At 61.5% G+C, this 114263-nt stretch carries 104 protein-coding genes and 1 pseudogene (1 of these 105 only partly in view); 55 read left to right on the top strand and 50 right to left on the bottom strand.

Annotated features, from left to right (window positions below; all coding sequences use genetic code 11):
• Window positions 1–75 precede the first annotated feature (75 nt).
• Complete coding sequence (locus ACP7CZ_RS13990; RefSeq protein ID WP_034129047.1) at window positions 76–735, bottom strand: glutathione S-transferase family protein; 660 nt, start codon at window positions 733–735, stop codon at window positions 76–78.
• 125 nt (window positions 736–860) lie between these two features.
• Between ACP7CZ_RS13990 and ACP7CZ_RS13995 the strand changes: the two genes are divergently transcribed.
• From ACP7CZ_RS13995 to ACP7CZ_RS14005, 3 genes are all read left to right on the top strand, one after another.
• Window positions 861–1145: a hypothetical protein gene (locus ACP7CZ_RS13995; protein WP_014720450.1), complete on the top strand. Its 285-nt coding sequence runs from the start codon at window positions 861–863 to the stop codon at window positions 1143–1145.
• Window positions 1146–1240: 95 nt separating this feature from the next.
• The gene (locus ACP7CZ_RS14000) at window positions 1241–1495 is read left to right on the top strand and encodes a TIGR02647 family protein (protein WP_003195403.1); all 255 of its coding nucleotides are present in this window, start codon (window positions 1241–1243) and stop codon (window positions 1493–1495) included.
• A 169-nt stretch (window positions 1496–1664) separates the two neighbouring features.
• On the top strand, window positions 1665–4505 hold the full coding sequence (locus ACP7CZ_RS14005) for a class I adenylate cyclase (protein WP_294195139.1): 2841 nt from the start codon (window positions 1665–1667) through the stop codon (window positions 4503–4505).
• Here the strand turns inward: ACP7CZ_RS14005 and rnk are convergent.
• The 3 genes from rnk to cyaY form a co-directional block, all read right to left on the bottom strand.
• Window positions 4502–4915, bottom strand: a complete 414-nt coding sequence (gene rnk, locus ACP7CZ_RS14010; protein WP_034129049.1) for a nucleoside diphosphate kinase regulator — start codon at window positions 4913–4915, stop codon at window positions 4502–4504. The two genes, ACP7CZ_RS14005 and rnk, sit on opposite strands and share 4 nt — an antisense overlap.
• A gap of 131 nt (window positions 4916–5046) precedes the next feature.
• Window positions 5047–5268 (bottom strand): DUF1289 domain-containing protein, encoded by a 222-nt coding sequence (locus tag ACP7CZ_RS14015; protein ID WP_186353363.1) that lies wholly within the window; start codon window positions 5266–5268, stop codon window positions 5047–5049.
• Window positions 5268–5600: an iron donor protein CyaY gene (gene cyaY, locus ACP7CZ_RS14020; RefSeq protein WP_034129050.1), complete on the bottom strand. Its 333-nt coding sequence runs from the start codon at window positions 5598–5600 to the stop codon at window positions 5268–5270. Before cyaY ends, ACP7CZ_RS14015 begins: the two co-directional genes overlap by 1 nt.
• A gap of 238 nt (window positions 5601–5838) precedes the next feature.
• Here cyaY and lptM point away from each other — a divergent pair, with 238 nt between their 5' ends.
• From lptM to ACP7CZ_RS14050, 6 genes are read left to right on the top strand one after another with little or no spacing between them, the layout of a single operon-like run.
• Entirely contained in the window at window positions 5839–6006 is a 168-nt protein-coding gene (gene lptM, locus ACP7CZ_RS14025; protein WP_003195417.1) for an LPS translocon maturation chaperone LptM, read from the top strand.
• 14 nt (window positions 6007–6020) lie between these two features.
• Window positions 6021–7268 (top strand): diaminopimelate decarboxylase, encoded by a 1248-nt coding sequence (gene lysA / locus ACP7CZ_RS14030; RefSeq protein ID WP_294195127.1) that lies wholly within the window; start codon window positions 6021–6023, stop codon window positions 7266–7268.
• 3 nt (window positions 7269–7271) lie between these two features.
• Window positions 7272–8102, top strand: a complete 831-nt coding sequence (gene dapF / locus ACP7CZ_RS14035) for a diaminopimelate epimerase (RefSeq protein WP_034129052.1) — start codon at window positions 7272–7274, stop codon at window positions 8100–8102.
• Between the two features lie 13 nt (window positions 8103–8115).
• Window positions 8116–8832: a DUF484 family protein gene (locus tag ACP7CZ_RS14040; protein ID WP_054896015.1), complete on the top strand. Its 717-nt coding sequence runs from the start codon at window positions 8116–8118 to the stop codon at window positions 8830–8832.
• A gap of 2 nt (window positions 8833–8834) precedes the next feature.
• The gene (gene xerC / locus ACP7CZ_RS14045; protein ID WP_034129054.1) at window positions 8835–9734 is read left to right on the top strand and encodes a tyrosine recombinase XerC; all 900 of its coding nucleotides are present in this window, start codon (window positions 8835–8837) and stop codon (window positions 9732–9734) included.
• Window positions 9731–10426: an HAD family hydrolase gene (locus tag ACP7CZ_RS14050; RefSeq protein ID WP_014720460.1), complete on the top strand. Its 696-nt coding sequence runs from the start codon at window positions 9731–9733 to the stop codon at window positions 10424–10426. Before xerC ends, ACP7CZ_RS14050 begins: the two co-directional genes overlap by 4 nt.
• Window positions 10427–10613: 187 nt before the next feature.
• Here ACP7CZ_RS14050 and sutA read toward each other — a convergent pair whose 3' ends face one another.
• The 4 genes from sutA to glnK all read right to left on the bottom strand — a co-directional run bounded on the left by sutA (window position 10614) and on the right by glnK (window position 13394).
• Window positions 10614–10946, bottom strand: a complete 333-nt coding sequence (gene sutA, locus ACP7CZ_RS14055; RefSeq protein ID WP_014720461.1) for a transcriptional regulator SutA — start codon at window positions 10944–10946, stop codon at window positions 10614–10616.
• Between the two features lie 102 nt (window positions 10947–11048).
• Entirely contained in the window at window positions 11049–11474 is a 426-nt protein-coding gene (locus ACP7CZ_RS14060; protein ID WP_034129056.1) for a secondary thiamine-phosphate synthase enzyme YjbQ, read from the bottom strand.
• Window positions 11475–11683: 209 nt separating this feature from the next.
• On the bottom strand, window positions 11684–13021 hold the full coding sequence (locus tag ACP7CZ_RS14065; protein ID WP_020302863.1) for an ammonium transporter: 1338 nt from the start codon (window positions 13019–13021) through the stop codon (window positions 11684–11686).
• A 34-nt stretch (window positions 13022–13055) separates the two neighbouring features.
• The gene (gene glnK / locus ACP7CZ_RS14070) at window positions 13056–13394 is read right to left on the bottom strand and encodes a P-II family nitrogen regulator (RefSeq protein WP_002555808.1); all 339 of its coding nucleotides are present in this window, start codon (window positions 13392–13394) and stop codon (window positions 13056–13058) included.
• A gap of 423 nt (window positions 13395–13817) precedes the next feature.
• Here glnK and ACP7CZ_RS14075 point away from each other — a divergent pair, with 423 nt between their 5' ends.
• Window positions 13818–14081: an accessory factor UbiK family protein gene (locus ACP7CZ_RS14075; protein WP_034129057.1), complete on the top strand. Its 264-nt coding sequence runs from the start codon at window positions 13818–13820 to the stop codon at window positions 14079–14081.
• Between the two features lie 215 nt (window positions 14082–14296).
• Entirely contained in the window at window positions 14297–15793 is a 1497-nt protein-coding gene (locus tag ACP7CZ_RS14080) for a YifB family Mg chelatase-like AAA ATPase (RefSeq protein WP_294192331.1), read from the top strand.
• Window positions 15794–15799: 6 nt separating this feature from the next.
• Here ACP7CZ_RS14080 and ACP7CZ_RS14085 read toward each other — a convergent pair whose 3' ends face one another.
• The gene (locus ACP7CZ_RS14085; RefSeq protein ID WP_294192329.1) at window positions 15800–16375 is read right to left on the bottom strand and encodes a TetR/AcrR family transcriptional regulator; all 576 of its coding nucleotides are present in this window, start codon (window positions 16373–16375) and stop codon (window positions 15800–15802) included.
• Window positions 16376–16487: 112 nt separating this feature from the next.
• Between ACP7CZ_RS14085 and ACP7CZ_RS14090 the strand changes: the two genes are divergently transcribed.
• Entirely contained in the window at window positions 16488–17402 is a 915-nt protein-coding gene (locus ACP7CZ_RS14090; protein WP_034129060.1) for an ABC transporter six-transmembrane domain-containing protein, read from the top strand.
• Between the two features lie 3 nt (window positions 17403–17405).
• Here the strand turns inward: ACP7CZ_RS14090 and ACP7CZ_RS14095 are convergent, their stop codons facing one another.
• Together ACP7CZ_RS14095 and ACP7CZ_RS14100 are read right to left on the bottom strand one after the other, a co-directional pair.
• Entirely contained in the window at window positions 17406–19382 is a 1977-nt protein-coding gene (locus ACP7CZ_RS14095; RefSeq protein WP_294192323.1) for a methyl-accepting chemotaxis protein, read from the bottom strand.
• A 176-nt stretch (window positions 19383–19558) separates the two neighbouring features.
• The gene (locus ACP7CZ_RS14100) at window positions 19559–20479 is read right to left on the bottom strand and encodes a LysR substrate-binding domain-containing protein (RefSeq protein WP_014720465.1); all 921 of its coding nucleotides are present in this window, start codon (window positions 20477–20479) and stop codon (window positions 19559–19561) included.
• 152 nt (window positions 20480–20631) lie between these two features.
• Here ACP7CZ_RS14100 and ACP7CZ_RS14105 point away from each other — a divergent pair, with 152 nt between their 5' ends.
• Complete coding sequence (locus tag ACP7CZ_RS14105; protein ID WP_054917116.1) at window positions 20632–22035, top strand: NorM family multidrug efflux MATE transporter; 1404 nt, start codon at window positions 20632–20634, stop codon at window positions 22033–22035.
• A 125-nt stretch (window positions 22036–22160) separates the two neighbouring features.
• On the opposite strand, the gene ACP7CZ_RS14110 is transcribed toward ACP7CZ_RS14105, so the two are convergent.
• Window positions 22161–23825: a putative bifunctional diguanylate cyclase/phosphodiesterase gene (locus tag ACP7CZ_RS14110; RefSeq protein ID WP_054896019.1), complete on the bottom strand. Its 1665-nt coding sequence runs from the start codon at window positions 23823–23825 to the stop codon at window positions 22161–22163.
• Between the two features lie 266 nt (window positions 23826–24091).
• Between ACP7CZ_RS14110 and rep the strand changes: the two genes are divergently transcribed.
• Window positions 24092–26101 carry a DNA helicase Rep gene (gene rep, locus ACP7CZ_RS14115; protein WP_294192316.1) on the top strand — a complete coding sequence of 670 codons (2010 nt, stop codon included), beginning with the start codon at window positions 24092–24094 and terminating at the stop codon, window positions 26099–26101.
• Window positions 26102–26159: 58 nt separating this feature from the next.
• The gene (locus ACP7CZ_RS14120; RefSeq protein ID WP_003195447.1) at window positions 26160–26732 is read left to right on the top strand and encodes a xanthine phosphoribosyltransferase; all 573 of its coding nucleotides are present in this window, start codon (window positions 26160–26162) and stop codon (window positions 26730–26732) included.
• Window positions 26733–26786: 54 nt separating this feature from the next.
• Here ACP7CZ_RS14120 and ACP7CZ_RS14125 read toward each other — a convergent pair whose 3' ends face one another.
• From ACP7CZ_RS14125 to dadA, 6 genes are all read right to left on the bottom strand, one after another.
• Window positions 26787–28709, bottom strand: coding sequence for an acetyl-CoA hydrolase/transferase C-terminal domain-containing protein (locus ACP7CZ_RS14125; RefSeq protein ID WP_054896020.1), 1923 nt, complete (start codon window positions 28707–28709; stop codon window positions 26787–26789).
• Between the two features lie 138 nt (window positions 28710–28847).
• Entirely contained in the window at window positions 28848–29258 is a 411-nt protein-coding gene (locus ACP7CZ_RS14130; protein WP_034129081.1) for a c-type cytochrome, read from the bottom strand.
• 182 nt (window positions 29259–29440) lie between these two features.
• Window positions 29441–29989, bottom strand: a complete 549-nt coding sequence (locus ACP7CZ_RS14135; RefSeq protein WP_014720470.1) for a cupin domain-containing protein — start codon at window positions 29987–29989, stop codon at window positions 29441–29443.
• 116 nt (window positions 29990–30105) lie between these two features.
• The gene (alr, locus tag ACP7CZ_RS14140) at window positions 30106–31179 is read right to left on the bottom strand and encodes an alanine racemase (protein WP_034129082.1); all 1074 of its coding nucleotides are present in this window, start codon (window positions 31177–31179) and stop codon (window positions 30106–30108) included.
• A gap of 79 nt (window positions 31180–31258) precedes the next feature.
• Window positions 31259–31612 (bottom strand): RidA family protein, encoded by a 354-nt coding sequence (locus tag ACP7CZ_RS14145; RefSeq protein WP_003195456.1) that lies wholly within the window; start codon window positions 31610–31612, stop codon window positions 31259–31261.
• The gene (gene dadA / locus ACP7CZ_RS14150; RefSeq protein ID WP_054896021.1) at window positions 31584–32885 is read right to left on the bottom strand and encodes a D-amino acid dehydrogenase; all 1302 of its coding nucleotides are present in this window, start codon (window positions 32883–32885) and stop codon (window positions 31584–31586) included. The genes ACP7CZ_RS14145 and dadA overlap by 29 nt, the downstream gene beginning before the upstream one ends.
• A 156-nt stretch (window positions 32886–33041) precedes the next feature.
• Between dadA and ACP7CZ_RS14155 the strand changes: the two genes are divergently transcribed.
• Window positions 33042–33530 carry an Lrp/AsnC ligand binding domain-containing protein gene (locus tag ACP7CZ_RS14155; protein ID WP_003176896.1) on the top strand — a complete coding sequence of 163 codons (489 nt, stop codon included), beginning with the start codon at window positions 33042–33044 and terminating at the stop codon, window positions 33528–33530.
• Between the two features lie 71 nt (window positions 33531–33601).
• Here the strand turns inward: ACP7CZ_RS14155 and ACP7CZ_RS14160 are convergent, their stop codons facing one another.
• A complete protein-coding gene (locus tag ACP7CZ_RS14160; RefSeq protein ID WP_060763902.1) occupies window positions 33602–33955 on the bottom strand; it encodes a YkgJ family cysteine cluster protein in 354 nt (117 codons plus the stop codon).
• A 115-nt stretch (window positions 33956–34070) separates the two neighbouring features.
• Between ACP7CZ_RS14160 and ACP7CZ_RS14165 the strand changes: the two genes are divergently transcribed.
• Window positions 34071–35363 carry an NAD(P)/FAD-dependent oxidoreductase gene (locus tag ACP7CZ_RS14165; RefSeq protein ID WP_103452384.1) on the top strand — a complete coding sequence of 431 codons (1293 nt, stop codon included), beginning with the start codon at window positions 34071–34073 and terminating at the stop codon, window positions 35361–35363.
• Here ACP7CZ_RS14165 and ACP7CZ_RS14170 read toward each other — a convergent pair whose 3' ends face one another.
• On the bottom strand, window positions 35364–35588 hold the full coding sequence (locus ACP7CZ_RS14170) for a DUF1127 domain-containing protein (RefSeq protein ID WP_054896024.1): 225 nt from the start codon (window positions 35586–35588) through the stop codon (window positions 35364–35366).
• 166 nt (window positions 35589–35754) lie between these two features.
• On the opposite strand from ACP7CZ_RS14170, the gene ACP7CZ_RS14175 reads away from it, so the two are divergent.
• On the top strand, window positions 35755–37179 hold the full coding sequence (locus tag ACP7CZ_RS14175) for a PLP-dependent aminotransferase family protein (protein ID WP_054896025.1): 1425 nt from the start codon (window positions 35755–35757) through the stop codon (window positions 37177–37179).
• A 61-nt stretch (window positions 37180–37240) separates the two neighbouring features.
• On the top strand, window positions 37241–38809 hold the full coding sequence (locus ACP7CZ_RS14180; RefSeq protein WP_294192257.1) for a phospholipase D family protein: 1569 nt from the start codon (window positions 37241–37243) through the stop codon (window positions 38807–38809).
• Window positions 38810–38935: 126 nt separating this feature from the next.
• Here ACP7CZ_RS14180 and ACP7CZ_RS14185 read toward each other — a convergent pair whose 3' ends face one another.
• Together ACP7CZ_RS14185 and ACP7CZ_RS14190 are read right to left on the bottom strand one after the other, a co-directional pair.
• The gene (locus ACP7CZ_RS14185; RefSeq protein WP_202692634.1) at window positions 38936–40078 is read right to left on the bottom strand and encodes an MFS transporter; all 1143 of its coding nucleotides are present in this window, start codon (window positions 40076–40078) and stop codon (window positions 38936–38938) included.
• 158 nt (window positions 40079–40236) lie between these two features.
• Window positions 40237–41730, bottom strand: a complete 1494-nt coding sequence (locus tag ACP7CZ_RS14190) for an aldehyde dehydrogenase (protein ID WP_003195472.1) — start codon at window positions 41728–41730, stop codon at window positions 40237–40239.
• 230 nt (window positions 41731–41960) lie between these two features.
• Here ACP7CZ_RS14190 and ACP7CZ_RS14195 point away from each other — a divergent pair, with 230 nt between their 5' ends.
• Window positions 41961–42323 (top strand): cupin domain-containing protein, encoded by a 363-nt coding sequence (locus ACP7CZ_RS14195; protein ID WP_014720478.1) that lies wholly within the window; start codon window positions 41961–41963, stop codon window positions 42321–42323.
• A gap of 149 nt (window positions 42324–42472) precedes the next feature.
• On the opposite strand, the gene rpmG is transcribed toward ACP7CZ_RS14195, so the two are convergent.
• On the bottom strand, window positions 42473–42628 hold the full coding sequence (gene rpmG / locus ACP7CZ_RS14200) for a 50S ribosomal protein L33 (RefSeq protein WP_003176906.1): 156 nt from the start codon (window positions 42626–42628) through the stop codon (window positions 42473–42475).
• Between the two features lie 11 nt (window positions 42629–42639).
• The gene (gene rpmB / locus ACP7CZ_RS14205; RefSeq protein ID WP_003176907.1) at window positions 42640–42873 is read right to left on the bottom strand and encodes a 50S ribosomal protein L28; all 234 of its coding nucleotides are present in this window, start codon (window positions 42871–42873) and stop codon (window positions 42640–42642) included.
• 457 nt (window positions 42874–43330) lie between these two features.
• Here rpmB and ACP7CZ_RS14210 point away from each other — a divergent pair, with 457 nt between their 5' ends.
• Window positions 43331–44923: an ABC transporter substrate-binding protein gene (locus ACP7CZ_RS14210; RefSeq protein ID WP_294192154.1), complete on the top strand. Its 1593-nt coding sequence runs from the start codon at window positions 43331–43333 to the stop codon at window positions 44921–44923.
• Between the two features lie 130 nt (window positions 44924–45053).
• On the opposite strand, the gene radC is transcribed toward ACP7CZ_RS14210, so the two are convergent.
• Complete coding sequence (gene radC, locus ACP7CZ_RS14215; RefSeq protein ID WP_072445639.1) at window positions 45054–45728, bottom strand: RadC family protein; 675 nt, start codon at window positions 45726–45728, stop codon at window positions 45054–45056.
• A gap of 142 nt (window positions 45729–45870) precedes the next feature.
• Between radC and coaBC the strand changes: the two genes are divergently transcribed.
• From coaBC to argB, 4 genes and pseudogenes are all read left to right on the top strand, one after another.
• The gene (gene coaBC, locus ACP7CZ_RS14220) at window positions 45871–47079 is read left to right on the top strand and encodes a bifunctional phosphopantothenoylcysteine decarboxylase/phosphopantothenate--cysteine ligase CoaBC (RefSeq protein ID WP_181124484.1); all 1209 of its coding nucleotides are present in this window, start codon (window positions 45871–45873) and stop codon (window positions 47077–47079) included.
• A gap of 5 nt (window positions 47080–47084) precedes the next feature.
• Window positions 47085–47540: a dUTP diphosphatase gene (gene dut / locus ACP7CZ_RS14225; RefSeq protein WP_034129254.1), complete on the top strand. Its 456-nt coding sequence runs from the start codon at window positions 47085–47087 to the stop codon at window positions 47538–47540.
• A gap of 254 nt (window positions 47541–47794) precedes the next feature.
• Window positions 47795–49201 (top strand): annotated as a pseudogene (locus ACP7CZ_RS14230) (phosphomannomutase/phosphoglucomutase); the annotation flags it as partial.
• A gap of 19 nt (window positions 49202–49220) precedes the next feature.
• The gene (gene argB / locus ACP7CZ_RS14235; RefSeq protein ID WP_003213275.1) at window positions 49221–50126 is read left to right on the top strand and encodes an acetylglutamate kinase; all 906 of its coding nucleotides are present in this window, start codon (window positions 49221–49223) and stop codon (window positions 50124–50126) included.
• Between the two features lie 165 nt (window positions 50127–50291).
• On the opposite strand, the gene pyrE is transcribed toward argB, so the two are convergent.
• Complete coding sequence (gene pyrE, locus ACP7CZ_RS14240) at window positions 50292–50936, bottom strand: orotate phosphoribosyltransferase (protein ID WP_034129093.1); 645 nt, start codon at window positions 50934–50936, stop codon at window positions 50292–50294.
• 82 nt (window positions 50937–51018) lie between these two features.
• Here pyrE and ACP7CZ_RS14245 point away from each other — a divergent pair, with 82 nt between their 5' ends.
• The gene (locus tag ACP7CZ_RS14245) at window positions 51019–51798 is read left to right on the top strand and encodes an exodeoxyribonuclease III (RefSeq protein ID WP_003195493.1); all 780 of its coding nucleotides are present in this window, start codon (window positions 51019–51021) and stop codon (window positions 51796–51798) included.
• 59 nt (window positions 51799–51857) lie between these two features.
• On the opposite strand, the gene ACP7CZ_RS14250 is transcribed toward ACP7CZ_RS14245, so the two are convergent.
• Both ACP7CZ_RS14250 and rph read right to left on the bottom strand, forming a co-directional pair.
• Window positions 51858–52226 carry a DUF4870 domain-containing protein gene (locus ACP7CZ_RS14250; protein ID WP_003195495.1) on the bottom strand — a complete coding sequence of 123 codons (369 nt, stop codon included), beginning with the start codon at window positions 52224–52226 and terminating at the stop codon, window positions 51858–51860.
• A 21-nt stretch (window positions 52227–52247) separates the two neighbouring features.
• Window positions 52248–52970, bottom strand: a complete 723-nt coding sequence (gene rph, locus ACP7CZ_RS14255) for a ribonuclease PH (protein WP_003195497.1) — start codon at window positions 52968–52970, stop codon at window positions 52248–52250.
• A gap of 217 nt (window positions 52971–53187) precedes the next feature.
• On the opposite strand from rph, the gene ACP7CZ_RS14260 reads away from it, so the two are divergent.
• The 6 genes from ACP7CZ_RS14260 to ACP7CZ_RS14285 all read left to right on the top strand — a co-directional run bounded on the left by ACP7CZ_RS14260 (window position 53188) and on the right by ACP7CZ_RS14285 (window position 58481).
• Window positions 53188–54051 (top strand): YicC/YloC family endoribonuclease, encoded by an 864-nt coding sequence (locus ACP7CZ_RS14260; protein WP_003195504.1) that lies wholly within the window; start codon window positions 53188–53190, stop codon window positions 54049–54051.
• A 10-nt stretch (window positions 54052–54061) separates the two neighbouring features.
• A complete protein-coding gene (gene gmk, locus ACP7CZ_RS14265) occupies window positions 54062–54682 on the top strand; it encodes a guanylate kinase (RefSeq protein WP_019818119.1) in 621 nt (206 codons plus the stop codon).
• A 167-nt stretch (window positions 54683–54849) separates the two neighbouring features.
• A complete protein-coding gene (gene rpoZ, locus ACP7CZ_RS14270) occupies window positions 54850–55113 on the top strand; it encodes a DNA-directed RNA polymerase subunit omega (RefSeq protein WP_003195508.1) in 264 nt (87 codons plus the stop codon).
• Between the two features lie 60 nt (window positions 55114–55173).
• A complete protein-coding gene (gene spoT / locus ACP7CZ_RS14275) occupies window positions 55174–57279 on the top strand; it encodes a bifunctional GTP diphosphokinase/guanosine-3',5'-bis pyrophosphate 3'-pyrophosphohydrolase (protein WP_003195510.1) in 2106 nt (701 codons plus the stop codon).
• A 24-nt stretch (window positions 57280–57303) separates the two neighbouring features.
• Window positions 57304–57684 carry a RidA family protein gene (locus ACP7CZ_RS14280; RefSeq protein ID WP_003176922.1) on the top strand — a complete coding sequence of 127 codons (381 nt, stop codon included), beginning with the start codon at window positions 57304–57306 and terminating at the stop codon, window positions 57682–57684.
• A 56-nt stretch (window positions 57685–57740) separates the two neighbouring features.
• Window positions 57741–58481 carry a hypothetical protein gene (locus ACP7CZ_RS14285; RefSeq protein WP_060763899.1) on the top strand — a complete coding sequence of 247 codons (741 nt, stop codon included), beginning with the start codon at window positions 57741–57743 and terminating at the stop codon, window positions 58479–58481.
• Window positions 58482–58607: 126 nt separating this feature from the next.
• On the opposite strand, the gene ACP7CZ_RS14290 is transcribed toward ACP7CZ_RS14285, so the two are convergent.
• Window positions 58608–59459, bottom strand: a complete 852-nt coding sequence (locus tag ACP7CZ_RS14290) for an SDR family oxidoreductase (protein WP_060763898.1) — start codon at window positions 59457–59459, stop codon at window positions 58608–58610.
• 188 nt (window positions 59460–59647) lie between these two features.
• Between ACP7CZ_RS14290 and exbB the strand changes: the two genes are divergently transcribed.
• From exbB to ACP7CZ_RS14320, 6 genes are all read left to right on the top strand, one after another.
• The gene (exbB, locus tag ACP7CZ_RS14295; RefSeq protein ID WP_181124482.1) at window positions 59648–60631 is read left to right on the top strand and encodes a tonB-system energizer ExbB; all 984 of its coding nucleotides are present in this window, start codon (window positions 59648–59650) and stop codon (window positions 60629–60631) included.
• Window positions 60632–60637: 6 nt separating this feature from the next.
• On the top strand, window positions 60638–61063 hold the full coding sequence (gene exbD / locus ACP7CZ_RS14300; protein WP_003195519.1) for a TonB system transport protein ExbD: 426 nt from the start codon (window positions 60638–60640) through the stop codon (window positions 61061–61063).
• Window positions 61060–61806, top strand: coding sequence for an energy transducer TonB family protein (locus ACP7CZ_RS14305; RefSeq protein ID WP_003195521.1), 747 nt, complete (start codon window positions 61060–61062; stop codon window positions 61804–61806). Before exbD ends, ACP7CZ_RS14305 begins: the two co-directional genes overlap by 4 nt.
• 156 nt (window positions 61807–61962) lie before the next feature.
• Complete coding sequence (locus tag ACP7CZ_RS14310) at window positions 61963–62883, top strand: hydrogen peroxide-inducible genes activator (protein ID WP_003195523.1); 921 nt, start codon at window positions 61963–61965, stop codon at window positions 62881–62883.
• Window positions 62884–62891: 8 nt separating this feature from the next.
• Window positions 62892–64967 (top strand): ATP-dependent DNA helicase RecG, encoded by a 2076-nt coding sequence (recG, locus tag ACP7CZ_RS14315; protein WP_034129255.1) that lies wholly within the window; start codon window positions 62892–62894, stop codon window positions 64965–64967.
• A 195-nt stretch (window positions 64968–65162) separates the two neighbouring features.
• Complete coding sequence (locus ACP7CZ_RS14320; RefSeq protein ID WP_032894530.1) at window positions 65163–66563, top strand: aminoacyl-tRNA deacylase and HDOD domain-containing protein; 1401 nt, start codon at window positions 65163–65165, stop codon at window positions 66561–66563.
• 129 nt (window positions 66564–66692) lie between these two features.
• Here ACP7CZ_RS14320 and ACP7CZ_RS14325 read toward each other — a convergent pair whose 3' ends face one another.
• The 13 genes from ACP7CZ_RS14325 to tagH form a co-directional block, all read right to left on the bottom strand.
• Window positions 66693–67067, bottom strand: a complete 375-nt coding sequence (locus ACP7CZ_RS14325; protein ID WP_003195530.1) for a hypothetical protein — start codon at window positions 67065–67067, stop codon at window positions 66693–66695.
• A gap of 124 nt (window positions 67068–67191) precedes the next feature.
• Window positions 67192–68115: a type VI secretion system-associated lipoprotein TagQ gene (gene tagQ / locus ACP7CZ_RS14330; protein WP_003195532.1), complete on the bottom strand. Its 924-nt coding sequence runs from the start codon at window positions 68113–68115 to the stop codon at window positions 67192–67194.
• A gap of 84 nt (window positions 68116–68199) precedes the next feature.
• Window positions 68200–69912, bottom strand: a complete 1713-nt coding sequence (locus ACP7CZ_RS14335; RefSeq protein ID WP_034129100.1) for a formylglycine-generating enzyme family protein — start codon at window positions 69910–69912, stop codon at window positions 68200–68202.
• Window positions 69905–71089: an FtsX-like permease family protein gene (locus tag ACP7CZ_RS14340; RefSeq protein ID WP_236452623.1), complete on the bottom strand. Its 1185-nt coding sequence runs from the start codon at window positions 71087–71089 to the stop codon at window positions 69905–69907. The genes ACP7CZ_RS14335 and ACP7CZ_RS14340 overlap by 8 nt, the downstream gene beginning before the upstream one ends.
• Window positions 71089–71793 carry an ABC transporter ATP-binding protein gene (locus ACP7CZ_RS14345; protein ID WP_161903627.1) on the bottom strand — a complete coding sequence of 235 codons (705 nt, stop codon included), beginning with the start codon at window positions 71791–71793 and terminating at the stop codon, window positions 71089–71091. Before ACP7CZ_RS14345 ends, ACP7CZ_RS14340 begins: the two co-directional genes overlap by 1 nt.
• Window positions 71793–74771, bottom strand: coding sequence for a serine/threonine-protein kinase (locus ACP7CZ_RS14350; RefSeq protein WP_294164481.1), 2979 nt, complete (start codon window positions 74769–74771; stop codon window positions 71793–71795). The genes ACP7CZ_RS14345 and ACP7CZ_RS14350 overlap by 1 nt, the downstream gene beginning before the upstream one ends.
• Window positions 74768–75487, bottom strand: a complete 720-nt coding sequence (locus tag ACP7CZ_RS14355) for a PP2C family protein-serine/threonine phosphatase (protein ID WP_054919746.1) — start codon at window positions 75485–75487, stop codon at window positions 74768–74770. The genes ACP7CZ_RS14350 and ACP7CZ_RS14355 overlap by 4 nt, the downstream gene beginning before the upstream one ends.
• A complete protein-coding gene (gene tagF / locus ACP7CZ_RS14360; RefSeq protein ID WP_072445644.1) occupies window positions 75488–76141 on the bottom strand; it encodes a type VI secretion system-associated protein TagF in 654 nt (217 codons plus the stop codon).
• On the bottom strand, window positions 76138–79638 hold the full coding sequence (gene tssM / locus ACP7CZ_RS14365) for a type VI secretion system membrane subunit TssM (protein ID WP_259284815.1): 3501 nt from the start codon (window positions 79636–79638) through the stop codon (window positions 76138–76140). Before tssM ends, tagF begins: the two co-directional genes overlap by 4 nt.
• On the bottom strand, window positions 79635–80924 hold the full coding sequence (locus ACP7CZ_RS14370; protein WP_056790884.1) for a DotU family type VI secretion system protein: 1290 nt from the start codon (window positions 80922–80924) through the stop codon (window positions 79635–79637). The genes tssM and ACP7CZ_RS14370 overlap by 4 nt, the downstream gene beginning before the upstream one ends.
• A 6-nt stretch (window positions 80925–80930) precedes the next feature.
• On the bottom strand, window positions 80931–82265 hold the full coding sequence (gene tssK / locus ACP7CZ_RS14375; protein ID WP_003195550.1) for a type VI secretion system baseplate subunit TssK: 1335 nt from the start codon (window positions 82263–82265) through the stop codon (window positions 80931–80933).
• 18 nt (window positions 82266–82283) lie between these two features.
• Complete coding sequence (tssJ, locus tag ACP7CZ_RS14380) at window positions 82284–82793, bottom strand: type VI secretion system lipoprotein TssJ (RefSeq protein WP_034129109.1); 510 nt, start codon at window positions 82791–82793, stop codon at window positions 82284–82286.
• A 57-nt stretch (window positions 82794–82850) separates the two neighbouring features.
• Entirely contained in the window at window positions 82851–84179 is a 1329-nt protein-coding gene (tagH, locus tag ACP7CZ_RS14385; protein WP_054919755.1) for a type VI secretion system-associated FHA domain protein TagH, read from the bottom strand.
• A gap of 393 nt (window positions 84180–84572) precedes the next feature.
• On the opposite strand from tagH, the gene tssA reads away from it, so the two are divergent.
• The 12 genes from tssA to ACP7CZ_RS14445 all read left to right on the top strand — a co-directional run bounded on the left by tssA (window position 84573) and on the right by ACP7CZ_RS14445 (window position 101720).
• The gene (tssA, locus tag ACP7CZ_RS14390; RefSeq protein WP_034129111.1) at window positions 84573–85589 is read left to right on the top strand and encodes a type VI secretion system protein TssA; all 1017 of its coding nucleotides are present in this window, start codon (window positions 84573–84575) and stop codon (window positions 85587–85589) included.
• A gap of 54 nt (window positions 85590–85643) precedes the next feature.
• Window positions 85644–86150: a type VI secretion system contractile sheath small subunit gene (tssB, locus tag ACP7CZ_RS14395; RefSeq protein WP_003195557.1), complete on the top strand. Its 507-nt coding sequence runs from the start codon at window positions 85644–85646 to the stop codon at window positions 86148–86150.
• Window positions 86151–86152: 2 nt separating this feature from the next.
• Entirely contained in the window at window positions 86153–87649 is a 1497-nt protein-coding gene (gene tssC, locus ACP7CZ_RS14400) for a type VI secretion system contractile sheath large subunit (RefSeq protein ID WP_003195559.1), read from the top strand.
• A gap of 155 nt (window positions 87650–87804) precedes the next feature.
• A complete protein-coding gene (locus ACP7CZ_RS14405) occupies window positions 87805–88293 on the top strand; it encodes an Hcp family type VI secretion system effector (protein WP_003195562.1) in 489 nt (162 codons plus the stop codon).
• A gap of 72 nt (window positions 88294–88365) precedes the next feature.
• Window positions 88366–88881, top strand: a complete 516-nt coding sequence (gene tssE / locus ACP7CZ_RS14410; RefSeq protein WP_003195563.1) for a type VI secretion system baseplate subunit TssE — start codon at window positions 88366–88368, stop codon at window positions 88879–88881.
• Window positions 88878–90737: a type VI secretion system baseplate subunit TssF gene (gene tssF, locus ACP7CZ_RS14415; protein WP_072445649.1), complete on the top strand. Its 1860-nt coding sequence runs from the start codon at window positions 88878–88880 to the stop codon at window positions 90735–90737. The genes tssE and tssF overlap by 4 nt, the downstream gene beginning before the upstream one ends.
• Window positions 90701–91744 carry a type VI secretion system baseplate subunit TssG gene (gene tssG, locus ACP7CZ_RS14420; RefSeq protein WP_072445650.1) on the top strand — a complete coding sequence of 348 codons (1044 nt, stop codon included), beginning with the start codon at window positions 90701–90703 and terminating at the stop codon, window positions 91742–91744. Before tssF ends, tssG begins: the two co-directional genes overlap by 37 nt.
• Window positions 91737–94397, top strand: a complete 2661-nt coding sequence (gene tssH / locus ACP7CZ_RS14425) for a type VI secretion system ATPase TssH (RefSeq protein WP_072445651.1) — start codon at window positions 91737–91739, stop codon at window positions 94395–94397. Before tssG ends, tssH begins: the two co-directional genes overlap by 8 nt.
• Before the next feature lie 156 nt (window positions 94398–94553).
• A complete protein-coding gene (locus ACP7CZ_RS14430) occupies window positions 94554–96500 on the top strand; it encodes a type VI secretion system Vgr family protein (protein WP_259038978.1) in 1947 nt (648 codons plus the stop codon).
• A 15-nt stretch (window positions 96501–96515) separates the two neighbouring features.
• Window positions 96516–96950 (top strand): DcrB-related protein, encoded by a 435-nt coding sequence (locus tag ACP7CZ_RS14435; RefSeq protein ID WP_014720504.1) that lies wholly within the window; start codon window positions 96516–96518, stop codon window positions 96948–96950.
• Window positions 96951–96964: 14 nt separating this feature from the next.
• A complete protein-coding gene (locus ACP7CZ_RS14440) occupies window positions 96965–101335 on the top strand; it encodes an RHS repeat-associated core domain-containing protein (RefSeq protein WP_294188150.1) in 4371 nt (1456 codons plus the stop codon).
• A gap of 10 nt (window positions 101336–101345) precedes the next feature.
• Window positions 101346–101720, top strand: coding sequence for a DUF4259 domain-containing protein (locus tag ACP7CZ_RS14445; protein WP_044269929.1), 375 nt, complete (start codon window positions 101346–101348; stop codon window positions 101718–101720).
• A gap of 103 nt (window positions 101721–101823) precedes the next feature.
• Here the strand turns inward: ACP7CZ_RS14445 and ACP7CZ_RS14450 are convergent, their stop codons facing one another.
• From ACP7CZ_RS14450 to ACP7CZ_RS14460, 3 genes are all read right to left on the bottom strand, one after another.
• Entirely contained in the window at window positions 101824–102099 is a 276-nt protein-coding gene (locus ACP7CZ_RS14450) for an HU family DNA-binding protein (protein WP_003195589.1), read from the bottom strand.
• A 190-nt stretch (window positions 102100–102289) separates the two neighbouring features.
• Window positions 102290–103438 carry an NAD(P)/FAD-dependent oxidoreductase gene (locus ACP7CZ_RS14455; protein ID WP_054896057.1) on the bottom strand — a complete coding sequence of 383 codons (1149 nt, stop codon included), beginning with the start codon at window positions 103436–103438 and terminating at the stop codon, window positions 102290–102292.
• A 36-nt stretch (window positions 103439–103474) separates the two neighbouring features.
• On the bottom strand, window positions 103475–103642 hold the full coding sequence (locus ACP7CZ_RS14460; protein ID WP_014720509.1) for a rubredoxin: 168 nt from the start codon (window positions 103640–103642) through the stop codon (window positions 103475–103477).
• Between the two features lie 195 nt (window positions 103643–103837).
• Here ACP7CZ_RS14460 and ACP7CZ_RS14465 point away from each other — a divergent pair, with 195 nt between their 5' ends.
• On the top strand, window positions 103838–104401 hold the full coding sequence (locus ACP7CZ_RS14465; RefSeq protein WP_034129121.1) for a chorismate--pyruvate lyase family protein: 564 nt from the start codon (window positions 103838–103840) through the stop codon (window positions 104399–104401).
• Window positions 104401–105291, top strand: coding sequence for a 4-hydroxybenzoate octaprenyltransferase (ubiA, locus tag ACP7CZ_RS14470; RefSeq protein WP_054896058.1), 891 nt, complete (start codon window positions 104401–104403; stop codon window positions 105289–105291). The genes ACP7CZ_RS14465 and ubiA overlap by 1 nt, the downstream gene beginning before the upstream one ends.
• 123 nt (window positions 105292–105414) lie before the next feature.
• Here ubiA and ACP7CZ_RS14475 read toward each other — a convergent pair whose 3' ends face one another.
• Window positions 105415–105792: a COG4315 family predicted lipoprotein gene (locus ACP7CZ_RS14475; RefSeq protein ID WP_054896059.1), complete on the bottom strand. Its 378-nt coding sequence runs from the start codon at window positions 105790–105792 to the stop codon at window positions 105415–105417.
• 152 nt (window positions 105793–105944) lie between these two features.
• Here ACP7CZ_RS14475 and phoB point away from each other — a divergent pair, with 152 nt between their 5' ends.
• The 3 genes from phoB to ACP7CZ_RS14490 all read left to right on the top strand — a co-directional run bounded on the left by phoB (window position 105945) and on the right by ACP7CZ_RS14490 (window position 109598).
• Window positions 105945–106634, top strand: coding sequence for a phosphate regulon transcriptional regulator PhoB (gene phoB, locus ACP7CZ_RS14480; RefSeq protein WP_003195617.1), 690 nt, complete (start codon window positions 105945–105947; stop codon window positions 106632–106634).
• A 79-nt stretch (window positions 106635–106713) separates the two neighbouring features.
• Window positions 106714–108000 (top strand): phosphate regulon sensor histidine kinase PhoR, encoded by a 1287-nt coding sequence (gene phoR / locus ACP7CZ_RS14485; RefSeq protein ID WP_219857405.1) that lies wholly within the window; start codon window positions 106714–106716, stop codon window positions 107998–108000.
• 257 nt (window positions 108001–108257) lie between these two features.
• Window positions 108258–109598 (top strand): hemolysin family protein, encoded by a 1341-nt coding sequence (locus ACP7CZ_RS14490; protein WP_003195620.1) that lies wholly within the window; start codon window positions 108258–108260, stop codon window positions 109596–109598.
• Window positions 109599–109738: 140 nt separating this feature from the next.
• Here ACP7CZ_RS14490 and ACP7CZ_RS14495 read toward each other — a convergent pair whose 3' ends face one another.
• The 4 genes from ACP7CZ_RS14495 to pstA all read right to left on the bottom strand — a co-directional run.
• Entirely contained in the window at window positions 109739–110638 is a 900-nt protein-coding gene (locus ACP7CZ_RS14495; protein WP_034129124.1) for a response regulator, read from the bottom strand.
• Window positions 110639–110802: 164 nt separating this feature from the next.
• Window positions 110803–111564 (bottom strand): phosphate signaling complex protein PhoU, encoded by a 762-nt coding sequence (gene phoU / locus ACP7CZ_RS14500; protein ID WP_034129125.1) that lies wholly within the window; start codon window positions 111562–111564, stop codon window positions 110803–110805.
• A gap of 70 nt (window positions 111565–111634) precedes the next feature.
• Complete coding sequence (pstB, locus tag ACP7CZ_RS14505; RefSeq protein ID WP_003195626.1) at window positions 111635–112468, bottom strand: phosphate ABC transporter ATP-binding protein PstB; 834 nt, start codon at window positions 112466–112468, stop codon at window positions 111635–111637.
• A 177-nt stretch (window positions 112469–112645) separates the two neighbouring features.
• Window positions 112646–114263, bottom strand: partial view of a phosphate ABC transporter permease PstA gene (pstA, locus tag ACP7CZ_RS14510; RefSeq protein ID WP_034129126.1) — the 3' portion only. It continues 53 nt past the right edge of the window; the window shows 1618 of its 1671 coding nt (coding positions 54–1671); the start codon falls outside the window, past its right edge; its stop codon occupies window positions 112646–112648.

Below are 114263 nucleotides of genomic sequence, written 5' to 3' on the forward strand. Positions count from 1 at the left end.
CTGCGCAGCGGCCCCAAAATCTTGGGAGCGCTTCGCACTCCAGCGGGAGCAAGCTCCCTCGCCACAAAAGCGACTCTATTTCTTGGCCGCAATCATCGCCATGAACGCCGGCATCGCCGCCTGCCTGTCCGCCTCTACCTTCTGCGCATTGGGCATCTCATTCAGGCGCGCCAACAATGCCTTCGCCTTCGGCAACTGCTCCAGCAGGTCCAGCCCAAACAGCTTTTCGCCCACACCGCAGGCCAGGCTGAGGCTGTACATGAAATACAGGTCCGCGAGGGTGAAGCTCTCACCTGCCACATAAGGCGCAAACTTACCGTGCCGGCCTAACGTACCCATCCCAAGCAGCAGCTCGGCCCTGGATTTTTCCTTGATCGCCTCCGGCACCGTCATGCCGAAAAAAGCCTCGGCGTAACACGCCCGCGCAGGCAGTTCGATGTACAGCTCGATCTCACGGCACAACGCCAACACCTGAGCCCGCGCAAACGGGTCGGCGGGCAACAGCGCCGGGCCTTCCTGGCTCTGCTCGAGGTATTCGAGGATGACGCTGGTTTCGTTGATGAACCCCTGCTTCACACCCAGCACGGGCACTTTGCCGCGGGGGCTGACCGCCAAAGCTTCGGGGGTTTGCCCGGCGTAAAAAGGCACTTCTTCGAAGGGCAGTCCTTTCTCCAACAGCGCCAGCTTGACCATGTTGTAGTAGTTGCTGACCGAAAATCCGTAAAGCTTGAGCATCGCAAAGCCTCCAGGCCGGGTGTGGGGTTGGCTGCAAGAGTTATAGATCCTTGAGGGCACCCTGACCAGCAGCATCACCCACCTGAATGGGGGTAGACTGACGCCCTTTCCTTGAGGAGCCTGCCATGAGCGAGCCGACCGATATCGACAACGACGAAGAAGAATTCACCGAGACCACGCTGATCGAAGCCATCGAGAACCAGATCGAGAGCGATAACCCGCCAGCGGCCAAGGCTACGTTCAACAAACTGACCCTGGTGGGTTACGAGCGCGAAGATATCCTGAATCTGATGGCTCACGTGCTGGCGTTCGAGATCGATGCCATGCTCGAAGATGACCGCGCCTTCAATACCGAGTGGTATGAAACGGCACTGCGGGCACTGCCCGAGCTGCCGCCGGAAAAGGAATAACCCCGGCACGCAGCAACACGCTGGACAGTTCGGCAAAGTGCGTTCACCTTATGGCCTGCTAGCCTCTAATAAATTTTAGAAAGTCTGGAGTCCTTATGTCGTATACCCCTGAGTTGGTTGCCGAACTGGAAATCCTTGTACTCTTCCCCTTGGACAGCACCAAGGAAGGCTTGAAAGTCCATCAGACTGCCGCCCCCACTGCCATCGCCGCTGCCAAGCGCCTCCATGCCAAAGGGCTGATCGACCAACCGGACGGGGGCTACCTGACGAGTCTTGGCCGGGACGCTGCCGAGCAAGCCCAAACCCTGCTGACCATCCTCACCACTGCCAGCACCAAAGAAGCCGCCTGATACCTGATACTGCCCATGGAGTCCGCCGCCTGCGGATTCCGCGGGCACTGCTGCGCGGCATACAGAATTCTGACGCCAAAAAGCCATTTCCCTCTAAAACTCCTACGCTACTGTCTGTAAACTCCTGCATGGCCGCCCGCGTCGGGCCCTGCGAGCCAACGAGTTCGACATGACCCGCACCCATGAAATCCGCCCCGATCTGGACGAAGGCATCGACCGCAAGGTGCTGACCCAACTGCGCGCGCGTTTCATGACCCTCAATCAAGGCCGCATGTCCCGGGCCGTCGAGGGGCTGACGCCACGTCAGCAAAGCGTGCTGGCCTTGTTGCCGCTGTTTTTCCACGTCAATCACCCGCTCTTGCCGGGCTATGTCTCTAGCAGCACGCCGGCCGGGCTGTCGAATTTCGAACCGGACGCCCAGGCCCTGGCCGATGCCCAACGCCTGACCCGTTCGTTCTCCTATAAACCGCGCCACGGCAACCCGCCTACGCCGATCCACGGCTTGTTCCTGATGGGCAGCCTTGGCACCCTGGCCCAGGCCGATCAAAGCGATATGGACGTGTGGGTGTGCCACGCTCCCGACTTGAGCGAAACCGAGCTGGCCGAGCTGCGCAAAAAGTGCCAACTGCTGGAAACCTGGGCCTTGGGCATGGGCGCCGAAGCGCATTTCTTCCTGATCGACCCGACGCGCTTTGTGTTGGGTGATCGCGATACGCAACTGAGTTCCGACGACTGCGGCACCACCCAGCACTACCTGTTGTTGGATGAGTTCTATCGCACCGCGATCTGGCTGGCCGGGCGCACGCCCATCTGGTGGCTGGTGCCGGTCTACGAAGAAGGCCGCTACGCCGAATTTACTCACACCCTGGTGTCCAAGCGTTTTATCCGCACCGATGAAACCCTCGACCTCGGCCATCTGGCTCATATTCCTCCAGGGGAGTTTATCGGTGCCGGGCTGTGGCAACTGTTCAAGGGCATCGAGTCGCCCTACAAGTCGGTGCTCAAGCTGCTGCTGACCGAGGTCTACGCCAGCGAACACCCGAACGTGCGCTGCCTGAGCCTGCGCTTCAAACAGGCGGTGTTCAGCCATCAGGTAGACCTGGATGAGTTGGACCCGTACATCATGGTCTACCGCCGTATCGAGGAGTACCTCAAGGCCCGCAACGAGCTGGAGCGCCTGGAATTGGTGCGGCGCAGCCTGTACCTGAAGGTCAACCGCAAGCTCAGCGCCGGCCAGCGCACCGCCGGTTGGCAACGGCAACTGCTGGAACGCCTGGCGCATGAGTGGAGCTGGGACACGCGCCAACTGGCCCTGCTGGACAGCCGCAGCCAATGGAAAGTGCGCCAGGTCGCCTCCGAGCGCCGTGCTCTGGTCAATGAGTTGAACTACAGCTACCGCTTCCTCACGCAGTTCACCCGCAGCGAACAGACCGCCAGCGCGGTCAATAAGCGCGAACTCAATGTACTGGGCCGCCGCTTGTACGCGGCGTTCGAGCGCAAGGCCGGCAAGGTCGAGTTCATCAACCCCGGCATCGCCCCTGACCTGGCCGAAGATACCTTGACTCTGGTGCAGTCGCCCAACCGCAAGGAGCCGGGCCAACACCATTGGGGCCTGTATAACGGCAACCTTACCGCTCTCGAATGGGAACACTTTGCACCGATCAAACGCAGCCGCGACCTGCTGGAAATGCTCACCTGGTGCCATCGCAACGGCGTGATCGACAGCAGCACCCGCCTGGCGCTGCACCCCGGCACCAGTGACATGACCGAGTTCGAGCTGTTCAACCTGCTGGGCAGCCTGCAACAGACCATCACCCTGCCCCTGGCCAGTGTCGACGAGGTCCGCTTGCTGCGCCCGGCAGTGCCAGAAGAGGTGCTGCTGCTGATCAACGTCGGGGTTGACCCGCTCAAGCATCATCGCGACCTGAATATTCTGATGACCACGGAGCGCACCGACTCCCTGAGCTATGCCGGCGTGCGCGACAACCTGGTGCTGACCCTGGACCAAGTCACACTCAACAGCTGGAACGAAGTGATGGTCAGCCGCTATGACGGCCCGCACGCCCTGCTCGACTGCCTGCGCGACTATCTCAACCAATTGCCATCGAACCATCTGCCACGCCTGCGAGTGCGTTGTTTTTGTCACAACCGGGCACAGTTCATTGCCCAGCGGGTGGAAGAGGTATTCGACACCGCGCAGCATCTGCTGCTCGGCCAAGGCAATCATCGCTACCTGCTCCAGGTGCAGCAGCATTATCACGTCATGGAACTGGTACCGGGCCAAGCCACCCATGTATCACTGCCGACTCAGGACGCGCTGATCGCTTACCTTAGCGAGGAGCTGGCCAGCTACAGCCCGTGGCACCTGGACGCCATGGCCTTGGAAGACCACGACCTGGCGCTGCTGCTGCCCATGGGCCAAGCCGAGTGTGTGCAGGTGTTCTACCGGGTCAATGAAGGCTTCGCCGACGTCTATGTGCTCGACGAATTCAACGCGCTCTGGCAACAGCGCTTGCCGTTTCATGATGAGCAAAGCCTCTTGGCCCCACTGCAACGCTTTTTGCAATCGATCCTGTACCGTCGGGAAGCGCTATTGTCCCTGGACACCCAGCAACCTGCGGGCGAAGTACAGATCCTGTACTACCAACTGTTGCCATCGGGCAACGGCCGGGCGCGGGGCGTGGAGCCACGACCGGCCCCGCAAGACCCGGCCAACAAGGCGTTTTATGACGTGCAGGCCATCATCGGTAAAGGCGCGCCAGGCCAGGTAGGGATCACCCTGTACTGTAATCAGCGGGAGTTTTCCGAACTGGAATTTGGCGACCAGCTGTTTGCAGTGGTCGCCCGGGAGATCGTCGGGCAACGTCGGGAAACCGAGCGTTACCGCGGCTATATCACTGATCTGGATCTGTCGGGGCTGCTCGGTGATGTGCAAAGCCCAAGCAATCTGTACCTGCGCTATAAAGCCGAACTGGAACAGTCACTCAATGCGGCCTTGGATCAGGTTTAGAGCGGGAAGGCGCCGCCATCTTTGGGCTGGCCTTCGACGCTGAGCAATTCCAGCTTGAGGGTCTTGCCGCCAGGCGCCGGCCAGTCGATGTGCTGGCCCACTTGCAGGCCAAGCAATGCGCTGCCCACGGGCGCCATGATCGAAATCTTGCCTTCGTCGGCGTTCGCGTGCTTGGGGTAGACCAGCGTCAGGTGATAGTCCTTGCCGCTGCTTTGTTCACGACAATGCACGCTGGAATTCATGGTCACGACACCCGCAGGCACTTCATCGTGACCAACCACGTCTTCGGCGCGGTCGAGTTCGGCTTGCAACGCTTCGACGCCGGGAAACTCGTCGCCCAAGCGGTCGATCAGTTGCTCCAGACGCTGCACGTCAAGACGGGTAAGAATGATGGACGGTGCGGTGGTCATGATTCAGGCAGACTCCTTTTTTCTGCACAAAAAAGCAAAACCCCGCCAGGAAAAGGCGGGGTTCTCACGGACCTCGATGAATGGAGGTGTATCCGGACACTACCACAGCGACACAAATAAACAAGACGCCGTCAGGTGCTCGCCTTGCGCTGCTCGGCCTCGGCGCAGATCACCCGGCGCCGCGCATCGTCGGCAGAGCGCCATTCCCGGATGTCTTCCACATGGCGAAAGCAGCCAAGGCAGACTTTCCGCTCGTCCAGGCGACACAAACTGATACAAGGTGACGGCACCGCCGGGCTGACATTGCTGAACAGCGGCTTGGGCGGGCGTACGGCTACAGGCTCACTCACCATCAGATCTCGTCGAAATCCAGCTCGACGCCGGTGTATTCCTGAACCAGGCGCATGAGCATCTCACCCAGCAACTCTTCACTCTTGTCGCACTGCCATTTGCCGCTTTCTTCATCGTAGTCGAAGTGAACGCCACCGGAGCGCGCCGCCAGCCACAACTGACGCAGCGGCTCCTGGCGACTGAAGATCAATTGCTGGCCGCTCTCGAACTTGACCGTCAGCACACCGGCCGAGCTTTCCAGGTCCACGTCCAGGCCGCTGTCGTCGAAAATATCTTCCAGCTTCTCTTGGGTGGCATCCACCAGGTCGTGAAAACGGGCTTCGGTCAAACTCATTGTGGCAACCTCAAAAGTGTCTGGTTTTGCTCAAGCGCCGCACGATACGGGCGAGCTTCGCCGATTGCAAAGGATACTGATTTCATCACGGATGACGGTACGAAATATCCCCAGGCATCGTAGTCTGCTTCCCTACTGTCTCGGCAAACCCCCGCCGGACGGGTGGTGCGGCGCATAGGCAAGCTGGCGGGTGGTCGGTATACTCGGGCGCAATTAATGCATATTCAAGGATTTCGCCATGAAGCGCCTGATCTCTTCCCTTGCTGCGCTCGTCGCGGTCGCTTGCCTCGTTAGTGCCTGTGGCCAGAAAGGCCCGTTGTACCTGCCGGATGACAGCAAAGATCCAAACGAACAGGCGCAATCGTCGCAAAAGCCGTCAAAAGCCCATAAGCACGACACCTACTAAGTTAAGGGAAACTTATGGACGCTTTTAACTACCGGGACGGCGAGCTGTTCGCGGAAGGCGTGGCCTTGTCCGCGATTGCCCAGCGCTTCGGCACCCCGACCTATGTGTACTCGCGTGGGCATATCGAAGCTCAATACCGCTCGTTCACCGACGCTCTCGACGGCGTGCCGCACCTGGTGTGCTTCGCAGTCAAGGCCAACTCCAACCTGGGTGTACTCAATGTCCTGGCGCGTCTTGGCGCTGGTTTTGACATCGTGTCCCGTGGCGAGTTGGAACGCGTACTGGCCGCCGGCGGCCAGGCGGACAAAATTGTCTTCTCTGGCGTCGGCAAGAGCCGCGAAGACATGCGTCGCGCCCTGGAAGTCGGCGTGCATTGCTTCAACGTCGAATCCACCGACGAGCTGGAGCGCCTGCAAATGGTCGCCGCCGAGATGGGTGTGCGTGCGCCGATCTCCCTGCGCGTCAATCCGGATGTCGACGCCGGCACCCACCCGTACATCTCCACCGGTCTCAAAGAAAACAAGTTCGGCATTGCCATCGCCGACGCCGAGGACGTGTACATCCGCGCCGCCCAACTGCCGAACCTGGAAGTGCTGGGTGTCGACTGCCATATCGGCTCGCAACTGACTACCCTGCCACCGTTCCTGGATGCCCTCGACCGCCTGCTGGCCTTGATCGACCGTCTGGGCGAGTGCGGCATCTACCTGCACCACATCGACCTCGGTGGTGGCGTGGGCGTGCGTTATCGCGATGAAGAGCCGCCGCTGATTGCCGACTATATCCAGGCCGTGCGCGAACGCATCGAAGGCCGCGACCTGACGCTGATGTTCGAGCCAGGCCGCTACATCGTCGCCAACGCAGGCGTGCTGCTGACCCAGGTCGAGTACCTCAAGCACACCGAGCACAAGGATTTTGCCATCGTCGATGCGGCGATGAACGACCTGATCCGCCCGGCCCTGTACCAGGCCTGGATGGATGTCACCGCCGTGACGCCGCGCGCAAGCGACGCCCGCGCCTATGACATCGTCGGGCCCATCTGCGAGACCGGCGACTTCCTGGCCAAGGATCGTGAGTTGGCGCTTGAAGAAGGTGATCTGCTGGCCGTGCATTCGGCCGGAGCCTACGGGTTTGTCATGAGTTCCAACTACAACACCCGCGGGCGCACCGCCGAGGTGCTGGTGGACGGTGATCAAGCATTTGAAGTGCGTCGCCGCGAGACGGTAGCCGAGTTGTATGCTGGCGAAAGCCTGCTGCCGGAGTAAGCCATGCTGCTGCGTTTTACCAAGATGCACGGGCTGGGTAATGATTTCATGGTCCTCGACCTGGTCAGCCAGCACGCGCACATCCTGCCCAAGCACGCCAAACAGTGGGGCGATCGCCACACCGGGATCGGTTTCGACCAGTTGCTGCTGGTCGAGGCGCCGAGCAACCCGGAGGTGGATTTCCGTTACCGGATCTTCAACTCCGACGGTTCCGAAGTGGAACAGTGTGGCAACGGCGCGCGCTGCTTTGCGCGCTTTGTGCTCGACAAACGCCTGACTGCCAAACGCCAGATTCGCGTCGAAACCAAGGGTGGCGTGATCGAACTGGACATCCGCAATGATGGCCAGATCAGCGTCAACATGGGCGCCCCACGCCTGGTGCCGGCGGATATTCCGTTCCAGGCCACCGAGCAGGCCCTCAGTTACCCACTGGATGTGGAGGGCAAAACCGTGGAGGTCGCCGCCGTGTCCATGGGCAACCCCCATGCGGTGCTGCGGGTCACCGACATCAATAACGCCCCCGTGCATGAACTGGGGCCGAAGATCGAACATCACCCGCGCTTTCCGGCACGGGTCAATGTGGGCTTCCTGCAGGTGATCGACCGTAACCGTGCGCAATTGCGCGTATGGGAACGCGGCGCCGGCGAAACCCAGGCTTGCGGCACCGGTGCTTGCGCCGCTGCCGTGGCCGCGATCAGCCAGGGGTGGATGGATTCGCCACTGTTGATCGACCTGCCCGGCGGACGTTTGTCCATCGAATGGGCAGGCCCTGGCCACCCGGTGATGATGACCGGGCCAGCCACGCGTGTATACGAAGGACAGGTCCGTCTATGAGTGAGCCAAGCTAATGACCGATAAGCCTCAAGTACCCGCACACGCTACCCCGAGTGAAAGCCTGGAGGCCGCTGCTGTCGCGGCGTACCTTGAGGCTAACCCGGACTTCTTCGTCGAGCACGAAGAACTGCTGCCGGCCCTGCGCATCCCCCACCAGCGCGGCGATACCGTGTCGCTGGTGGAGCGGCAAATGAAGATCCTGCGCGAGCGCAACATTGAAATGCGCCACCGACTCTCTCATCTGATGGACGTGGCCCGCGACAACGACCGCTTGTTCGACAAGACCCGCCGCCTGATTCTGGCCCTGATGGATGCCGCCAGCCTGGAAGAAACGGTGATCGCCGTGGAAGACAGCCTGCGCGAGGATTTCCAGGTGCCCTTCGTCAGCCTGATCCTGTTCAGCGACAACCCGATGCCGGTGGGGCGCTGGGTCACAGGTGGCGAAGCGCAGACGGCCATCGGTGGCCTGCTGTCCGAAGGCAAGACCGTCAGCGGCACCTTGCGCGAGCATGAGCTGGACTTCCTATTTGGCGCCGAACAGCGCAAGCAGATCGGCTCTACGGCCGTTATCGCCCTCAGCCATCAAGGCTTGCACGGGGTACTGGCCATCGCCAGCCGCGACCCGGCGCACTACAAAAGCTCGGTGGGCACGTTGTTCCTGACCTATATCGCCGAAGTGCTGGGCCGCGTCCTGCCACGCCACACCACCACCCTGCGCGCGGTGCGCTGATCATGGAGCGGCAACTGGACGCTTACTGCGCTCACCTGCGCAATGAGCGCCAGGTGTCGTCCCACACGCTGGAAGCTTATCGGCGGGACTTGAACAAGGTCCTGGCCTATTGCGAAAAACAGCACGTCAGCAGTTGGAAGGCCCTGGATATCCAGGCCCTGCGCAGCCTGGTCGCCCGGTTGCACCAACAGGGCCAATCCTCCCGCAGCCTGTCTCGCCTGCTATCGGCGGTGCGCGGCCTCTATCACTACCTCAATCGCGAAGGCCTGTGCGACCACGACCCGGCCAATGGCCTGTCACCGCCCAAAGGCGAACGGCGCCTGCCCAAGACCCTGGACACAGACCGCGCCCTGCAATTGCTCGACGGTGCCGTCGAGGATGACTTCCTGGCCCATCGCGACCAGGCAATCCTGGAGCTGTTCTACTCCTCGGGCCTGCGCCTGTCGGAGCTGACGGGCCTGAACCTCGATCAGCTGGACCTCGCCGATGGCCTGGTGCAAGTGCTCGGCAAAGGCAGCAAGACGCGCGTACTGCCCGTGGGCAGGAAAGCCCGCGAAGCCTTGCAGCTATGGCTGCCGCTACGCCTTCTGACCAACCCTGCAGACGATGCCGTGTTTGTCAGCCAGCAAGGCCGGCGCCTGGGGCCGCGCGCGATTCAACTGCGGGTCAAGGCTGCCGGCGAGCGCGAGCTGGGGCAGAATCTGCACCCGCACATGTTGCGTCATTCCTTTGCCAGCCACCTGCTCGAATCCTCCCAGGACCTGCGCGCCGTGCAGGAGCTGCTCGGGCACTCGGATATCAAGACCACGCAAATCTACACCCACCTCGACTTCCAGCACCTGGCAACGGTGTACGACAGCGCCCATCCACGGGCCAAACGCATCAAGGGCGGCGACTCATGAGTATCAAGCTGATTACCTTCGACCTGGACGATACCCTCTGGGACAACGTACCCGTCATCATCAGCGCCGAAGCGTCGATGCGCGAATGGCTGGCGACCCACGCGTCCAAGGTCGGCGACCTGCCCCTTGAGCATTTTGCCAGCCTGCGCCAGCAGGTGCTGCAGCGTCATCCCGAACTCAAACACCGTATCAGCCTGCTGCGTCATCGCGTGTTGATGCATGCGTTCGAGGAGGCCGGTTATCCCCAGCCTGAGGCCACAGAGATGGCGGATGTCTGCTTCGAAGCGTTCATCCACGCACGCCACCAACTCACCGTGTTTCCGGAAGCCGAGCCGATGCTCAAGGCGCTGCGCCAGCACTTCCTGCTCGGCGTGATCACCAATGGCAATGCCGATGTGCAGCGTGTGGGCCTGGCGGACTACTTTCACTTTGCCCTGCGCGCTGAAGATATCGGCATCGCCAAGCCGGATGCACGGCTGTTTCATGAAGCACTGCAACGTGGCGGTGTGGACGCCAGCGCGGCAGTGCATGTGGGCGATCATCCTGGGGATGACATCGCCGGCGCGCAGCAGGCGGGACTGCGGGCAGTGTGGTTCAACCCCACGGGCAAGGCCTGGGAGGGTGACAAGCGCCCGGATGCGCAGATTCGCAGCCTGACGGAGTTACCGCCACTGCTGAGTCGCTGGAGCTAACACTGCCCCCAATGTGGGAGCTGGCTTGCCTGCGATAGCGGTGGATCAGTCAACACAGGGCTCGCAGATAGACCGCTATCGCAGGCAAGCCAGCTCCCACAGGGTATTGCAGCAAACCGGTAAATTGCTCCAAGCATGAAAAAGCCCGCAGCGACGGCGGGCTTTTCTTACAAGCAGGAGGCAGACCTCAGATAGGTCGGCTGCCGTACTTGTTATCCGGCTTCTTCGGTGGATCAGCCACCACGTTGGCCTCGACTTCCTGCACTTTGCCGCCTTTAGCGAGGAACTCTTCCATCGCACGGGCCAGGGCATCGCGCTCTTTGTTCTTGGCTTCAACGCTCGGCAACTCGTCTACCGACACAGCCGCCTTGGCTTTGCCTTTGGCTTTGGGAGCCGCGTCATCGCCAACACTGTCATCGACGTCCTCAGCAACGTCTTCGGCCGCAACTTCAAGACCGTCTTCGGTGTCGTCTTCATCACCTACTTCGAGGTCGTCTTGTTCCAGATCATCGTCGCTCATGTTCTACCTCATGACTTGCGAAAAGCAGATTAGTTATAGCCCAGCTTCACCCTCTGTCGAGGTTGCCGGAAAAAAATCAACATCCACTGGATCACCAGTGGCTTATGCCCCTTCACCATGCAAGGTGGCGAGGACTTTACGAGCACCGCCATGATCACGGTGCTCGCCCAGATAAACACCTTGCCAGGTCCCTATCGCCAAGCGGCCGGCCTTGACCGGCAAACTCAGCTGGCAGCCCAGCAGACTGGCCTTGAAGTGCGCCGGCAGATCATCCGGACCTTCGTCGTTATGTTCAAACCCTGCGCGACCTTGTGGCACCAGCAGGTTGAAAAAACGCTCGAAGTCACGGCGAACCGCCGGGTCGGCATTCTCGTTGACGGTCAACGAGGCCGAGGTGTGCTGCAGCCACAGATGCAACAGGCCCACACGGCACGCCCTCAACTCAGGCAAGCCGGCAAGCAACTCGTCCGTTACCAAGTGAAAGCCCCGGGGCTTGGCCCGCAGGGTAATCAGGGTCTGTTGCCACATACAGTTCTCCGCCCATCGGCGCGCATTCTAGCGCGCTCTGGGAAAAAACAAAGTGCCTAATACGCCTTCATGCCTGTAAGACATTTGCACCCTTAAAAGTGCAGTGTGGATCCCATCACAAAGTCGATAAAAAACCCATGCACCTTTAGCCACAGACAAACGCCGGGCAAAAAAATGCCCGGCAAGCCGGGCATGTTTTTTTCGCGTAGTTACAAGTTGTAGCCGCGCTCGTTGTGTTGCGCCAGGTCGAGGCCGACCGCCTCTTCTTCTTCGGTGACACGCAGGCCCATGACCATGTCGAGCACCTTGAGGATGACGTAGGTCACAATCGCCGTGTAGATCACGGTGAAGCCCACGCCTTTGCACTGGATCCAGACCTGGGCCGCGATGTCGGTCACGGTGCCGAAGCCGCCCAGAGCCGGAGCTGCGAACACACCGGTGAGGATCGCACCGACGATACCGCCAATACCGTGCACGCCGAAGGCGTCCAGGGAGTCGTCATAACCCAGTTTGCGCTTGAGGCTGGTCGCGCAGAAGAAGCACACCACACCGGCGACCAGACCAATCACCAGGGCGCCCATCGGGCCCACGGTGCCAGCCGCTGGTGTCACGGCGACGAGGCCGGCGACCACGCCCGAGGCGATACCCAGTGCGCTTGGCTTGCCGTGGGTGATCCACTCGGCAAACATCCAGCCCAGGGCCGCAGCTGCGGTAGCGATTTGAGTTACCAGCATCGCCATGCCCGCGGTGCCGTTGGCCGCCGCAGCGGAACCGGCGTTGAAGCCAAACCAGCCGATCCACAGCATGGCCGCGCCCACCAGGGTATAGCCCAGGTTATGCGGGGCCATCGGGGTGGTGGGGAAGCCTTTGCGCTTGCCGAGCACGATGCACGCCACCAGGCCAGCCACACCCGCGTTGATGTGCACAACGGTGCCGCCGGCGAAGTCCAGCACGCCCCAGTCCCACATCAGGCCGCCATTGCCGCTCCAGACCATGTGCGCAATCGGCGCATAGACCAGGGTGAACCAGATAGCCATGAAGATCAGCATCGCGGAGAACTTCATACGCTCAGCGAAAGCACCGACGATCAGCGCCGGAGTAATGATGGCAAAGGTCATCTGGAAGGTGATGAACACGGCTTCCGGAAACAGCGCCGCCGGCCCGGTGATGCTGGCTGGGGTGACACCCGCCAGGAACGCCTTGCCCATGCCGCCGAAGAAGGAATTGAAGTTGACCACACCTTGTTCCATACCGGTGGTATCGAACGCGATGCTGTAGCCGTAGACAACCCAGAGGATGCTGATCAGGCCAGTGATGGCGAAGCACTGCATCATCACCGACAGAATATTCTTGGAGCGGACCATGCCGCCGTAGAACAGCGCCAGGCCAGGGATGGTCATGAACAGCACCAGCGCGGTGGCGGTAAGCATCCAGGCGGTGTCGCCGGAATTGAGGACTGGAGCAGCCACTTCATCTGCCGCCATGGCCAGGCTTGGCATTACGATGGACAGCAGGGCTCCGAGCCCTGCGAATTTACGCAGAGTCATATTGTTTTCTCCTGGGGCGTTGGGGTTTGGCGGCTTAGATTGCGTCGGTATCGGTTTCGCCGGTACGGATGCGAATAGCCTGTTCCAGATTGACCACGAAGATCTTGCCGTCACCGATCTTGCCGGTGTTGGCCGCCTTGGTTATCGCCTCGATAACCCGATCAAGATCCTTGTCGTCAATGGCGACATCGATCTTCACCTTCGGCAGGAAATCGACCACGTATTCCGCGCCGCGATACAGCTCGGTATGACCCTTCTGCCGACCGAAGCCCTTGACCTCAGTAACGGTAATGCCCTGCACGCCGATCTCGGACAGTGACTCGCGTACATCGTCCAACTTGAACGGCTTGATGATGGCAGTGACTAGCTTCATGAAAACTCTCTCCCGAATTTGGTGGACTTGCCCCAGGAAAACAAACCCGTCTCAAGTCTAAGCGCAGTGCCTGGCTTTGTAACGCATCGTCGCCTCGGCATTTGCCGTCGCGACGCCAGCGAACCACTGGTGACGAGCCCTGTACCCCGGATCCGTCGGCGCACTGCATTCGTCACAGCGACTGCATCAGTGCATGGGTCATGATCGTCTAAGCAGAAACCTTGCCAGCTCCGTAAAAACCACCGAAATCAATCCTTTGCCCGCTTATGCCCACCTACGGGGCGCCTGTGCGGCCGCAATGCGCATCAAAACAGTGCGCAGCCGCCCGCCCCAATGCGCGAAAACCGTGCGCAGCGGGGCGTGAAAATGACTATAGACGCTGCGTGGTACACTGCCGACCAACTGTTTTCCGGAATATGTCCAATGCTCGCGCCCAAAGACTTCCTCGACGCCCTGAGCGGCCACGCCTCTCGCCTGTTCAGCGGCGACACTCCGCTGCCCCGCAATGAAATCGAAAGCCAGTTCAAGGCTTTGCTACAGAGTGGTTTCAGCAAGCTCGACCTGGTCAGCCGGGAAGAGTTTGACAGCCAGATGGTGGTGCTGGCCCGCACACGTGCGCGGCTGGAGAGCCTGGAGGCGAAGGTGGCTGAACTTGAAGCACGGTTGGCGCCACCTTCTGCCGAGTGAACGCGATTGTTGTGGGAACTGGCTTGCCTGCGATCACGGTTTATCAGCGGATGATTCTTTGCTGACACACCGTGATCGCAGGCAAGCCAGCTCCCACATTCTGTTTTGCATTGCCGTGCGGATACGTTCTGTAAAACCTCTCCGCCCCGCTCCATCCCACCTCGTCTACCCTTGAAAAAACCGCAGGAAGCGGCCCTCCCATTCAAGGAACGAGCATGTCCCTCGCCATCGTCCACAGCCGCGCCCAGGTCGGTGTAGAAGCCCCCGCTGTCACCGTCGAGGTGCACATGGCCAATGGTCTGCCGTCTCTCACTCTCGTGGGTTTGCCCGAAACTGCAGTGAAGGAAAGCAAGGATCGCGTGCGCAGCGCCATCCTCAACTCGGCGCTGCAATATCCGGCCCGCCGCATCACGCTCAATCTCGCGCCCGCCGACCTGCCCAAGGACGGCGGGCGTTTTGATCTGGCGATTGCCCTGGGCATCCTGGCAGCCAGTGTGCAAGTGCCGGCGTTGATGCTCGATGACGTGGAATGCCTTGGGGAATTGGCGCTGTCCGGCGAGGTGCGCGCGGTGAAGGGGGTGTTGCCGGCCGCGCTGGCGGCGCGCAAGGCCGGGCGCACCGTGATAGTGCCGCGCGCCAATGCCGAGGAGGCGTGCCTGGCGTCGGGGTTGAAGGTGATTGCGGTGGATCACTTGCTGCAAGTGGTGGCGCACTTGAATGGGCATGTGCCGATTGAGCCCTATAGGTCCGACGGCTTGCTGTACTTGAACAAGCCTTACCCAGACCTGAGTGAAGTGCAGGGCCAACTCGCGGCCAAGCGAGCATTGCTGATCGCGGCGGCGGGCGCGCATAACCTGTTGTTCAGCGGGCCACCGGGCACCGGCAAGACTTTATTGGCCAGCCGGCTACCGGGCTTGCTGCCGCCGTTGAGCGAGCAGGAAGCGCTGGAAGTGGCCGCGATCCAGTCCGTGGTCAGCCTGGCACCGCTGAGCCATTGGCCAAACCGCCCGTTTCGCCAGCCGCACCACTCGGCATCCGGGCCGGCGCTGGTGGGTGGCGGCTCGAAGCCACAACCGGGGGAAATCACCCTGGCCCATCACGGGGTGTTGTTCCTGGATGAGCTGCCAGAGTTCGATCGCAAGGTGCTGGAGGTGCTGCGCGAGCCATTGGAATCGGGACATATCGTGATATCCCGCGCCCGTGACAGGGTGCGCTTCCCGGCGCGCTTTCAACTGGTCGCGGCGATGAACCCCTGCCCTTGCGGCTACATGGGCGAGCCCAGCGGGCGTTGTCGGTGTACACCGGAGCAGATCCAGCGCTATCGCAACAAGCTCTCCGGGCCGTTGCTGGACCGGATTGATTTGCACCTGACAGTCGCGCGGGAGGTCACTGCGCTGAACCCCGCCCAACAAGCCGGTGATACCACCGCGCAAGCGTCCGCTCAGGTGGCGCAAGCCCGGGAACGCCAGCACCAGCGCCAGGGTTGCGCCAATGCATTCCTCGATCTGCCCCGGCTGCGCGAACACTGCCAGTTGGCCAAAGCCGATGAAAGCTGGCTGGAAAGCGCGTGTGAGCGGCTGACATTATCACTGCGCGCAGCCCATCGATTGCTCAAGGTGGCTCGCACCCTGGCGGACCTTGAGCAAGTGGAAGGCATCGCCCGCCATCATTTGGCGGAGGCGTTGCAGTACCGACCAGCCGCAAATGGCTAGCACTTGTCAGGCAAAATCCAGCAGCAGCCTCGCCACTTCCAGCACTTCTTGCAGCGCCGCTTCTGCGGACTCTGCGGAAGGCTTGAGCATCAGGTCATCGGCATAGCCCATCGCCAGGGCGAAGATCTGCCGTGCAGCGCGTTGAGCCGACTCGCAGCGAAAGACGCTATCGGCAACGCCCCGCTCGATCACCTCGGCAAGCATGCTTTGCCATTGGGCGTTGATTACCAGATAAGCCTGGGTCATTTGCGCGTCATGCATGGCCTCGTCCCAGGCGTCGAGCCACAGCGCCCAGCCGGCGTCAGCGGTGCTGGGCAGGCAGTCGCGCAAAAAACCCACGAGCGCCTCCAGGGGTGGCGCATCGGCCAACGGCTCGCGCACTTCATCCAGTTGCTCATTGGCAAAGCATACGAAGGCTTCGCGGCGCAGTTCATTCCAGTCGCTGAAGTAGTGATAGACATGACTGCGCGACAAGCCGGCATGTTCGGCGAGGTCACGGGTGGATACATCGGCGAAACCCTTGCTGCGAAACAGCTCCAGGGCGGCGGCGATGATCTGGTCTTTACGGTCGGTACGCGACATGGGCAATTCCTTCGAGCACGAGCAGATAAGCGGCGCTTGCTTTTTGAGCGATCGCTCAAGGATACTTGAGCAGTCGCTCAATAATAGCGTCTATTACTCCTCTGGTGCACCCATGACATCCGTCACCCCACAAATTCTGATCGAAGAAAGCAAGAAAATCGGCCAGCAGTCTGCCAGCCAGACCCTCAAGGCTATTGCCAGAGCCTATCCCGGCAAGCTGTCTTGCACCTTGTCGCTGGTGGCGCTGGAGAACGCGCTGTTGTTGGCTTACCCACTGTTTGCCGGGTTCGCGGTGGATTCGATTATCCGTGGCGATACCACCAGTGCGTTGCTGTATGCCGCCGTGGTCATGGCGTTCTGGGCCGTTGGGGCGGCGAGACGGGCGCTGGACACCCGTACGTTCACGCGCATCTACGCGGACCTTGCGGTGCCGGTCATTCTCAACCAGCGCCAACAGAACCACAGCACCTCGAAATCGGCGGCACGGGTAGTACTTGCTCGGGAGTTTGTCGACTTCTTTGAAAAGCACGTGCCTATCATCGCCACGGCGTTGGTGTCGATTGTGGGCGCGGCAGTGATGCTGATCGTGATTGAGCCATGGGTAGGCATGGCGTGCCTGGCGGCCCTGCTGCTGTGCATCACCTTGTTGCCGCGTTTTGCCCAGCGCAATCAGGCGCTGCACGAACGTCTGAACAACCGCCTGGAAAAAGAAATCGGCCTGGTCGAAAAGGTCGGCGCGCCGACCCTGCGACGCCACTACCAGGTGCTGTCACGCCTGCGCATCTGGCTGTCAGACCGCGAGGCTGCGGCGTTCCTGTTTATCGGCATGACCGCGGCCTTACTGTTCGTGGTTGCGATCAGCCAATTGGCCATGTCCCCAGCGGTGAAGGCCGGCCACATCTACGCCGTCATGACCTATCTGTGGACCTTCGTCACCAGCCTGGACGAAGCGCCAGGCATGGTCGACCAACTGGCGCGGCTCAAGGACATTGGCAAGCGCGTAGACCCAGGGCTTGGGGAGGCCTGAGCCTCAACGAAACCGATCCACCTCATGACGCAAGCCTGCCGCCAAGGTCTCCAGTTCCTTGGCGGTAACCGCCAGGTTGGACACCACTTCACGCTGCTCGCTGTTGGCCAGCGCAATGCTCTGCAGGTTGCTGCTGAGCAAGGTCGCGGTGCTGCTCTGTTCCTGGGTGGCGGTGGTGATCGCAGCAAATTGCTGGCCGGCCGAGCGGCTTTGCTCGTCGATACGCGCCAGGGCCGAGGCCACATCGGCGTTGCGCGACAGGCCTTCCTGCATCAGCGCATTGCCGTGCTCCATGGTGCTGATGGCGTTACCGGTTTCCTGCTGGATGCTCTGGATCATGCCGGAGATTTCATCGGTGGCCTGGCGGGTGCGCGAAGCCAGGTTGCGCACTTCGTCGGCGACCACGGCGAAGCCACGGCCTTGCTCGCCGGCGCGCGCGGCCTCGATGGCAGCGTTGAGCGCCAGCAGGTTGGTCTGTTCTGCGATGGCGGTAATCACGCCGACGATCCCGCCGATTTCCTGGGAACGCTGGCCCAGGGTGTTGATCACGGCAGCGGTGCTGTTCAGCGCAGTGGCGATATGTTCCAGGGACGATGACGCCTCTTGCATCGAACTGCGGCCGATACGGGTTTGCTGGGCATTCTCTTGAGCCAGGCGCTCGGTGTTGCCCATGTTGTCGGCAATGTTCAGCGAGGTAGCACTGAACTCTTCCACCGCACCGGCCATGCTGGTGATCTCGCCGGACTGCTGCTCCATGCCTTCATAGGCACCGCCGGACAAGCCCGACAGCGCCTGGGCGCGGCTGTTGACCTGTTCGGCGGCGGTACGGATATGCGACACCATGGTCGACAGCGCCTCACCCATCTGGTTGAAACTACGCGCCAGCTGGCCGATTTCGTCATGGCTGGACACATTGAGCCGCGCACTCAAATCGCCCGCGCCCAGGGCCTGGGCCTGGCGCACCAGCTCGCTCAATGGCGCCAGCTTGCTGCGCAACAGCCACACCGTGGCGCCCACTGCCAGCAACATCGCCAGCACACTGCCGATCACCAGGCGGATGCCGACTTCCCAGGTCACTGCGCGAATCTCAGCCTTGGGCATGCTCGCTACCACCGCCCAAGGGCCGCCTTCAAACGGCACCGAGACACTATAGAGATCTTCGTTTTTGTCGCTCCAGAAACGGCCAGCACCCGGCTTTTTCGCCAGGTCGAGCATCACGGCAATCGCCTGATCCGGCGCTTGCACGCCAGCCGGCGGCACCAGCCAGTGCTTTTGCTCATCCAGCAGCGCGAGGGAGCCGGTCTGGCCGATACGGAAGCGCTTGAGGTTTTCAAACTGGGCGTTCTGGGCATCGGTGTAATCGAAACCGATGAACAGCACGGCGATGACCTGCCCACTGCTGTCACGTACGGGGCTGTATTGGGTCATGTAGGAGCGGTCGAACAACACGGCACGGCCGATGTAGGTCTGGCCGCTCACAACGCGCTGGTAGGCCGCGCCCTGACGGTCGAGCACGGTGCCAATGGCGCGATTGCCGTCCTGCTTGGTCAGGGAGGTGCTGACGCGGATAAAGTCGTCGCCGCTGCGCACGAACACCGTGGCCACGCCACCGGACATCTGCTTGAACTCATCCACCTCTTCGAAGTTATTGTTCAGCACCTCATTGCCCAAGTAGAGGCTCGGCGTCTGCACGCCGGCCACGGCCACGGGCTGGTCCGCACGCACACTCAAGCCGGCGCCGAAGCGCTTTTCAAACAGCCCGCTCAAACGCTGGGTGCTTTCACGCAAGGTGCTGTGGAAGGTGTTGAGTTGGTCGGCGAGCAAACGCGCCTCGCTGGCCAAGTGTTCCTCGCGGGTGGCGAGGTTGGCGGAGTCGAGGGTACGCAGGGCAAAGACCGTACTGCCGCTGATCACGACAGCCAGAATCACGGCGAGTGCAAGGCCTAACTGGGAGGCAATCCGGGCACGAGGTTGAGACATGACAGCTCCTGGCCGAGGCCAGGATCATCCTGATCTCATAGCGCTGCTCGGCAAATTATCTAGTGGGAAACGGTAGTGCACGAGGGTTCCAACACCTTTCTTCGGCGGCATTTGGCAATACTTGAGCGAATCACAGGGGTATCCCGCAAACGATTGCACAAACGGTCCGGCCCTACTCAATCGAGGCGTTCAACCTGAGGCAATTCCATCGCCTTGACTTCACCCTGAAGAAATTCCGCCAGCCGTCGCAAACGTTCGCCACCCGGACGGGTTTTCGGCCACACGAGGTAGTAGCTTTCCCCACTGGCCACGGCCGTAGGCCACGGCAGGCTCAAGCGTCCCTGCGCCACGTCTTCGGCCACCATCAGCAAATCCCCCATGGAGACGCCATAGCCTCGGGCGGCGGCTATCATGCCCAATTCAAGCGTGTCGAACACCTGCCCACCCTTGAGTGAAACGTGAGATGACAACCCCATGCGCTGCAGCCAGTAACGCCAGTCGCGGCGGTCAGGCGTCGGGTGCAGCAGTTCGGCGGTTGCCAGCCGCGTCACGTCCCAGGGACCGTCGTCCAACAGATTCGGCGCTCCCACCGGGATAAGCATTTCCGCAAACAGATAACTGGCCTCCCAGTCCGCCGGAAAGTGCCCGTTGCTGAGCAACACCGCGCAGTCGAATGGCTCTTGGTTGAAGTCCACTTCATCAATGCTCATCCACGCACTGGTGAGTTGCACCTCATTGCCTGGCTGCAACGCGCGGAAGCGACTCAACCGCGCCAGCAGCCAGCGCATGGTCAAGGTGGACGGCGCCTTCATACGCAGGATGTCATCTTCGGCATTCAAAGTATGGCAAGCACGCTCCAGGGCAGCGAAGCCTTCCCGTACGCCTGGCAGCAACAAACGCGCCGCTTCCGTGAGCTGCAACGTGCGCCCGCTGCGCTGGAACAATCGGCAGGCGAAATAATCTTCGAGCGTACGGATATGCCGGCTGATCGCACTCTGGGTAATCGACAATTCCTCAGCCGCACGGGTAAACGAGTGGTGACGGGAGGCGGCTTCAAATGCCCGCAAAGCATAAAGAGGAGGAAGACGACGAGACATGCTGAAAGCTCCGACTGGGCAATCTGGAGACCCTACCAGAATCGCTCATGCATGAGTTTTAATCATGCCAACGATCGCTTTTATCCTTTTGTGCAATGCGCTGAATGCGCCGAGAATCAACCCTTCCCTACCTTCCTGACCATTCGAGTGTGATGATCATGCAACATCCGGCACGTACCGAACTCTGGGCCATTCTGCGGCTATCAGGGCCGTTGATTGCCTCACAGTTGGCGCACATGCTGATGGTGCTGACCGACACCTTGATGATGGCGCGCTTGAGCCCCGAGGCACTGGCCGGCGGAGGCCTGGGCGCGGCGAGCTATTCGTTCGTGGCGATCTTCTGCATCGGCGTGATCGCAGCCGTGGGCACCCTGGTCGCCATTCGCCATGGCGCGGGCGATATCGACGGCGCCACTCGCCTGACCCAGGCCGGGCTGTGGCTGGCGTGGTTGATGGCCCTGGCGGCGGCGTTGCTGTTATGGAACTTGAAGCCGGTGCTGCTGATGTTCGGCCAGACCGAAACCAACGTGCATGCGGCCGGACAATTTCTGACGATCCTGCCCTTTGCCCTGCCCGGCTACCTGAGCTTCATGGCCCTGCGCGGCTTTACCAGCGCCATCGGCAAGGCCACCCCGGTGATGGTGATCAGCCTGTGCGGCACCGTGGTCAACTACCTGCTCAACCATGCGCTGATCGAAGGCATGTTCGGCCTGCCGAAACTGGGCCTGATGGGCATCGGCCTGGTGACCGCCATCGTCGCCAATGGCATGGCGCTGGCACTGATGTGGTACATCCGCAGCAACCGCACCTACGCCGCCTACCCGCTGGGCACAGGCCTGCTGCGCCTGAATACCCACTACCTGCGCGAGCTGTGGCGCCTGGGCCTGCCGATTGGCGGCACCTATGCGGTAGAGGTCGGGTTGTTTGCCTTTGCGGCGTTGTGCATGGGCACCATGGGCAGCACGCAGTTGGCGGCACACCAGATCGCCCTGCAGATTGTCTCGGTGGCCTTCATGGTGCCGGCGGGGATGTCCTACGCGGTGACCATGCGCATCGGCCAGCATTACGGCGCCGGGCAGTTGCTGCAGGCACGCCTGGCCGGACGAGTGGGCATAGGATTCGGCGCCATGGTGATGTTGGGGTTTGCGGCGGTACTGTGGCTGTTTTCCGACCCGCTGATCGGACTGTTCCTCGACCATGACGACCCGGCGTTCCATGACGTCATCGTCCTGGCGGTGAGCCTGCTGGCCGTCGCCGCCTGGTTTGAATTGTTCGATGGCGTGCAGACCATAGCCATGGGTTGTATCCGTGGCTTGAAGGACGCCAAGACCACCTTCCTGGTGGGCCTGGGTTGCTATTGGCTGATTGGCGCACCGTCAGCCTGGTTGATGGCGTTCACCCTGGGTTGGGGGCCAACAGGCGTCTGGTGGGGCCTGGCACTGGGCCTGGCGTGTGCGGCGGTGAGCCTGACCTGGGCATTTGAGGCGAAAATGAAGCGGATGATTCGGCAGGAGCCGGATGCTCCTGTTGGATTCCGAGCGGCCCTGCCTGACTAGCGAGTACACGCGGCACATGTGGGAGCTGGCTTGCCTGCGATAGCGGTGTGTCAGGCTAATCATTATTAGCTGAACGACCGCTATCGCAGGCAAGCCAGCTCCCACATTTGAACCACTTTGAAGGCTTAACCCAACAGCGCCTGCTGGCTTTGCCCGAACATCAGGTATTCCACCAGCTCGGGCAGCGGCAACGGCTTGCTGATCAGGTAACCCTGGACCTGGTCGCACCCAAACAAGCGCAAAAGCTCAAGCTGCTCAGGGGTTTCCACGCCTTCGGCGACCACTTCCAGGTTGAGGTTGTGGGCCAGGTTGATCATGGCGTGCACCAGCTTGCGGTTTTCTTCGCGCTCTTCCATGCCGCCGACAAAGCTCTTGTCGATCTTCAACAAGGCAATCGGCAGGCTGTTGAGGTGCACAAACGACGAAAAACCGGTGCCGAAATCATCCAGGGAAAACCGCACACCCAGCCGGCCAAGGGCGTCCATGGTCTGCTTGACCAGGTCGCTGCGGCGCATCACGGCGGTTTCGGTCAATTCGAACTCCAGCCATTGCGCTTCCACGCCGCGCTCGGCAATCAGGCGGCTGAGGGTAGACAGCAACTGACTGTCCTGGAACTGGCGAAACGACAGGTTGACCGCCATGTGCAGCGGCGGCAGGCCGCGTTCACGCAGGTCTTGCATGTCGCGCAGAGCTCGGGAGATCACCCAGTAGCCCAATGGCACGATCAGACCACTCTGTTCGGCCAGCGGCACGAATTCGCTAGGCGGCAACAAGCCGCGTTCACCGTGGCGCCAGCGCACCAGAGCTTCGAGGCCAACGATATGACCATCGTCCAGGTCCAGTCGCGGCTGGTAATGCAGCTCCAACTCATCGCGACGCAAAGCCCGGCGCAGTTCACTTTCCAGGTCGGCCAGGCTGCGCGCGTTGCGGTTGATGCGTTCATTGAAGATATGAAAGGTACAGCCTTGGGTGCTTTTGGCCTGCTGCATGGCGATATGGGCATGCCACATCAACGGGTCGGCGCCAGCGCGGGCTCGAGCATGGGCCATGCCCAGGCTGCAACCGATCAACAGGCTTTCGCCATCCACCCAATAGGGTTCGGCCATCACTTCGGTGATGCGCTCGGCCATCCATTCGGCGCGCTGGGGCGCCCGGCGGGTATCGATCAACAAGGCAAACTCATCGCTGCCCAGGCGCGCCAGTTGGTCCCCGGCTTCGAGCTGACTCTTGAGCCGCGACACCACTTGCAGGATCAAACGGTCGCCCGCCTGATGGCCGAGGGCATCGTTGGCATGACGAAAATTGTCCAGGTCCAGATGGCCGAGGGCCAGGCCACGGCCTTCGTTTTCTGCCAGCCGGGCGGCCAGCAAGGTCTGGAAGCCCTGACGGTTGGCAATACCGGTGAGCGGGTCTTGCTCGGCCAGGCGCTGCAAGGTGTTTTCCAGCACGCCGCGCTCGCGCACATGGCGCAGGCAGCGGCGCAAGGTGTCGGCGTCCAATGCATCCGACACCAACCAATCGCTGACACCCAGCGGCGACACCAGTGGCTCCTGCTCCAGCAGCAATACACACGGCAGGCTGCACCGGCCGGGGCCGGGCTGCAGGCTGGGCGTGGTCAATAACACAGCACCCTGGTCGTCATCGAACAGGCGGCTTACCGAGTCCCAGTTGGGCGCACTGATCAGCACAGCCCCTTCGCCCATCGGCTCCAGGCACTCGCGCAACAACGCTGCCCACTCGGGCTCATCGGCCAGCAGCAGCAAACGCAAGGGTTCGACAGGCGTAGACACGCTAACTCCCTAGACTCTGCAAAATTTCATTAGCGGTGCCATTATGACGTGCGGCCTGACAATGACAAAGGATGACAAATGATAGGTGTTATCAAACACGCAGACTGTAAATATTAGTCTCGAATAATCCTTAACATCCTGCGGCAAAGTAGCAAAACCGGCAAATTTAGATCGAGTGGTACGTCACACCGTCGTTCTATGGCAGCAGAATCTTTCCAGCCTGTTAAAATGCCCGCCCTTTTGAACAACGACCCCTGAAATTCCGTATGTCCCGACTCAATCCCCGGCAGCAAGAAGCCGTGAACTACGTCGGCGGCCCTCTATTGGTGCTCGCCGGTGCAGGCTCCGGCAAGACCAGCGTGATCACGCGCAAGATCGCGCACTTGATCCAGAACTGCGGCATCCGCGCCCAGTACATCGTCGCCATGACCTTCACCAACAAGGCGGCACGGGAAATGAAAGAGCGGGTCGGCACCCTGCTCAAAGGCGGCGAAGGCCGCGGCCTCACCGTGTGCACCTTCCACAACCTGGGCCTGAACATCATCCGCAATGAGCATGTGCGACTGGGCTACAAGCCCGGCTTCTCGATCTTCGACGAGACCGACGTCAAGGCCCTGATGACCGACATCATGCAGAAGGAATACGCGGGCGACGACGGCGTCGACGAAATCAAGAACATGATCGGCTCGTGGAAAAACGACCTGATCCTGCCCGCCGAAGCCCTGGAAGCTGCACGCAACCCCAAGGAGCAGACCGCTGCCATCGTCTACACCCACTATCAGCGTACGCTCAAGGCGTTCAACGCTGTGGACTTCGACGACCTGATCCTGCTGCCAGTCAAGCTTTTCCAGGAGCACAAGGACATCCTGGAGAAGTGGCAGAACAAGGTGCGTTACCTGCTGGTGGACGAATACCAGGACACCAACGCCAGCCAATACCTGCTGGTGAAATTACTGATCGGCACGCGCAACCAGTTCACCGTGGTGGGCGACGACGACCAGTCGATCTACGCCTGGCGCGGCGCCCGCCCGGAAAACCTGATGCTGCTCAAGGAAGACTACCCCTCCTTGAAAGTGGTGATGCTGGAGCAGAACTACCGCTCCACCAGCCGCATCCTGCGTTGCGCCAACGTGCTGATCTCCAACAACCCCCACGAGTTCGAAAAACAACTGTGGAGCGAGATGGGCCATGGCGACGAGATCCGTGTGATCCGCTGCCGCAACGAAGACGCCGAAGCCGAGCGCGTCGCCGTGGAAATCCTCAGCCTGCACTTGCGCACCGACCGGCCCTACAGCGACTTTGCGATCCTGTATCGCGGCAACTACCAGGCCAAACTGATTGAGCTGAAGCTGCAGCATCACCAGGTGCCGTATCGCCTGTCGGGCGGCAACAGCTTTTTCGGACGCCAGGAAGTCAAAGACCTGATGGCCTACTTCCGGCTGATCGTGAACCCGGACGACGACAACGCCTTCCTGCGCGTGATCAACGTGCCGCGCCGGGAAATCGGCTCCACCACCCTGGAAAAGCTCGGCAACTACGCCACCGAACGCAAGATCTCGATGTACGCCGCCACCGACGAAATCGGCCTGGGCGAACACCTGGACACGCGCTTCACTGATCGCCTGTCACGCTTCAAGCGCTTCATGGACAAGGTCCGCGAGCAGTGCGCCGGCGAAGACCCGATCAGCGCCCTGCGCAGCATGGTCATGGACATCGACTATGAAAACTGGCTGCGCACCAACAGCTCTAGCGACAAGGCCGCCGATTACCGCATGGGCAACGTCTGGTTCCTGATCGAGGCGCTGAAGAACACCCTGGAAAAAGACGAAGACGGCGAGATGACCGTCGAGGACGCCATCGGCAAGCTGGTGTTGCGCGACATGCTCGAGCGCCAGCAAGAAGAGGAAGACGGTGCCGAAGGCGTGCAGATGATGACCTTGCATGCGTCCAAGGGCCTGGAATTTCCCTACGTGTTCATCATGGGCATGGAAGAGGAAATCCTCCCGCACCGCTCCAGCATCGAAGCCGACACCATCGAGGAAGAACGCCGCCTGGCCTACGTGGGCATTACCCGCGCACGTCAGACCCTGGCCTTCACCTTTGCAGCCAAGCGCAAGCAATACGGTGAAATCATCGATTGTGCCCCCAGCCGGTTCCTGGATGAACTGCCGCCGGACGACCTGGCCTGGGAAGGCAATGACGACACTCCCACCGAGGTGAAGGCCGTTCGCGGCAACACCGCCTTGGCGGATATACGCGCGATGTTAAAGCGCTAGAATCGACTACTTTTTAATCTACTTTCGGCGCACAACGCGCCATTAGAGGAAGCTTTCCGTGGAAGCACTGCACAAGAAAATTCGCGAAGAAGGCATCGTGCTTTCCGATCAGGTCCTCAAGGTTGACGCCTTTCTGAACCACCAGATCGACCCGGCACTGATGAAACTGATCGGCGACGAGTTCGCCGCACTGTTCAAGGATTCGGGCATCACCAAGATCGTCACCATCGAAGCGTCGGGCATTGCCCCGGCGATCATGACCGGGCTGAACCTGGGTGTGCCGGTGATCTTCGCCCGTAAGCAACAATCCTTGACGCTCACGGAAAACCTGCTGTCGGCCACGGTGTATTCCTTCACCAAGAAAACCGAAAGCACCGTGGCGATCTCCCCGCGCCACCTGACCAGCAGCGACCGCGTGCTGGTGATCGATGACTTTTTGGCCAACGGCAAGGCGTCCCAGGCGCTGATCTCGATCATCAAGCAGGCCGGCGCGACCGTAGCCGGCTTGGGCATTGTGATCGAGAAGTCGTTCCAGGGTGGGCGTGCAGAACTGGATGCACAGGGTTATCGGGTTGAGTCGCTGGCGCGGGTGAAGTCGCTGGCCGGTGGTGTCGTGACCTTTATCGAGTAATCACTGTGTGGGAGCTGGCTTGCCTGCTCCCACATTAGGTTTTGCGTTGCGCTGTCAGTGGGCGGTGGCCTGCAGTCCGGCCAGCAGCAAGCGTTGATACAGGTCTTCCTTGATGCCCTCCGGCTTATCCAAGCGCATCCGCTGCAAATGCTCGGGAAACGCCTCCGGCTCCGGCGCGTCGAGTGCCGCCTTGCCCAACTCCAGAATTTCCGTGAGCTTGAATTTGCTCTTGAGCCAGTTCAGCGCCCGCAACAAGTCCCGCTCCTCATCCGTGAAGTCACTGCCCAGGGGGTATTCGGGAAACAAGCGACGGTGCCTGGCCTGAATCGCCTGGAGCCGCTGCGGCGTGTTGTCGGCAAAACGCGGATCCAACTGGAAATCCTTGGGCAGTTTGCCGGCCTTTTGCGCCTGCTCAATCAAGTCGTGCTGGAACCTTGAGTCAGTGATGTTCAGCAACGCTTCGATCACCTTGGCATCCGTCTGACCGCGCAAGTCGGCAATACCGTATTCGGTAATGACGATATCCCGCAGGTGCCGGGGAATGGTGCAGTGGCCGTACTCCCAGACGATATTGGAACTGACCTCACCCGCCGACTCGCGCCAGCTGCGCAAAATCAGGATTGAGCGTGCACCTTCCAGCGCATGCCCCTGGGCCACGAAATTGTATTGCCCACCCACGCCACTGAGCACGCGACCGTCTTCCAACTGATCGGCCACGCCCGCGCCGAGCAAGGTGACCATGATGGCGCTGTTGATAAACCGCGCATCCAGGCGCTGCAAGCGCTTGAGTTCTTCCTGGCCGTACAGCTCGTTGATGTAGCTGATGCGGGTCATGTTGAATGCCTGGCGCTTGGCATGGGTCATTTCCTGCAAGCGCTGGTAAAAACTGCGAGGCCCCAGGAAGAAACCGCCATGGATCGACACGCCATCGGGTTGCGCCGCGTCGTCCAGGGTGCCCGCGTTGGCCTGCATCTGGGTCGCCACATCCGGGTAGACCTTGCGCCGCACGATCCCGGCATCCGCCAATACCAGCAGGCCGTTGACGAACATCTCGCTGCAACCGTAAAGGCCACGGGCAAACGGCTCGACGCCGCCTTCGCGGCTGATCAACGGCGCCCACTGGTACACATCCAAGTCGGTGAGCAACAGGCGATAGGCTTCGTTGTCGGCCTGGCGCGCCAGCAAGGCAGCCGTCAGTGCATCGCCCATGGAGCCGATGCCAATCTGCAACGTACCGCCATCACGCACCAGGGTGCTGGCATGCAGGCCGATAAAATGATCCTGAAAGCCCACCGGCATGTTCGGAGTGGAGAACAGCGTGGTGCTGTCTTTTTCATCCAGCAGGTAGTCGAACTCATCCATGCCCAACTCGGCATCGCCAGGCATGTAGGGCAAATCGCTATGGACCTGGCCGACGACCAGGATGGTCTCCCCAGCCGCGCGGCGCTTGGCGATCATGGGCATCAGGTCGAGGGTGATATCCGGGTTGCAGCTCAGGCTCAGGCGGTCGGGATGCTCGCTGCTACTGGCAACCAATTGCGCCACCAGGTTCAGGCCGGCGGCATTGATGTCGCGGGCCGCATGGCTGTAGTTGCTGCTGACGTAATCCTGTTGCGCCGCGGCGCTGTGGAGCAAGCTGCCGGGCTGCATGAAGAATTGCTGCACACGGATATTCCTCGGCAGGCTGCCCTTGTGCAGGTCCGCGAGGAAATCCAACTCGGGGTAGTCGCCAAACACTCGTTCGATGAAAGGTTCGATAAAGCGCTTTTGAAGACCGTCACCCTGCGTAGGACGGCCCAGGCTCAAGGCCGTATAGAGCGTCAGCGCCCGTTCGGGCAATTTTGCGATGCGCCGGTACAGCGCGTTGACGAACAGATTGGGCTTGCCCAGCCCCAGCGGCATGCCCATGTGGATATGCGCCGGCAGGCGCTCCAGTACGTCGTCAACTGCTTGCTCGATTGAACACAACTGCACCATCCGACTGCTCCCGAACATTCCATGAATTAGGGGTTGGACCGAGCTTGCCGGGTCTTTGCTGCAATGAACAGCCTGAATACCAAATCGCGGGCACAAAAAAGCCGCTGGTAAGCGGCATTTTTGACGAAGATCGGCCGATTACAGCCCGGACATCTTCTTGATCGCACCCTTGAGGTCGTCATCCGAACAATCAGCGCAGGTGCCTTTGGGCGGCATGGCGTTGATACCGGTGATGGCCTTGGCCAGGATGCCATCGAGGCCACCTTGATGGTCGGCGCGTTCTTTCCATGCGGCGGTGTCGCCAATTTTTGGCGCACCCAAAAGGCCGCTGCCGTGGCACGCATTACAGTGCTTGGCGATGATCTCATCGGGGGTTTTCGCGCCGCCGCCGCCGGCTGCCACGGCAACTTCCATGCCCTTGCATTCCTGGCCCTGGACGCAAACCTGGCCCACAGGCTCCAGGCGCTTGGCAATGTCATCATTGGTCGCAGCTTGAGCGCTGACAGCCCATAGGGCCAGTACGGTTGCTGGTGCAGCCAGCATTTTCATAATTAGGTTCACGCGTTCACCCTCAATGGTGGCTATTCACGCCTGCGGCCACGGTTTCGCAGGCGGCGAAAGTATAACGGTTAGCCCGCCTGGCCGAAACAACCCTATTAAATAAAGGGAGATTCGGCCTCACGGTGTACAGCTGCGGGAACCTCTGCAACGCTGGCAGGGCGCCTCTATTCTTAAAAGTTCGCGGGTGTGGCTGCGCTGATTAGTCGCGCCGGCACGTCGAACGGATTGCGAAAACGATGAGGCCTGGTGCTTTCAAAGTAGTAGCTATCGCCCGCTTCGAGCACAAAAGTTTCAAGACCGACCACCAATTCCAGGCGCCCTTCCACCAGAATTCCGGTTTCTTCGCCTTCATGGGTGAGCATTTCTTCGCCCGTGTCGGCACCCGGAGGGTAGATTTCATTGAGAAATGCGATGGCCCGGCTTGGGCGCGCCCGGCCCACCAGTTTCATGGTGACGGCACCGTCAGAGATGTCGATCAGCTCATTGGCTTTATAGACGATCTGCGTCGGTATTTCCTGGAGCACTTCTTCGGAGAAGAACTCGACCATGGACATGGGGATACCGCCCAACACCTTGCGCAGGGAGCTGATCGAGGGGCTGACGCTGTTTTTCTCGATCATCGAAATGGTGCTGTTGGTGACGCCCGCACGCTTGGCGAGCTCACGCTGGGAAAGACCTTTGAGTTTACGGATGGATTGCAGTCGTTCGCCGACGTCCAATGCAGGAGCCTCCTAGGATTCAGGCTTTGTTGTAATTGAGCGTTATCATGGCGACAGCGTTCAGTATTTACAACACTTGGGCCTAAATCCCGGTGTGCTCGGTTCGTTGCCGGCGGCTAAGCGCCGCTATAGAGCCTTGGCACTCGGCGCAGATTGCAGAAAATCTGATAGGGGATGGTCTCGGCGGCCACGGCAACATCACTGGCGAGGATGTGCTTGCCCCACAACTCTACGGTGGAACCAAGGCCCGCCTGGGGCAAGTCGGTGAGGTCGACACACAGCATGTCCATGGACACGCGCCCCAGCAGCCGGCTGCGCTGGCCAGCGACCAGCACCGGGGTACCGGTCGGCGCATGACGTGGGTAACCGTCGGCATAACCCATGGCAACCACGCCGATGCGCATCGGCTTGGGCGTGACGAACCTGGCGCCGTAGCCCACCGGCTCACCGGCCGGCAACTCGCGCACGCAGATGACTTTGGACTCCAGGGTCATCACAGGCTGCAAGCGCGCGGCGAGGGCCTGGTCTTCGCCAAAGGGCGTTGCGCCGTAAAGCATGATACCGGGGCGCACCCAGTCGCTGGACACGCTTGGCCAGCCCAATACAGACGGTGAGTTGCGCAGGCTGACCTCAGCCGCCAGCCCCTGGCGCGCCGCCTCAAACACCGTTACTTGTTCGTTGCTGCTGACGCAATCGAGCTCATCGGCGCGGGCAAAATGGCTCATCAGCACGATTTTCGCCACTTTGCCACTCGCCAGCAGGCGCTGATACGCCTCCTGGTAATCCTTGGGGTGCAGGCCCACACGGTGCATGCCCGAGTCCAGCTTCAGCCACACTGTCAGCGGCTTGCTCAAACGAGCTTGCTCGATGGCGTCCAACTGCCAAAGCGAATGCACCACGCACCACAAATCCTGCTCGATGATCAGCGGCAACTCGTCGGCTTCGAAAAAACCTTCCAGCAGCAACACCGGCGCACGAATGCCGGCGGCGCGCAGTTCCAGCGCTTCCTCGATGCACGCCACCGCGAACCCGTCGGCTTGCGCCTCCAGTGCCTGGGCCACGGGCACCGCGCCATGGCCGTAGGCATCGGCCTTGATCACGGCGAGGGCCTTGGCCCCGGTGACTTCTCGGGCCAATTGGTAGTTATGGCGCAGGGCTTGGAGATCAATCAGGGCACGGGCTGGACGCATGGCGGCAGGCTTCTAGGCAGCAAAGTCAATAAAAAACCGGTGCCGACCAACAACGCCGGCACCGGGAGAGGGATCATTGTTAAGGCAGCGCAGCCACGACAGACAGCTCTACCAGAATCTCGGGTTCGCACAGCTTGGCTTGCACAGTGGCGCGGGCCGGGGCGACGCCTTTGGGCAGCCATTTGTCCCATACCGCGTTCATCAAAGCGAAGTCGGCGTCGATGTCCTTCAGGTAGATCGTTACCGACAGCAACCTGGATTTGTCGGTACCGGCAAGGTCCAGCAAGCGCTCGATATTGACCAGGGTTTCACGGGTCTGCTGCTCAATCCCGGCGCTCATGTCGTCGCCAACTTGCCCTGCCAGGTACACGGTACCGCTGTGGACAACGATCTGGCTCATGCGCTCATTGGTGAGCTGGCGCTGGATTGACATGTTGTGCGGACTCCTGGTGGTTGCCATAACGGGAAATATCGAGGCCTGCGGCGCTGATCTGCGGCGTTTTCTTCGCCATCAGGTCGGCCAGCAAGCGACCCGAACCACAGGCCATGGTCCAACCGAGGGTACCGTGGCCTGTATTCAGGAACAGGTTCTTGAACGGCGTGGCACCCACAATCGGTGTACCGTCCGGGGTGGTCGGGCGCAGGCCGGTCCAGAAACTGGCCTGGGCCAGATCGCCGCCCTGAGGATAAAGGTCGTTGACGATCATCTCCAGGGTTTCACGTCGCCGCGGGTTCAGCGACAGGTCAAAACCGGCTATTTCAGCCATGCCACCGACGCGAATACGGTTGTCGAAACGGGTGATCGCGACTTTGTAGGTTTCATCAAGAATGGTCGAGGTCGGCGCCATTGCCGGGTTAGTGATCGGCACAGTCAGCGAATAACCCTTGAGCGGGTACACCGGCGCCTTGATCCCCAATGGCTTGAGCAACTTGGGCGAGTAACTGCCGAGAGCCAGTACATAGCGGTCGGCAGTTTCCAGCTTGCCGTCGATCAGCACACCGTTGATGCGGTCGCCTGCGTAGTCCAGGCGCTGGATGTCTTGTTCGAAGCGGAATTCCACGCCCAATTGTTTGCACATTTCGACCAGGCGCGTGGTGAACATCTGGCAATCGCCCGTCTGGTCGTTGGGCAGGCGCAAGGCACCCGCGAGGATATCGGTGACGCTGGCCAGGGCCGGTTCAACCCGGGCAATGCCGGCTCGGTCGAGCAATTCGAATGGCACGCCGGACTCTTTCAGCACGGCGATGTCCTTGGCGGCGCCATCGAGCTGGGCCTGGGTGCGGAACAGTTGGGTAGTCCCGAGGCTGCGCCCTTCGTAGGCAATGCCGGTCTCGGCGCGCAATTCGTCAAGGCAGTCGCGGCTGTACTCGGACAGGCGCACCATGCGTTCCTTGTTCACCGCGTAGCGGCTAGCCGTGCAGTTGCGCAGCATCTGCGCCATCCACAGGTATTGGTCGATATCGGCGGTGGCCTTGATCGCCAGCGGCGCGTGGCGCTGAAGCAGCCATTTGATGGCCTTGAGCGGCACACCCGGCGCGGCCCATGGCGACGCGTAGCCAGGGGACACCTGACCGGCATTAGCGAAACTGGTTTCCATGGCAGCGGCAGGCTGACGATCAACCACCACAACGTCGAAGCCGGCCCGCGCCAAATAGTAGGCACTGGTCACCCCAATGACGCCGCTACCCAAGACCAGAACGCGCATTTTTATATCCTCATCGCGGGCTCAGCCGCTGACGTGTGTTATTCGAGCAATGATGGGCGCAGTGTAAAAAACAATCGGCAGTGCATTTCACTATATAAATGCCTATATTTGGCGACAATTCTTGGCAAAAACCCTTTTGACAGAGGCGTATCCCCTATGCGTACCAACACCCAGACCAAGCGGGAGCTGGACAAGATCGACCGCAATATCCTGCGCATCCTGCAAACCGACGGGCGCATCTCGTTCACGGAGCTGGGGGAAAAGGTCGGGCTGTCCACCACGCCCTGCACCGAGCGCGTGCGGCGCCTGGAGCGCGAAGGGATCATCATGGGCTACAACGCACGGCTCAACCCCCAGCATTTGAAGGGAAGTTTGCTGGTATTTGTCGAGATCAGCCTGGATTACAAGTCGGGTGACACCTTTGAAGAATTTCGCCGAGCCGTGCTGAAACTGCCTCACGTGCTGGAGTGCCATCTGGTGTCGGGTGATTTCGACTACCTAGTGAAAGCGCGGATCTCGGAGATGGCTTCGTACCGCAAATTGCTGGGCGATATCCTGCTCAAACTCCCCCATGTGCGGGAATCCAAGAGCTATATCGTGATGGAAGAGGTGAAAGAGAGCCTGAACCTGCCGATCCCTGACTGACCCACTGACACAACACGGCCAAATGTGGGAGCTGGCTTGCCTGCTCCCTTGGTTTTAACCGAGTACATCCGCTAGACCAACACCTGCCGGGTACTCGCCATGTACTCATGAATCTGCTTCTCCACCTGCGGATGAATCAGCTCCACTGGCCGGCGGCCATTAGGGCACGGCAAGGTCTTGGTAGTGCCGAACAGGCGACAGATCAGCGGCCGCTCGTCATACACCGTGCAACCCTTGGGCCCAAGGTGCACGCAGTTCAGCTCGTCCATCGCCGCCTCTTGCTCGGCAGCGGTCTTGCGCGGCAGGCGCGACATTTCCTCGGGCGAGGTGGTCACCGGCCCACAGCAGTCGTGGCAACCGGGGACGCACTCGAACGAAGGAATCTGGCGACGCAGCGCGCTGATTTTCTGACTGTTGCAACTCATCGAAACCCATACCGAACGGCGAATAGACGTGGATTCTGACGCAAAAAGCCCCGCGCAGACAGCGTCGTGCGACCACTGTATCCTGCGTCAAATTTTCCAGACAGGGAGGTTCCCCATGACCGCCAGCGCCCGGCACACCGCTTCCTACTACGCCGCCAGCAGCGTCCCGCAACCGGATTACCCGACGCTGACCGGTGAGGTGAACGCCGATGTCTGTGTGATCGGCGGGGGTTTCTCTGGGCTCAACACCGCCCTGGAATTGGCCGAGCGCGGCTTTCGCGTGGTGTTGCTGGAGGCGCGCAAAATCGGTTGGGGCGCCAGCGGGCGCAATGGCGGCCAGTTGATTCGCGGTGTCGGCCACGGGCTGGATCAGTTCACCCAGGTGATCGGCAGCGACGGCGTGCGCCAGATGAAGCTGATGGGCCTGGAAGCCGTGGAGATCGTGCGCGAGCGTGTGGAGCGCTTCCAGATCCCCTGTGACCTGACCTGGGGCTACTGCGACCTGGCCAACAAACCCCGCGACCTGCAGGGCCTGGCCGAGGATGCCGAAGAGCTGCGCAGCCTGGGTTACCGCCACGAAGTGCGCCTGTTGCAAGCCAGCGAGATGGGCACCGTAATCGGCTCTGATCGCTATGTAGGCGGCATGATCGATATGGGGTCCGGCCATCTGCACCCGCTGAACCTGGCACTGGGTGAGGCTGCCGTTGCCCAGCAGTTGGGCGTGGCGCTGTACGAGCAATCCCAAGTGACCCGTATCGACTATGGCCCTGAGGTCAAGGTGCACACCGCCCAAGGCACTGTGCGCGCCAAGACCCTGGTACTGGCCTGCAACGCCTACCTGAACGGGCTCAACCCGCAACTGAGCGGCAAGGTGTTGCCCGCCGGCAGCTACATCATTGCCACCGAGCCCTTGAGCGAGGCGCAAGCCACCAGTCTGTTACCGCAGAACATGGCCGTGTGTGACCAGCGTGTGACGGTGGATTACTTCCGCCTGTCCGCCGACCGTCGCCTGTTGTTCGGCGGCGCCTGCCACTACTCCGGTCGAGACCCCAAGGACATCGGCGCCTACATGCGGCCGAAGATGCTGCAGGTATTCCCCCAATTGGCAGACGTGAAAATCGACTACCAATGGGGCGGCATGATCGGCATCGGCGCCAACCGCCTGCCGCAGATTGGCCGCCTGGCCGATCAACCCAACGTGTATTACGCCCAGGCCTATGCCGGCCATGGCCTCAACGCCACGCACCTGGCGGGCAAGCTGCTGGCCGAGGCCATCAGCGGCCAGCAACAGGGGCGCTTCGATCTGTTCGCCCAAGTGCCACACATCACCTTCCCCGGCGGCAAACACCTGCGTTCGCCGTTGCTGGCCCTGGGGATGCTCTGGCACCGCCTCAAAGAACTGCTCTGATCAATCGCGCCAGAAGGGTTTCAAACCCTCACGGCGCGCCTGATCGGCGGTCAGCCCGATGTCGCGTAACTGCTCGCGGCTCAGGTCCAGCAGGGCCTTGCGCGTATGGCGACGGCGCCAGAACAGATTCCAGCGGCCAGGCGCCGAGGCAGTGATCACCTGCTCCTGCGCCACGTCCAGTTCCTGACTGCGTAACGCCAGCCGTACATCGCTCATGCCGCTCATTTGACTGCCCCTCATTGGCCTGTTGCCTTGAGTGATCAGCATGCGTGGGGGGCCAGAACCATTACAGATTCAGCCAACTCTTATTAAATACATACAGATGCTGCCTTTGCGTGGCTGAATCCTGTATTTTTCCCCTATCTGTACTGGTCCCTCGGGAGCGACCACCATGACCCTTTACGTCAACCTCGCCGAATTGCTCGGCACCCGTATTGAACAGGGCTTCTATCGTCCGGGCGATCGACTGCCCTCGGTGCGGGCCTTGAGTGTGGAACATGGGGTGAGCCTGAGCACCGTGCAGCAGGCGTATCGGTTGCTCGAAGACAACGGCCTGGCGATGCCCAAGCCCAAGTCGGGCTATTTTGTTCCGGTGGGCCGTGAACTGCCGGCACTGCCCGAGATAGGCCGCCCGGCCCAACGACCAGTGGAAATCTCCCAATGGGACCTGGTGCTGGAACTGATTCGTGCGGTGCCGCGCAAAGACGTCATACAGATGGGCCGAGGCATGCCGGATGTATTGTCGCCTACCTTGAAGCCGTTGCTGCGTAGCCTCGCCCGTGTCAGCCGGCGCCAAGACCTGCCGGGGCTGTATTACGACAATATCCTCGGCTGTATGGAACTGCGTGAGCAAATCGCCCGGCTGTCATTGGACTCCGGCTGCCAACTGAGCGCCGAAGACATCGTGATCACCACCGGCTGCCACGAAGCCCTCTCCGCCAGCATTCACGCCATTTGTGAGCCCGGCGATATCGTCGCGGTGGATTCGCCCAGCTTCCACGGTGCCATGCAGACCCTCAAGGGCCTGGGCATGAAAGCCCTGGAAATCCCCACCGACCCGCTCACCGGCATCAGCCTGGAGGCCCTGGAGCTGGCGCTGGAACAGTGGCCGATCAAAGTCATCCAGCTCACCCCAAACTGCAACAACCCCTTGGGCTACATCATGCCGGAAGCGCGCAAACGCGCCTTGCTGACCCTGGCCCAGCGCTTTGACGTGGCGATTATCGAAGACGATGTGTATGGCGAGTTGGCCTACAGCTACCCACGCCCGCGCACCATCAAATCCTTCGACGAAGACGGCCGTGTGCTGCTGTGCAGCTCGTTCTCCAAAACTCTGGCGCCCGGCCTGCGCATTGGTTGGGTCGCACCGGGACGCTATCTGGAGCGGGTGCTGCACATGAAATACATCAGCACCGGCTCTACGGCCACGCAGCCGCAGATTGCCATTGCCGAATTCCTCAAAGGCGGTCATTTCGAGCCTCATTTACGTAGGATGCGTACCCAATACCAGCGTAATCGCGACTTGATGCTCGATTGGGTCAGCCGTTATTTCCCCGCTGGCACGCGCGCCAGCCGGCCCCAAGGCAGCTTCATGCTATGGATTGAGCTGCCGGAGGGCTTCGACACCTTGAAGCTCAACCGCGTGCTGGTGGAACAAGGTGTACAGGTGGCGGTAGGCAGCATCTTCTCCGCCTCCGGCAAGTACCGTAACTGCTTGCGCATGAACTACGCTGCCAAGCCAACGACGCAGATTGAAGAGGCCGTGCGCAAGGTAGGTGCCGCTGCACGCAAGATGCTGCAAGAGACGGCGGACTGACCTTTCCCGAGCAAATGCCGTCATATGCCACAACCGCCCTGACCTGGAAGCAGTTTCCTTGATGATTCGACGGCTTTTACCGTTTTGCCTGCTGGCCGCCCTGGCCCTGGGCGGCTGCGCCACGGTCGACACCCCGCGCATCCCCAGCGATGCCCTGCCGGCGAAGGACTCCTCGTTCGGTCGCTCGATCCAGGCCCAGGCCGCCCCCTACCAAGGACGCTCGGGCTTCCGCTTGCTGCCCAACAGCAGTGAAGCCTTCATGGCACGTGCCGAGTTGATCCGCAACGCCCAGACCAGCCTCGACTTGCAGTACTACATCGTGCACGACGGCATCAGTACACGCATGCTTGTGGACGAACTGCTCAAGGCCGCCGACCGCGGGGTGCGCGTGCGGATTTTGCTGGACGACACCACCAGCGATGGCCTCGACCAGATCATCGCCACCCTCGCCGCCCATCCCAAGGTGCATATACGCCTGTTCAACCCGCTGCATCTGGGCCGTAGCACCGGCGTCACGCGCGCCATGGGCCGTGTATTCAACCTGTCACTGCAACACCGGCGCATGCATAACAAGCTGTGGCTGGCCGATAACAGCGTGGCCATCGTTGGCGGGCGCAATCTGGGCGACGAGTATTTCGACGCCGAACCGAACCTGAATTTCACCGACATCGACATGCTCAGCATCGGGCCGGTGGCCGAGCAATTGGGTCACAGCTTCGACCAGTACTGGAACAGCGCCTTGAGCAAGCCTATCGATGACTTCGTCTCGAACAAACCCTCCAAGGTCGACCTCGCCGTCGCCCGCGGGCGCCTTGAAGCCTCCCTGACTCAGTCCCGTCAGCAGAACCACGCACTGTATAACCGCCTGCGCACTTACCAGACCCAGCCCCGCATGGACCTCTGGCGCCGCGAGTTAATCTGGGCCTGGAACCAGGCGCTGTGGGACGCACCGAGCAAGGTACTGGCCAAGGCCGACCCCGACCCCCGACTGCTGCTGACCACTCAGCTGGCGCCAGAGCTGGCGGGTGTCAGCCATGAGCTGATCATGATTTCGGCTTACTTCGTACCGGGCCAACCTGGGCTGGTCTACCTCACAGGGCGTGCCGATGCGGGTGTTTCGGTGCGCTTGCTGACCAACGCACTCGAAGCCACCGACGTACCGGCCGTGCACGGCGGTTATGCGCCGTATCGCAAGGCGCTGCTGGAGCACGGGGTAAAGCTCTATGAGCTGCGCCGGCAACCGGGCGACCCCAGCGCAAGCAGCGGCCCGCACCTGTTTCGGCATGGCAGCTTGCGCGGCTCGGACTCCAGCCTGCACAGCAAGGCGATGATCTTCGACCGAGAAAAGTCGTTTATCGGCTCGTTCAATTTCGACCCGCGCTCAGTGTTGTGGAATACCGAAGTTGGCGTACTGGTGGACAGCCCAGAGCTGGCCGAACACGTGCGCAACCTAGCGCTGGAAGGTATGGCGCCGGCGTTGAGCTATGAGGCCAAACTGCAGGACGGCCAGGTGGTGTGGGTGACAGAAGACAACGGCCAGATGCACACCCTGACCCGCGAACCGGGCAGTTGGTGGCGACGGTTCAATGCCTGGTTCGCCACACGCGTTGGCCTGGAACGCATGCTCTAAAAAACACTGCACATCACCTGTGGGAGCCGGGCTTGCCCGCGATAGCGGTGTGCCAGGTAACACATAAGCGACGGGCAACCCGTTATCGCAGGCAAGCCAGCTCCCACAATTGATTGCATTTCAAGGTCAGGCCGGCTGCGCGGCGCCGAAAGCCCCCTGGCGCAGCAAAAGCACCACCAACCCCAGCGCCCCGGCCGCCATCAGCAGCGGCAGCGCATGCCCGCTGATCCACTGGCTGCCCGCTCCTGCCACCAGCGGCCCGATCAGGCAGCCAATGCCCCACAGCTGCGCCACGTGAGCGTTGGCACGCACCAACGCATCGTCGCGGTAGCGCTCGCCAATCAAAATCAGCGACAAGGTGAACAACCCACCGGCACTGGCACCGAACAGCACCCACACCGGCCAGATCAGCAACGTGTGCATCAATAACGGCACCGCCAGGCTCGACGCCAGCAACAGCAGTGCACAGGCCAGAAAAAGAGTACGTCGCGGCAGGTAGTCGGCCAGCGCGCCAATGGGCAATTGCAGCAACGCATCGCCCACCACCACCGTGCTGACCATCGCCAAGGCGATCTCGGCAGTAAAACCCTGTTGCAGGCAGTACACCGGCAACAGCGTCAGGATCATCGCTTCAAACGCAGCAAACAACGCCACGGCCCAGGCAATCGCCGGCAGGCCCAGGCAAAAGCGCCACAGGTCGCCAAAGGTCACGCTGAACGAATCCGCCGTCGGCGCGCCGGTACGTCCCAGCAACAGCAGCGGCGCCAGCACCAAAAGGCCCGCGCCGACCCAGAAGCCGTAGTCATGGTCGGTGCCAATCAGGCCCAACAGCAACGGCCCCGACAACTGACTCAAGGCATAGCTACAGCCGTAGAGCGCCACCAGCCGGCCACGCCACTGCTCGACCACCAATTGGTTGATCCAGCTTTCACCCAGGATAAATACGATGGTCAGAATCACCCCGATCATCAGCCTGAGCACCAACCACACCGGGTAGCTGGGCAGGATCGCCAGCAAGCCGATGGACACCGCACCGGCCCACAGGCACAGGCGCATCAGGTTGGCAGTGCCGAGCCAGGACGCCATACGGCTGGAGACCTTGGCCCCCAGTAGCACGCCGAATGCCGGCATCGCCGCCATCACGCCAATAGCGAAACTGCCATAACCCCAGCCTTCAAGACGCAGGGATACCAACGGCATGCTGACACCCAGAGCCAGGCCAACGCTGAGTACCGACGCCAGCACGGCGAAATATGTCGCCCAACGCATTGCCACGCTCCTGTGAATAATTCTGCTTCGCAAAACGACTGTAGGAGCGAGCTTGCTCGCGAAAAACGTTAACGATGACGCGTTCATGCTGGATAAACGCGGCGCCTTCAGGTTCTTCGCGAGCAAGCTCGCTCCTACAGGGGGATCAGCAGTGTTGCTTAGAGCTTGATCCAGGTCGCCTTCAGCTCGGTGTACTTGTCGAATGCATGCAGCGACTTGTCGCGGCCATTACCCGACTGCTTGAAACCACCGAACGGTGCAGTCATGTCGCCGCCATCGTACTGGTTAACCCACACGCTGCCGGCGCGCAGAGCCTTGGCCGTCAAGTGTGCCTTGGAGATGTCCGCCGTCCACACCGCCGCAGCCAGGCCGTATTGGGTGTCGTTGGCGATGGCGATGGCTTCTTCGGCGCTGTCGAAAGTGATCACCGACAGGACCGGGCCAAAGATCTCTTCCTGGGCGATCTTCATGGCATTGGTCACGCCGTCGAAAATCGTCGGCTCGACGTAGGTGCCGCCGGACTCTTCCAGGGTGCGCTTGCCACCCGCGACCAGCTTGGCGCCGTCGGCGTGGCCGGCTTCAATGTACGAAAGCACGGTGTTCATCTGCTGCGTATCCACCAATGCACCCACAGTGGTGGCTGGGTCCAGTGGATTGCCGGGTTTCCAGCCCTTGAGGGCCTCGATCACCAGCGGCAGGAAGGTGTCTTTGATCGAACGCTCGACCAGCAGGCGCGAGCCGGCAGTGCAGACTTCGCCCTGGTTGAAGGCAATGGCGCTGGCGGCGGATTCGGCCGCCGCTTGCAGGTTCGGCGCGTCGGCAAACACGATGTTCGGGCTCTTGCCGCCAGCCTCCAGCCAGACACGCTTCATGTTCGATTCGCCGGAGCGGATCAACAGTTGCTTGGCGATCTTGGTCGAGCCCGTGAACACCAGGGTATCGACGTCCATATGCACCGCCAGCGCATTACCTACCGTGTGGCCATAGCCAGGCAGCACGTTGAACACGCCTTTTGGAATACCAGCCTCAACGGCCAACGCGGCGATGCGGATGGCGGTGAGCGGGGATTTTTCGGACGGCTTCAGGATGACAGAGTTGCCGGTAGACAGCGCCGGGCCGAGTTTCCAGCAGGCCATCATCAACGGGAAGTTCCACGGCACGATGGCGCCAACGACGCCGACGGGCTCGCGGGTCACCAGGCCCAGTTGATCGTGGGGCGTGGCGGCGACTTCATCGTAGATCTTGTCGATCGCCTCGCCGCTCCAGCTCAGGGCTTGCGCCGCGCCGGGGACGTCGATGTTCAGGGAATCGCTGATGGGTTTGCCCATGTCCAGGGTTTCGAGCAGCGCCAGCTCTTCGGCGTTAGCCTTGAGCAGCGCGGCGAAACGGATCATGACGGACTTGCGCTTGGCTGGTGCCAGGCGCGACCACACGCCGGAATTGAAAGTGGCACGCGCATTTTCCACGGCGCGCTGGGCATCGCTGGCATCACAGCTGGCGACAGTGGCCAGCAAGCGCCCATCCACCGGGCTGATGCATTCGAAGGTGTCACCGGAAACGGCGGCGGTGTATTCGCCATTGATATAGGCGCGGCCTTCGATTTTCAGAGCCTTGGCGCGTTGTTCCCAGTCGGCACGGGTCAGGGTGGTCATGCGAGTGTCCTCCTCTTATTGAATACAAGGGCCTGGGAGGTTTATCCCGGCGCCATCACGAATGCTTGCCCGGCCAGCCTGCTGTTCGGCTCAAGGCAGCTGCCACCCTAAACCAGCGGCTGGGGATGTTTCAATATATTTGACATAACGGCGGCAAACGCCCTTGCGATGTTCATTTTAATAAACATAGACTTTGGGCTCTCCAACTGCAGGCCAGACGGGAAATGCACATGAGCATCCAGGACATCGTCGATTTCAGCCAAGCCAACACCGCCCCCGAACGCTACCGCCCTGCCGCCGAGAAAATCCTCAAGGGCGACCCCGAACAGACACTCTACAACCACTACAACAGCCCATGCGGCCAGATGAACGCGGGCGTCTGGGAAGGTGAAGTGGGCCAGTGGAAGGTCAATTACACCGAGCATGAGTACTGCGAGATCGTGCAAGGCGTGTCGGTGTTGCGCGATGCCGAGGGGAATGCCAAGACACTGCGGGCCGGCGACCGCTTTGTGATCCCTGCCGGTTTCAGTGGTACCTGGGAAGTGCTGGAAGCGTGCCGCAAGATCTACGTGGTGTTTGAAGAGAAAGCCTGATCATTGATTGATCGACAACGGGACGCTGAGCGTCCGAGACGGCATTCCCACGCAGAGCGTGGGAACGATCAGCAGAGCGTGGGAACGATCAGGCAAAAAAAAGCCCGCATCGTGAGATACGGGCTTTTTTTCACAAGGAAGAAAATCAATTACTTGATTTTGCCTTCTTTGTAGATCACGTGCTTGCGAACGCGCGGGTCGAACATTTTCTTTTCGAGCTTGTCCGGGGTAGTACGCTTGTTCTTGTCGGTAGTGTAGAAGTGACCAGTACCGGCGCTAGAGATCATTCGAATCAATTCACGCATGATAGAGCTCCTTAGATCTTGCCAGCGGCGCGGATTTCGGCCAGCACGACAGTGATGCCACGCTTGTCGATAATACGCATGCCTTTAGCAGATACACGCAGGCGAACAAAACGTTTCTCTTCTTCAACCCAGAAGCGGTGATGCTGCAGGTTCGGCAGGAAACGACGACGGGTTTTGTTATTTGCGTGGGAAATGTTATTCCCAGTCACCGGACCCTTACCGGTAACTTGACAGACTCTCGACATGCCTCAGCCCTCTAAAACCACATGCCCAACCCGGCATGGGTTGGCCGCTTAATCTCTCAGTCATTTGGCGCCAGGCGCCGCGTTTCTTTAGGGTCTTACCGGCTACACCTACAGTGAAGGAACCGGGCCCCTAGAAAAGAGCGCTGCTTTATACCAGAAAGACCCCAGTGCAACAACAACCTGTGTACTTTTAGCAGCGTAAATCTTGGCCACAAGTGCCTGAACCGCTGCCAGGAGGGGCCGCTGTAACAGCCGACCGCTCGTCGCACAGAATGATTTACAACGTCTGCGGTCACAGGGAAGTGCACGGCGAAACACGCTGAGGCGCCATCAAAACAGCATTTTGGCCAAAAGCACAGGCAAAAATGGGCTAGTCATTTATCAATCAGACCTCTACGGTAGGCTTTTTCCAGACTGCACTCGCAGATGGGCCTTCGATCTGCACAGGAAACCGAATATGCGCCTCGCTGCCCTACCGCTATTGCTTGCCCCTCTCTTTATTGCGCCGATGGCCGTTGCGGCCACCAACTTGAGCGTATGCACCGAGGCCAGCCCCGAAGGGTTCGATGTGGTGCAGTACAACTCACTGACCACCACCAACGCCTCGGCCGACGTGCTGATGAACCGTTTGGTGGAATTCGACGCGGCCAGTGGCAAGTTGGTACCGAGCCTTGCAGATAGCTGGGAAGTGTCGCCCGATGGGCTGACGTACACCTTCAAACTGCACCCCGATGTGAAATTCCATCGCACCAGCTATTTCAGCCCAAGCCGCACCCTGACGGCCGAAGATGTACGCTTCAGCTTCGAGCGCATGCTCGACCCGGCCAACCCGTGGCACAAGATCGCCCAGAGCGGCTTTCCTCACGCCCAGTCCCTGCAATTGCCGGCACTGGTCAAGAAAATCGACGCCCTTGACCCACTGACCGTACGCTTCACCCTCGACCATGCCGATTCCACCTTCCTCCCAGCACTGAGCATGGGCTTTGCGTCGATCTATCCGGCTGAATATGCCGATAAATTGCTCAAGGCCGGCACACCCGAGAAGCTCAACAGCCAGCCAATCGGCACCGGCCCGTTTGTGTTCGTGCGTTTCCAGAAAGATGCCGTGGTGCGTTACAAGGCCAACCCGGACTACTTCGCCGGCAAACCGGCGGTGGACAACCTGATTTTCGCCATCACCCCGGACGCCAACGTACGCCTGCAGAAGCTGCACCGCGATGAATGCCAGATCGCCCTGTCACCCAAGCCCCTGGATGTGGGCGAGGCCGAAAAAGACGCGGCGCTGAAGGTGGAAAAAACCGCCGCCTTCATGACCGCGTTCGTCGCCATCAACAGCCAGCACCCACCGCTGGACAAGCCCGAAGTGCGCCAGGCGATCAACCTGGCCTTTGATAAGGGCAGCTACCTCAAGGCCGTGTTCGAAGGCACCGCCGAAGCAGCCAACGGTGTCTACCCGCCGAACACTTGGAGCTATGCCAAGGAGTTGCCAGGCTACCCGCAGGACCTCGCCAAAGCCAAGGCGCTGCTGGGCCGCGCCGGGCTCAAGGACGGCTTCAAGACCACAATATGGACCCGCCCTACGGGCAGCCTGCTGAACCCCAACCCGAACCTCGGCGCCCAACTGTTGCAGGCCGACCTGGCCAAGGTTGGCATCCAGGCCGAGATTCGCGTGATCGAATGGGGCGAGTTGATCCGCCGCGCCAAGGCCGGCGAGCACGACTTGCTGTTCATGGGCTGGGCCGGCGACAACGGCGACCCGGATAACTTCCTGACGCCGCAGTTCTCATGCGCAGCGGTGAAGTCCGGCACCAACTTTGCCCGCTATTGCGACCCCACCCTGGATAAGTTGATCAGCGCGGGCAAAACCACCAGTGAGCAAGGTGTGCGCAGCAAGCTGTATCAGCAGGCCCAGGCGCAGATCCAGCAACAGGCGCTGTGGCTGCCACTGGCGCATCCGACGGCGTTTGCCTTGACCCGCAAGAACATCCAGGGGTACTTGGTAAGCCCGTTCGGGCGCCAGGACTATTCGAAAGTCAGCCTCAAGCCCTAAGGCACAACCCCCCACCTGTAGGAGCGAGCTTGCTCGCGAAAATCGTCAACGATGACGCGGAAAAACCTGACACCCCACGGGGGCCCTCTGGTTTTTCGCGAGCAAGCTCGCTCCTACAGAGGCAGGGCCGTTACAGCCAACCGTATTCAGCCATCGACAGCGGGTCACCATCGCCCACGATGATGTGGTCCAGCACCCGCACATCCACCACGTCCAGCGCCTTTTGCAGCAGCTTGGTCAATTTTCGATCAGCCGCGCTGGGCTCCGTGCTTCCCGACGGATGGTTATGACACAGGATCAATGCCGCCGAGTTGTACGCCAAGGCGCGCTTGACCACCTGTCGCGGGTAGACAATCGCAGCGTCGATCGTGCCTTGGGACATGACCTCGAACCCTAGCACCCGATGCTTGGAGTCCAGGAACAGGCAGCCGAAGATCTCATGGGGCTCATGGCGCAGCAGTGCCTTGAGGTACTCGCGCACGGCCAGCGGGCTTTCCAGCACAGAGTCAGCCCGCAAGCGCTCGGCCAGGTGGCGCCGGGACATCTCAAGCACCGCCTGCAACTGGGCAAACTTCGCCGGCCCCAGCCCCAGATGCTGGCTGAACAACGTCTGGCTGGCCTCCAGTAACGGGCGCAGGCCACCGAATTGGGCCAACAGATGGCGCGCCAGATCCACCGCACTTCGGCCGGCCACCCCCGTACGCAGGAAGATCGCCAACAGCTCGGCATCGGACAGGCTCGCCGCGCCGCCTTCCAATAACTTCTCCCGTGGACGCTCTGCCACGGGCCAATCACGAATACTCATCCCACCTCCCTGTATCTGCTCCGCTGTTGCCCGGCGGGCGCTGTGTTATCGTAGGGCCCTCTTTTTTGCCTGCGATTTCACCTGGGGAGGGGTCATCGCAGGTGTCATTGAACTGGCATCACTGAACTGGAAAGGCAAACCAATGCAGCGTCTGTATCGGAAACGCATCGTTCTCGGCGTCGGCGGCGGCATTGCCGCCTACAAGAGCGCAGAGTTGGTTCGCAGGCTCCTGGACCAGGGCGCCGAAGTGCGCGTGGTCATGACCCGTGGTGGCAGTGAGTTCATCACCCCGCTGACCATGCAAGCGTTGTCCGGCCACCCGGTTCACCTCGACCTGCTGGACCCGGCCGCAGAAGCCGCCATGGGCCATATCGAACTGGCCAAATGGGCCGACCTGGTGCTGATAGCCCCGGCCACTGCCGACCTGATCGCCCGCCTGGCCCAGGGCATTGCCGATGACCTGCTCACCACCCTGGTATTGGCCACCGACGCCACCGTCGCTATCGCACCGGCCATGAACCAGGCCATGTGGCGCGATCCGGCCACCCAGACCAATACCCAACTCCTGCAAACCCGCGGCCTCAAGGTGTTCGGCCCGGCTTCCGGCAGCCAGGCCTGCGGCGACGTCGGCCTGGGCCGCATGCTCGAAGCCACCGACCTGGCGCAGTGCGCCGCCGAGTGCTTCCAGCATCTGGCCCTGACCGGCAAGCACGTGCTGATCACCGCCGGCCCGACCCAGGAAAACATCGACCCGGTGCGCTACATCACCAACCATAGCTCAGGAAAAATGGGCTTCGCGTTGGCAGAAGCTGCGGTCGAGGCAGGCGCACGGGTCACACTGATAACCGGCCCGGTACATTTGCCGACCCCTGATCGCGTTACGCGTATCGACGTAGTCAGCGCCCGGGACATGTTGGCGGCCTGCGAAGCCGCCATTCCCTGCGACCTGTTTATCGCCTCGGCAGCGGTTGCGGATTACCGACCCGAGGTCGTGGCCCCGCAGAAGCTCAAGAAAGACCCTACGAGCGGCGACGGCCTGCTCCTGCAAATGGTGCGTAACCCGGACATCCTGGCCACCATCGCTACCCGTGCGGACCGTCCGTTCAGCGTCGGCTTCGCAGCCGAGACCGAGCACCTGCTGGACTACGCCGCACGCAAACTGAAAGACAAAAACCTCGACCTGATCGTTGCCAATGATGTCGCCAACCCGAGCATCGGCTTCAACAGCGAGGAAAATGCGTGCAGCGTGATCGACCGTGAACTGCACGCCACCCTTTTCGCCCAGACCAGCAAGGGCAAGATTGCCCGCCAACTGATCTCTTTTATCGCCCAACGGCTGAACCAGGTTTAATGTCCATGCACGCTTTGCAAGCCAAGATTCTCGACCCACGCCTCGGCAGCGAATTCCCTCTGCCGGCCTACGCCACGCCGGGCTCCGCCGGCCTGGACCTACGCGCCATGCTCAAGCAAGACACCGTCCTTGAGCCGGGCCAGACCATCCTGATTCCCACTGGCTTGTCGATCTATGTCGGCGATCCTGGCCTGGCGGCGCTGATCCTGCCGCGCTCCGGCTTGGGCCATAAACATGGCATCGTGCTAGGCAACCTGGTCGGCCTGATCGATTCCGACTACCAGGGCGAGTTGATGGTGTCGTGCTGGAACCGTGGCCAGACTGCTTTCAACATCGCCGTCGGCGAGCGCATTGCCCAGTTGGTATTGGTGCCGGTGGTGCAGGCGCATTTCGAATTGGTACAGGAATTCGACGAAACCCAACGTGGTGCAGGCGGTTTTGGGCATTCCGGCAGTCACTGACTAAGCTGAACGTGGCCGGGCGCAATCGTCCGGCCACGCACCGCCGCCCGGCTTTTCAGGATGAAGAATGCGCGGAAATAATCATCGAGATTTCTTTAATGAAATCAAGGGACTACGTAAAAATAATGCTAGCGCCGAAGCGCCGATGGCATTTTTACACCACGAACTCTCTGCCGAAAACGCCGTCATACCCTTCAGTTTGAGCCTGCCGGCCAGCCACATCAGGCCCGCCTTGCCCCCTTTCAGATGGAGTTTCCCCCGCGATGAGTACCGCAGCCCGCGTAGCCCCGACCTTTCCCGACAGCATTTTTCGCGCCTATGACATCCGTGGTGTGGTCCCCAAGACCCTGACCGCCGAAACCGCCTACTGGATCGGCCGCGCCATCGGCTCCCAGAGCCTGGCCCAAGGCGAACCCAACGTCTCGGTAGGCCGTGACGGCCGCTTGTCCGGCCCGGAGTTGGTCGAGCAACTCATCCAGGGCCTGGCTGACAGCGGCTGCCATGTCAGCGACGTCGGCCTGGTGCCAACCCCCGCGCTGTACTACGCCGCCAACGTACTGGCGGGCAAATCCGGGGTCATGCTCACCGGCAGCCACAATCCGTCGGATTACAACGGCTTCAAGATCGTCATCGCTGGCGACACCCTCGCCAATGAACAGATCCAGGCCCTTCACACCCGCCTGAAGACCAACGACTTGACCAGCGGCACCGGCAGCATCACCAAGGTCGATATCCTCCAGCGCTACTCCGATGAAATCACTCGCGACGTCAAGCTCGCCCGCCGCTTGAAAGTCGTGGTGGACTGCGGCAACGGCGCAGCGGGTGTGATTGCCCCGCAATTGCTCGAAGCCCTGAACTGCGAAGTGATCCCACTGTTCTGCGAAGTGGACGGCAACTTCCCCAACCATCACCCGGACCCAGGCAAGCCGGAAAACCTGGTAGACCTGATTGCCAAGGTCAAGGAAGTGGGCGCCGACGTCGGCCTGGCCTTCGATGGCGACGGCGACCGTGTGGGCGTGGTGACCGAAACCGGCGAGATCGTGTTCCCGGACCGCCTGTTGATGCTGTTTGCTCGAGACGTGGTTGCGCGCAATGCCAACGCCGAGATCATCTTCGATGTGAAATGCACTCGTCGCCTGACGCCATTGATCAAGGAATACGGTGGTCGCCCGCTAATGTGGAAGACCGGTCACTCGTTGATCAAAAAGAAAATGAAGGAAACCGGCGCGCTGTTGGCCGGTGAAATGAGCGGTCACGTGTTCTTCAAAGAACGTTGGTTCGGGTTTGACGATGGTATCTACAGTGCCGCTCGCCTGCTGGAGATCCTCAGCAAGGAGAAATCCACGGCCGAAGAGCTGTTTCAGACCTTCCCGAATGATATTTCTACGCCAGAGATCAATATCCATGTGACCGAGGAGAGCAAATTCAGCATCATTGACGCATTGCACGATGCGCAATGGGGTGAAGGCGCCAACCTGACCACCATTGATGGTGTGCGAGTCGATTACGCCAAAGGCTGGGGCCTGGTTCGCGCGTCCAACACCACACCGGTGCTGGTCCTGCGTTTCGAGGCGGATACCGAGGCTGAGTTGCAGCGCATCAAGGACGTGTTCCACGCCCAGTTGAAACGTGTTGCCCCTGATCTCCAATTACCGTTCTGATTTTTGCCCGGAGCCCTGAATGACCCTCGAACGCGAAGCCGCTGCCAACACCGCCAAGGTCCTGTCCGAAGCGTTGCCTTACATTCGACGCTACGTCGGCAAGACGCTGGTGATCAAGTACGGCGGCAATGCCATGGAAAGCGATGAGCTGAAAACCGGCTTTGCCCGCGACATCGTGCTGATGAAGGCTGTGGGGATCAACCCCGTGGTCGTCCACGGCGGCGGCCCGCAAATTGGCGACCTGCTCAAGCGTTTGTCGATCGAGAGTCACTTCATCGATGGCATGCGTGTCACTGACGCGCAAACCATGGACGTGGTGGAAATGGTGCTCGGCGGCCAGGTCAACAAAGACATCGTCAACCTGATCAACCGCCACGGCGGCAGCGCCATCGGCCTGACCGGCAAGGATGCGGAACTGATCCGCGCCAAGAAACTGACCGTGACCCGCAAGACGCCGGAGATGACCCAGCCGGAAATCATCGACATCGGCCAGGTGGGCGAAGTCATCGGCATCAACACCGATTTGCTCAACCTGCTGGTCAAGGGCGACTTCATCCCGGTAATTGCGCCGATCGGCGTGGGTGCTAATGGCGAGTCCTATAACATCAACGCCGATCTGGTAGCCGGTAAGGTGGCGGAAGCACTGAAGGCTGAGAAACTGATGCTGCTGACCAACATCGCCGGCTTGATGGACAAGGAAGGCAAGGTACTGACCGGCTTGACTACCCAGCAGGTAGACGACCTGATCGCCGACGGCACCATCTACGGCGGCATGTTGCCGAAGATCCGTTGCGCACTGGAAGCCGTGCAGGGCGGCGTCGGCAGCTCGCTGATCCTGGATGGCCGCGTGCCAAATGCAATACTGTTGGAAATCTTCACCGATACCGGTGTCGGTACGTTGATCAGTAACCGCAAGCGCCCTTGATCGCTGCAAAGCAAAAGGCCCCGCTCAATTGAATTGAGCGGGGCCTTTGTTTGTACACAGTTCAAATGTGGGAGCTGGCTTGCCTGCGATGACGACAGTACATGCAAAAATGCACCGCCTGACACACCGCTATCGCGGGCAAGCCCACTCCCACAGGATTCAGTGTCAGACGCCGAACTGCTCGCGGTATGCACGCACAGCCGGCAAATGTTGCTTGAGCTGCGGGTCGTCTTCCAGGAACTGCAACACCTGGTTCAACGACACGATGCTCACCACCGGAATGCCGAAGTCACGCTCCACTTCCTGGATCGCCGACAATTCACCGTTGCCACGCTCCTGGCGGTTCAAGGCGATCAGCACACCGGCAGCCTTGGCGCCGTCCTGGGAAGCGATGATCTGCATCACTTCACGGATAGCAGTACCCGCGGTGATCACGTCATCGATGATCAGCACATCGCCGGTCAATGGCGCGCCTACCAGGCTGCCACCTTCACCATGGGCCTTGGCTTCCTTACGGTTGAAACACCACGGCAAGTCCTGCCCGTGATGCTCCGCCAGGGCTATCGCCGTCGCCGCTGCCAGGGGAATACCCTTGTAGGCCGGGCCAAAGAGTACGTCGAAGGAAATACCGCTCTCAACGATGGCTGCCGCATAGAAACGGCCCAGCTGAGCCAGGGCCGAACCTGAGTTGAACAGGCCCGCATTGAAGAAGTACGGGCTGGTGCGCCCGGACTTGAGGGTGAACTCACCGAAGCGTAAAACGCCGCGATCGATGGCAAAACGAATGAAATCGCGCTGATACGCCTGCATGAAAAAAGCCTCAGATACCACGGATTTAGCTAATTGGGTGGACGGCGTGTATCATACACGCACGCGATTTTTGGGGCCATTTATGCGGATCATCAGTGTGAACGTTAATGGTATTCAGGCTGCAGTCGAGCGTGGTTTGCTCAGTTGGCTGCAAGCACAGAATGCCGACGTCATCTGCCTGCAGGACACCCGTGCCTCCGCCTTTGAACTGGACGACCCAGCCTTCCAACTGGATGGCTACTTCCTTTATGCCTGCGATGCCGAAGTGCCCACCCAAGGTGGCGTGGCTTTGTACTCGCGGTTGCAACCCAAGGCGGTCATCAGCGGCCTCGGCTTCGAGACAGCCGACCGCTACGGGCGTTACCTGCAAGCCGATTTCGACAAGGTCAGCATCGCGACCTTGCTGCTTCCTTCCGGGCAGAACGGCGATGAAGACTTGAACCAGAAATTCAAGCTAATGGACGATTTCGCCCGTTACCTGGATAAACAGCGACGCAAACGTCGCGAGTACATTTATTGTGGCTCGCTGTACGTGGCGCAACAGAAGCTGGATATCAAGAACTGGCGCGACAGCCAGCAATCCCCGGGCTTCCTGGCGCCAGAACGCGCCTGGATGGACGAGATTGTCGGCAACATGGGCTATGTCGATGCCCTGCGTGAAGTCAGCCGCGAAGGCGACCAGTACAGCTGGTGGCCAGATAACGAACAGGCTGAGATGCTCAACCTGGGCTGGCGTTTCGACTATCAGCTGCTGACCCCAGGTCTGCGCCGGTTCGTACGCAGTGCACGCCTGCCGCGCCAGCCGCGCTTCTCGCAGCACGCGCCGCTGATCGTGGACTACGACTGGACATTGACCATCTGAGGTCTTTTTCCAGGCACAAAAAAACCGACAGTGATGTCGGTTTTTTTGTGGCCGCCCGGTTACTTGACCAGGCGCCAGGTCCACGGATAGCGATAGGCAATGCCTTTGTTGGCCTTGATACCGGCGATGATCGTCAGTATCAACGCCCCGATCACCAGCACGGTCATCAGCAAGAAGCCAACGACCACGAAGCCCAGCAACAGGCACACCAGCCAGGCGATCGCCACGGTGATCTGGAAATTCAGCGCCTCCTTGCCCTGGTCATCGATGAGCGGGTCCATGTCCTTCTTGAACTGCCACAGGATCAACGGCCCCAGCAAGCTGCCGAAGGGAAATACCAACCCCAGGAATGCCGCAAAATGACACAACATTGCCCACTGGCGTACTTCCTTGGACGGTGCCGGAACCGGCAACTGGCTGTCATTCATGGCGTTTCTCCTTGGGCCGGCTCAGTCAGCCAGCGCGGCGTTCTGCAATTCAAAGATTTCGGTCATGCCTTTCTGGGCCAAGGCCAGCATGGCGTTCAGCTCAGCCGGCTGGAATGGCGCGCCTTCGGCAGTGCCCTGCACTTCGATGAAACCACCGGTGCTGGTCATGACCACGTTGAGGTCGGTCTCGGCGGCCGAGTCTTCCAGGTAGTCGAGGTCCAGCACAGGCTCGCCCTGGTACATGCCAACAGACACAGCGGCGATCATCTGCTTGAGCGGGTCACCCGCTTTCAGGCCGCCACGCTTCTTGATGACTTTCAAAGCGTCGACCAGGGCCACCATGGCGCCGGTGATGGACGCCGTGCGGGTACCGCCGTCAGCCTGGATCACGTCGCAGTCGACGTAGAGGGTGACGTCACCCAGCTTGGACATATCCAGGGCGGCACGCAGGGAGCGGCCGATCAGGCGCTGGATTTCCAGGGTACGCCCGCCTTGCTTGCCACGGCTGGCTTCACGCTGGTTACGCTCGCCAGTGGCGCGCGGCAGCATGCCGTATTCAGCGGTCAACCAACCCTGGCCCTGGCCCTTGAGGAAGCGCGGCACGCCGTTTTCGACGCTGACAGTGCAGATGACCTTGGTATCGCCAAACTCGACCAGTACGGATCCCTCGGCGTGTTTGGTGTAGTTGCGGGTGATGCGGATCGAGCGGAGCTGATCGGCAGCGCGACCACTTGGACGTTTCATAGGGGATACCTGTACTGAGGACGAAAAACTGCCGAGCATTATAGAGCCGCAAGCCGGTTCGAGGCACTTCTAAAAAATTCGGTTACGAATGGTCAGGCGATCGGCCATTGTTTTGGCGCACCCGCCCCACTGCGCTACACTCCTGCGCCTTCGCAGCCTGTCGGCTTCAATTTACCCATCAGCCCGTATTTGCGGGACTGCATCGCGAGGTACCTCCATGGTGCACAGCATGACCGCCTTCGCCCGTGTCGAAAAAGCCGGGGCCCAAGGCACCCTCAGCTGGGAACTGCGCTCGGTCAACAGCCGTTACCTGGAGCCGCACCTGCGCCTGCCGGAGTCGTTCCGCGACCTTGAAGGCGCGGTTCGTGAAGCGCTGCGCCAGGGCATCTCCCGCGGCAAGCTGGAATGCACTCTGCGCTTTACCGAAGAAACCACCGGCAAGCCGCTGCAGGTCGACCGAGACCGCGCCGCCCAACTGGTGGCCGCGGCCGAAACCATCGCCGGCCTGATCAAACAGCCAGCCGCATTGAACCCTCTGGAAGTATTGGCCTGGCCCGGCGTGCTGGTGGCCGACGCGGCAGACCCACAGGCCTTGAATGCCGAAGCCCTCGCCCTGTTCAACCAGGGCCTGAAGGAGCTCAAGGCCGGCCGTGAACGCGAAGGCGCCGAACTGGCGCGCCTGATCAACGAGCGGCTGACATCGATCGAAGCCGACGTAGTGACCCTGCGCGAATTGGTACCGCAGATGCTCGCCACCCAGCGCCAGAAGGTCCTCGACCGCTTCACCGACATGAAGGCCGACCTCGATCCGACGCGCCTGGAACAGGAAATGGTCCTGCTCGCGCAGAAGAGCGACGTGGCCGAAGAACTCGACCGCCTGAGCACCCATATCCTTGAAGTGCGCCGCGTACTCAAGTCCGGCGGTGCCGCCGGTCGGCGCCTGGACTTCCTGATGCAGGAACTCAACCGCGAAGCCAATACACTGGGCTCCAAAGCGTTCGACCCGCGCAGCACCACGGCGGCGGTCAACCTCAAAGTGTTGATCGAGCAAATGCGCGAACAAGTACAGAATATTGAGTAAGGCACCCTCCATGACCCACAGCACCGGCACCCTTTACATCATTTCCGCCCCTTCGGGCGCGGGCAAGAGCAGCCTGGTCAAGGCCTTGACCGACGCTGACGAGCAGATCCGCATTTCGGTCTCGCACACCACCCGCGCCATGCGCCCGGGCGAAGTGGACGGCGTGCACTATCACTTCGTCGAGCGTACCGAGTTCGTCAAGATGATCGAACACGGTGACTTCCTGGAGCGCGCCGAAGTGTTCGGCAACCTCTACGGCACCTCGCAGAGCCACCTGCAACAGACCCTGGACGAAGGCCACGACCTGATCCTGGAGATCGACTGGCAGGGCGCCGAGCAAGTGCGCCAGCTGATGCCCAAGGCGCGCTCCATCTTCATCCTGCCGCCATCGCTCCAAGCCCTGCACCAACGCCTGACCAACCGCGGCCAGGACAGCGATGAGATCATCGAGGGCCGCATGCGTGAAGCCGTCAGCGAAATGAGCCACTACGTCGACTACGACTACCTGATCATCAATGACGACTTTACCCACGCCCTGGATGATTTGAAGGCGATTTTCCGCGCCAACCAACTGCAGCAAAAGCGCCAACAGCAGCGTTTCGGCAAATTACTCGCCGAATTGCTCGGCTGATTGACTCTTCCCAAAACAGCTGCAAGGGCCTTACATTGGCACTTGTAGCGGTTTTGCGAAGGCCTGCGAAAAATCAGCGCTTCCCTAAACGCTGGTGATTTTTTAAACTGCTCAGTCCGCTCGCCCAACCGGGCAGCGCGCATCTTGCATTCGCTCCGAGGAATACCATGGCCCGCGTAACCGTTGAAGACTGCCTAGAACACGTGGATAACCGCTTTGAGCTGGTCATGCTCTCTACCAAGCGTGCCCGTCAACTGGCCACTGGCGGCAAAGAGCCTCTGGTCCAGTGGGAAAACGACAAGCCTACCGTTGTAGCCCTGCGTGAAATCGCTGAAGGCCTGATGAGCTACGAGTTCATCGCCAACGCCGAAATCGTTGAAGACGAACCGCTGTTTGCAGCGTTCGAAGGCGAGTCCAACGAGGACGTCTAAGCCTATGCCTGGTCGACGTAGCACGGCGCGGGGTCACAGCCATCGGCAGGAGTTCACACTTTGCCGAGCATAGACGCCCTCGCCGATCGCTTATCGGCCTACCTCGGCGCAGACCAGGTCAACCTGGTTCGCCGAGCGTATTTCTACGCCGAACAAGCCCACGACGGCCAACGCCGACGTAGCGGCGAGGCGTATGTCACCCATCCTCTTGCGGTGGCCAATATTCTTGCCGACATGCACATGGACCATCAGAGCCTGATGGCCGCGATGCTGCATGACGTGATCGAAGACACCGGCATTGCCAAGGAAGCGCTCAGTGCGCAATTTGGCGAAACCGTGGCCGAACTGGTCGATGGGGTCAGCAAGCTGACCCAGATGAACTTCGAGACCAAGGCCGAAGCCCAGGCGGAAAACTTCCAGAAGATGGCCATGGCCATGGCCCGAGACATTCGGGTGATCCTGGTCAAGCTGGCCGACCGGCTGCACAACATGCGCACGCTGGAAGTGCTGTCCGGCGAAAAGCGCCGGCGCATCGCCAAGGAAACCCTGGAAATCTATGCGCCCATCGCCAACCGGCTGGGCATGCACGCCATTCGTATCGAATTCGAAGACCTGGGCTTTAAAGCCATGCACCCCATGCGTTCGGCGCGCATCTACCAGGCGGTGAAGCGCGCACGGGGCAACCGCAAGGAAATCGTCAACAAGATCGAAGAGTCCCTGAGCCATTGCCTGGCGATTGACGAAATCGAGGGCGAGGTCAGCGGCCGGCAGAAGCACATCTACGGCATCTACAAAAAGATGCGCGGCAAGCGTCGGGCCTTCAACGAGATCATGGACGTCTATGCGTTCCGGATCATCGTCGACAAGGTCGATACCTGCTATCGCGTACTGGGCGCTGTACATAATTTGTACAAGCCCCTGCCGGGCCGCTTCAAGGACTACATCGCAATTCCCAAGGCCAACGGCTACCAGTCGCTGCATACCACTCTGTTTGGCATGCACGGCGTGCCGATCGAGATCCAGATCCGCACCCGCGAAATGGAAGAAATGGCCAACAACGGCATTGCCGCCCACTGGCTGTACAAGTCCAGCGGCGACGAGCAGCCCAAAGGCACCCATGCCCGTGCGCGCCAGTGGGTCAAGGGCGTGCTGGAAATGCAGCAACGTGCCGGCAACTCCCTGGAATTTATCGAAAGCGTGAAGATCGACCTGTTCCCGGACGAGGTCTACGTGTTCACGCCCAAAGGCCGGATCATGGAGCTGCCCAAAGGCTCCACGGCGGTCGACTTTGCCTACGCGGTGCACACCGATGTCGGCAACAGCTGCATCGCCTGTCGCATCAACCGGCGCCTGGCACCGCTGTCCGAACCGCTGCAAAGCGGTTCCACGGTGGAGATCGTCAGCGCACCGGGCGCTCGCCCGAACCCGGCCTGGCTCAACTTTGTGGTCACCGGCAAGGCACGTACGCATATTCGCCACGCGCTGAAATTGCAGCGCCGCTCCGAATCCATCAGCCTGGGCGAACGCCTGCTGAACAAGGTGCTCAACGGCTTCGACAGCGCCCTGGACAAGATTCCGCAAGAGCGCGTGCAAGCGATGCTCCACGAGTACCGCCAGGAAACCATCGAAGACCTGTTGGAAGATATCGGCCTGGGCAACCGCATGGCCTACGTGGTTGCGCGCCGCCTGCTGGGCGAAGGCGAACAGTTGCCGAGCCCCGAAGGCCCACTGGCGATTCGCGGCACCGAGGGCCTGGTGCTCAGCTACGCCAAATGTTGCACGCCGATCCCGGGCGACCCGATTGTTGGCCACTTGTCCGCCGGCAAAGGCATGGTGGTGCACCTGGACAACTGCCGCAACATCACCGAAATCCGCCACAACCCGGAAAAATGCATCCAGCTCTCGTGGGCCAAAGATGTCACCGGCGAATTCAACGTCGAACTGCGAGTGGAGCTGGAACACCAGCGCGGCCTCATCGCCCTGCTGGCCAGCAGCGTCAACGCCGCCGACGGCAATATCGAGAAAATCAGCATGGACGAACGCGATGGTCGCATCAGCGTGGTCCAACTGGTGGTCAGCGTGCACGACCGCGTGCACCTGGCCCGCGTGATCAAAAAGTTGCGCGCCTTGACCGGTGTGATCCGCATCACCCGCATGCGTGCATAACCGATCCATTACAAGGAGTCATTCATGACCAAGACAGTTATCACCAGCGATAAAGCTCCAGCCGCCATCGGCACTTATTCCCAGGCGATCAAGGCGGGCAACACCGTCTACATGTCCGGCCAGATCCCGCTGGACCCAAAGACCATGGAACTGGTTGAAGGCTTCGAAGCCCAGACCGTGCAGGTCTTTGAAAACCTCAAGTCCGTGGCTGAAGCTGCCGGTGGTTCGTTCAAGGACATCGTCAAGCTGAACATCTTCCTCACCGACCTCAGCCACTTTGCCAAGGTCAACGAGATCATGGGCAAGTACTTCGAACAACCTTACCCAGCCCGCGCCGCCATCGGCGTCGCCGCCCTGCCAAAGGGCGCACAGGTTGAGATGGACGCCATTCTGGTCATCGAGTAAAACACCCGGCGCAGCCCAAACAGGCTGCGCCGACTTCGTTTCAGAAGGATTTCGTAATGCGCAAAGCGCTTGTAGCCTCCTCGTTGCTCGCCCTGTTGCTCGGCGGCTGTGCCAGCAACCCCGCCGACCTGGATGTAAGCGGTACCTGGATCAACCAGGCCGCCATCGACGCGGCAGCCAAGGGCGGCCCTTTGCGTGAAGCCCTGCAGTCCTATGGCCCCAACCTCGAGTGGGAGGTCAACACCAAGGCTTTGCAGGCGCGCTACTACAACGGTTTTGAAGTGGCGGAAGGCAAGTTGTCGGGTGAAAAGCCCGGCGCGTGGAGCGTGGACTTCTATGGCAGCTCAGCCACCGAACTCAAGCGCAAAGGCAAGCAACTGCTGCAAGTGGCCAACGACAATGAGCCCGAACAGTTGTTTGCCCGCGCCAAAGAACCCGCACCGGAAGGCGCGCCACTGGGCGCCACCTTCGAGCGCGCGTTGTATGCGGCCTATATGGGCGGCGACTGGAAGATCAGCGACGGCACCGGCAGCGGTGCCACGGTGCAGTTCCAGGCAGACGGCAAGGTCGCCGGCCTGCCGGGGGTTGATCGCTATTCACTCTGCCTGGCAGGCGATTGCGCCTCCATGAGCGGCGGCTACGACAGCATCTGGCTGCAACTGGACGGCCAGGGCAACCCATGGATCTTCACGCGCAAGGGTAAACAACTGGAGATCTTCCAGGCGATCAATACCGCGCAGGCCGATGAAGTGCCTTCGTTTACGCCAGGCCCTCGCCAATGGTTGCTTGAAAAGTAATAAAAGCCTCGCCCAAATCCAAATGTTGGAGCTGGCTTGACTGCGATGACGGTATTACATTCAACAAAGATGTGATTGATATACCGCTATCGCAGGCAAGCCAGCTCCCACATTTTTTGCCGCGCTTCAGCCTTTCAGAATCGCCGCATAGCCTTCCCGGTAAGTCGGGTATGTCGGCGTCCAGCCAAGCGCCTTGATACGTGCATTACTGCACTGCTTGCTCCCCGCACGCCGCACACTGGCGTCCTCGGCCCATTCGGTCACACCCAGGTACTCGCGCAACCAGGCCACCACCTCGGCCAGTGGTGCCGGCGCATCGTCAACGCCGATATAAACCTTGTCCAGCGAACCGCCCTTTTCCACATGTCGCAGCAAGAAGGCGAGCAGGCCCGCGGCGTCATCGGCGTGGATACGGTTGCCATACAACGGCGGGTCAACCGCTACGCGATAGCCTTGGCGAACCTGAGTGAGCAGCCATTCCCGACCCGGGCCGTAAATCCCGGTCAGTCGCACGATGGTCGCTGGAATACCGCTGTTGAGCGCCACCTGTTCAGCTTCCAGCATCACCTGCCCGGAATAGCCCTTCGCTTGCGTCTCGGACGTTTCGTCGACCCACTCGCCGTTTTGCTGCCCATACACACTGCTGCTGGAGACAAACAGCAAATGCTTGGGCGTCTGGCCGTAGTCTTCCAACCACTCCAACACATGCTGCAACCCTTGCACGTAGGCGGCGCGATAGCCGGCCTCGTCGTGGTCGGTGGCAGCGGCGCAGTACACCAGATAATCCACCCCGCCGATCGGCCAGGTGTCCGGGCAATCCTTTTTGAACAGATCGCCGGCAATGCCGATCACACCGTCGGGCAAGCGTGAAATATCGCGGCGCAGGCCGTGAACCTCCCATTCCGAGGCCAGCAATTGGCTAGCCAGCCGACTACCCACATCACCGCAACCGGCAATCACAACAGAAGGCGCAGACATCATAAAACTCCATTCTCAAAGGCGCAGATTAGCCGCGCGAGTGGATCAACGGCCAGTAAAAAGCGAAATAAAGTAACAGTGCCACTTTAGTTAACAAGAATTACTTGCAATAATAACCGCCCATTTGTCCTCGACCCTAAATGGTCTGGAAGGACGATCACCCATTTTTTCTCTCAGGTCCGGCCAGCATGACACGTCATACAAACTCCGCTTCGCCAACCAAGCTTCACAGCCCCTCCCGCGCCTGGCGTGCGATTGCTGCGATGCTGTTCAGCGTACTGCTGGCACCGACCGCCGCATTCGCTGACGCCACTGCCCCAGCCGCTCCGGCAGCTGCCGAGCAAAATGCCGCTACTGCGGCAACGCCTGCCGTCGCGCCAGTGGCCACCGACCCGGCCCAGGCCGCCGGCGCCGCCGCACCTGCCGACGAAACCGGCGTGGTGCTGGAAGAAGACAACACCCTGGGCATGGCCCACGACTTGTCGCCATGGGGCATGTACCAGAATGCTGACGTGGTGGTGAAAGCCGTAATGATCGGCCTGGCCATTGCCTCGATCATCACCTGGACCATCTGGATTGCCAAAGGCTTCGAGCTGTTGGGCGCCAAGCGTCGTCTGCGCGCTGAAATCGTCCACCTGAAAAAAGCCACCACCCTCAAGGAAGCGAGCGAAACCGCGACCAAGAAGGGCACCCTGGCTAACCTGCTGGTGCACGACGCACTCGAAGAAATGCGCCTGTCGGCCAACACCCGTGAAAAAGAAGGCATCAAGGAGCGCGTCAGCTTCCGCCTGGAGCGCCTGGTTGCCGCCTGCGGCCGTAACATGAGCAGCGGCACCGGCGTACTCGCTACCATCGGTTCCACCGCACCCTTCGTCGGCCTGTTCGGTACCGTGTGGGGCATCATGAACAGCTTCATCGGTATCGCCAAAACCCAGACCACCAACCTCGCCGTCGTCGCCCCCGGCATCGCCGAAGCTCTGCTGGCTACCGCCCTGGGCCTGGTTGCCGCAATTCCTGCGGTGGTCATCTACAACGTCTTCGCCCGTTCGATCGCCGGCTACAAGGCTCAGGTATCGGATGCGTCGGCAGAAGTCCTGTTGCTCGTCAGCCGTGACCTCGATCACCTGCCTACCGAGCGCAGCTCGCAACCGCACATGGTGAAAGTGGGGTAATCGGCCATGGGCCTGCATTTGAATCAAGGCGACGACGAACTCGTCGAGAACCACGAAATCAACGTCACGCCGTTTATCGACGTGATGCTGGTGCTGCTGATCATCTTCATGGTGGCGGCACCGCTGGCGACCGTGGACATCAAGGTGGACCTGCCCGCGTCCAGCGCCAAGCCGGCGCCGCGGCCGGAAAAACCGATCTTCCTCAGCGTCAAGGCGGACCAACGCCTGTTCCTGGGCGAAGAAGAGGTCAAGGCTGAAACCCTGGGGCCGGTGCTGGATGCCAAGACCCAAGGCAAGAAAGACACGACCATCTTCTTCCAGGCCGACAAAGGCGTGGACTATGGCGACCTGATGAGCGTGATGGATGCCCTGCGGGCAGCCGGCTACCTCAAGGTAGGCCTGGTCGGACTTGAGACGGCAGCCAAGAAATGATCACGACGCGCCACAAACTGACGCGTTATGGCACCAGCCTCGCCGTCGTGCTGGGCGTGCATGCCGTCGCGATCATCATCGCGCTCCAATGGTCCGCGCCGCAGGCGATCCAGCTGCCACCCGCCGCCATGGTCATCGACCTGGCGCCGCTGCCAGCGCCACCGCCGCCTCCAGCACCGCCCAAGGTCGTTGCGCCGCCGCCACCACCGGTCGAAGAGCTGCCCCTGCCGAAGCTGGCCGAGGCGCCCAAGCCAACGATCCAGGTGCCCAAGCCGGTCAAGCCCAAGCCGAAGCCACAACCGCCAAAGCCGGTGGAGAAGAAGCCCGAGCCGCCCAAGGAGAAACCTTCCGAGGAGCCACCGAGCGAAACGCCGCCGAGCAACGCACCTGCGCAGAAGTCCGCCCAGCCTACACCAGGCCCGTCGGCACAGCAGCTGGCCGCCCAGGCTTCCTGGCAAAGTACGTTGCTGGCGCATCTGCAGAAGTACAAGAAGTACCCGCCCGGCGCCCAACGCAGTGGCAAGGAAGGTATGAACCGCTTGCGCTTCGTGGTCGATGGTGAAGGCAATGTGCTGTCCTACGAACTGGAAGGCCGCTCCGGCAACGCCGACCTGGACCGTGCAACCCTTGAGATGATCCGCAAGGCTCAGCCGCTACCCAAGCCACCGGCAGACCTGTTGAAAAACGGCAGCGTCGAACTGGTCGCGCCGTTCGTCTACAACATCGACAAGCGTCGCCGCTGAGAGAGCACTGTGGGAGGGGCTTGCTCCCTCCCACATTCGCTTTAATACCTCAGTAAAATTCCGATATTCCCCACTCAATCCCCAGCAAAGTTCTGATAACGTGCGTCTATCGATTGCAGCCGGTATGCTTGGCCCGCAACCTCATGGACGCCCGCTATGACTCTCACAGAATTACGCTACATCGTGACCCTCGCCCAAGAACAGCACTTCGGCCATGCCGCCGAGCGTTGCCACGTCAGCCAGCCGACGCTGTCGGTGGGTGTGAAAAAGCTTGAAGACGAACTCGGTGTGCTGATTTTCGAGCGCAGCAAGAGCGCCGTGCGCCTCACCCCGGTGGGCGAAGGCATCGTTGCCCAGGCCCAGAAGGTCCTGGAGCAGGCGCAAAGCATTCGCGAACTGGCCCAGGCCGGCAAGAACCAGCTGACCGCGCCGCTCAAGGTCGGCGCGATCTACACGGTCGGCCCCTACCTGTTCCCGCACCTGATCCCGCAACTGCATCGCGTCGCACCGCAGATGCCGCTGTATATCGAAGAAAACTTCACCCACGTGCTGCGCGACAAACTGCGCAACGGCGAGCTGGACGCGATCATCATCGCCCTGCCCTTCAACGAAGCGGACGTGCTGACCCTGCCGCTCTACGACGAGCCGTTCTACGTGCTGATGCCGGCCTCCCACCCGTGGACCAAGAAGGACACCATCGACGCCGGCCTGCTCAACGACAAGAGCCTGCTGCTGCTCGGTGAAGGCCACTGCTTCCGCGATCAGGTGCTGGAAGCCTGCCCGACCCTGACCAAGGGCAACGACGGCGCCAAGCACACCACGGTGGAATCCAGCTCCCTGGAAACCATTCGCCATATGGTCGCTTCCGGCCTGGGTATCTCGATCCTGCCGCTGTCTGCGGTAGACAGCCATCACTACGCCCAGGGCGTGATCGAAGTGCGCCCACTCACGCCGCCGGTGCCGTTCCGTACCGTAGCGATTGCCTGGCGCGCCAGCTTCCCGCGCCCCAAAGCGATTGAGATTCTCGCGGACTCGATCCGTCTGTGTTCGGTGGCCAAGCCGCCCGTTGCGAGCTAAGCCACGGTATGACTGAGCTGTCGCAGGTGTCGGTGACGGCACTCAAGGGTGTCGGTGAGGCCATGGCCGAGAAGCTGGCCAAGGTCGGCCTGGAGAACCTTCAGGACGTGCTGTTCCACCTGCCCCTGCGCTACCAGGACCGCACCCGCGTGGTGCCCATCGGCCATTTGCGCCCTGGGCAAGACGCGGTGATCGAAGGCACCGTCAGTGGCGCCGACGTGGTGATGGGCAAGCGCCGCAGCCTGGTGGTGCGCCTGCAGGACGGTACCGGCGGCTTGAGCCTGCGCTTCTACCACTTCAGCAACGCGCAGAAGGAAGGCCTCAAGCGTGGCACCCGCGTGCGCTGCTACGGCGAGGCACGCCCTGGCGCATCGGGCCTGGAAATCTACCACCCGGAATACCGCGCCATTACCGGCGACGAGCCGCCACCGGTGGACACCACGCTCACGCCGATCTACCCGCTGACCGAGGGCCTGACCCAGCAACGCCTGCGCCAGTTGTGCATGCAAACCCTGACGATGCTTGGCCCGCAAAGTCTGCCCGATTGGTTGCCCCTGGAGCTGGCCCGCGATTATCAGTTGGCGCCCCTGGCCGATGCGATTCGGTATTTGCATCACCCGCCCGCCGATGCCGATGTGGACGAACTCGCCCTCGGTCATCATTGGGCCCAACATCGCCTGGCCTTTGAAGAACTGCTCACGCACCAGCTGTCCCAGCAACGCCTGCGCGAAAGCATGCGTTCCCTGCGCGCCCCGGCGATGCCCAGAGCCACGCGGCTGCCTGCGCAATACCTGGCCAACCTCGGCTTTGCGCCCACCGGCGCGCAACAGCGCGTGGGCAATGAAATCGCCTACGACCTCAGCCAGCAAGAACCGATGCTGCGGTTGATCCAGGGTGACGTAGGGGCAGGCAAAACCGTGGTCGCTGCCCTGGCCGCCCTGCAAGCCCTGGAAGCTGGCTATCAAGTGGCGCTGATGGCACCGACGGAAATTCTCGCCGAACAACACTTCATCACCTTCAAGCGCTGGCTCGAACCGCTGGGCCTGGAGGTGGCGTGGCTGGCTGGCAAGCTCAAAGGCAAGAACCGCGTGGCCGCCCTGGAGCAGATCGCCGCCGGCGCACCGATGGTGGTGGGCACCCATGCGCTGTTCCAGGACGAAGTGCAGTTCAAGAACCTTGCGCTAGTGATCATCGACGAACAGCACCGATTTGGCGTGCAACAGCGCCTGGCCCTGCGCCAGAAAGGCGTGGGCGGGCGCATGAACCCGCACCAGTTGATCATGACCGCCACGCCGATCCCACGCACCCTGGCCATGAGCGCCTACGCCGACCTCGACACCTCGATCCTCGACGAGCTGCCGCCGGGGCGTACGCCGGTCAACACCGTGCTGGTCACCGACACCCGGCGCGTCGAAGTGATCGAGCGCGTGCGCGGTGCCTGCGCCGAAGGCCGCCAGGCGTACTGGGTATGCACCCTGATCGAAGAGTCCGAAGAACTGACCTGCCAGGCCGCCGAAACCACTTATGAAGACCTCACCAGTGCCTTGGGTGAGCTCAAGGTGGGGTTGATCCATGGCCGTATGAAACCGGCGGAAAAAGCCGCGGTAATGGCCGAGTTCAAGGCCGGCAACCTGCAATTACTGGTGGCTACCACCGTGATTGAAGTGGGCGTGGACGTCCCCAACGCCAGTCTGATGATCATCGAAAACCCCGAACGCCTGGGCCTGGCGCAACTGCACCAATTGCGCGGGCGGGTTGGCCGGGGCAGTGCCGCCAGCCACTGCGTGCTGCTCTATCATCCGCCACTGTCGCAGATCGGTCGCCAGCGCTTGGGCATCATGCGCGAAACCAACGACGGTTTTGTCATTGCCGAAAAAGACCTCGAACTGCGCGGCCCCGGTGAAATGCTCGGCACGCGCCAGACCGGCCTGCTGCAATTCAAGGTCGCCGACCTGATGCGCGATGCCGACCTGCTGCCCGCCGTGCGCGATGCTGCGCAAGCATTGCTCGAGCGTTGGCCCGATCACGTCAGCCCCTTGCTCAACCGCTGGCTGCGCCACGGCCAGCAATACGGCCAGGTTTGACCTCTTCCCTGTAGGAGCGAGCTTGCTCGCGAAAAACGCCAACGATGACGGCGCCGCCAGGAAGGTCTTCGCGAGCAAGCTCGCTCCTACAGGGTAATCAGCACACCGCCAACCTCATCACAAACGCCACTTATCCGACCAACACCCGTATCAAGCTGGTTATACTCCAATGAATGTAAGAAATTGGATCAGGCCATGTCAGAAGTTGCCCTCGCCACAGCCCCACTGACCGCCCCGCCGGTCATTCGGGCGCTGCTCGCAAAGCTCGCCATCCCCTACACGGAAGTCATCGAACAGCCTGGCCTGAACCCTGCCCGAAAGGTCCAGGCGGTGTTGCTTGAAGATGCGGTTGGCGCGCTCATGGTGCTGTTTCCCCAAAGCCAATTGCTGGACCTCAACCGCCTCGCCGAACTCACCGGTCGCCGCCTCACGGCTGTCGCCCCCGAGCGGGTCGAGCGCATGCTGGGCAAGCATGACCTGAGCCTGCTGCCGGGCTTGCCGCCACTGACCAGTTCGCCGTGCCTGTACGAAGGCCGCTTGCTCAATGAGCCGAGCCTGCTGGTGCATTCGGGCGAAGCCGGGCTGTTGCTGGAAATCCCCACCGACGCCTTCAAGAGCCTGCTCACCAAGGCCAGCGCCGCGCAGTTCGGTGAGCCCTTGAGCAACATCCGTCCGAACCTCGACCGCCCCAATGATGACCGCGAGGAAATCACCCAGGCGATGCAAGCCTTCACCGCTCGCCGTATCCAGCAACGCTTGGAAGCGACCATCGAAATTCCGCCGCTGGCCGACACGGCGCAGAAGATCATCAAGCTGCGCGTGGATCCCAACGCCACCATCGACGACATTACTGGCGTGGTGGAAACCGACCCGGCCCTTGCCGCCCAGGTCGTAAGCTGGGCCGCGTCGCCCTACTACGCCTCGCCGGGCAAGATCCGCTCAGTCGAAGACGCCATCGTGCGCGTGCTGGGCTTTGATCTTGTGATCAACCTGGCGCTGGGCCTGGCCCTGGGCAAAACCCTGAGCCTGCCCAAGGACCGCCCGCACCTGTCCACGCCGTACTGGCACCAGTCGATCTACACCGCCGCCGTGATCGAGGGCCTGACCCGCGCCATGCCCCGCGCCCAGCGCCCGGAAGCCGGCCTGACCTACCTGGCAGGTTTGCTGCACAACTTCGGCTACCTGCTGCTGGCCCACGTGTTTCCGCCGCACTTCTCGCTGATCTGCCGCCACCTGGAGGTCAACCCGCACCTGTGCCACAGCTACGTCGAGCAACATTTGCTGGGCATCAGCCGCGAACAGATCGGCGCCTGGCTGATGCGCTACTGGGACATGCCGGACGAACTGTGCACCGCCCTGCGCTTCCAGCACGATCCCACGTATGACGGGCAATACGCCGAGTATCCGAACCTGGTGTGCCTGGCGGTGCGCCTGTTGCGCAGCCGGGGGATTGGCTCCGGGCCGGATGAATCCATTCCCGACGCGTTGCTTGAGCGCCTGGGCCTGAGCCGCGAGAAGGCCGAGGACGTGGTGGGTAAAGTGCTGGATGCCGAAGTGCTGTTGCGCGAATTGGCTTCGCAGTTCAGCCAGGGGTAAGCCCACTGCCTGTTAAACCGCTATCGCAGGCAAGCCAGCTCCCACAGTTGACCGTATTTCCAAGTTGGAACGCGGTCACTGGGGGAGCTGGCTTGCCTGCGATGAAGTCAACTCGGTCTACCTGACCACCTACTTCTTTTTCTTCGGCTTCAAATACTTGGTCAGGCCCTGGAACCAGATCACCAGTGCCGGGTTGCCCTTGATCTGGATCGACTTGTCCTGAATCCCCGTCATGAACGCCAGTTGCTTGTTCTTCGCCTGCATCGTGGCGAAGCCGTAGGCGGCATCCTTGAAGGCAATCGCGAAGGCCGGCGCCGGGTGGACACCTGAGCGGCTGGTGATGCGCTGGTCTTTCACGATGAAGTGACGGGCAACCTTGCCGTCGAGGGTCTGCAGCTGGAAGGCCAGGTCTTTGTCACCCAGTTGCTGCTGGAAGGCGGGGTTGGTGCGGCTGGCTTTGCCCATCATCAGGCCCAGCACCCACAGGAGAAGACGAAATTTCATGCACACGGCCTCGGTGTATTTATTGGAGTGGCCGCAGCAGTGTAACGATTTGCAAAAAGAACGCCACCGATCTCGCGCTTTAGGCGCAGATCGGTTGGCGTTTAACGCTTATAGCAACAAGTACTTAAACGTTAGGGCAAGGTACTGGCGCCCAGTCGGCCAGGTTTGGATTGCGGCAGGTTGCTTCGATCTGGGTCTTGCCCGCACTGGCGACCTGCTTGCTTTCAGCTTGCTTGGCCTGCACGGTCTGGATGCTACGTTCGGTGGTGACCGCTTCTTTCGGCACTGTCGGCAGCACCGGCTTCTTGGCTGGCTTGACGGCTTTCTTGCCCTTGGCCGGAGCGACCACTGGCGTGGTATCGGCGGTGGCCACGGTTACCACATCGCTGCGCTGTACGCCGACCTGTTGCAGGTCTTTCTCGTAGGCCTGGGTGTAGTTGTTCAGGTCTTCGCTGGCTTTGCCGTTGACCGTCACGATCAGGTCATTGGACTCCTTCAGGCCCGCGACGATTTCCGCCAGGCGCTTGCGGCCTTCGGTGTCGTTGACGGTCTTGGCCTTGCGATCAGCCACCAGCTTGGTGAATGCGCTCTGGTAGCACTGCTGCGAGGCCTTGGCGTAGGCGGTGCTGCGGTCGATGTCCGAGGCGCTTTTGTTGAAGTCAGTGGAGTAGGACGCGATGCGCTGGTTGTCATCGGTGATCTGCTTCTGGCGCTCGGTGTAGTAACCCGCCGCACCGCCAGCCAGGGCGCCGCCTGCGGCACCGATCGCGGCATTGCGGCCACGGCTGTCCTTGTCGCCGGTCAGCGCGCCCAGCAGGGCACCGCCGGCCGCGCCGATCGCGGCACCGGTGACGACCGACTTGGTCATGTCCGAATCGGTGGCGCGCAGGTGCTGCACCGGCTCATAGCAGTTGGGGTAGTACTCGACCTTGGTGCTCGACGCCACCTTGGACGCAGGCGACGTAGCGCAACCAGTCAACACGGTGCTGAAACCAGCTGCGATCAGCAGCAGGTGACGCTTGGAAACCGCCTTACGGGAAAAAAGCATAGATGTGATCTCTGTTAAGTTTGACTTGCCCAGCACGGCCCACCGCCGCCTGAGTCCCTTCCAAGCTCGCTAGACAGCCAACGATCAAGACCGCTGACCGCTCGCTGCGAGCAATTCCTTCAAGATCGTTGCCGGGTCGGCCCGCTGTTGCTTGCGGTAGTTGCCAACATGGCGAACGAACAGTGTCGCGCGCGTCACCAGGCTCTTGCCGAGCACTGGCTTGCGATCCAACTCTTCCTTGATCCGTTGAAACTGCGCCTGGATCACCGCATCGGTGTAGCGCGTGCCGGTGGCCAGGTTGTCGATGTAAATCGCCACCGCGCCGTCCAACGCGCTGCGTCCATTGGTGATGGCCATGTCGAACAGCTGCGTGCTGGCCTCGTCCTTGCTGTCCACCGCCTGCTGGCGACTCTTCTGCAGGTTGGCCAGGCGGATGTTGTAGTTGCTGATGGTCTCGGCCACCAACGCCGCCGACTGGATCAAATTGCCCGCCGCTTCTTCGCGTTGCTGGGCGATCAGCGACACGTTGCGCTTGAGCTCTTCGTTGACCAGGCCCAGTTCGGCTTGCAGCTTGGGATCGACACTGGCGGCGATGATGCTGTCCAGGCGTTTGGTCGGGTCCTGGGCGTCGTCGATGGCATCGGTCAGCGCGGCCAGGCGGCCTTCCTTCTGCCACTGGGCGAACAGCTCCTTGTAGCGCGAGCGCGGCGCCGACAACGCGCCAATCGCCACGCGAAAACCGGTGGTCTCGTTGCTTTGCTCGGTGCCATCAGCGGCAAACAGCGGGTATTCGCGGCGCATGCCGGTGAACAACGTGCCCTCGCCTTCCAGGTAGTTGCCGCCCTTGACCACAAAGCCGCCGTAGGTGCCCTGGCGGCGGCCAGCGTGTACCAGTTGGAAGGATTCCTGGACCATTTCCGCGGCGTTGCCGATCACGTCGAACATGCCGATGGGGTTAGGCAATTTGGTGCCGATGGGCATCAACCGCGCCGCCTGGCCGGTGCCGCCAGCCACTTGGTTGAACACCGCGTAATCGGCCAGCGGGCCATCGCTTTCACTGCCCTCGGCGCGCCGTGGATACAGCCGGCCTTCCAGGTCCTGGCGGCTCACCGCCTGGCCGCCGCGTGCGGCGTACTCCCACTCCACTTCGGTGGGCAGGCGCACAAAACCCAGGCCACCGTCTTCGGCCGACGCACCGCGCCCGCTCACCGGCAGCAGTTCGCGGTGGTATTTCATCAGCCAGGCGCTGTACACCGCCGAAAAACGCTCGGCTTCAAAGCGCGACAGTTTCACCTTGGGCAAACGTCCGGCCATACCGGTGGGCGCCTCACACGCCGGCGCCGGTTCGCCGCTGGCCAGGGACTGCGCCTGGGCCATCACCTGGGCGTATTGGCGAGCAGTCACTTCGTATTTGCCAATGAAGTACAGCATGGGCTTGAGCGGGGTCTTGGCGTCGGTCTTCGGCATCTGCGGCGCGATGACCTTGCTCCAGTCCTTGGGCAAGTCCTTGAGGGTGAACTGGCCGTTGATGAAGTCGCGGCGGTAACCGGAAATAAACGACTGCTGATAACCCGCCTCGCCTTCGGCAAAGGGGTAGCCCAGGTTGATTTCACGGTCATCCAGGGTGCCCTGGGCCAGAATGTAGGCGTAGCGGAATACCATGTTGCCTTCGCAGGGCAGCGGCAGGCTCACGTCGTCCGGCAACGGCTTGGGGTTGTCGAGCTTGTCACTTGCTTCATCAGCCCAGGCCAGCGAGGCCAGGCTCAGCGCCACGCAGGCGCCCAGTAATTTATACATCTCTGATTCCTTCAGAAGCCTGGATACGGGCCACCCGCCAACCACCACAGGCGGCCGCCACGGCACTGACGCCGAGCACCGCCACTAGGGCCAGGCCGTAATGGCGCGCCAACAGATGGCTGGCGTACTCGCCTGGCACCTGCACAAAAAGCTTGTTCAACGCCGCCTCAGCCAGGCCATACAGCCCAACGCTGAGCACAGCGGCAAAACCCGCGCTGTATAGCGCTTGCAGCAGCACAAACAGCAACAACGCGGCGGTGGAAAACCCCAGCAGGCGCAACACCGAGAGTTCACGGTGCTTACGCGCCACCGCCGCCAGGGTGCCCGCGAAAATCGCCGCAAACGCCCCGGCCAACGCCAACCCGGCGATGATCCAGAACACAATCGACAGGTTGCGGCTCAACGATTGCACTTGAGCGATGGTGTGCGCCTGGGTTGAAACCAACAGGTTCTGCTCGGCGAAATACACCCGCAACGGTTCCACATCATTGAGGCTGCGCGCATACAGGCGAAACGCCGGGTAGATACGCTGTTCACTCACGCTCGCCGCTTCACCGGCCCAACCCAACGCCGGCACCGCACGGCCATCGCGGTAATCTTCCGCTGCCTCCAGCAACGCCAGATCGGCAAACAGGCCCTCGCGAGCGAAGGCCTCCAGCGGCAACACCGCCAGCACCTGCAACCGCGTGCGCTGGGCCTCGACGCGCCCCGCCACTTGCCGCGCAAAGCTGGTTTCCAGCCAATCACCGGGCCTTGCCGCGAGCTTTTCGGCGGCGGTATGGCTGAGCACGATCTGGTCCAGGCCGTGGGGCATCGGCAAGCCTGCCAACAACGGGTCGCCTGCGGCAGTCGGCAGCATTTCCAGGGTCAAAGTGCCCACCTGCGCCGTGGCCGCAATCTGCCGTGTGCGCGGCACAGCAAACGCGACATCGCTGCGCTCACCCAGCTGCGCGATAAACGCCGCGCTGAATCGACCACCGCCCAACGGGATGATTTCACGGCTGGCGGGGTCGGTCTCCAAGCGTTCGGTCAAACTGCTAACCAGTCCAAATTTCAGCCCGAATAACACCAGCAATGGCGCGATAACCGCCACCAATGCCAACACCGAACAGGCCGACAGCCACCCATCGTTGCGGTAGTCCTGCCACGCAAGCGAAGCAACCAGGCCGATGCGCATCAGCACGCCTCCCCGAGGGTTGCGGTGACGCCGCCGTCTGGGTCGCGCTGGCAACTGATACGCCGCACCTGCAAGCCACTGGCGCGGGCCAGCGGTTCGTCATGGGTGGCGATCACACAGGCCGTACGGTGTTCGCGGGCCTGGGCCAGCAGCGCCTGCATCACGCGCTCGGCGTTGAGCGGGTCCAGGGACGCCGTCGGCTCATCAGCCAGCACCAGTTGCGGCCCATGGGCCAGAGCCCGCGCACAGCTGACCCGCTGGCGTTGGCCCACCGACAACGCCGCCGGGCGCTTGGCCAGCTGATCGCTGATCTGCAACTGCTCAGCCAGGCGCGCCACGCGGCCGTCGTCCTGCAAGCCCAGCAGTTGGCGCGACAGCGCGATATTGCCGCGCACATCCAGAAACCCCAGTAACCCCCCGGTCTGCGGCACATAGCCCAAGTGCTGGCTGCGCAACGCGGCCAGCGCCGATTGCCGGTCGGCACGCCACAGCGCGCCGATGTCGTGTTGGTTGAATGCAAACTGCCCCACCTGATCCGGCGCCAACACCAGCGCCAGCAGGTCGAGCAAGGTGCTCTTGCCGCAACCACTGGGGCCGACAATTGCCAGTTGCTCACCCGCGCCCAGCTGCAACGCAGGGATCACCAGGCTGTAGCGCTGGCTACCGACGCCCCGGCTCTTGTGCACCGCACTCAGGTTCAGCATTACGGCAGCGTCGACAGTGGCACGCGGTACAACGCATCGCCCGGTTCGGCATCGCCGAAACGGACCCAGTTGGCCACGTCGTTATGGAAGGTTTCATACAGGCGGATTTTCGAATCCAGCTCGTCGATAAAGTCTTCTTGCTCGGCCACGCTCAATGACAACCACAGGTCCTGGGTCATGTTCAGCGACTTGCTGCGGTACGGCAGGCCCTCCAGGTATTCACCGAGCAGGCCGCCGTCAGCCAGGTTGCCGCCCTTGCGCAGGGCCTGCGGGTCGCGGCTCATATAGGCCGAGGCGCTGGCGATTTCCTGGAAGAAATCCTTGGGCGAGCTTTGGGTCTTGCGCGCCGCATCCACGATCAACTTCAACGATTGTTGCAGGTCGTTGAGTTGCAGCTTGGTCAACATCACGCACACCTGGAACGCTGGCAGCGCCGGGTTGGTTAGGTCACGATCAGCGGTCCAGGCGCTGACCAATTGCGGTGCCTGGCTCGCGGTCTTGCGCCCGAGAAAGTCCATGTGCATGGCATAGCCGACGGCGGCGGACTTGTCCGCCAGGCTCGGCGCGGCACTGAGCAACGGCACGGGCTGCGGCGTGTTGCTGCGTACCTGATGCACCAGGTTGGCGAACACCGTGCCGATCTCATCGACGCGCTCACCCAGCTTGTGCACATCGCCCCCTGGCACCGGCGTGTACAGGTCGCCGATCTGCGGGTTGGCGTCGGCGGTGAGGACGCGATACTGGCTCTCGGCGCCGGCATGGGTTTTCTTGCCGGCATCGGTGCGCAGGTGCAGCGCATAGATTTTGATCTGCTTACCCAGCGCCGCCTGGCGCACTTCCGCTTCGTTCATCTGGGTGGCGGCGAACGGGTCGTTCTTGCGCAGCGCGCCGGCATCAGAAACCAGCAGGATGATGCGCCCGCCGTAGCCGGACCAATCCATGCCGTCCACTGCCTGCATCACCCCGGCAAACGCATCTTCGTTGAACGAGTGGCTGGACACCGTCGATGCTTTGACCTGGCGCGCCATATCCAGAAAGCGCTGCGGGTCGCGACCTTGGTCGAGGCTGATCAGGGTCTTGGCGACATACTCAAGGCCCGGGGTTTTCTGGATGCTGCTGCGAAAGCCGACCATGCCGAAGCTGACGCTGTCCAACTCGCCGCGCTCGGCAATGCGGGTTTGTAGCTCATGCACCACGTCGCGAATCTGGTCGATGTAGGGCTGCATCGACACGGTGGTGTCCACCACCAGCACCACCGCCGTGCGGAATGCGTCGGCATTCGCGCTGAGCGTCGGGCTGGCCGGTCTGGCAGCGGCGCGGCTGCCTGGGTCGATGGAGGCCACGTTGAGCAACTGCACCGGCTGGCCGTTGTCGTCGAAGCTCTCTTTGGAATCGAAGATCGGCAACAGGTAGAACTGGTTCTGCGGTACCGCGCTGGCGGTGGGTTCCAGGGCCAGGACTTGCTGGTTGTCTTCTCGGTTGTTCTGCGCCTTGGCCAAGGCGCTTTTCGCTGCAGCAGGGTCAGCCAGTAGTTTTTCCACCTCACCGGGCTGGCGCAGGAACATCACGGGCGCCCGGCCTGAGCGCTCGGTGAACTTGAGCACCAGGCTTTGTTTCCAGTCGCTGACCTGGGAGGCCGGCAGCCAACCGTCGCTGCGACCATCGGTAGCGGCGCCGACGCGCACCCACGGGCTGCCATCGACTTCTTTGCGCTGATACACGTAGAGCACGGAAAACGCCGGCAGCGCTCTACCCGGCGGGCTCCCAGCGTCCACTGAAAGCTGGGCGCCGGGTTTGCTGAGTACACGCTGGAACAAGGTTTTCTTGCCTGCCATCAGCAACGGGCGCTGACCGCCATCCACTTCAGCGACAGCCACGGGCGGCGTCACCTTGGGCGCCACGGCGGCTGGCGGCTTGGCCGGTTCATCGCCGCCGTTCAACCACCAGTAGCTGGCGCCGCCAATGGCCAACGCGACGGCGACCGCCACAGAGGCCAAGGCCAATACCGGCCCACGGCGCTGCTCGGACGGAGCATTGTGCTGCGTCGGCGTGACCACCGGTTGACGCACTATTGGCTGCGGTTGCGGTTTATCCGTCGGAATGTCGATGGTGACAGGCGTGATGCCCGCCAGATCAACGCTCAATGGAATCGGCAGCGGCCGTACCAGCGTGGCATCCGATTCATCAGCAGGCAGTTGATCCAGCGCCAACAACAACGCTGCCGCATCCGGATAACGCTCCGCCGGGTCCTTGGCCAACAACTTGCGCAGCACACCCTGGTAGCGCCCGTGATGCACCGGCAATTCCGGCAAGGGTTCAGTCAAGTGCGCCAGAGCGGTGGAAAGCGCATCGGTGCCGTTGTAAGGCAGCTTGCCGACGAGGATTTCATACAGCACCACGCCCAGCGCGTAGAGGTCGGCGCGGCCATCGATCTCCTGACCCCGCGCCTGCTCGGGGCTCATGTAGCTCGGCGTGCCCACGGCAAACCCGGCCTGGGTGAATTGGGTGCGATCGTCCAGCGACTTGGCAATCCCGAAGTCCGACAACACCGCCGTGCCATCGGCCCGGAACAGAATGTTCGCCGGCTTGACGTCGCGGTGCACCAGCCCTTGGGCATGGGCATAGCCCAGGGCCGAGGCAATCTGGCGGATCAGCGTCACGCCCTGCTCCGGGGTCAGCCCAGCAGCAATGCGCTCCTTGAGCGTGCCATTGGGCAGGTATTCCATGGCCATGTAATACAGCTCACCGACGTTGCCGATATCATGGATGGTCACCGTGTGCGGGTGTGACAAACGCGCCAGCGTCTTGCCCTCGCGCAGGAAGCGTTCGCAGAAACTCGGGTCGGCCGCCAGCGCTGCCGCCATCACCTTCAACGCCACCTTGCGCTCCAGCGAGCGCTGGGTCGCCAGGTACACGCTGGCCATGGCGCCTTCGCCAATCTCGCCTTCGATGTCATAACCCGGGATGACGATGTTCATGACGAGACCTTCACGACGAGGGTGGTGATGTTGTCTGGTGCGCCGCGATTGAGCCCCAAGTGCACCAGGCTGCGCACGATTTCATCCGGCGCGTCATGGCTGAGCACGTCGCGGATTTCATGGTCTTCGACGGTCTTGTTGAGGCCATCACTGCACAGCAAATAGCTGTCGCCGGGAGCGATCAACAGGTCCACCGAGGCGACGTTCAACTGGGCCTCAACGCCAATGGCGCGGGTGACGATATTGGAGCGCGGGTGGGTGCGGGCGTCGGCTTCGCTGAGCAGGCCGCTGTCTTGCAGGTCTTGTACGTAGCTGTGGTCGCGGGAAATGCTTTCCAGCACGCCGTCGCGCAAGCGATACAGGCGACTGTCGCCGGCCCACAGGCACACCCCGCGCAAGCCGCGTGCGGCGAACACCACCACGGTGCTGCCCATCATGGTCACGCCACGGTTGGCGGTTTCTTCGCGCACGGCCGCGTTGATGCGCAGCAGGTCATTGCGCAGCGCCGCCGAGTATTCGTCCAGGGAGCGGCCCAGCGGCACATGGCGCAGGCTATCGACGATCAGGCTGCTGACATAGTCCCCCGCCGCGTGCCCGCCCATACCATCGGCCACCACCCACAAGCGGTTTTCCGGCAGGTCCAGAAAGGCATCTTCGTTGACTTGGCGAACCATGCCCACATGGCTTTTGCTCGCGGATTCGTACGTCACGCCCATCTACACCACACCTTCTTGTCCGAGCAAAAACTGCGCAAAATCGCTGGCGGCAGGCAGGCCCTGGCACCGTAATAAACCGGGGGAGATACGCTGCGAACCTCGCCCCCACCACAGGCTTGCGCCCTCGCACGCCTGTTCGGCCAGTGCGGTCATACGCTGGTGCGGCACGGTGGCTGCCACCCTTTGCAGGCCGGCGAAACGGCTGTCCACCGCCCGCGGCTCGCTGGCCGGCAAGCCCAACTCGTCGAGCCCGGCGTTGAAGCTTTCGAAGGTCGCGCCGCTGTCGAGGGTGCTGAGCAACAAGGTTTCAGCCTGCTCGAACCAGGCGTCCGAACCGCCCACCAGCGACGCCGGGTTGGTGTCGTGATCCAGCAAGGTCACCACCGCCAGCGGAAAATACCGCCCGACCCGGTCAATGCTTGGCATCACCACGCCCGCCGCCGCATCCGGCCCGCACACGCCCGGCGCCAGCACAAAGCGCCACAACGGGCTGACCAAGTACGCATTCAGCCAGTCAGCGCCGAGGCTGTTCTGGCTGGCGAGCAAACCCGCTGCCAGCCAGCTGTCCCACGGGCCGATAAAGCTCTGCGGCAAGGCGCGGCTGACGAAGTCCCCGCGGCTGGCCAACTTGCCGTAGAAACCCAGGGCCGTCATAGCCGCTCCGGCAGGCTGAAGCCACTGAGCACGCGGCTCTTGAACGGGTTGAAGGCACTGTTGGCGCGCAACTCATAGGCGATGCTCGCGCCATCGACTCGCAGGCGCAGGTTGAAACGATCCGGCGAGTTGCCTGCAGTGAGGTCTGATTGCTCCAGCAGACGGAACCAGGCCCACGGGCCGTCCAGAGTGATGCCGGAGCGACCACTGGCCGACGGCGGCATGATGGAAATACGCACCACGCCAATGCTGCCCGGGTTCGGCCATTGCATCGCCACCGGCCGGCTCGGGCCGTGGTCGTAGCTCAATTGCTGGCCGTCCAGGTCAAGCAGAAACTGAGTGATGGTAGGGTCCATCGACACCGGCTTGAGTTCGAAACGCACGATGGGTTGGGTGCCACCGGAGCGGAAGAACGCGTCCCGAATCGTCGCCGCACGCTGGAAGGTTTGCAGAACGCCAGGAGCAATCCCCAGCTTCTGCGCCGCCCCCGGTTGCCAGCGCCAGGTCTGTGCCGACGTGTCCACATAGGGCTGCAGGTATTTGCGGAAGTAGTTGTCCATCACCCCGCCCACCCCGAAAAACTGGCCGAAGTCATCCAGGGTGGCGTCCCGCGCACTGCCCGGCGACATCGGGTAACGCCCGGCCAACGACTGGCGATATACGTTGACCACTTCACTGACCCAGGCCGCGTTCAGCTGGTTACGCACCCCGCCCATCATGCTGTTGGTGGTGGAATTGACCACCGACTTGACCATGCCCTGCACCAGCGGCGGCTGACGCTCGGCGTTCAGGCTGACCCGCGTGGCCGCAGCCGCCGCCTGGTTCTTGGCCTCACCGAGCAAGGCATCGCCGCTGGCACCGACCATGGCACTGACCTGCACATACAGTGCATTCATGTCCGACAGCAGGCCGTCGATGGCCGCCGGTTCACCTTCGTTTTTGCTGACGATGCTGTTGAGTTCGGCAAAGTGTGCGGTCACCGGATCATCCGCCGGTGCCGGGGCATTCGCCGTCGGTTGTGCCTCGCCCAGCAAACTGCCGAGGCGCTCCTTGAGCTTGTCCACGCCGCCTACCACCGGTACGCCTTTGGCGGCCAGTTGGCGGTCTTCGGCTTGCAAGTCGGTTTCCCTGGCGACCGCCACCAACAGTTTTTTCAGCGGCGAGGTGGGCCCGGAAATCACCCGCAGCACATCGGCGGCCTGTGCCACGCTGGTGATCGGCACAAAGTCGATGTCAGCGAGCAACGCGTCCCACTGGCGCTGGTAATCCTGGAAGTACAAACGGCGCACGTCGGCGGCCAGGCTCACCACGTTCTGCTGGTCGGCCTGTTCATGGCCCAGCACCCATTGCTCTTCGGCCAGGGTGCCGGTCTGGTTCAGACTGCTGAGCAAAAACGCCTGGCGATAGCCCTTGGCAGTAAAGAAACCACTCAACGGCTCGCCCAACGGCTTGCCGCTCTTGCGGCTGAACACCAGTGCGGCATCGCGACCGGCGGCCTCATTGAGACGAAAGTCCGGGATACCTTCGGGCAGTTTCTGGCGCTTGACGCGGTCGTACACGCGCTGGGCTACCGGCAATTGCTGCAATTGGCGACGCAGGTCGTCGATCAGCCGTGGGTCCAGGCGCGCGCTCGGCGGATGGCGTTCGAACAGCGCTTGCAAGTGCCCGGCCAGGGCCTGACGCTGGTCGGCCGGCAGGTCGCGGGGCAGGTTGCGGTCCCAGTCCAAGGCGATCCAGGCCTTGATGAAGTCCGGGTCGTAATGCTCGGTGTCGGCGAGCATCAGGTAAGCCTTGAGGCCCTCATAGAGAAAGTCCGAGTTGCCGCCGCCGTGCAGTTGCTCTTCGATACGCGTCACCAAGCGTGGCGCGAACACGGCGATCAAGAGTTTGCGGTACACGCTGGCGGACTCGGCTTCGAGCATATCGCCCTGGTACAGCCCCAGCCCTTCGGACCAGCTCGGTGAATCCCCCGCCAGGTTCTTCACCGCGTTGAGCAACGGCAGCACGGCGAGCACTTCCCGTTGTGCCGGACTCAGGTTCTGTACGGTCTGGCCCAGTGGCGCGACCTTCTGATCGACCTGGGCGATATACGCTTGGTTAGCGCGATAGCTCACCCACCACAGGCTGCTGACCACCACCACCAGCGCGACGGTGGCCGCCAGTACGCCACGGGCGATCCACTTGCGGCGCCGCTCGACTTTCGGGTTCACCCCCACCAGGCCGCGCTCGGCAAAGGCCACGGCGGTGAAGAGTTTTTCGATGAAGTAACTGCGCCCGGTGCCGCTCTGGCGCGCCAAGTGCTGGCGGTCCAGGTTCATACTCTGGGCCATGGCACCGATCAGGCGGTCAATCGGGCTGCCTTCCTGGGTGCCGCTGGTGAAATACACGCCACGCAGCAACACGCGCTCTTCAAAGGCGTTGGGTTTGAACACGCCTTCGAGGAAGCTTTGCAGGCAATCTTTCAGCGCGCCGAACTGCTGCGGGAAGCCGTAGATCAGGTCGCGTCGTGCCGGGTCGCGTTCCTGCTGCAAGCGCTCGACCAGGCGTTCGTTGAGACGCTGCTCCAGGCCCGCGAATTCGCTTTGCAGGTGCGCCAGCGGGCTGTCGCTGTTTTTACCGTCGTCCAGGGCAAAGGTCATGCCCCACACCTGGGCGCGCTCTTCCTTGCTCAGGTTGTCGAAGAACTCCATGAAGCCCGGCACCAGGTCGAGCTTGGTGAGCATCAGGTAGATGGGGAAACGCACGCCCAACTGCGTATACAACTCCTGGATGCGCAGGCGAATCGCGGCGGCATGGGCTGCGCGCTCGGCGTCGGTGCCCAGCAGCAGATCCGAGAGGCTGATGGCGATAAACGCCCCGTCGATCGGCCGGCGCGAACGCTGCTTTTTCAGCAAATCGAGAAAGCCCAGCCAGGCGGCTTTGTCCACCGTGGAGTTGCTGTCCTGGGTGGTATAGCGGCCAGCGGTGTCGAGCAATACGGCCTGGTCGGTAAACCACCAGTCGCAGTTGCGCGTACCACCCACGCCCCGCACCGCACCGGCACCCAATTGCGCCGCCAGCGGGAAATGCAGCCCGGAGTTGACCAGCGCGGTAGTCTTGCCCGAGCCCGGCGGGCCGATGATCACGTACCACGGCAACTCGTAGAGGTTTCGGCGCTCATCGCCGCCCAGCTTGGCCTTTTTCAGCAGTGCCAGGGCTTCGTCCATGCGCTGGCGCAGCGTGGACAGCTCTTCGGCGGTCGCAACGCTGTTGGGGTCGACCGGGGTTTCTGCGGCCAGGCTGCGCATCACTTCGGCGGCCTGGCGACGGGCCTGGATAATGCGGAACACGCGGTAGGCCACCCACAGCGCAAACACCAGCACGATCAGCGCCCAACGGCGCCCTTCGGGCACCAGCACGTCCAGCAGCGGGCCAACAAACCAGATGATCAGGCTCAGGGCAATCAGGCCCAGCACGGGGATCACCCAGCGAATCATGAAACTGAAAAACGCCTTCACTCGACGCCCTCCGCCAATACGGTGATTTCAACCCGACGATTGCGGGCACGGCCTTCGGCAGTACTGTTGGTGGCCAACGGCTCGGTGTCGCTGCGGCCTTCGGCGCTGAAGCGTTCGGCCTGGCCGGTCTTGGCCGCGAGAATCTCCAGCACCGACTTGGCCCGGGCTTCGGACAACGCCCAGTTGGACGGGAAGCGCAACGTGGCAATCGGGCGGTTGTCGCTGTGCCCGGTGACACGCACCTGGCCCTTGACCTTGCGAATGGCGTCAGCGATGCGCAGCATCAGCGGCTGGTAGTCATCGACGATGCTGGAGCTGGCCGAGGCGAACAGCTCATCGCCACGAATGGTCACCACAGAGCGGTCAACCTTGTCTTCCACCGCCACGCGGCCGGCCTTGATGTCATCGGCCAGGAACCCGGCCAGGCGTGGGCGCTCAATCACTTTGGGCTGCGCCACCGGACGGTCGATGGCCTGCACCGGGATCTCGCCCAGGGCATGAATATTCTTGAACACCGGCTCGGCGTCCGAGGCCAGCTTCAGGCGCAGGCCGAACAGCAACGCCAACAGCAGCGCCAAGCCAATCGCCACGGCAATCCATGGCGGCATGAATTGCGCCAGGCGATCACGGGCCACGGTCACACCGCGCCAGTGCGGCGACAGCTCACGCTCGTGCTCGCCACGGGCGCTGCGTATCGCTGCGGCGGTGCGTTCGCGCAAGGCTTCCAGCTGGCTGCGCCCGTCGGTCATCACCCGGTAACGCCCTTCAAAACCCAGGCACATGCACAGGTACAACAGCTCCAGCAGGTACAGGCGTTCCCGTGGGCTTTGCAGACAGTGGTCAAGCAACTGGAAAACCTTTTCGCCCCCCCAGGCTTCGTTGTGCACGGTGATCAGCAGGCTCTGCTTACCCCAGTCACTGGTGCTGCCCCACGGCGTGCTCAGCACCGCTTCATCCAAGGCAGTGCACAGCGCGTAACGGGCCAACAGCACTTCATTGCGTGCCACACCGGCGGCTTCGGCGCGTTCTTCGAACTGGCGCAGGTACGCCAGCAACTGCGCGCGCAGGCTGGCCGGCGCGGGATGGGCGATGGTGTTGCGCAACCGCGTCAACAACGCCAGCAACGGGCCGGCGGCACTTTCCAGCGGGTTGAGGCCCTGGCTCTTGCCGGTGAGGATCGGCGCAGCCGGCATCGACAGCGGCGCAGGTTCGGCACGCGCGGGTGCAGGTTCTCGGCCACCCGGGCGCGGCATGAACTGGGTGCGGTCATCATCATTGGGATGCATCGCCAATTATCCTCGGATCGCCCAGAAGGCCAGGTTCAAGCCCGGGAACTGCCCGGCGATATGGAAGGCGAAACCGCCGGAATTATTCAGCTGCTGCCAGTGCTCGCTGCCACGGTCCAGCTCGTAGTAGGTGCTGCCGGCGTGGTAAGGCAATTGGCGCGGCGCCACCGGCAACGGCAGCAGGCCGATGCCCGGCAGTTGCAGGTTGACCATGTCGCGGATGTGCTCCACCGAGCCGACCTTGCTCTGCTGGCCGAAACGCGCACGCAGGGTTTCGCCGGGCACATCGGCGCGCACCACGAGGATGAAACTGGCGTTGTCGAGCAGGGTCTTGTCGGCCAGCATCGCCACATGAATGCCGTAGGCTTTCTCCACAATCGGGATCGGCGTGGCCTTGCTGTCGATGAGCATCGACAGCGCCTCACGCAAGGCCGCCATCACCGGCATGAAGCTCAGGGCCAGGTCATCGTGCTGGTACTGCGGGTATTCCTGGGGGCGACGGCTGGAGGTTGAGAAGGTGGAAAACTCACCGGCCAGGCTGACCAGTTCGCTGAAGAAGCGCTCCGGGTGCAACGGGCTCAACTGGCTGAAGTGCTGGATCAGCGGCTGGGCGCGGTTGACCAGTTGCAGCAGCATGAAGTCGGCGATCTCCGAGGCCCCCCCGGCACCCGAGGCCACCACGCGGCCGGCCAGGGCTTCGCCACGCTGGTGCAACAGGCCCAGCAGTTCGCTGCGAAAGGCCGTCAGCGGTTTGCTCGCGGCCACGTCCAGCACGGGCGGGATGTAAGTGTCATCGAGCACCAACGCACGGTCGGCACGCTTTTCCTTGATGCGTACCAGGCCGATGGCCGCGTAGTCGCTGATGCCGTCCTGCGCCGTCAGCAGGCGCAACGCCCGCGACCCCACGGCCACCGGTGCACGGTTTTCGAACGGGGCGTTGTCGTCGCGCACTTCACGCACCTGGCTCACGTAGCGCGCGGCTTCCAGGGCCTCGCCCTCGTCCACCGTGTCACGGGCGCCGGCACGCTTGAGCGGCAGGGCCAGGTAGACCAGGCCGTCGCGCAGGTTGTCGTCGATATTCAACGGGCTCGGCGCCAGGTCGTCCTGGGGAATATTGAACGGCGTGCCATCGGGCAACAGGCCGCGGGCCGACACGATCGCCAGCTTGCCCTGGGCCAGCAGGCCCTGGTCGATCAGCAGCTCGGAGAACCCCCAGGCACCCGCCGACAACGGGCGGCTGCGGGCATCGATCAGGTTTTCCAGGTAACGGTCATGCTGCTGGAAGTGCTGCGTTCCGATGAACATGCCTTCCGACCAGACCACGCGATTGTTCCAGGACATGGGGGCTCCGATTGCTTGTTATTGGGCTGGGCTGGATGGGGAAGCCACGACGTCGGCGCGCACGGCATGCACGTCGAGGCTGATCTGGTATTCGCTGTATTGGCGCGGCGGCACGTTGATGACCGTGCGCCATTGCGCACGGTCCAACTCGCGGTAGCCCACCAGCAAGCCGATCTGGCGCGTGGACGGGTCGAGATCGCGCTGCAGGCTCAGTTGTTGGCCGGGCTGCACCATCACTTCGTCCTGGTCCAGCAGGTCGAGGCCGAGGGTGGATTGCGCACGGTCAGCCAGGGCGAAGTAATCGGAGCGTGAAAAGGTCGCGGCGTTTTTCAATTCGAAAATGCGCACCCGCACCGGCGCGGCCTGGCCGTTGGCACCGGGGTTAAGCCCGGCAATCGCGTGAAAATGCAGCTCAACGGCGGCCGTGTCAGCTTCGGCCTCGGCAGCCGCCTGGGGTTTGGCAGTGTCGTTGGCACACGCCGTCAGCAGCAGCACGGTAGCGGCTGCGAGTAAAAACCTGGGAATCATCCTGCGTCCTCAATGACGTATTTAGCTATCCGTTTTATCCATTGGTGCGAGGCGTTTTCAGCGTCGCTGTCGTGCACTGTGTTCTTCGTAGGCCCGGCTGAATTCACGACCGAACAAGTCCTGGAAATCGTCCTGGGCCTCGCGGGAAATGTTGCTGTAGAGCTCGGTGAACTGCTGCCAGTACTGGGCCTGGCGCGAACCATTGAAGAGACTGGAGAGGCCGCCGGGCTTGCCCATGCGCTCCTCCAGCTGCGCCGGTTCAAAGCGCGTGAGCAAGTGCTTGATCGCCGCTTCCACGCCAGCCATCACGGCCAACTGGTGGGCGCGCAGGTCGTCGAAACTGTCACGTACGGCAAGGTCCGGCGCCATGAACGCCTGGTTGCCATGACGCAGCAACAGCAGTAACGCTTCATCGGCATTCGGGGCGAATTTCAATGGGTTGTTTTCGGCGGGGCGGATCATTGTCTGCTGCATGCGGAACTCGCCCTTGAGGCTGGCACGGGCGCGCAATACGTCGATCAGGCCCTCGACCATCAGCCGGTAGCTGCGGCCGATGCTTTCCATCTGCGCGCAGGCGTCGGCTTTGTCCAGGCGCAACTGGTCCAGGCCCGCACCGCGCAGGAAGGCTTGCAGGAGGTCCGGTGGTGGCTCGGCATTGGCCACGGGGAGCGCAACAGGCTCGACCACGGGCGGCGGCGGGAGGATCGGTGCTGGGGCGGGCGCAGCATTGACGACGGGTGCGGGCGCGTCGCTGAACAGGTCCCAGTCTTCGGGAATCACCGAGCCTTGCACCAATGGCTTTTCGGGCGCCGGTACGGCCACTGGAGCCGGGGGGCGAAAATCGTGTTGCTCGGACGGCACATGGTCCGCCACGGTGGGCGGCGGCACGGCGGTGGGGCTGAGGAAGTCGAACAGGTCTGGCAAGGTTTCCATAGCCGAGGCGCCCTGGAACTGCGGCGCGATCATCGGTGTGGGCGCAGGTTGGCTCGCCACGGCGCCCATCAGCGCTTCAAAGCTGTTGGGTGAGTCACCGGCAAATGGCTGGCTGTCGATGGCCTGCACGTTGAAGTCGATACGCGCCTGGATTTCGTAATCGCCGATGCGGATCAACTCACCATCTTGCAACGGCTCGCTGTTACCCCGACGCATACGAATACCCGCCTTGACCAACTCCACACCATTGGTGCTGTTATCGGTCAAGTAATAACGGCCATCTTTGTATTGAATAACGCAATGTTGCGAAGAGACGAGACGCTCAGGGTCGGGCAATACCCAGTCATTGTCAGAACTGCGGCCAATAGCCATCACGCCCTGATCCATGGACTTTTCGGGGCATTGCCCAGGGGTGATCTTGTGATAACTAGTGATAGTCAAACACAGCGACATCTTGCCTCCTTGCTGATACATCGCGCGCAGTCTACCCAGGAGGCAGCACCGCCCTGGAGAGTCCCGTCCTGTCGTACAAACGACCGCCAAAATCTGCTTTTACCAGCATGATCGCTGATCTTAACTGGCTTCCATGACAAAAATCCGCTCTGGGCGCGCCTTTCGACTCGCCAGTCGCGCAGGTTGTTAAACACCGCACATCTGTCACAGAGGGCGAATAGCTTACCTTGACAAGCCATAAGTACTACACCAAAAATGCACAACTTCTTGAACATCAGTGATGGCACAGTAGTGGCGCACTGAGTGTATGACCAAGAAAACATGCAAAGTTCATTACGCAACTAGTGCATGAATTGCCCGCCATCCAGCGGGCCGATAAGGAGATCGAATTCAGTGGATGTGCCGTTGCTGCTCACCGCCGTTTCCGCGACGTCGCCTTGTGGCGAGGACATGGAATATGACGCGCAATTTCTGCAATTGGAACGTGATGCCAAGGGTCAACCCGAACGCAGCATGGGCGACTCGATCCTGCCCGCTGAGCCGCCCGAGTGGCGCAGCATCCAGCAGCAAAGCCTCGACCTGTTGCAGCGCAGCAAAGACCTGCGCATCACCCACTTTCTGCTGCAAAGCACCCTCGCCCTCCAGGGTGTGGCCGGGCTGGCCGAAGTCCTCACGCTGATCAACGCCTTGCTGCGCCAATACTGGGCCGATCTGCATCCGCGCCTGGATGCCGACGATGACAACGACCCCACCGTGCGCATCAACGCCCTTACCGGCCTGACCTGCGAAACCAATATTCGGCTGCTGCGCGAAAGCATCCTGACACGCTCGCGCACCTTCGGGCCCGTGAGCCTGCGCGCCGCGCTCAACGCCAGCGGCCTGCAGAGTTTTGCCGATGAGCAGTTGGGCAACCAGCAACTCAACGCCGCGTTCCTGGACAGCGACCCCGAACAACTGCAAGCCACCCGCGACGCCTTGAGCGCGGCGCGCACGGCGTGCGAGGCCATTGAGCAACAGGTCAATGACCAAGTCGGTTCCGCCCAGGGCGTGGACCTCAGCGCCTTGAAGCAGCCGCTCAAACAGGCCCTGCAACTTCTCAATCAAGCGGTGCCAGGCACCGACAGCAGCAGCGATCCCGAGGCCGTCAGTGAAGACAATGCCCCCTCGGTCGACGCCGCCGCGCCCGCAGCCCCTCGCCCGACGGGCGACATCGCCACCCGCGACGATGTGCTGCGCAGCCTCGACAAGATCCTTGCGTACTACACCCGCCACGAGCCTTCGAGCCCGCTGCCGGTATTGTTGAACCGAGCCAAGAATCTGGTACATGCCGACTTTGCGGCCATCGTGCGCAATCTGATTCCCGATGGCATGTCCCAATTTGAAAACCTGCGCGGCCCCGACAGCGAGTAAGCCGCCGGACCGTGCAGTAACAACACCGTCGCTCAAGCGACCAGGAGCAGCAACGTGGCGAAGCAAAGTTCTCAGAAATTCATCGCGCGCAACCGTGCGCCTCGAGTGCAGATCGAGTACGACGTCGAGCTTTACGGCGCCGAGAAAAAGGTCCAGCTGCCCTTCGTGATGGGCGTGATGGCCGACCTCGCCGGCAAGCCTGCCGAGCCGCTGGCACCCGTGGCCGACCGCAAGTTCCTTGAGGTGGACGTCGACAACTTCGACTCACGCCTCAAGGCCATGCAGCCACGCGTCGCGTTCCACGTACCCAATGAGCTGACAGGCGAAGGCAACCTGAGCCTGGACATCACCTTCGAAAGCATGGACGACTTCAGCCCGGCCGCCGTGGCCCGCAAGGTCGACTCCCTGAACCAGCTGCTCGAAGCCCGCACCCAATTGGCCAACCTGCTGACCTACATGGACGGCAAGACTGGCGCTGAAGAAATCATCATGAAGGCGATCAAGGACCCGGCATTGCTTCAGGCACTTGCCAGCGCGCCCAAGCCTGCAGGGGAGCAGTAATCATGACGGACAATACCGCCCGCGAAGGCAGCCAGATCCTGGGTACCACCGAAGAAGCCAGCGAGTTCGCGAACCTGCTGCTGCAAGAATTCAAGCCCAAGACCGAGCGTGCCCGCGAAGCCGTTGAAACCGCGGTGCGCACCCTGGCTGAACAGGCCCTGGCGCAAACCGACCTGGTGTCCAACGACGCGATCAAGTCGATCGAATCGATCATCGCCGCCATCGACGCCAAGCTCACCGCCCAGGTCAACCAAATCATCCACCACCAGGATTTCCAACAACTGGAAAGCGCCTGGCGTGGCCTGCATTACCTGGTCAATAACACCGAGAGCGATGAGCAACTGAAGATTCGCGTGCTCAACATCTCCAAGCCAGACCTGCACAAGACCCTGAAGAAATTCAAGGGCACCGCGTGGGACCAGAGCCCGATCTTCAAGAAGATGTACGAAGAAGAATACGGCCAGTTCGGTGGCGAACCTTACGGCTGCCTGGTGGGTGACTACTACTTCGACCAGTCGCCGCCCGACGTGGAACTGCTGGGCGAGCTGTCGAAAGTCTGCGCCGCCATGCACTCGCCTTTCATCGCTGCGGCCTCGCCGACCGTGATGGGCATGGGCTCGTGGCAGGAACTGTCGAACCCACGCGACCTGACCAAGATCTTCACCACCCCGGAATACGCCGGCTGGCGCTCGCTGCGTGAATCGGAAGACTCGCGTTACATCGGCCTGACCATGCCGCGCTTCCTGGCACGCCTGCCGTACGGCGCCAAGACCGATCCAGTGGAAGCCTTCGCTTTCGAAGAAAACACCGACGGCGCCGACAGCTCCAAGTACACCTGGGCCAACGCCGCCTACGCGATGGCAGTGAACATCAACCGTTCGTTCAAGCACTACGGATGGTGCTCGCGCATCCGCGGCATCGAGTCTGGCGGTGAAGTGGAAAACCTGCCGGCCCACACGTTCCCTACCGATGACGGTGGCGTGGACATGAAGTGCCCGACCGAAATCGCCATCAGTGACCGCCGTGAAGCGGAACTGGCGAAGAACGGTTTCATGCCGCTGCTGCACAAGAAAAATACCGACTTCGCCGCGTTCATCGGCGCCCAGTCGCTGCAGAAACCTGCCGAATACGACGACCCGGACGCCACCGCCAACGCCAACCTGGCCGCACGCCTGCCGTACCTGTTCGCCACCTGCCGTTTCGCCCACTACTTGAAGTGCATCGTGCGCGACAAGGTCGGCTCCTTCAAAGAGAAGGACGAAATGCAGCGCTGGTTGCAGGACTGGATCCTCAACTACGTCGACGGCGACCCGGCGCACTCCACCGAAACCACCAAGGCCCAGCACCCGTTGGCGGCGGCCGAAGTGATCGTGGAAGAAGTCGAAGGCAACCCGGGGTATTACAACTCCAAGTTCTACCTGCGCCCGCACTATCAGCTTGAAGGGCTGACGGTGTCGTTGCGCCTGGTATCGAAACTGCCTTCGGCAAAAAGCGCATAAGTAACGATTGAGCTAGCTCGTTCCCACGCTCCGCGTGGGAATGCCGCCCGGGACGCTCTGCGTCCCGGTGACGCGTAGCGTCACAGGATGCGTTACCACGCAGAGCGTGGGAACGATCACCCAATCAAGTGGCATGGGCCACACAGGGAGAAAACATGGCTGTTGATATTTTCATCAAGATCGGCGACATCAAGGGCGAGTCCATGGACAAGGCCCACAAGGACGAAATCGATGTGTTGAACTGGAGCTGGGGCATGTCCCAGTCCGGCAACATGCACGTCGGCGGTGGCGGTGGCGCGGGCAAGGTGAATATCCAGGACCTGTCGCTGACCAAGTACGTCGACAAGGCTTCGCCCAACCTGATGATGCACTGCGCCAGCGGCAAGCACATCGATAAGGTCAAGCTGACCGTGCGCAAGGCCGGTGGCGAGAGCCAGGTCGAGTACATGGTGATCAACCTGGAAGAAGTGCTGGTCACCTCCTTGAGCACCGGCGGTTCGGGCAGCGATGATCGCCTGACCGAAAACGTCACCCTGAACTTTGCCCAAGTGATGGTCGACTACCAGCCGCAGAAAGCCGACGGCACCAAAGACGGCGGCGCCATCAAGTTTGGCTGGAACATCCGTTCCAACACCAAACGCTGATAGCCCTTGTGGCCGTGGCCCGGTGCCACGGCCATTGTGTCCCTCTCGCAACCCGTCCGTGGAGCTGCTTTGGTGGTAACTGAAATCGCTTCCCGCGACCGTCTGCAACCGTCCCTGCTGGACCGGTTGACCGACGACGACCCGACCAACCCCAAGGAAAGCGCCGACAAACGCGTGCTGTCCCTGACCCAATTGAAGGCCTCGGTGCTGCGTGACCTGGCGTGGTTGCTTAACACCACCTCGTTACTCGATACCGATGCCACGCTGCACACCCCGGCCGGCACTTCGGTGGTCAATTACGGCCTGCCGGCACTGGCGGGCAACAGCGCTTCGAGCGTCGATATCAAAGCCCTGGAAGCCCTGATTTACCAGGCCATCGCCACTTTCGAGCCGCGTATTTTGCGCCACACATTGCGAGTCAAGGCGCGCATGGGCCATGGCGAGATGAATCACAACGCCCTGAGTTTCGAGATTGAAGGCGACCTGTGGGCACAGCCGGTGCCGTTGCGTTTGCTGTTGCAGACCGACGTGGACCTGGAGTCCGGCCATGTGCGCGTGCTGAATGCCGACCAGCGGAGACGCCCATGAACCCGCGCCTGCTGGAGCTGTACAACCAGGAACTGCACCACGTGCGCGAAAGCGCCGCCGAGTTCGCCAAGGAATACCCGAAGATCGCCAGTCGGCTGACCCTGTCCGGTATGGACTGCGCCGACCCGTACGTCGAACGTTTGCTTGAAGGCTTCGCCTATCTCACGGCCCGCGTGCAGCTCAAGCTCGACGCCGAGTACCCAACCTTCACCCACAACTTGCTGGAAATCGCCTACCCGCACTACCTGGCACCGACGCCGTCGATGACCGTAGTGCAACTGCAGACCGACCCCGATGAAGGCTCCCTGGCCGGCGGTTTCCCGCTACCCCGTGACACGGTGCTGCGTGCCGCCCTGGGCCGTGAAACCCAGACCTGCTGCGAGTACCGCACCGCGCACCCGGTGACACTGTGGCCGTTGCAGGTCAGCAACGCCGAATATTTCGGCAACCCCGCCGCCGTGCTCGGGCGCCTGGCCGCCAGCGAACCGAAAGCCAAGGCCGGCCTGCGCCTGACCCTGCGCACCGGTGCCGAGCTGCCGTTCAACAGCCTCGACCTGGATACCTTGCCGCTGTACCTGAGCGGCGCTGATGAACAACCGTTTCGCCTTTACGAACAACTACTGGGCAACGCCTGCGCGGTGTTTGCGCGCGAGCCCGGTGGCGATTGGGTCGAGCGCCTGCCCCAGGGCGCGTTACGCTCGCGGGGGTTCGATGATGCCGATGCGGCCATGCCGGTGGTAGCGCGGGCGTTCCAGGGCTATCGCCTGTTGCAGGAGTACTTCGCCCTGCCCCATCGCTTCCTGTTCGTTGAGTTCGCCGAGTTGAGCCGTGCGGTCAAACGGTGTGACGGCCAGGAGCTGGAACTGATCGTGCTGTTCGACCGCCACGAACCGAGCCTGGAAGGCAGTGTCGGCGCGGCGCAGTTCTTGCCGTTCTGCACGCCCGCCATCAACCTGTTCCCCAAGCGCGTGGACCGCATCCATTTGTCCGACCGGGTCAATGAACACCACGTGATCGCCGACCGTACGCGGCCGATGGATTTCGAGATTCACTCCTTGAGCGGCATTACTGGCCATGGCACCGGACCGGAGCAGCCGTTCTTGCCGTTCTATGCGGTGCGCGATCCGTCGCGCTATGGCCGCGACCAAGCGTATTACAGCGTGCGCCGCGAGCCGCGTGTGCTGTCCAGCGATCAGCGCCGCAATGGCCCGCGCTCCACTTATGTGGGCAGTGAAACCTTCGTCAGCCTGGTGGACAGCCGCCAGGCGCCGTATCGCCATGACCTGCGCCAGTTGGGCGTGACGGCACTGTGCACCAACCGGGACCTGCCGCTGTTCATGAGCGTGGGCAACGGCAAGACCGACTTCACCCTGGCCGACAGTGCGCCGGTACTGGCCGTGCGGTGCGTCGCCGGGCCAAGCCGCCCGCGTGCCAGCCATGCGCATGACGCCAAGGCCTGGCGCCTGATCAGCCAGTTGTCGCTCAACTACCTGTCCTTGAGCGAAGAGGGCCAGGGCGCGGGCGCCTTGCGCGAACTGCTGCGCCTGTACGGCGACAGCAATGACGCCGCCCTGCAATTGCAGATCGAGGGCCTGCGCGAGGTCAGCAGCAAGGCGGTGACTCGACGCCTGCCGATGCCTGGCCCGATTGTGTTTGGCCGCGGCCTGGAAATCACCTTGGAGTTCGATGAAAACGCGTTTCGCGGCACCGGCGTGTTCCTGCTCGGTGCAGTGCTGGAGCGCTTCCTGGCACGCTACGTGTCGATCAACAGCTTTACCGAGACGGTGATCCGTACCACCGAACGCGGCGAGATCATGCGATGGAAAGCCAAGCCCGGACGGCGTCCGACCCTGTGAAAACCCTGGACGCGATGCACCAGGAGCCCTGGGAATATGACTTCTTCCAGGCATTGCGGCGCATCGAGTGCGAAACGCCCGAGCTGCCACGCCTGGGCCATTCCCTACGCCTGGCCGATGACCCGCTGCGCCTGGGGCAGCAGGCCGATTGCACCTTCGCACCCGCCACCCTCGCCTCGGTCGACCCCGGTGGCGACGGCAAGCCGGCGCGGTTGGAGCAGTTCTTTTTCGGCCTCGGCGGCCCCAACGGGCCGCTGCCGCTGCACATCACCGAGTACGTGCGCGAGCGCCAACGCAACAACGCCGACAGCACCAGCAAGCAGTTCCTGGATGTGTTCCACCATCGCTTGCTGACCCTGTTCTATCGGGCCTGGGCCGAGGCGCGGCCAACGGTCAGCCATGACCGCCCGGACGATGACTACTGGTCCGCCCGCCTCGCCGCCCTGAGTGGCCGCGGGATGCCGAGCCTGCTCAATCAAGGGCTGATCCCCGATACCGCGAAGCTGCATTACAGCGGCCATCTGTCGGCGCAAACCCGTTACCCGGATGGCTTGAAAGCGATCCTCAGCGAGTACTTCGGCCTGCCGGTAGAGATCGAGGAATACGTCGGCCAATGGCTGGAACTGCCCGAACGCAGCCGCGTGGGGGTCAGCGCCAACCAGTTGGGCGTGGACTTCTGCCTGGGTAGCCACGTGTGGGACCGCCAGCACAAATTCCGCATCCGCCTGGGCCCGCTCACGCTGGATGACTACATGGGCATGCTGCCCGGCCAACAGCCGTTCAACGAGCTGGTGGCGTGGGTGGCCGAGTACCTGGGCCATGAAATGGACTGGGACTTGAACCTGGTTTTGCAACAACCCGAAGTTCCGGCGCTGCAACTCAACGGCCAGTTCCGCCTGGGCTTCAACACCTGGCTCGGCCAACCTGCGCATGACGCCAACGACCTAATCCTGGCCCGGCATTACGCCGACCACGCCACCACCTCAAGGAATCCAGAGCATGGGTGAAATCAGTCGCGCCGCACTGTTCGGCAAACTCAACAGCGTGGCCTACAAAGCCATCGAAGCCGCCACCGTGTTCTGCAAGTTGCGGGGCAATCCGTATGTGGAACTGGCCCACTGGTTTCACCAGTTGCTGCAACTGCAGGACTCGGACCTGCACCGCATCATCCGCCAGTTCAACGTGGAGCCGGCGCGCCTGGCCCGTGACCTCACCGAAGCCCTGGATCGCCTGCCGCGTGGCTCGACGTCGATCACCGACCTGTCGTCCCACGTGGAAGAAGCCGTGGAACGCGGCTGGGTGTATGGCAGCCTGATGTTCGGTGAAAGCCAGGTTCGCACCGGTTATCTGGTGCTGGGCATCTTGAAGACACCGAGCCTGCGCCATGCGCTGCTGGGTTTGTCCGGCGAGTTCGACAAGATCAAGGCCGAGGCCCTGAGCGAGCGCTTTGATGAATACGTCGGTGACTCGCCAGAAAATGCCTTGAGCGCCAGCGATGGCTTCAATGCCGGCGTCCCTGGCGAGGCCAGCGGTGCCATGGCGCCCAGCGCGATGGGCAAGCAGGAAGCGCTCAAGCGCTTCACTGTGGACCTGACCGAACAGGCCCGCAGCGGCAAGCTCGACCCAATCGTGGGCCGTGACGAGGAGATTCGCCAACTGGTGGATATCCTCATGCGTCGGCGCCAGAACAACCCGATCCTCACTGGTGAGGCCGGGGTGGGCAAGACCGCCGTGGTCGAAGGTTTCGCCCTGCGTATCGTCGCCGGTGACGTACCGCCTGCGCTCAAGGACGTGGAACTGCGCAGCCTCGACGTGGGCCTGTTGCAAGCCGGCGCCAGCATGAAAGGCGAGTTCGAACAGCGCCTGCGCCAGGTCATCGAAGACGTGCAGGCTTCACCCAAGCCGATCATCCTGTTTATCGACGAAGCCCATACCCTGGTAGGTGCCGGTGGCGCCGCCGGCACCGGTGACGCGGCCAACCTGCTCAAGCCTGCCCTGGCCCGTGGCACCTTGCGTACCGTGGCTGCCACCACCTGGGCCGAGTACAAAAAGCACATAGAGAAAGACCCGGCCCTGACCCGCCGTTTCCAGGTGGTACAGGTTGCCGAGCCGTCGGAAGACAAGGCCCTGCTGATGATGCGCGGCGTGGCTTCCACAATGGAAAAACACCACCAGGTGCAGATCCTCGACGAAGCTCTGGAAGCCTCGGTGAAGCTCTCCCACCGCTACATTCCGGCGCGCCAGTTGCCGGACAAGTCCGTGAGCCTGCTGGACACCGCCTGCGCCCGCGTCGCCATCAGCCTGCACGCGGTCCCCGCGGAAGTGGACGACAGCCGTCGCCGTATCGAAGCCCTGGAAACCGAGCTGCAAATCATCGCCCGTGAGCATGCGATCGGCATTGCCATTGGAGCGCGTCAAACCCATAGCGAAGCGCTGCTGACCGCCGAACGTGAGCGTCTGACCACGCTGGAAAGCCGTTGGGCCGAAGAGAAAACCCTGGTGGATGAGCTGCTCGCCACCCGCGCAACCCTGCGCGAGAAGGCCGGGGTTGTGGACAGCGGCAACGATGAACTGCGTGCAAAACTGGTCGATCTGCAACAGCGCCTCACCGCCCTGCAAGGCGAGACCCCGTTGATCCTGCCGACCGTGGATTACCAGGCCGTGGCCTCGGTGGTCGCCGACTGGACCGGCATCCCGGTGGGCCGCATGGCCCGCAACGAACTGGAAACCGTGCTCAACCTCGACCAGCACCTGAAGAAACGCATCATCGGCCAGGACCATGCCCTGCAAATGATCGCCAAGCGCATCCAGACCTCCCGCGCCGGTCTCGACAACCCGAGCAAGCCGATTGGCGTGTTCATGCTGGCCGGTACCTCGGGTGTGGGCAAGACCGAAACTGCCCTGGCCCTGGCCGAAGCCATGTACGGCGGCGAGCAGAACGTCATCACCATCAACATGAGCGAGTTCCAGGAAGCCCACACCGTGTCCACACTCAAGGGCGCGCCACCGGGCTATATCGGCTACGGCGAAGGCGGTGTGCTGACCGAAGCGGTACGGCGCAAACCCTACAGCGTGGTGCTGCTCGATGAGGTGGAGAAAGCTCACCCGGACGTGCACGAGATTTTCTTCCAGGTGTTCGACAAGGGCGTGATGGAAGACGGCGAAGGCCGGGTGATCGACTTCAAGAACACCCTGATCCTGCTGACCACCAATGCCGGTACCGAACTGATTTCCCACGTCTGCAAGGACCCGGCGAACACCCCCGAGCCCGAGGAAATCGCCAAGGCCCTGCGCCAGCCGTTGCTGGAGATTTTCCCACCGGCCTTGCTCGGTCGCCTGGTGACCATCCCGTACTACCCGCTGAGCGACGAGATGCTCAAGGCGATCACACGCCTGCAACTGAACCGCATCAAGAAGCGTGTGGAGAACACCCATAAAGTCGCGTTCGAGTATGACGACGCAGTGGTCGACCTGATCGTCTCGCGCTGCACCGAAACCGAAAGTGGCGGGCGCATGATCGATACCATCCTCACCAACAGCCTGCTGCCGGACATGAGCCGCGAATTCCTCACGCGCATGTTGGAAGGCAAGGCACTGGCGGGGGTGCGGATCAGCAGTCGGGATAATGAATTGCACTACGACTTCAGCGACACCGAATAACTATTGTTGGAATACGGTCAGTGTGGGAGCTGGCTTGCCTGCGATAGCGGTCTGACATTCAGCATGGATGTTGACTGATCCACCGCTATCGCAGGCAAGCCAGCTCCCACAGTTGATCCGGTTCCGTCAGTGATGACGGTATTTACGGGACTACCGATGCTATTCAACCAAGCCTCACGCCTGGCCAAGATCACCAGCCCCCTGGGGCCGGATGTGCTGCTGCTCAACGAAATGGGCGGCGGTGAAGAGCTGGGCCGGCTGTTCAACTATGAGCTGCAACTGACGTCCCTGGACGCCAACATCGACCTGAACCAGTTGCTGGGCAAACCGATGAGCGTCGGCCTGCAACTGGCGGACGGTGGCGAGCGGTACTTTCACGGCATCGTCGCCCGTTGCAGCCAGAACATCGACCAGGGCCAGTTCGCCAGTTATCAGGCTACCCTGCGCCCATGGCTGTGGTTGCTCAGCCGTACCTCCGACTGCCGGATTTTCCAGAACCTGAGCATCCCGCAGATCATCAAGCAGGTGTTCCGCGACCTGGGTTTTTCCGACTTCGAAGACGCCCTGAGCCGGCCGTATCGCGAGTGGGAGTACTGCGTGCAGTACCGCGAGACCAGCTTCGATTTCGTCAGCCGGCTGATGGAACAGGAAGGCATCTACTACTTCTTCCGCCATGAACAGGACCGCCATGTGCTGGTGCTGGCCGACGCCTATGGCGCCCACACCAGCGTGCCCGGCTACGCGTCGATCCCCTACTACCCCAAGGACGAGCAGCAGCGCGAACGCGACCATATGCACAATTGGCACTTGGCGCAGGAGGTGCAGCCGGGCTCGCTGGAGCTCAACGACTACGACTTCCAGCGCCCCAGCGCGAGCATCGACGTGCGCTCGGCCATGCCGCGCCCGCACACCGCCGGCGACTACCCGCTGTACGACTACCCCGGTACCTACGTGCAAAGCGCCGACGGCGAACACTATGCGCGCACCCGCATCGAGGCCCTGCAAACCCTGCATGAACAGATCGAGTTCAGCGGCAATGCGCGCGGCCTGGGCTCGGGCCATCTGTTCAGCCTCACCGGCTTCAGCCGCCAGGACCAGAACCGCGAGTACCTGATCGTCGGTTGCCGTTACTTCATCGTGCAAGAAAGCCTGGAAAGCGGTGGCGGTTCAGGCTCGGCGCAGTTCGAAAGCAGCCTGACCTGCATCGACGCCCAACAGAGTTTCCGCCCGCTGGCCAACACTCATCGCCCCATCGTCAAAGGCCCGCAGACCGCGCTGGTGGTAGGCCCCAAGGGCGAGGAAATCTGGACCGACCAGTACGGCCGCGTGAAGGTGCATTTCTACTGGGACCGCCACGACCAATCCAACGAGAACAGCTCGTGCTGGATTCGTGTGTCGCAATCCTGGGCCGGCAAGAACTGGGGCTCGATGCAGATTCCACGCATCGGCCAAGAGGTGATCGTCAGCTTCCTCGAAGGCGACCCCGACCGACCGATCATCACCGGGCGGGTGTACAACGCTGAGCAGACGGTGCCCTACGACTTGCCGGAGAACGCCACCCAAAGCGGCATGAAAAGCCGCTCCAGCAAGGGCGGAACGCCGGCCAACTTCAATGAAATCCGCATGGAGGACAAGAAGGGGTTGGAGCAGTTGTATATCCATGCCGAGCGTAACCAGGACATCGTGGTGGAGGTGGATGAAAGCCACTCGGTGGGGCATGACCGCAACAAGAGTATTGGGCATAACGAGACGGTGACCATTGGCAGTAACCGCCTGCGGGTTGTGCGCAATAACGACACGGTGATCGTGGGCGGTGCCAAGTCCGACAGCGCCGCCACGAGTTACACCATCGAGGCCGGCGAGAGTCTTCGCCTGGTGTGCGGCGACAGCGTGATTGAGCTCAAGGCTGGCGGCGACATCAACCTGACCTGTGGCTCGTTCAACCTGTTTTCCACCGGCAGCAGCAAGATCCAGACGAAGGGCAAGCTGGACATCAACCTGGGCAGCGACAAAGGCACTTCGCCGGGTGCCCAGGGCGTGCAAAGCACGATCAAGTCCGCCGTCGAGTCAAAATTCCCCGGTAAGCCCGGTGCTGGTCAATAACGAGATTTTGTCACCATGAACTACCTGATCAACGAAGCCCAATTCACCCTTCCCGACGCCGAGGTACAGGACACCTCCATCAATATCCTCAAGTTCGCCAAGCTGGGCACCACCCTGGTGGTGAGCCGCAGCCCGTTGGCGGACGGCGAAAGCCTGCAAAGCAATTTTGAAGGCCAGCTGAAAAAACTCGAGCAGCAGGTCAAAGATCTGCGCTATAGCCCTGCACAAGCGGTCAAGGTCGGCCCAGCGCAGGACATCGATGCGTTTGAAGTGCAGAACCACTTCAACAAAGGCAGCGACAACATTTACCAGTATCAGCTGGCGATGCAGATACCTGGTACCCGCAATCTGATTGCCCTGAGCTACGTCAAGACCCAGCCCCTGGGCCCTGCCGAAGCGGCACACTGGGCAACGCTGAAAAACACACTCCACTTCCTCGCCACGCCCTGAGTCGAGTCTGAGCAATGAGTGAGGATCTTTGGGCGGCCCGCGAAGGCGACGCACTGCTGCACACCTCGGTGATGGCCGATATTCTCGGCGGCGTGCTGGAAGTGGCCGCCTATGCGGCGCTCACCACCGTGGGCTGCCTGGCCGTTGCCGGGGCGGTGTTCCTCGCGACGGGTGCAACCATCGCCACCGGCGGTGTAGCCCTGGTGTTGGTGGTGGGCGCGGTCGTCGGTATTACCGCTGGCCTCACGGGGGCGGACTTGAAGATATCCAGTTGGTGCGAGTCCGCCGCCAACTGGGTGTTCCCGCCGGTGATCGATGCCTTCATCACCAGCGGTTCGCACAACGTATTCATCAATGGCAAAAAGGCCGCCCGCGCCGCAGGCAAGATGACGGCTGTACCCGTCGCGCCCAGCGAGCCGGCAGCGCCGAGCTTCCTGGATATGGCCGGGGAGTTTTTCTCGCAGATGTGGCGCCCGACCGTCGCCTCGCCCGCCCCCGGCACCGAGCCGTGCCCGCTGGACACCGTGGCGTGCAACAAGCATCCGCCCATGCCCCTGCAGTTTATTGCCGAAGGTTCCAGCTCGGTGTTCATCAACGGGCAGCCTGCGGCACGCAGCGGTGATCGCAGTACCTGTGACGCCAAGATTGGCACCGCCCAGGGCTTGATTTCGCCGGATGTGCGCATTGGTGGTGAGACCATTGTGGTGCAGGAGATTCGTAGCGGGAAAACGCCAGGGGTGGGGCTGGCGATTGCCGTGGTGATGGCGCTACGGGGCAATGTGAAGTGTTTCTGGACCAAGCTGCCCTGCCTGGTCGGTGGCTTGCTGGTGGGGGGCGCCGTCTCTTACGCAACCAGCAAGGTCACCTCCGCGCTCAAGAGCGCCATGAATGGCTCGCCCAATCCAGTGCACAGCGCGACGGGAGCCAAGATCCTGGGCGGGGATGAGGAACTGGACTTCACGTTACAGGGATTGCTCCCGATAGATTGGCAGCGCTTTTACAGCAGCCTCGACACACGCCGGGACGGCCTATTTGGCGCTGGCTGGAGCGTCGCATATGAGGTGTCGATCGAGATAGAAGCGGACGAAAACCTGGTCTACATCGACGAGCAAGGACGCCGCCTGGAGATCGGTTACATCCCGCTGTCCGGCGGAGCGTTCGATCCGGGCCAAGGCCTTGCAGTCAGGCGCAGTGGCGACGGCGCGGTATTGATCGAGAGCATCGACGGCCTGTATCGCCTGTTCGAGCCCGACCCGCTGAATAACTCGCGGATGCGCTTGCATCTGCTGGGTGATCGCAATGAGGGGCGGATCTTCCTCGACTACGACAGTCAGGGCCGACTGTATCGCCTGCGCGACACCCACGACTTGATGCATGTAGAACTGAACTACTCGGCTGAACACCCTAGGCGTGTGAGCTACATCGAGCGGCGTTACCTGCGCCAGGACCATTTCGATGCGCGCAGCGATGTGCTCGTCAGTTATCGCTACGACAGCGTGGGCGATCTGGCTGAAGTGCTGGACGAGCAAGGTACAACCCTTCGACGCTTTGCCTACGACAATGACCGGCGAATGGTCGAACACCAATTGCCGAGTGGCCTGCGCTGCTTCTACCAATGGGCTGAAGTACCTGGGCCAGGCGGCCCGGAATGGCGCGTCAGCCGCCACTGGACAGATGCGCGTGATGAATACAGCTTCCATTACGACCTGGACGCCGGCATTACCCGCGTGACCGACGGCCTGATGCGGGTTAGCACCCGGCATTGGAACCCGCAGTTCCAGATCACTCGCTACGTCGATAACCTGGGTCATACGTGGCAGTTTGAGTGGAACGATGATCGCCAGTTGCTCGGTGCGATTGATCCGCAAAAAGGCCAGTGGCGTTTCAACTATGACGCGTCCGGCAACCTGAGCGCCGTCATCGATCCGCTGTCCAGAACCAGTAGCACGCAATGGCTGGCGCACTGGGCATTGCCCCAAGTGGAAACCGATCCGGCAGGCAACAGTTGGCATTATCGGTACGACCAGCGTGGCAATTGCGTCGAGGAAATCGACCCACTGGGAAACCGTACGCGCTATGTGTATGACGGGTTCGGTCAGCCGGTGCAAATCATCGACGCCACTGAAAAAACCAAGACACTGCATTGGAACGAATGGAACCAGTTGGTCGAGGCGGTAGATTGCTCGGGTTACCCCACCCGTTATCAATACGATGCGTTCGGCAATCTGGTGGCTCAGACCAATGCGGAAGGCGAGTCGGTGCGCTACCGGTACGGACCTCGAGGGCTATTGCTGGAATGCCAGCTTCCGGATGGTCGCGTGGAACAGTTCCAGCGCAGCGCCACTGGTTATCTGCTTGCTCACATCGATCCCGGCGGCGCCGTCACACGCTATGCCTATAATAGTCGCGGCTTGGTCAACCAACGGTGGGATGCGCATAACCGCAGCGTGATGTTCGACCATGACGACTATGGGCGACTGCGCAAACTGACCAATGAGAACGGAGAGAGCTATCACTTTGAATGGGACGCAGCGGATCGCATGGTACAGCAGCAGGATCTTGACCAGAGCCGGCGCCGCTACACCTATGATCCGCTGGCTGATGTCGTCGCCGTGGATTACCTGCCGGGGACGGAAGGCGAACCCGTAGCCCCATTGTCGCACCAGTTTCAGCGAGATCCGGTTGGACGCCTGGTCAGCAAAATAACTGCGGATGGTACTACCAGCTACGTCCACGACCTGAGCGACCAACTGATCGGTGTCACTTTCACAGCGCCTGATGGGAGTGAGCAATCACTCGGTTTCAGCTATGACGCCATGGGGCAGCTCCTAGAGGAACAGAGCTCGGCCGGTTCTGTGCAGCATCGTTACGACGAACTGGGAAACCTGATTCAAACCGGCTTGCCCGATGGTCGGTGGCTCAATCGCTTGTACTACGGCAGTGGCCACCTGCATCAGTTGAATCTCGATGGTAAGGTCATTAGCGACTTCGAGCGGGATCGTTTGCACCGCGAAGTGCAACGCACTCAGGGCCAACTCAAAACGAGTACCGCCTATGATCGAAGTGGACGGGTTCGCTCGCGACAGCGTCGTAGTATTGACCAACCGTGGCAATTGCCACCGTTGGTTGAGACTGAATACTGCTACGACCCAAGCGATAACCTGATCGGGCGTCGTCGTACTGACCGTCAAGAGCTTCTGGGCTACGACAGTACGGGACGTATCCTCGTCAACCACCAAGCAGGACGCAGCGAAACCTACGCCTATGATGCTGCCGCCAATTTGCTCGACGGCCCGACCCAAGGCGGCCTGGTAAGGCATAACCGCCTGCTCACCTATCAAGACAAACGTTACAAGTACGACACCCTTGGACGGATGATCGAGAAAAGCAGCACGGCGCGCGGGTTGCAACGGTTTACTTACAATGCCGAGCATCGCCTGATCGAAGTACATAGCCAGAAAGGCGCGCTGAACACGATTGTGAGGATGGTGTACGACCCTCTGGGGCGGCGTGTTGGCAAAACCGAACACGACGCCAATGGGCTCTGCCTGGGAGAAACACGCTTCGACTGGGATGGCTTGCGTCTTTTACAGGAACATCGGCATAGCCAGACCAGCCTCTATCTATATGACAATTACAGCTATGACCCGCTAGCTCGAGTGGACGGTACGGGGAAACACCAGTGTGTACGGTATTACCACAATGACCTGAACGGACTGCCAGAGTACCTCACTGAGACTGATGGGCTCATAGTTTGGCAAGCGCGCTACGAAGCATGGGGCGCGCCCCTTGAAGAAGTGCGAGAAGCGTACTTCATCGAGGAGCAAAACCTGCGATTCCAGGGTCAGTATCTTGATCGAGAAACCGGGTTGCATTTCAATACCTTGCGGTATTACGACCCCGACGTTGGCCGTTTTACGACACCTGACCCTATAGGTCTGGCAGGTGGTTTGAATCTTTACGCTTATGCCTCGAACCCGCTGACTTGGATCGATCCTCTTGGACTGAACCCAGCGCTCCTGGAGGCGCTTGGCTCGGATGCAAAATCAGTCGGTGTTTATCGATTTACTGACAAAAATGGCAAGCTCTATGTAGGTTCTACTACTGATCAAACCTTCGGCTCAAGACTGAGTCAGCATGTCGCTTCTGGAAAACTGCCGGCTGACAAAATCAGCTCGGTACAGTTACACAGTATGAACGGGGCCACCGCCCAGGAAATCTACAAGGTCGAAGCCAGTGAAATTGTGCGAAATGGCGGCAGGAGCGTAGACGGCGGGAAAACCTCCAACCTTCGAGCGCCTGCCGGTACACGTGAGCTATTCAAAAACCCCAACTGGGTCGCAACAGAAAAATCCAAACCATCACGTTTCGGAAAATGTGGCTAAGGAGTCAAAAATGGGCGCCTGGAATTACAACCCTTGGGAAAACGATGAAGCCGCGGACTGGTTTCAGGAGTTCTGGAAACAACAAAATTTTGCGGTCTTGATCAACGAAATCAGCCAGTTTGATCCCGCTGAAGAACGTTATGACGCCTTTAGGGCTGCCTGTTATCTATTACAAACCCTAGGCAACCCCTATATATGGCCAGCTGAATATCTGGCACAACTCAAACCCCTGATCGAGCAGGCTATTTCAATACTGACCCAACTGATTGATCCGCCCAATGACGAATGGGGGTTTCTTGATATGTGGGGCGACAGTGCCGATGTTATCAACGCAGTGGAGGAACAAATCGACGCTCTGAAAATGCGATTAGGCGAGCTGGCTTAATCTGGCATACGCATCAGCACCCAACAAAAAATGGGCACCCGACCCAGTCGGCGTGCCCATCTTCTTTACCGCCCCGCCTCCCTTCGAGACGGTACCGCTTAACTTACGGGTTGACGCTGTCTTTGAGCGACTTGCCCGGCTTGAACGCTACGGTGTTGCTCGCCTTGATTTTCACTGGCTCACCGGTTTGCGGGTTTTTGCCGGTGCGGGCGCCGCGGTGGCGTTGCAGGAAAGTGCCGAAGCCGACCAGGGTGACGCTGTCCTTGCGGTGCAGGGCGCCGGTGATTTCTTCGAGGACGGCATTGAGGACGCGGTTGGCCTGTTCTTTGGTGAGATCGGCTTTTTCAGCGATGGCGGCTGCGAGATCTGGTTTACGCATATGTGAAGCCTCTTTGACGGTTTTTTGTTGTTATGTCCGTGCTGCTCTCTGGTGGAGCAGCGCCAAGGCGCCGCAGGCTCTACTCTGCGGCAGACGGGAGTGAGGATGGCATGCCCTCGGGCGCCGCGCCAGTCTCGCGGCGGCCTTTCTCGGGGTATGAACGTGATGTTTGCGACAGAACGGGTGGTATTTACGCCAGTAACGGCGGAAGTTCTTTGTTCAGCGCCAGTTTTTCCATGACAGCGCTGCCGGTCAGTGCGTAACCCAGCAGGCGGCCGCTGGCATCGCGGCACAGGGCCTTGATGTCGGCACCCTGCCCTTCGACACTCCAGACGCCTTCAGTGCCTCGTGGCGCAGGTGATACCACCAGCGGGCACACCGGGGTTTTCACGGTGATGGGCATCGGTCCATAGCTCACCGCCGTGGCATTGCCGGCCAGGGTTTGCGCCAGGGCACGGGCGCAGCTCATCAGCGGCATCACGTACAACAGGTTCAGGCCATCCACCTCGGCGCAGTCGCCCAGGGCATAGATATTGGCGTGGGAGGTCTTGAGGTGGCGGTCCACCATGATCCCGCGGTTGATTTGCAGGCCGGCCGCTGCGGCCAGGTCTACACGCGGGCGCAGGCCAATGGCAGACACCACCAGGTCACAGTGGATCACTTCACCGTCCGACAGGTGCGCTTCAAGGCCATCAGCCGTGCGTTGCAGGCGATTGAGCACCGGGCCCAGGTGGAAACGCGCGCCGATGCCTTCCAGCCCGGCTTGCACCGCTGCGGCTGCCGCCGGGTGCAGCAGGGTCGGCATGACTTGCTCACACGGCGCGACCAGGTCGATTTCATAGCCGCCCAGGATCAGATCATTGGCAAACTCACAGCCGATCAGGCCAGCGCCAAGCAGCAGCACGCGCCGTTTGCCGGCAGCAGCGGCACGAAAGCGCGCGTAGTCTTCCAGGTCGTTGATCGGGAAAATCAGCTCAGCCGCATCGCCTTCGACCGGTACGCGCACGGTTTCTGCGCCCCAGGCCAGGACCAGGTCGCGGTAGCTCACCGCTTCCTCGCCGATCCACAGGCGCTTGTGGCCTGGGTCGATGCCGCTGATGCGCGTATGGGTGCGCACCTGGGCCTTGAGTTGCTCGGCCATGGCGCCAGGTTCGGCCATGCTCAGGCCATCGGCTTCCTTGTTCTTGCCAAAGCCGGTGGAGAGCATGGGCTTGGAGTAGGAGCGTCCGTCATCGGCAGTGATCAGCAGCAACGGGGTCTCGCTGTCGAGCTTGCGAAACTCCCGGGCGACGTTGTAACCGGCCAATCCTGTGCCGATGATCACGACAGGTGCGTTCATTCCTTTCTCCTTGTAGTACGTTTCTTAAATTCGGGATTACGCGATTTCGATCATTTCGAAGTCCGACTTACCCACGCCGCAGTCCGGGCACAGCCAGTCTTCCGGGACGTCCTGCCACAGAGTGCCTGGTGCAATACCGTCATCCGGCCAGCCGTCCGCTTCGTTATAGATAAGGCCACAGACGATACATTGCCACTTCTTCATTACATGCTTCCTCAGGTTCAGGCGTGTTGGCCGGCGGTCGATGGATCCAGCGTTGCCGCGCGGCTCAGGGCGTTTTGTACTGATCGGGGCCGGCAGATGCAAGCACGTTCGACGCAAACGACGGGTTTGGCACGGCAAAAGCCCAGGGTGCCATGGTAAGCTCGCCGCCTCTTTTGCTGCCAATACTGACTCACCGTGCCGCACTCAATCGCCCTTCCCGATGCTTGCCAATGGCTGACCCAGAGCCTTCTGAGCCCCTTGCCCACGCCCTTGACCCTCAACTGGCTGTTTGACGAAGGCTCGCTGACGCGACGGCTGACGTGGCTGTCCAACGAGGGTTTCAGCGTGACGCCGCTGTTCGAAGGCTGGCAACCGTTGCGCGACGACGAATGCGCCGCCCTGGACCTACCGCCGGCCAGTATCGGTTGGGTACGCGAGGTGTATTTGCGCGGGCACGGCCAGCCTTGGGTGTTCGCCCGCAGCGTGGCGGCCCGCAGTGCCTTGCAGGGCGACGGGCTGCACATGGACGAACTGGGCAGCCGCTCGCTGGGCGAGTTGCTGTTCTGCGACCGCGCCTTTACCCGCCAGGCCATTGAAGTGTGTCACTACCCTCGTGCCTGGCTGCCGACAGCGGACCAGGCCGATAATCTGTGGGCGCGCCGCTCGCGCTTCGACCGCGGGGCGCTGAGCGTGCTGGTGGCGGAAGTCTTCCTGCCCAGTTTCTGGCACGCGCTGCAAGATCATCCGGAGAACTGCTGATGTACCAACGTCTGCTCAAGTCCTTGAACCGCCTGAACCCCAGGGCCTGGGATTTCATTCAGTTGACGCGCATGGACAAGCCCATCGGCATCTACCTGCTGCTGTGGCCGACGCTGTGGGCCCTGTGGATCGCCGGCAAGGGTTCGCCGTCACTGATCAATATCGTGATTTTCGTGCTGGGCGTGGTACTGACCCGGGCCGGCGGCTGCGTGATCAATGACTGGGCCGACCGCAAGGTCGATGGCCATGTGAAACGCACCGAGCAACGCCCGCTGGTTAGCGGCAAGATCAGTTCGAAGGAAGCGCTGGTGTTTTTTGCCGTGCTGATGGGCATCAGTTTCCTGCTGGTGCTGCTGACCAATGCCAGCACCATCCTGCTGTCCCTGGGCGGCCTCGCACTGGCGGCAAGCTACCCGTTCATGAAGCGCTACACCTATTACCCCCAAGTGGTGCTGGGCGCAGCGTTTTCCTGGGGCATGCCGATGGCGTTTACCGCCGAGACCGGCCATTTGCCTGCCACCGCGTGGCTGCTGTACATCGCCAACCTGTTGTGGACGGTGGGCTACGACACCTATTACGCCATGACCGACCGCGATGACGATTTGAAGATCGGGGTGAAATCCACCGCCATTCTGTTCGGTGACGCTGACCGCGTGATCATCCTCACCCTGCAAGGCCTGGCGCTGGCGTGCCTGTTGCTGGCCGGCGCACGGTTCGAGCTGGGCGGGTGGTTCCACCTCGGGTTGCTGGCGGCAGCGGGCTGTTTTGTCTGGGAGTTCTGGTACACACGGGACAGGGAACGCATGAAGTGCTTCAAGGCGTTCTTGCATAATCACTGGGCGGGGTTGGCGATTTTTGTCGGGATCGTGGTGGATTACGCGGTTCGCTGAGGATTCTGTGGTGATTGTTGGGGCGCCATCGCAGGCAAGCCAGCTCCCACATTTTGATTGTATTCGCACATCAAAAAAATGTGGGAGGGGCTTGCGCTCGATGGACTCAGCAGCGCCGCAGACTTAAGGCTTGATGATGTGCCAGACGCTACCTTTGCCATCACCGGTCTTGTCACCGGCTTTCTTGTCGTCCTTGTAGGTGTAGACAGGCTTGCCTTTGTAGGCCCACTGGCTGGTCTGGTCGTCGCGGGTGATCACCGTCCAATCGCCGGTCTTGGTGTCGGTGGACTCTGCCTTCAGCGGTGGCCAGTTGGTCGCGCACTGGTCCTTGCACACTGATTTGCCATCAGCGTCCTTGTCGAAGGTGTAGAGCGTCATGCCCTTGTGGTCCACCAACATCCCATCTTTAGTCATCGCCGGCTCTGCCGCAAACGCCAACCCTGGCAGCGTCAACACCGCAGATACCAGCAGGGTTTTCCAGGAAACAGTGCTGTAAGTCATCGGAACCTTCCTTTTGTGGTTGTCAGGATTCGGACCCAAAGGGTAGTCCAGAGTGCCGTTAATTGCCCAAGCGACTAAATTACTGTCACACGACTGCAATAATTCCGTTATCTAATGCGGCGCAAGACAGTTAAATGACAAGAGGATTGAGCATGGTTGGCAGGAGCATTCTGATCGTTGACGACGAAGCGCCCATTCGCGAAATGATCGCCGTCGCGTTGGAAATGGCCGGCTATGACTGCCTGGAGGCGGAGAACTCCCAGCAGGCCCACGCCATTATCGTCGACCGCAAGCCGGACCTGATCCTGCTCGACTGGATGCTGCCCGGCACCTCGGGCATCGAATTGGCCCGCCGTCTCAAGCGTGACGAGCTGACCGGGGATATCCCGATCATCATGCTCACCGCCAAGGGCGAAGAGGACAACAAGATCCAGGGCCTGGAAGTGGGCGCCGATGACTACATCACCAAGCCGTTTTCCCCACGGGAACTGGTGGCGCGCCTCAAAGCCGTGCTGCGCCGCGCCGGCCCGACCGATGGCGAAGCGCCTATCGAAGTCGACGGCTTGATCCTGGACCCGATCAGCCACCGCGTGACCATCGACGGCAAGCCCGCGGAGATGGGGCCGACCGAATACCGCCTGCTGCAATTCTTCATGACTCACCAGGAGCGCGCCTACACCCGTGGCCAACTGCTCGACCAGGTATGGGGCGGCAACGTCTATGTGGAAGAGCGCACTGTGGACGTGCATATCCGCCGCCTGCGCAAAGCCTTGGGCGACGCGTACGAGAATCTGGTACAAACCGTGCGCGGCACCGGCTATCGGTTTTCTACCAAAGGCTGAGCCAGTCCTCCTCCCTTAACAGCTGACAAGGACGCATGTTTAAGTGAACCAGAACTGGCATGGCACCCTGATCCGCCACATGCTTCTGTTGATCACTGCCTGCCTGCTGGTCGGGCTGATCAGTGGCTATTACGGCTGGAGCCTGGCCGCCGGCATCGCGTTGTACCTGGGCTGGACCCTCAAACAATTGCTGCGCCTGCATGAATGGCTGCGCCAGCACAAACCCGATGAGGCCCCCCCCGATGGCTATGGCCTGTGGGGCGAGGTGTTCGACAGCATCTACCACCTGCAGCGCCGCGACCAACGGGTACGCGGGCGCCTGCAAGCGGTGATCGACCGGGTGCAGGAGTCCACCGCCGCGCTCAAGGACGCGGTGATCATGCTCGACAGCGACGGCAACCTGGAATGGTGGAACCGTGCCGCCGAGACTCTGCTGGGCCTCAAGACGCCCCAGGACAGCGGCCAGCCGGTGACCAACCTGGTGCGTCACCCGCGCTTCAAGGAATACTTCGAGCAGGACAACTACGAAGAAGCCCTGGAAATCCCCTCGCCCACCAACGACCGCGTGCGCATCCAGCTGTACCTGACTCGCTACGGCAACAACGAGCACTTGATGCTGGTACGTGATGTGACCCGTATTCACCAGCTGGAACAGATGCGCAAAGACTTCGTCGCCAACGTTTCCCATGAGCTGCGTACGCCCTTGACGGTGATTTGCGGCTACCTGGAGACGTTGCTGGACAATGTCGATGAGATCAACCCGCGCTGGAGCCGCGCCCTGCAGCAGATGCAAGTGCAAGGCTCGCGCATGCAAACCCTGCTTAACGACCTGCTGTTGCTGGCCAAGCTTGAAGCCACGGACTACCCCTCGGACAACCACCCCGTGGCGGTGCAGAGCCTGTTGCAGACGATCAAGAACGATGCCCAGGCCCTCTCGGGCGAACGCGGGCAGCAGATCACGCTGGAGGCCGACCCAACCGTATTGCTCAAGGGCAGTGAAGGCGAATTGCGCAGTGCATTCTCCAACCTGGTGTTCAACGCGGTGAAGTACACCCAGGACAAGGGCAATATCCGCATTCGCTGGTGGGCCGACGAGCACGGCGCGCACCTGAGTGTGCAGGACTCGGGTATCGGTATCGACGCCAAGCACCTGCCGCGCCTGACCGAGCGCTTCTACCGTGTCGACTCCAGCCGCAACTCCAACACCGGCGGCACCGGGCTGGGCCTGGCCATCGTCAAGCATGTGCTGCTGCGCCATCGGGCCCGCCTGGAAATAAGCAGCGTGCTGGGGCATGGCAGTACCTTTACCTGTCATTTTCCGCCGGCGCAGGTAAACCGTTCGCGAGCGGTCGAGGCCGATGATTAAGCGGAAGTGAGCACGGCCCACTGTGGGAGCTGGCTTGCCTGCGATGACGGCGGGTCAGCCAAATTATCGGTAGCAGGCAGACCGCCATCGCAGGCAAGCCAGCTCCCACACGGGTTCTGCGACACGACTTTGCAGCCCCGCCCGGCAGCGGGCACTAGGCAAGCGCCCCGTCAGCCGCTACATTGGCCGACTTGCGCCTGCCTTTCAGGCCTACCTGTCACCCCTTATTGAACACACGGAACCTGCAAAACCCCATCATGGACCCTTCCCCTGGCATTACCCTCGCTACACTCTTCGCCGATTTCGGCATGATTCTTTTTGCACTGATCCTGGTACTGCTCAACGGTTTCTTCGTTGCGGCGGAATTTGCCATGGTCAAACTGCGCGCCACCCGCGTCGAGGCCATCGCCCATAAGAACGGCTGGCGCGGGCAGATCCTGCGTACCGTGCACAGCCAGCTCGACGCCTACCTCTCGGCTTGCCAGTTGGGTATCACCCTGGCGTCCCTGGGCCTGGGCTGGGTCGGTGAACCGGCTTTTGCGCACATCCTCGAGCCGATGCTGGGCGCGGTCGGCGTGCAGTCGCCGGAAGTGATCAAGGGCGTGTCGTTCTTTGCCGCCTTCTTCGTGATTTCCTACCTGCACATCGTGGTCGGTGAGTTGGCCCCAAAATCCTGGGCGATTCGCAAACCCGAGTTGCTGTCACTGTGGACGGCCGTGCCGCTGTACCTGTTCTACTGGGCGATGTACCCGGCCATTTACCTGCTCAACGCCAGTGCCAACGCCATCCTCCGTATCGCGGGCCAAGGCGAGCCTGGCCCGCACCATGAGCACCATTACAGCCGCGAAGAACTCAAGCTGATCCTGCACTCCAGCCGTGGCCAGGACCCCAGCGACCAAGGCATGCGCGTCCTCGCCTCCGCCGTGGAAATGGGCGAGCTGGAAGTAGTGGACTGGGCCAACTCCCGGGAAGACCTGGTGACTCTGGACTTCAACGCCCCGCTCAAGGAAATCCTCGCGCTGTTCCGTCGCCATAAATTCAGCCGTTACCCGGTGTATGACGCGGTGCGCAACGAGTTTGTCGGTTTGCTGCACATCAAGGATTTGCTCCTGGAACTGGCGGCCCTGGACCATATCCCCGAATCGTTCAACCTGGCCGAATTGACCCGCCCACTGGAACGCGTATCGCGGCATATGCCGTTGTCGCAACTGCTGGAGCAGTTCCGCAAAGGCGGCGCGCACTTCGCCCTGGTGGAAGAAGCCGACGGCAAGATCATCGGCTACTTGACCATGGAAGACGTGCTGGAAGTGCTGGTGGGCGATATCCAGGACGAACACCGCAAGGCCGAGCGCGGCATCCTCGCCTACCAGCCCGGCAAACTGCTGGTGCGTGGCGACACGCCGTTGTTCAAGGTGGAACGCCTGTTGGGCGTCGACCTGGACCACATCGAAGCCGAAACCCTGGCCGGCCTGATCTACGACACGCTCAAGCGCGTGCCGGAAGAAGAAGAAGTGCTGGAAGTTGAAGGCTTGCGGATCATCATCAAGAAGATGAAAGGGCCGAAGATCGTGTTGGCCAAGGTGCTGTTGCTGGACTGACTGTAGACCAGTCGCCCTCTGTAGGAGCGAGCTTGCTCGCGAAAAACTCACAGGCGCCGCGTTTATTCAGGAAGCACGCGTTATCGTTGGCGTTTTTCGCGAGCAAGCTCGCTCCTACAGGGGATAGGCGTCGCGGTGCTTCACGCACCCGGCACGAAATGCTTCTGCGCCGTGCCACGGGCGATCAGGCGGGATATGTAGTCCAGCTTCTGCGCATCCTGGTCGATAAAGCGGAAAGTCAGTTGCAACCAGTCGCTGTCGGGCTTGGGCTCGTAGGCGACGATGGCGTGCAGGTAGCCGTTGAGCCGTGCGACTTCGGCGTTGTCGCCCTGTTCAAGGTCGAGCACGGCGCTTTCCAGTACTTGTGGCAGGACCTCGCCACGCTTTACCACCAGCAACGCTTCCTTGATGCTCAAGGCCTTGATCACGCATTGCTGGGTGCCACTTGCGAGGCGCAACTGGCCCTGACCGCGACTGCCCGTCGGCGCCGCTGCTGCGGGGGCCTTGGCTGGCGGTGTATTGAGCAGACCTTTGCTGGGCGCCGCCACCGGGGCCGGCTTGACCGCTTCGGGTTTGCCGCCGGTCAGGGCGCTCAGGGAGTCGTTGCCAAAGGCTGAGTTCATCTTGGTCGGCGCGCTGGCAATCAGCGCATCGAGGCGACCGATCTTGTGCAGGGCCTGCTTGACCTTGTTCAGCAACTGCTCGTTGGTGAACGGCTTGCTGACGTAGCCGGAAACCCCCGCCTGAATCGCCTGCACCACGTTTTCCTTGTCGCCACGGCTGGTCACCATCACGAACGGCATGGCCTTCAAGTGCGCTTGCTCGCGGCACCAGGTCAACAGCTCAATGCCGGACATTTCCGGCATTTCCCAGTCACACAGCACCAGGTCGAAGGTTTCGCGCATGAGGATGGATTGCGCCTTTTTGCCATTCACCGCATCTTCGATCTTGATCCCGGGGAAGTAATTACGCAGGCACTTCTTCACCAGGTCGCGAATAAACGAGGCGTCATCCACCACCAACACACTGACTTTACTCATCGACCCTTCATCCTATTAAAACGTCTGCAAAACGCCTGACTGATGGCATTTTGCCAAAACTCGCGGGTCACAGAAGGACTTTATGGCGCCTGCTGTGCAAAAAATTCAGATGCCGCAAACGAAAACGCCCGGCCAGAGGCCGGGCGTTAATTTCTCGGGCAACCTTACTTATCGTCCGATTCGCCCGGAACATTAGGGATTAGATCAGCAGTGCCTTCAACTTCGGCCTTCATGCGCTTGAGGCCCATGTGCCGCACGTCGGTGCCGCGCACCAGATAAATCACCAATTCCGAAATATTGCGCGCGTGGTCGCCGATACGCTCCAGGGAGCGCAGCACCCAGATAATGTTCAAGACCCGCGAGATCGAACGCGGGTCTTCCATCATGTAAGTGGCCAACTCGCGCAGCGCAGTCTTGTATTCGCGGTCGATGATCTTGTCGTACTGTGCCACCGACAACGCCAGTTCGGCGTCAAAGCGGGCGAAGGCGTCGAGGGCATCGCGCACCATGTTGCGCACCTGATCGCCGATATGGCGCACCTCCACGTAGCCACGGGGGGCTTCACCCTCTTCGCACAGCTGGATGGCGCGGCGGGCAATCTTGGTGGCTTCATCGCCAATGCGCTCCAGGTCGATCACCGACTTGGAAATGCTGATGATCAAACGCAGGTCCGAGGCCGCTGGCTGGCGGCGGGCAAGAATGCGCAGGCACTCTTCGTCGATATTGCGTTCCATCTGGTTGATCTGCTCGTCAATCTCACGCACCTGCTGAGCCAGGCCCGAGTCGGCCTCGATCAGCGCGGTGACCGCATCATTGACTTGCTTCTCCACCAGCCCGCCCATCGCCAGGAGGTGGCTGCGCACTTCCTCAAGCTCGGCATTGAACTGCGCGGAGATGTGGTGGGTAAGGCCTTCTTTGCTAATCATGTTGGCGTCCTTGGAGCGTCCGGTAAGGTGCGGAGAACCGCAGCGTCAGTGCAATCAGAACCACAGCTTCCTAGCCGTAGCGACCGGTGATGTAGTCTTCGGTCTGCTTCTTCGCCGGATTGGTGAACAGGGTGTCGGTGTCGCCGAACTCCACCAGCTTGCCCATGTACATGAACGCGGTGTAGTCGGAAACCCGCGCCGCCTGTTGCATGTTGTGGGTCACGATGACGATGGTGAACTTGGACTTGAGCTCGTAGATCAGTTCTTCGACTTTCAGCGTCGAGATCGGGTCGAGTGCCGAGCACGGTTCGTCGAGCAGCAGCACTTCCGGCTCCACGGCGATGGTGCGCGCGATCACCAGACGTTGCTGCTGGCCGCCGGACAGGCCGAGTGCCGATTCGTGCAGGCGGTCCTTGACCTCGTCCCACAGCGCCGCGCCTTTAAGGGCCCACTCAACGGCTTCGTCGAGGATGCGCTTCTTGTTGATGCCCTGGATGCGCAGGCCGTAGACCACGTTTTCGTAGATGGTCTTGGGGAACGGGTTAGGCTTCTGGAACACCATGCCCACGCGGCGACGCAGTTCGGCCACGTCTTCGCCCTTGCGGTAGATATTGGTGCCGTAGAGGTTGATTGCACCTTCTACACGGCAACCGTCCACCAGGTCATTCATGCGGTTGAAGGTACGCAACAACGTGGACTTGCCGCAGCCCGACGGGCCGATGAAGGCGGTCACGCGTTGCTTGGGGATGTTCATGCTGACATCGAACAGTGCCTGCTTGTCGCCGTAGTACAGGCTCAGGCCGGGGACTTCGATGGCCACGGTTTCCTGGGCCAGGCTCAGGCTCTGCTTGTCGCGACCCAGGGCAGACATGTTGATGCCGTGGGATTGGGTTTCGTGTTGCATGGGATGCTCCCTGTGCTACCAATTCATTTCGTTGAACCGCCGGGGCGGCTTACTCAAATTCTGTGCCTGACACCGAGCCCTGTGGGAGCTGGCTTGCCTGCGATACGGGCGGCGCGGTATTGCAGTAAAACCGCGGTGATGCTATCGCAGGCAAGCCAGCTCCCACATTGGATCGCATTAGCTGTCCAGCGCTTTGTATTTTTCGCGCAGGTGGTTACGAATCCACACTGCCGACAGGTTGAGCGTGGCGATCACCAGTACCAGCAGCAAGGCGGTGGCGTACACCAACGGCCGTGCGGCTTCGACGTTGGGGCTCTGGAAGCCGACGTCATAAATATGGAAGCCCAGGTGCATGATCTTCTGGTCCAGGTGCAGGTACGGGTAGTTGCCATCCAGCGGCAGCGACGGCGCCAGCTTCACTACACCCACCAGCATCAGCGGTGCCACCTCACCCGCGGCACGGGCCACGGCGAGGATCATGCCGGTCATCATCGCCGGGCTGGCCATTGGCAGCACGATCTTCCACAACGTTTCCGCCTTGGTCGCGCCGAGCGCCAGGGAGCCTTCACGCACGGTGCGAGGAATCCGCGCCAGGCCTTCTTCGGTGGCCACGATCACCACAGGCACCGCCAGCAGCGCCAGGGTCAGCGAAGCCCAGAGCAACCCCGGCGTACCGAAGGTCGGCGCAGGCAGCGCTTCAGCGAAGAACAAACGGTCTACCGAGCCCCCCAGTACATACACGAAGAAGCCCAGGCCGAACACGCCGTAGACGATGGCCGGTACGCCGGCCAGGTTGTTCACGGCGATGCGGATGATGCGCGTCAAGGTGTTCTGCTTGGCGTATTCACGCAGGTACACCGCGGCCAGTACGCCAAACGGGGTCACGATCATTGCCATGATCAGGGTCATCATCACGGTGCCGAAGATGGCCGGGAAGATCCCGCCTTCGGTGTTGGCTTCCCGTGGGTCATCGCTGAGGAATTCCCAGACCTTGCTGAAGTAGAAGCCGATTTTGGTCATCGTGCCCATGGCGTTCGGCTGGTAGGCGTGCACCACTTTGCCGATGCCGATTTCCACTTCCTTGCCGTTGCCGTCACGCGCCGTCAGGGCGTCGCGGTTGAACTGGGCATGCAGGTCGGCCAGGCGCGCTTCGATGTCCTGGTAGCGGGCGTTCAGCTCGGCGCGGTCGGCGTCCATGTCGGCCTGGGCGGCAGCGTCGAGCTTGCCTTCCAGTTCCAGTTTGCGACCGTGCAGGCGGATGCGCTCCAGCCCTGCGTTGATCGCGCCAATATCGGTTTTTTCCAGGCTCTTGAGCTGAGCGGCCAGCTTGTTCACGCGGTCCACGCGGGCTTGCAGCTCAGGCCACGCGGCCTCGCCTTCGGCAATCACCTTGCCGTCCTGTTTGACGTTGACCAGGGTGCCGTAGAAGTTGCCCCACTCACGACGCTCGATGGCCATCAGGTTCGCAGGCTTGGTCTGGTCCTTCAGCCACTCACCGACAATCCAGGTGAAGTCGTTGCCGTTCAGGTCGCGGTTGCCGACCTTGATCAGCTCACGGGTCATGAATTCCGGGCCCTGGTCGGGCACCGGCAGGCCCGCGCTCTTGAGGCGCTCACGCGGCACTTCTTCTTTCTGCACCACTTCGCCGATCACGATGTGGTTGGCCTGGCCTGGCACGTTGTAGTTGGCCTGGATCAGGTCGGCCGGCCAGAAATGGCCCAGGCCCCGCACCGCAATCACAGCCAGCAAACCAATGGTCATGATGACCGCGATGGACACCGCGCCACCGCTGATC

The sequence above is a fragment of the Pseudomonas sp. DWP2-2 genome, assembly GCF_049897065.1.
GTDB lineage: Bacteria > Pseudomonadota > Gammaproteobacteria > Pseudomonadales > Pseudomonadaceae > Aquipseudomonas > Aquipseudomonas paracarnis.

Excerpts from the sequence above, each read along its gene's own strand:
- rpmB (WP_003176907.1), bottom strand. The coding sequence starts at position 42,873 with ATGTCGAGAGTCTGTCAAGTTACCGGTAAGGGTCCGGTGACTGGGAAT.
- ACP7CZ_RS14310 (WP_003195523.1), top strand. The coding sequence starts at position 61,963 with ATGACTCTCACAGAATTACGCTACATCGTGACCCTCGCCCAAGAACAG.
- ACP7CZ_RS14165 (WP_103452384.1), top strand. The coding sequence starts at position 34,071 with ATGACCGCCAGCGCCCGGCACACCGCTTCCTACTACGCCGCCAGCAGC.
- phoR (WP_219857405.1), top strand. The coding sequence starts at position 106,714 with ATGCTTCTGTTGATCACTGCCTGCCTGCTGGTCGGGCTGATCAGTGGC.
- ACP7CZ_RS14350 (WP_294164481.1), bottom strand. The coding sequence starts at position 74,771 with ATGAACATCGTCATCCCGGGTTATGACATCGAAGGCGAGATTGGCGAA.
- ACP7CZ_RS14445 (WP_044269929.1), top strand. The coding sequence starts at position 101,346 with ATGGGCGCCTGGAATTACAACCCTTGGGAAAACGATGAAGCCGCGGAC.
- ACP7CZ_RS14460 (WP_014720509.1), bottom strand. The coding sequence starts at position 103,642 with ATGAAGAAGTGGCAATGTATCGTCTGTGGCCTTATCTATAACGAAGCG.
- lptM (WP_003195417.1), top strand. The coding sequence starts at position 5,839 with ATGAAGCGCCTGATCTCTTCCCTTGCTGCGCTCGTCGCGGTCGCTTGC.
- recG (WP_034129255.1), top strand. The coding sequence starts at position 62,892 with ATGACTGAGCTGTCGCAGGTGTCGGTGACGGCACTCAAGGGTGTCGGT.
- ACP7CZ_RS14325 (WP_003195530.1), bottom strand. The coding sequence starts at position 67,067 with ATGAAATTTCGTCTTCTCCTGTGGGTGCTGGGCCTGATGATGGGCAAA.
- ACP7CZ_RS14210 (WP_294192154.1), top strand. The coding sequence starts at position 43,331 with ATGCGCCTCGCTGCCCTACCGCTATTGCTTGCCCCTCTCTTTATTGCG.
- ACP7CZ_RS14145 (WP_003195456.1), bottom strand. The coding sequence starts at position 31,612 with ATGTCAATCCAGCGCCAGCTCACCAATGAGCGCATGAGCCAGATCGTT.
- argB (WP_003213275.1), top strand. The coding sequence starts at position 49,221 with ATGACCCTCGAACGCGAAGCCGCTGCCAACACCGCCAAGGTCCTGTCC.
- ACP7CZ_RS13995 (WP_014720450.1), top strand. The coding sequence starts at position 861 with ATGAGCGAGCCGACCGATATCGACAACGACGAAGAAGAATTCACCGAG.
- xerC (WP_034129054.1), top strand. The coding sequence starts at position 8,835 with ATGGAGCGGCAACTGGACGCTTACTGCGCTCACCTGCGCAATGAGCGC.
- tssH (WP_072445651.1), top strand. The coding sequence starts at position 91,737 with ATGGGTGAAATCAGTCGCGCCGCACTGTTCGGCAAACTCAACAGCGTG.
- ACP7CZ_RS14000 (WP_003195403.1), top strand. The coding sequence starts at position 1,241 with ATGTCGTATACCCCTGAGTTGGTTGCCGAACTGGAAATCCTTGTACTC.
- ACP7CZ_RS14340 (WP_236452623.1), bottom strand. The coding sequence starts at position 71,089 with ATGCGCATCGGCCTGGTTGCTTCGCTTGCGTGGCAGGACTACCGCAAC.
- ACP7CZ_RS14060 (WP_034129056.1), bottom strand. The coding sequence starts at position 11,474 with ATGTGGCAACAGACCCTGATTACCCTGCGGGCCAAGCCCCGGGGCTTT.
- ACP7CZ_RS14085 (WP_294192329.1), bottom strand. The coding sequence starts at position 16,375 with ATGTCGCGTACCGACCGTAAAGACCAGATCATCGCCGCCGCCCTGGAG.
- sutA (WP_014720461.1), bottom strand. The coding sequence starts at position 10,946 with ATGAGCGACGATGATCTGGAACAAGACGACCTCGAAGTAGGTGATGAA.
- pstB (WP_003195626.1), bottom strand. The coding sequence starts at position 112,468 with ATGCAACACGAAACCCAATCCCACGGCATCAACATGTCTGCCCTGGGT.
- ACP7CZ_RS14320 (WP_032894530.1), top strand. The coding sequence starts at position 65,163 with ATGTCAGAAGTTGCCCTCGCCACAGCCCCACTGACCGCCCCGCCGGTC.
- cyaY (WP_034129050.1), bottom strand. The coding sequence starts at position 5,600 with ATGAGTTTGACCGAAGCCCGTTTTCACGACCTGGTGGATGCCACCCAA.
- ACP7CZ_RS14475 (WP_054896059.1), bottom strand. The coding sequence starts at position 105,792 with ATGACTTACAGCACTGTTTCCTGGAAAACCCTGCTGGTATCTGCGGTG.
- tagH (WP_054919755.1), bottom strand. The coding sequence starts at position 84,179 with ATGTCGCTGTGTTTGACTATCACTAGTTATCACAAGATCACCCCTGGG.
- tssF (WP_072445649.1), top strand. The coding sequence starts at position 88,878 with ATGAACCCGCGCCTGCTGGAGCTGTACAACCAGGAACTGCACCACGTG.
- ACP7CZ_RS14065 (WP_020302863.1), bottom strand. The coding sequence starts at position 13,021 with ATGACTCTGCGTAAATTCGCAGGGCTCGGAGCCCTGCTGTCCATCGTA.
- alr (WP_034129082.1), bottom strand. The coding sequence starts at position 31,179 with ATGCGTCCAGCCCGTGCCCTGATTGATCTCCAAGCCCTGCGCCATAAC.
- tagQ (WP_003195532.1), bottom strand. The coding sequence starts at position 68,115 with ATGCTTTTTTCCCGTAAGGCGGTTTCCAAGCGTCACCTGCTGCTGATC.
- ACP7CZ_RS14455 (WP_054896057.1), bottom strand. The coding sequence starts at position 103,438 with ATGAACGCACCTGTCGTGATCATCGGCACAGGATTGGCCGGTTACAAC.
- ACP7CZ_RS14155 (WP_003176896.1), top strand. The coding sequence starts at position 33,042 with ATGCGTACCAACACCCAGACCAAGCGGGAGCTGGACAAGATCGACCGC.
- dut (WP_034129254.1), top strand. The coding sequence starts at position 47,085 with ATGCACGCTTTGCAAGCCAAGATTCTCGACCCACGCCTCGGCAGCGAA.
- ACP7CZ_RS14185 (WP_202692634.1), bottom strand. The coding sequence starts at position 40,078 with ATGCGTTGGGCGACATATTTCGCCGTGCTGGCGTCGGTACTCAGCGTT.
- ACP7CZ_RS14405 (WP_003195562.1), top strand. The coding sequence starts at position 87,805 with ATGGCTGTTGATATTTTCATCAAGATCGGCGACATCAAGGGCGAGTCC.
- tssK (WP_003195550.1), bottom strand. The coding sequence starts at position 82,265 with ATGTCCTGGAACAATCGCGTGGTCTGGTCGGAAGGCATGTTCATCGGA.
- ACP7CZ_RS14075 (WP_034129057.1), top strand. The coding sequence starts at position 13,818 with ATGCTCGCGCCCAAAGACTTCCTCGACGCCCTGAGCGGCCACGCCTCT.
- ACP7CZ_RS14495 (WP_034129124.1), bottom strand. The coding sequence starts at position 110,638 with ATGAGTAAAGTCAGTGTGTTGGTGGTGGATGACGCCTCGTTTATTCGC.
- ACP7CZ_RS13990 (WP_034129047.1), bottom strand. The coding sequence starts at position 735 with ATGCTCAAGCTTTACGGATTTTCGGTCAGCAACTACTACAACATGGTC.
- ubiA (WP_054896058.1), top strand. The coding sequence starts at position 104,401 with ATGTACCAACGTCTGCTCAAGTCCTTGAACCGCCTGAACCCCAGGGCC.
- ACP7CZ_RS14285 (WP_060763899.1), top strand. The coding sequence starts at position 57,741 with ATGCGCAAAGCGCTTGTAGCCTCCTCGTTGCTCGCCCTGTTGCTCGGC.
- ACP7CZ_RS14080 (WP_294192331.1), top strand. The coding sequence starts at position 14,297 with ATGTCCCTCGCCATCGTCCACAGCCGCGCCCAGGTCGGTGTAGAAGCC.
- ACP7CZ_RS14430 (WP_259038978.1), top strand. The coding sequence starts at position 94,554 with ATGCTATTCAACCAAGCCTCACGCCTGGCCAAGATCACCAGCCCCCTG.
- phoB (WP_003195617.1), top strand. The coding sequence starts at position 105,945 with ATGGTTGGCAGGAGCATTCTGATCGTTGACGACGAAGCGCCCATTCGC.
- ACP7CZ_RS14290 (WP_060763898.1), bottom strand. The coding sequence starts at position 59,459 with ATGTCTGCGCCTTCTGTTGTGATTGCCGGTTGCGGTGATGTGGGTAGT.
- tssC (WP_003195559.1), top strand. The coding sequence starts at position 86,153 with ATGACGGACAATACCGCCCGCGAAGGCAGCCAGATCCTGGGTACCACC.
- ACP7CZ_RS14260 (WP_003195504.1), top strand. The coding sequence starts at position 53,188 with ATGGTGCACAGCATGACCGCCTTCGCCCGTGTCGAAAAAGCCGGGGCC.
- ACP7CZ_RS14250 (WP_003195495.1), bottom strand. The coding sequence starts at position 52,226 with ATGAATGACAGCCAGTTGCCGGTTCCGGCACCGTCCAAGGAAGTACGC.
- rnk (WP_034129049.1), bottom strand. The coding sequence starts at position 4,915 with ATGACCACCGCACCGTCCATCATTCTTACCCGTCTTGACGTGCAGCGT.
- exbB (WP_181124482.1), top strand. The coding sequence starts at position 59,648 with ATGACACGTCATACAAACTCCGCTTCGCCAACCAAGCTTCACAGCCCC.
- ACP7CZ_RS14195 (WP_014720478.1), top strand. The coding sequence starts at position 41,961 with ATGAGCATCCAGGACATCGTCGATTTCAGCCAAGCCAACACCGCCCCC.
- ACP7CZ_RS14095 (WP_294192323.1), bottom strand. The coding sequence starts at position 19,382 with ATGTCTCAACCTCGTGCCCGGATTGCCTCCCAGTTAGGCCTTGCACTC.
- ACP7CZ_RS14160 (WP_060763902.1), bottom strand. The coding sequence starts at position 33,955 with ATGAGTTGCAACAGTCAGAAAATCAGCGCGCTGCGTCGCCAGATTCCT.
- tssG (WP_072445650.1), top strand. The coding sequence starts at position 90,701 with ATGGAAAGCCAAGCCCGGACGGCGTCCGACCCTGTGAAAACCCTGGAC.
- ACP7CZ_RS14015 (WP_186353363.1), bottom strand. The coding sequence starts at position 5,268 with ATGGTGAGTGAGCCTGTAGCCGTACGCCCGCCCAAGCCGCTGTTCAGC.
- ACP7CZ_RS14040 (WP_054896015.1), top strand. The coding sequence starts at position 8,116 with ATGACCGATAAGCCTCAAGTACCCGCACACGCTACCCCGAGTGAAAGC.
- glnK (WP_002555808.1), bottom strand. The coding sequence starts at position 13,394 with ATGAAGCTAGTCACTGCCATCATCAAGCCGTTCAAGTTGGACGATGTA.
- ACP7CZ_RS14105 (WP_054917116.1), top strand. The coding sequence starts at position 20,632 with ATGATCATGCAACATCCGGCACGTACCGAACTCTGGGCCATTCTGCGG.
- radC (WP_072445639.1), bottom strand. The coding sequence starts at position 45,728 with ATGAGTATTCGTGATTGGCCCGTGGCAGAGCGTCCACGGGAGAAGTTA.
- coaBC (WP_181124484.1), top strand. The coding sequence starts at position 45,871 with ATGCAGCGTCTGTATCGGAAACGCATCGTTCTCGGCGTCGGCGGCGGC.
- phoU (WP_034129125.1), bottom strand. The coding sequence starts at position 111,564 with ATGATTAGCAAAGAAGGCCTTACCCACCACATCTCCGCGCAGTTCAAT.
- ACP7CZ_RS14305 (WP_003195521.1), top strand. The coding sequence starts at position 61,060 with ATGATCACGACGCGCCACAAACTGACGCGTTATGGCACCAGCCTCGCC.
- ACP7CZ_RS14280 (WP_003176922.1), top strand. The coding sequence starts at position 57,304 with ATGACCAAGACAGTTATCACCAGCGATAAAGCTCCAGCCGCCATCGGC.
- ACP7CZ_RS14490 (WP_003195620.1), top strand. The coding sequence starts at position 108,258 with ATGGACCCTTCCCCTGGCATTACCCTCGCTACACTCTTCGCCGATTTC.
- ACP7CZ_RS14190 (WP_003195472.1), bottom strand. The coding sequence starts at position 41,730 with ATGACCACCCTGACCCGTGCCGACTGGGAACAACGCGCCAAGGCTCTG.
- dadA (WP_054896021.1), bottom strand. The coding sequence starts at position 32,885 with ATGCGCGTTCTGGTCTTGGGTAGCGGCGTCATTGGGGTGACCAGTGCC.
- rph (WP_003195497.1), bottom strand. The coding sequence starts at position 52,970 with ATGAAACGTCCAAGTGGTCGCGCTGCCGATCAGCTCCGCTCGATCCGC.
- dapF (WP_034129052.1), top strand. The coding sequence starts at position 7,272 with ATGCTGCTGCGTTTTACCAAGATGCACGGGCTGGGTAATGATTTCATG.
- ACP7CZ_RS14180 (WP_294192257.1), top strand. The coding sequence starts at position 37,241 with ATGATTCGACGGCTTTTACCGTTTTGCCTGCTGGCCGCCCTGGCCCTG.
- ACP7CZ_RS14005 (WP_294195139.1), top strand. The coding sequence starts at position 1,665 with ATGACCCGCACCCATGAAATCCGCCCCGATCTGGACGAAGGCATCGAC.
- ACP7CZ_RS14100 (WP_014720465.1), bottom strand. The coding sequence starts at position 20,479 with ATGTCTCGTCGTCTTCCTCCTCTTTATGCTTTGCGGGCATTTGAAGCC.
- ACP7CZ_RS14335 (WP_034129100.1), bottom strand. The coding sequence starts at position 69,912 with ATGTATAAATTACTGGGCGCCTGCGTGGCGCTGAGCCTGGCCTCGCTG.
- ACP7CZ_RS14245 (WP_003195493.1), top strand. The coding sequence starts at position 51,019 with ATGCGGATCATCAGTGTGAACGTTAATGGTATTCAGGCTGCAGTCGAG.
- pyrE (WP_034129093.1), bottom strand. The coding sequence starts at position 50,936 with ATGCAGGCGTATCAGCGCGATTTCATTCGTTTTGCCATCGATCGCGGC.
- ACP7CZ_RS14050 (WP_014720460.1), top strand. The coding sequence starts at position 9,731 with ATGAGTATCAAGCTGATTACCTTCGACCTGGACGATACCCTCTGGGAC.
- tagF (WP_072445644.1), bottom strand. The coding sequence starts at position 76,141 with ATGACGGCCCTGGGTTTCTACGGCAAGTTGGCCAGCCGCGGGGACTTC.
- ACP7CZ_RS14125 (WP_054896020.1), bottom strand. The coding sequence starts at position 28,709 with ATGGTGCAGTTGTGTTCAATCGAGCAAGCAGTTGACGACGTACTGGAG.
- ACP7CZ_RS14090 (WP_034129060.1), top strand. The coding sequence starts at position 16,488 with ATGACATCCGTCACCCCACAAATTCTGATCGAAGAAAGCAAGAAAATC.
- rep (WP_294192316.1), top strand. The coding sequence starts at position 24,092 with ATGTCCCGACTCAATCCCCGGCAGCAAGAAGCCGTGAACTACGTCGGC.
- ACP7CZ_RS14450 (WP_003195589.1), bottom strand. The coding sequence starts at position 102,099 with ATGCGTAAACCAGATCTCGCAGCCGCCATCGCTGAAAAAGCCGATCTC.
- rpmG (WP_003176906.1), bottom strand. The coding sequence starts at position 42,628 with ATGCGTGAATTGATTCGAATGATCTCTAGCGCCGGTACTGGTCACTTC.
- ACP7CZ_RS14355 (WP_054919746.1), bottom strand. The coding sequence starts at position 75,487 with ATGGGCGTGACGTACGAATCCGCGAGCAAAAGCCATGTGGGCATGGTT.
- rpoZ (WP_003195508.1), top strand. The coding sequence starts at position 54,850 with ATGGCCCGCGTAACCGTTGAAGACTGCCTAGAACACGTGGATAACCGC.
- lysA (WP_294195127.1), top strand. The coding sequence starts at position 6,021 with ATGGACGCTTTTAACTACCGGGACGGCGAGCTGTTCGCGGAAGGCGTG.
- ACP7CZ_RS14435 (WP_014720504.1), top strand. The coding sequence starts at position 96,516 with ATGAACTACCTGATCAACGAAGCCCAATTCACCCTTCCCGACGCCGAG.
- ACP7CZ_RS14440 (WP_294188150.1), top strand. The coding sequence starts at position 96,965 with ATGAGTGAGGATCTTTGGGCGGCCCGCGAAGGCGACGCACTGCTGCAC.
- exbD (WP_003195519.1), top strand. The coding sequence starts at position 60,638 with ATGGGCCTGCATTTGAATCAAGGCGACGACGAACTCGTCGAGAACCAC.
- gmk (WP_019818119.1), top strand. The coding sequence starts at position 54,062 with ATGACCCACAGCACCGGCACCCTTTACATCATTTCCGCCCCTTCGGGC.
- ACP7CZ_RS14170 (WP_054896024.1), bottom strand. The coding sequence starts at position 35,588 with ATGAGCGGCATGAGCGATGTACGGCTGGCGTTACGCAGTCAGGAACTG.
- ACP7CZ_RS14370 (WP_056790884.1), bottom strand. The coding sequence starts at position 80,924 with ATGCATCCCAATGATGATGACCGCACCCAGTTCATGCCGCGCCCGGGT.
- ACP7CZ_RS14345 (WP_161903627.1), bottom strand. The coding sequence starts at position 71,793 with ATGCTGAACCTGAGTGCGGTGCACAAGAGCCGGGGCGTCGGTAGCCAG.
- ACP7CZ_RS14130 (WP_034129081.1), bottom strand. The coding sequence starts at position 29,258 with ATGAAAATGCTGGCTGCACCAGCAACCGTACTGGCCCTATGGGCTGTC.
- tssJ (WP_034129109.1), bottom strand. The coding sequence starts at position 82,793 with ATGATTCCCAGGTTTTTACTCGCAGCCGCTACCGTGCTGCTGCTGACG.
- ACP7CZ_RS14175 (WP_054896025.1), top strand. The coding sequence starts at position 35,755 with ATGACCCTTTACGTCAACCTCGCCGAATTGCTCGGCACCCGTATTGAA.